This window comes from Streptomyces sp. IBSNAI002 (assembly GCF_052244475.1).
GTDB lineage: Bacteria > Actinomycetota > Actinomycetes > Streptomycetales > Streptomycetaceae > Streptomyces.
Genome location: NZ_JBQPXG010000002.1, coordinates 3,149,561 through 3,264,262, shown reverse-complemented (window position 1 = coordinate 3,264,262; position 114,702 = coordinate 3,149,561). Strand labels below are relative to the sequence as shown.

Genomic DNA, 114,702 nt, shown 5'->3' with positions numbered 1-114,702 from the left:
CACACCCAGCGCTGGCCGCCGAGGTCGGCCCGCAGGATGGTCTCGCGCGTGGTGAAGGGATGTCCGGCCGGCACCACCAGATCGCAGAGGTCGTCCCCGATCACCGCCTGTTCGATCCCCTCGGGGGCCGGCAGCGGGGCGATGTCCCAGTCGTGGGCCACCGCCAGATCGGTGACGCCGCGGGCCACCAGCTCCACCGACAGGTGCGGGTCCACCTCCGTGAGGCGTACGTCGAGCGCCGGATGGCGGCGGGCCAGATCGGCCAGCACCCCGGGCAGCAGCCCGCGCGCCGCCGAGGCGAACGCGGCCACCGTCAGCAGCCCGCCGGGCTGCCCCCGGCGCTCCTCCAGGGTGGTCTCGGCGCGTTCCACGATGGCCAGCAACTCCTGGGCGGTGTCGGCCAGGTGCCGGGCCTCCTCGGTGAGGGCCACCCCGCGTCCGCGCCGTTCGAGCAGGGTGGTGCGGGTCTCCCGCTCCAGCTTGGAGATCTGCTGCGAGACCGCGGAGGGGGTGTATCCGAGGGCGGCGGCGGCTCCCGCGACCGAGCCGTGGACGGAGACGGCGTGCAGGGCGCGCAACCGGGCGAGATCGAGCATGCCTCCATCGTGGCACCCCGGTCATCCGTAAGCAATGCTTCATCCATCCCGGAAGCGATCCGCGCTGGTGCTACATGGTCAGGCAGTCGATGCTCGGAGCATGCGTCCCGTACACACCGCACTCGCCGTGCTCGTCGCCGCCGTCTGGGGCTTCAACTTCGTCGTCATCGAGATCGGGCTCGGCCACTTCCCGCCGCTGCTGCTGTCCGCCCTGCGCTTCCTCGTCGCCGCCCTGCCCGCCGTGTTCTTCGTCGGGCCTCCCAAGGTCGCCTGGAAGTGGATCATCGGGGTGGGCCTGGCCCTGGGCATCGCCAAGTTCGGCCTGCTCTTCACCGGCATGGCCGCGGGGATGCCGGCCGGGCTGTCGTCCCTCGTGCTCCAGGTCCAGGCCGTCTTCACCGCCGTCCTCGCCGCGCTCCTGCTGCGCGAACGGCCGGGCCGGACACGGCTGCTGGGGATGTGCGTGACGCTCGCCGGGATCGCGGTGGCCGCCGTGGACGGCGGGACGTCCGGACCGGTGCTCGGCTTCACCCTGGTCGTCGCGGCCGCCGCCTGCTGGGGCGTCTCCAACGTGCTGACCCGCAAGGCGTCCCCGCCCGACGCGCTGAACTTCATGGTCTGGGTGTGCACGGTGCCCGTGCTGCCGCTCTTCGGGCTCTCGCTGCTGCTGGAGGGCCCCGAGCGGGACCTGGCCGCGCTGCGCGCCCTGGACTGGTCGGGGGCGGCCGTCATCGGCTACGTGGCCTGGGTGTCCACCGTCTTCGGCTTCGGCGCCTGGGGCTACCTGCTGCGCCGCTACCCGGCCTCCTCGGTGGCGCCCTTCTCGCTGCTGGTCCCGGTGTTCGGGATGTCCTCTGCGGCGCTGGTGCTCGGGGAGTCCGTCTCGGGGCTGCGCTGGCTGGCCGCCGTACTGCTGGTCGGCGGGGTGGCCCTGACCTCGCGGGCGCCGGCGCGTCCGTCCGCGCGTACGCCCCGGCGGGGTGGGGTCACCGCGGCTGGTTCTCCTGGAGCGGCAGCCGCCAGTCCTGTCCCGTCAGGTCCACCCCGTACGCCCGGTGCGGCCGCTCCGCGATCAGGGTGAACCCGGCCCTCAGGTACAGCTCGCGGGCGTCGGTCAGCACGTCGTTGGTCCACAGCATCAGCTCGCGGTAGCCGACCGAGCGGGCGAAGTCGACGACCGCGGCGACGAGTCGGGTGCCGATGCCGAGCCCGCGCCCCTCCGGGTCGACCAGGAGCAGCCGCAGCCGGGCGGTGCCGGCCGCGGCGTCCTCGCGCACGCACATCACCGAGCCGACGGGACGCCCGTCGGCTCGGCGATCCAGGCCCGTTCCAGATAAGGGTCGTGGTCCTCGGCGAAGTCTGCGACGATCCGGGCGACCATGCCCTCGAAGTCGGCGTTCCAGCCGTACTCGGCGGCGTACAGCGCGCCGTGGCGCTGCACGATCCACCCCAGGTCTCCCGGTGCCGGGTCCCGCAGCCGCACGCTTTCAGCCATGCGCCAACTTTAGGCGGCCCGGGTCGGCGCGTACCGCCGAACGGGTTACTTCTTGCCGCCGAGGATCTGGCCCAGGAGGTCGCCGAGGCCGCCGCCCTGCCCGGGGGCCGCGCCGGGGGCCGGGGCGGCCGTACCGGCACCGGCACCGGCACCGGCGCCCGCGCCCTTGCCGGCGGCCGCGCGCTTGGCGAAGACGGCCAGCAGCACCGGGATCAGCAGCTCGATGACCCGGCTGATGGTGGGGGCGGGGATACCGGTCTTCTTCGAGACGGCGTCGGCCACGGGCTTGCTCACCTTGGCGAGCACCCCGGCCATCAGCCCGCCGCCCAGCAGGCCGCCGCCGAGCGTGGCGATGCCCTGCAGCGGCGGCTCGGCCGCCTCCGCGACGGCCTGCCGGACCTCGTCGTCGTCATCGGCGGCGGCCTTCTCCTGGAGGCTGCCGGTCATCGCGCCCACCGTCTGCGCGACGGTGTCGCGGGCGCCGGCGGTGTCGGTGCCGAGCAGTCCGGCGATCTCGGTCAGCTTGTCGTCGCCGAGCTCGCCCAGCACGTCGTCTTGGAATGAGGATTCGCTCATGCCTGAAACGCTACTTCTGTGCAGATTTGACGGCACCTCGGGTGGGAGTTGGGTAACGGAAACATAAAGCTCCGCTTCCCGGTGCAACCCTCCGCCGGTATCGCGGGTCGTATGGTGCGTCGGCACTTCCGGGAGGGGATCTGGGGGGATCGGGAAGTCCGACGAGGGAGGGGTAACCGTGAGGGGGTCCGGCCGCGAGGCCGGACCCCCTTCTGGTCTCCCGGGGGGCTCCGTCCACAGGCCTGCCGCGCTGTCGGCGCGGGACGGTAGTTTCGGGGCATGGCAACGAACGGGGCGCAGGCGCAGCCCGTGCAACTGGCGGTGGTCGAGGGGGTGCTCGAGCGCATCACCTATGCCAACGAGGACAGCGGCTACACGGTCGCCCGCGTCGACACCGGCCGCGGCGCCGGTGACCTCCTCACCGTGGTCGGCGCCCTGCTGGGCGCCCAGCCCGGCGAATCGCTGCGCATGGAGGGGCGCTGGGGCTCCCACCCCCAGTACGGCAGGCAGTTCACCGTCGAGAACTACTCCACCCTGCTGCCCGCCACCATCCAGGGCATCCGCCGCTACCTCGGCTCCGGCCTGATCAAGGGCATCGGCCCGAAGATCGCCGACCGGATCGTGGAGCACTTCGGCCTCGACACCCTCGACGTCATCGAGGACGAGCCGAAGCGGCTGATCGAGGTGCCCGGGCTCGGCCCCAAGCGGACCGGGATGATCGGGGCCGCCTGGGAGGAGCAGAAGGCCATCAAGGAGGTCATGGTGTTCCTCCAGGGCGTCGGCGTCTCCACCTCCATCGCCGTGCGCATCTACAAGAAGTACGCCGATGCCTCCATCTCGGTGGTGAAGAACCAGCCCTACCGGCTCGCCGCCGACGTGTGGGGCATCGGCTTCCTCACCGCCGACCGCATCGCCCAGGCCGTCGGCATCCCGCACGACAGCCCCGAGCGGGTCAAGGCCGGGCTCCAGTACGCCCTGTCCCAGTCCACCGACCAGGGGCACTGCTTCCTGCCCGAGGACCGGCTCATCGCCGACGGGGTCAAGCTGCTCCAGGTCGACACCGGGCTGGTCATCGACTGCCTGGCCGAACTCGCCGCCGATCCGGAGGGCGTCGTACGGGAGTCCGTGCCCGATCCGCAGGGCGGGCCGGACCCGCTGACCGCCGTGTACCTGGTGCCCTTCCACCGCGCCGAGCTGTCGCTGGTCGGACAGGTGCGCCGGCTGCTGCGCGCCGAAGAAGACCGGATGCCCGGATTCCGGGACGTGGACTGGGACAAGGCGCTGGGCTGGCTCGCCGGGCGGACCGGAGCCACCCTGGCGCCCGAACAGCGGGACGCGGTCCGGCTCGCGCTGACCCGCAAGGTGGCCGTCATGACCGGCGGCCCCGGCTGCGGCAAGTCCTTCACCGTGCGCTCCATCGTCGAGCTGGCCCGGGCCAAGAAGGCCAAGGTGGTGCTCGCGGCCCCCACCGGCCGGGCGGCGAAGCGGCTGGCCGAGCTCACCGGGGCCGAGGCCTCCACGGTGCACCGGCTGCTGGAGCTCAAACCCGGCGGGGACGCGGCGTACGACCGCGAACGGCCGCTGGACGCGGACCTGGTCGTCGTCGACGAGGCCTCGATGCTGGACCTGCTGCTCGCCAACAAGCTGGTCAAGGCGGTGGCTCCGGGCGCCCACCTGCTGCTGGTCGGGGACGTCGACCAGTTGCCCTCGGTCGGCGCCGGCGAGGTGCTGCGCGATCTGCTGGCCGAGGGCGGCCCGGTGCCCGCGGTCCGGCTGACCCGGATCTTCCGGCAGGCCCAGCAGTCGGGCGTGGTCACCAACGCCCACCGGATCAACACCGGCGTGCAGCCGATCACCGACGGGCTGCCGGACTTCTTCCTGTTCCCCGAGGAGGACACCGAGGCTGCGGGCGTGCTCGCGGTGGATGTGGCGGCCCGGCGGATCCCGGCCAGGTTCGGGCTCGACCCGCGGCGGGACGTCCAGGTGCTCGCGCCCATGCACCGCGGCCCGGCCGGCGCCGGAAACCTCAACGGCCTGCTCCAGCAGGCCATGACGCCCGCCCGGCCGGACCTGCCCGAGAAGAGGTTCGGCGGCCGGGTCTTCCGGGTGGGTGACAAGGTCACCCAGATCCGGAACAACTACGAGAAGGGCGCCAACGGCGTCTTCAACGGCACGGTCGGGGTCGTCACCGGGCTCGATCCGGTCGAACAGCGCCTGACCGTACGCACGGAGGAGGACGAGGAGATCGCGTACGAGTTCTCCGAGCTCGACGAGCTGGCGCACGCGTACGCCGTCACCATCCACCGCTCCCAGGGGAGTGAATATCCGGCGGTGGTGATCCCGGTCACCACGGGGGCTTGGATGATGCTCCAGCGAAATCTCCTCTACACGGCGGTGACCAGGGCGAAGAAACTCGTCGTGCTCGTCGGGTCCCGCAAAGCCCTCGGTCAGGCGGTGCGTACCGTTTCCGCAGGCAGGAGGTACACGGCGGTCGCACCCAGGCTGTCCGGCCGGATACCGGTGGGAAACATCACCTAGATGATCGATCATTTGGGGTTCCACGACCGGTGCGGAGGGGGCAGGATGAGCAGCTTGACGGCACTGAGTGCCGTTGAAAGCACCAAAGGCCGACCCCGAGTGCACTCTCCTGCGCCAAATGGGGGAAGGTAGAGGCAGTCAGGGCACCTCGAAGAAGAGGCACTACGTCGGTGAGGGATGACGTGAGCGACAACTCTGTAGTACTCCGGTACGCGGACGGTGAATACACCTACCCGGTGGTCGAGAGCACCGTCGGTGACCAGGGCTTCGACATCTCGAAGCTGAGGGCCCAGACCGGGCTCGTCACTCTGGACAGCGGCTACGGCAACACCGCGGCCTACAAGTCCGCGATTACCTACCTCGACGGTGAGCAGGGCATCCTGCGCTACCGCGGTTACCCGATCGAGCAGCTGGCGGAGCGCTCGACCTTCATCGAGGTCGCCTACCTGCTGATCAACGGTGAGCTGCCGACCGTCGACCAGCTCGCGTCGTTCCGCAACGAGATCACCCAGCACACGCTGCTGCACGAGGACGTGAAGCGCTTCTACGACGGCTTCCCGCGCGACGCGCACCCGATGGCGATGCTGTCCTCCGTGGTCAGCGCGCTGTCGACGTTCTACCAGGACAGCCACAACCCGTTCGACGAGAAGCAGCGCCACCTCTCGACGATCCGCCTGCTGGCCAAGCTCCCGACGATCGCGGCCTACGCGTACAAGAAGTCGGTCGGCCACCCGGTGGTCTACCCGCGCAACGACCTCGGCTACGTCGAGAACTTCCTGCGCATGACCTTCTCCGTGCCGGCCCAGGAGTACGACCTGGACCCGGTCGTGGTCTCGGCGCTCGACAAGCTGTTGATCCTGCACGCGGACCACGAGCAGAACTGCTCGACCTCCACCGTGCGCCTGGTCGGCTCCTCGCAGGCGAACATGTTCGCCTCGATCTCCGCCGGCATCTCGGCCCTGTGGGGTCCGCTGCACGGTGGCGCCAACCAGTCGGTCCTGGAGATGCTCGAGGGCATCAAGAACGACGGCGGCGACGTCGACGCCTTCATCCGCAAGGTGAAGAACAAGGAAGACGGCGTCCGCCTCATGGGCTTCGGACACCGCGTCTACAAGAGCTTCGACCCCCGGGCGAAGATCATCAAGGCGGCGGCGCACGACGTCCTGTCGGCGCTCGGCAAGAGCGACGAGCTGCTCGACATCGCGCTGAAGCTGGAAGAGCACGCGCTGGCCGACGAGTACTTCGTCTCGCGCAACCTCTACCCGAACGTGGACTTCTACACGGGTCTGATCTACCGCGCGATGGGCTTCCCGACCGAGATGTTCACCGTGCTCTTCGCGCTCGGCCGGCTCCCCGGCTGGATCGCCCAGTGGCACGAGATGATCAAGGAGCCGGGTTCCCGCATCGGCCGCCCGCGCCAGATCTACACGGGCGAGGTCCTGCGCGACTTCGTGCCCGTCGAGGCCCGCTGACCCGAGGCCCTCGCACCCGACGTCCGGGCCGGAATTCCCGGCTCGGACGGACACCGGCCCAGGCTTGCGAAAAGCGCCCCGCCGTCGATCCCCCCACGGGTCGACGGTCGGGGCGCTTTCCTTTCCCCGGTACGGATTCCCCCCACGGGACCCGAGCCGGGGCGTCGGTGTGTGCCGGGACCCGTTCGGGTCGGGAGGGCCGCTCAAAGCCTCCCGCGGGAACGTGTCCCGGCCGGCCGGTGCCGCACGGACGTCCCCCAAGACCTCCGTGGAACGTCCCCCAAGACATTCCTGGCACCGCCCCATTAGACCCGTGCCGACCCCGGATGGTTACGTTGGCATCACTGTGATCTGCGTCTCCCGTGAAGGAGGTGTGTGGGCGATGCGAAGGCGATCCACTAGCGGAAGGACCGCAACCGGAGGCTGTTGGTCACGACGAAGACCGAAGAGAAGGCCATCGCGGCCCCCGCGATCATCGGGTTGAGCAGCCCGGCGGCCGCCAGCGGCAGGGCCGCCACGTTGTACCCGAAGGCCCAGAACAGGTTGCCCTTGATGGTGGCCAGGGTCCGCCGGGACAGCCGGATCGCGTCCGCCGCCACCCGCAGGTCGCCCCGTACGAGGGTCAGGTCGCCCGCCTCGATCGCGGCGTCCGTCCCGGTGCCCATGGCCAGGCCCAGGTCGGCCTGGGCGAGTGCGGCCGCGTCGTTGACCCCGTCGCCGACCATCGCGACCGTACGGCCCTGCGCCTGGAGGCGGCGTACGACGTCCACCTTGTCCTGCGGGAGCACCTCGGCGATCACCTCGTCGATGCCGACCTCGCGCGCCACCGTCTCGGCGACGGCCTTGTTGTCGCCGGTCAGCAGGACCGGGGTCAGGCCGAGCGCCCGCAGCCGGGCGACCGCCTCGGCGCTGCTCTCCTTGACCGCGTCGGCCACGGTCAGCACTCCGCGTGCGGCGCCGTCCCAGGCCACCAGGACGGCGCTGGCGCCCGCGGCCTCGGCGGCCGACTTGGCCCGCGCGAGCGGGGCCGGCAGGGCGATCGACCAGTCCGCCAGCAGCTGTTCGCGGCCCACCAGGACGGCGTGCCCGTCTACCACGCCCTGGACGCCGAGCCCCGCGAGGTTCTCGAACCCCTCGGGCACCGGCAGTTCGCCCACCCGCTCGGCGGCCCCCGTGGCGATGGCGCGGGCGATCGGGTGCTCCGAGGCGTGCTCCAGGGAGCCCGCGAGACGCAGGAGTTCCCGCTCGTCGACCCCTTCGCCGGGGTGCACGCCGACCAGGGTCATCCGTCCGGTGGTGACGGTCCCGGTCTTGTCCAGGACGACGGTGTCCACGCGGCGGGTGGACTCCAGCACCTCCGGCCCCTTGATCAGGATGCCCAGCTGCGCGCCGCGGCCCGTGCCGACCATCAGCGCGGTCGGGGTGGCCAGGCCCAGGGCGCACGGGCAGGCGATGATCAGGACGGCCACGGCGGCGGTGAAGGCGGCGGTGGGGTCGTCGGTGATCAGCAGCCAGGTGAGCCAGGTGCCGAGGGCGAGCAGCAGCACCACGGGCACGAAGACCGCGGAGATCCGGTCGGCGAGGCGCTGGACCTCGGCCTTGCCGTTCTGCGCGTCCTCGACCAGCCGGGCCATCCGGGCGAGCTGGGTGTCGGCGCCGATCCGGGTGGCCTCGACCACCAGCCGGCCGGACGCGTTGACGGTGGCGCCGGTGACGGAGTCGCCGACGGAGACCTCGACGGGGACGGACTCGCCGGTGAGCATGGAGGCGTCCACGGCGGAGCCGCCCTCGACGACGGTGCCGTCGGTGGCGATCTTCTCGCCGGGGCGGACCACGAACCGGTCGCCGACCGCGAGCGAGCCCACCGGCACGCGGACCTCCCGGCCCCCGCGCAGCACGGCGACGTCCTTGGCGCCCAGTTCCAGCAGGGCCCTGAGGGCCGCGCCCGCCTTCCGCTTCGAGCGGGCCTCCAGGTAGCGGCCGAGCAGGATGAAGCCGACGACGCCGGCGGCGACCTCCAGGTAGATGGCGGAGGAGCCGTCGGTCCGCGAGATGGTCAGGTCGAAGCCGTGCCGCATGCCGGGCATGCCCGCGTGACCGAAGAACAGGGCCCACAGGGACCAGGCGAAGGCGGCGAGGGTGCCGACCGACACCAGGGTGTCCATGGTGGCGGCGCCGTGCCGGGCGTTGGTCCAGGCGGCCTTGTGGAAGGGGAGGCCGCCCCAGACGACGACGGGCGCGGCGAGGGTCAGCGAGAGCCACTGCCAGTTGTCGAACTGGAGGGCCGGGACCATGGCGAGCAGGACGACGGGGAGGGCGAGCCCGGCAGAGACGAGCAGCCGCTGGCGCAGGGCGGCCAGCGCGGGGTCCCGTACCTCCGCGGCGCCTTCCGCGGTCCTCTCGCCCTCCGCGGTGCCGGGGGGCCCTTCCGGTTCGGGCTCCGGCGGCGGGGGCTCCTCGGCGGTGTACCCGGTCTTCACGACGGTCGCGATGAGATCGGCGACCCGGACGTCGGCCGCGTACGAGATCTTCGCCTTCTCGGTGGCGTAGTTCACCGTGGCGGTGACGCCGTCCATCCGGTTCAGCTTCTTCTCGATGCGGGCCGCGCAGGAGGCGCAGGTCATTCCGCCGATCGAGAGTTCGACCGCCGTTATGGGCCCGTCGTGGACTGTGCTGGTCATGTTCCGGCTCCAGGGGGAGGGCCGGGGCGTACGGAACCAGTATGAGCTGGCCGGCACGCCCCGGCGGGGTGCTGCCGAAGGGGAGGGGCCGGCTCAGACCCGGCCGGTGAACTCGTAGCCCGCCTCGTCCACGGCGGCGCGTACGTCCTCGTCGGCCAGCGGGGCGGCGGAGGTCACGGTGACCTCGCCGGTCGCGGCGACGGCCTTGACCGAGCTGACGCCCGGCAGCGCGGAGAGCTCGGTGGTCACCGCGCCCTCGCAGTGCCCACAGGTCATGCCGGTCACCCGGTAGACGGTGGTGGTCTGGGTGTCCGTCTCGGCGGTCATGTCGTTCTCCTCTTCGAGGGCGTGTGCGGTCGCCGGGGGCGGCGAGTCGCTCCACCGTCCTCCCGACACTTCGAGACTATACCCCTAGGGGGTATGGATGCGAGCATCCGCGCCCGTTCATTTGGGGTGGCCGGACAGGGCGAATCATACGTAAATGACCTATATGGATCATCCGGGAACCTTCGTTCTGATCACGGCCATGGCCGTCCTGGCGCCCCTGCTCGCCTACGGGATCTCGCGCTGGCTGCCCGTACCGCTGGTGATCTTCGAGATCCTGCTCGGCATCCTGATCGGGCCGGACGTGCTCGGGTGGGCCCACACCGGGCAGGTCATCGACGTGCTGAGCCAGCTCGGGCTCGCGATGCTGATCTTCCTGGCCGGTTACGAGATCGAGTTCGACCAGGTCAGGGGGAACACCCTCAAGCGGTCGGTGTGGGCGTGGCTGATCGCCCTCGCGCTGGGGCTGGGCATCGGCACCCTGCTCGCCCACGGCGGCGGCTTCGACAAGGGGGTCTACGTCGGCACCGCGCTCACCAGCACCGCGCTCGGCGCGATCCTGCCGGTGCTGCGCGACGCCGGGGACCTGCGGAACCGGTTCGGCTCCGTGATGATGGCGATGGGGGCGATCGGCGAGTTCGGGCCGATCATCGCCATGGCGCTGCTGCTGAGCGGCCGCGCCCCGGGGCGCTCGGCGGCGCTGCTGGCGGCCTTCGCGGTGCTGACGGCGGCGGCCGTGTTCTGGGCGCTGCGGCCCAAGCCGCCCTGGTTCTCGAACGTCATCGCCAAGACCCTGCACAGCAGTGCCCAGTTCGCGGTGCGGCTGGTGGTGCTGCTGCTGGTGGGGATGCTGGGGCTGGCCCAGGTGCTGGGGCTCGACATCCTGCTCGGGGCCTTCGCGGCCGGCCTGGTGACCCGGCTGGTGCTGCAGGGGGCCGCGCCGGAGAGCAGCGGGACCGTGCTGTCGAAGGTCGAGGCCATGGGCTTCGGCTTCCTGGTGCCGCTGTTCTTCGTGGTCACCGGGATCGAGTTCGACCTGGAGGCGCTGCTCGGGGGTGGCCGGGAGCTCCTGCTGCTGCCGGTGTTCCTGCTGCTCTTCCTGCTGGTGCGGGGTCTGCCGATGTGGCTGCTGGCCCCGCGGGACCTGGGGCGGCGGGACAGGTCGGCGCTGGTGCTGTTCGGGTCCACCGCGCTGCCGCTGGTGGTCGCGATCACCACGCTGGGGGTGGAGGCCGGGCAGGTGGAGCCGGGCGAGGCGGCGGCGCTGGTGGGCGCCGGGATGCTGTCCGTGCTGGTGTTCCCGCTGGCGGGGCTGCGGCTGCGGGCCGGGAACCGGATCCGGGAGCGGGTCAGGGCGAGCGAGTCGTGGTGACCATCGGCTCCAGGTAGCGCAGCAGTACGGTCTTCAGCTCGGCGGTGTACGCGGCGCGTTCGGCGCCCTCGTGGGCCAGGATCAGGTCCAGCGAGGACTTGAAGATGCCCAGGACCATGTTCGAGGTGTGGGTGAGCTCGGCGGGCGTGGCCCGCGGGCAGAAGGAGTGCAGTACGCCCTCGACCCGGACGAGCAGGCCGGAGTGCAGCTCCTCGTGCTCCTGGTTCACGGCGCCCGGGATGCCGGAGCCGTGCATGAGCGCCCAGAAGGCCGGGTTCTCGCAGTTGAAGGCGATGACCGGGTCCAGTACGGCGTCCAGCAGCTCGGGCAGCGGCCGCTGGAGGTTCTCGGGCAGGAAGGCCTGGCCGTGCGTCTCGTGGGCGCGCTGGAGCAGCTGGCCGCCGAGCTCGACCGCGATGGCCTCTTTGTTCGGGAAGAACTGGTAGAGCGTGCCCGGCGAGACGCCCGCCTCGCGGGCGATGGCATTGGTGCTGGCCGCGGCGTAGCCGGTACGGCAGAACACCCCGGCGGCGGCGGCGAGGAGCTGGGAAACCCGGCGCTCGCCCCGTGCCTGGCGGCGGCGCGGTGCGGCGGTTTCTCCCTTTTCCGTACTTTCATCTGATGTGCCCCTGGGAGTTCCCGGCATGTCCAATCCCTTGCTTCCCGTGGGTGATTGACAAACGCGAGTGATCGCTCGCATTCTGAGAGAACGCGAGCGATTGCTCGTGTTTGCCAGTCTATTCGGCCTGGCAATCACGGTGAAGGGGACACCGAGTCATGTCCGAAGTCAAGAATCCGCCGTCGTCCGGGGAGGGCGGCAGGTGGACCCGGTTCGTCACGGCCCGGCCGCGGCTCTCGCTGCTGCTCGCCCTGCTGGTCACGGCACTGGCCGTGTTCGCGGGCGGCGGCGCCGCCGAACGGATGGGAAGCGGCGGCTGGGAGGACCCGGGCGCCCGGTCCACCTACGCCGCCAGGGCGCTGGAGCGCGAGTTCCCGGCCTCCCAGCCCAATCTGCTCCTGCTCGTCGACGCCGGCCCCGGGACCACCGGGGTGGACGATCCCGCCGTCGTGGCCGAGGCCGAGCGGCTCACGGCGCGGCTCGCCGCCGAACGGGGGGTCGTCGGCGTCGGCTCGTACTGGCGCACGCAGCTGCCCGCCCTGCGCTCCGAGGACGGCCGGCAGGCCCTCGTCTCCGCCCGGGTCCAGGGAGACGAGAAGGCCGCCACCCGGGTGCTGGACCGGATCGCTCCGCGCTTCCGGGGCGAGCACGGGCCCGTGCGCGTCTCCCTCGGCGGCCCGGCCGCGGTCCAGCGCGAGGTGACCGCCACCATCCAGGAGGACCTGCTGCGCGCCGAGATGATCGCCCTGCCGGTCACCCTCGTCCTGCTCATCCTCGTCTTCGGCAGCGCCGTCGCCGCCCTGCTCCCCCTCGGCGTGGGCATCGTGGCCATCCTCGGCACCAACGCGGTGCTGCGCGGCCTCACCGAGTTCACCGAGGTCTCCGTATTCGCCCAGAACCTGACCACCGCGCTCGGACTCGGGCTCGCCATCGACTACGCCCTGTTCATCGTCCGCAGGTTCCGCGAGGAACTCGCCGCAGGGCGGGACCCGGTGGCCGCCGTCGGGGCCACGCTGCGCACCGCCGGGCGCACCGTGCTCTTCTCGGCGCTGACCGTCGCCGTCTCGCTCTCGGCCATGCTGTTCTTCCCGATGTACTTCCTGCGCTCCTTCGCCTACGCCGGGGTGGCGGTGGTCCTGCTCGCCGCGGCGGCCGCGCTGATCCTGCTGCCGGCGGCCCTCGTGCTGCTCGGCGAGCGGGTCAACTCCCTGGACCTGCGGCGGCTGTGGCGGCGCGGGCGCCCTGCCGCGGCCCCGGCGGAACCGGGGCGGGGCTGGGCGCGGACGGCCGGGCTGGTGATGCGCCGGGCCCCGGTGTTCGCGGTGGCCACCACGGCAGGGCTGCTGCTCCTCGGACTGCCCTTCCTCGGCGTGAAGTTCGGCACCGTGGATGACCGGCAGCTGCCGAAGTCCGCGCAGTCGCATGTGGTCCAGCAGCAGATCCGCGACTCCTTCCCCGGCAGCCCCGGCGGATCGATCACCGTCCTCACCGAGGACGCGGCCGGGGACGCCGAGCTCGCCGCCTACCGGGACCGGCTGGCCGCCCTGCCCGGGGTGGTCCGGGTCGACGGGCCGGTGAGCTCCGCGGAGCCCTCGCGGTACGCCTACTTCTCGGTCACCGCCGAGGGAGAGGCAGTGGGGCAGCAGGCCCAGGACCTGGTCGGCGAGGTACGGAAGGCGGAAGCGGACTTCCCGACCTCCGTGACCGGACAGGCCGCGGTGCTCGTCGACGCCCAGCAGGCGATAGCCGGGAAACTGCCCGCGGCGCTGGCCCTGGTGGTGCTCGCCACGCTGCTCCTGGTGTTCCTGCTCACCGGCAGCCTGCTCATACCGGTCCAGGCGGTCCTGCTCAACGCCCTGAGCCTGACCGCGATGTTCGGGGCGGTGGTGTGGGTCTTCCAGGAGGGCAACCTCTCCGGACTGCTCGCCTTCACCTCCACCGGCGACATCGAGACCACCCTGCCGGTGCTGATGTTCTGCATCGCCTTCGGACTGTCCATGGACTACGGGGTGTTCCTCATATCCCGGATCAAGGAGGAGTACGACCGGACCGGGGACCACGAGGGGGCCGTGCGCAGCGGACTGGCCCGCACCGGCGGGCTGATCACCGCGGCCGCCGTGATCCTGGCGGTGGTGATGGTGGCCATCGGCACCTCGCGGGTCACCAACACCAAGATGCTGGGGCTCGGGATCGCGCTGGCGGTGCTGATGGACGCGATGGTCGTGCGCAGCCTCCTGGTCCCGGCGGTCATGAAGCTGACCGGGAAGGCCACCTGGTGGGCGCCGGGCCCGCTGCGCAGGCTGCACGGGAGGATCGGACTGAGCGAAGGGGAGTCCCTGCCGCCGGCGGTCGAGCCGGAGCCGGATCCGGAGCCGGAGAAGGTGCCTGCTGGGAAGGCCTAGACGGGGGCGGGGGCCGACGCCGCAGGTCCCGTAAAGGCAGGCCCCGTAAACGAATGGCGTTCGGGTGCCGCACTGACGATCATGGGCCGCATGAGTGACGAAACCACGCGGTGGAGCCGGGCGACCGTCTATCCGGACATGTGGGCAGACCCGGCCGACGACCCCCGCAACCGGGAAGGAGCCGGGCCGGACGGGGAGCGCGCGACGCTGACGGAGTTCCTGGCGGACTACCGGCTGACCCTGCGGATGAAGTGCGAGGGTCTGGACCCGGAGCAGTTGGCCCGGCGGTCGGTCCCGCCGTCGACGATGTCGCTGCTGGGCCTCCTGCGGCACCTCGCCGAGGTGGAGCGGGACTGGCACAACTGGATCTCCGGGGCCGAGCCGCTGCCGAAGCTGTACGGGGAAGGCGGCGACTTCGACGGGGCCGTGGCCGACCAGGCGGCGGTCGACGCCGCGTACGCCGACCTGGCGCGCGAACAGGCCGCGACGGACGCGACGCTGGCCGGTTACCAGGACCTCGGCGAGCGCCTGGACCGGGACAACCTCTCCCTGCGCGAGCTGATGGTGCACCGGGTCGAGGAGTACGCCCGCCACTGCGGCCACGCGGACCTGCTGCGCGAGTGCGTCGACGGCCGGATCGGGCAGTAGCGCCGGAAGCAGCGCCGGCAGCGGTGGCCCTGGCGGTGGCCGTCGCGGGGGCGGGGGGACGGCGGGACGGGGCCGGCGTCGGCGGCCCCGTCCGGCAGCCGCTGCCGGTCAGTCCTCGCGGCGCCCCCGGTTGCCGGGGCGTCGGGCCACCCAGGTGCGGATCGTATCGGCGTACCAGTAGGGCTTGCCGCCCTCCACGTGGTCGGGCGCGGGAAGCAGGCCGTGCTTCCGGTAGGAGCGCACCGTGTCGGGCTGGACCCGGATGTGGGCGGCGATCTCCTTATAAGACCACAGCTGTCGGTCGCTCATGACGCACCTCCTTGTCCACGCCGCGGGGCCGGCCGGGAGGCCGTCGGGGGAGCCGGCGCGTGGACACTGACGATCACTCGGCTTGTGCCCGGGGAACGACGCGAGGTGAGGCCGGGGGAGGGGCTGTCGACCGCCTGTGACGGAAAACCCGCGTAATGCGGATATGCGTGACACAAGGGCGACCCCTGTGACAGATGCGGCACAGGGGTGCACAAGTGGCCCGGCGAGGGCGGGGGTCGGCCTGAGCGGCGCGGAAGCCGGCGCTCAGCGGTAGAGCGCGGGGCGGTCCACCAGGGCCACCGGGGTCCGTACGCCGCTGCGCGCGGCCGTGATGCCCGCCTCCGAGACGGCGGCGGCCGCGTAGCCGTCCCACGCGTCCGGCCCGGCCACCCCGCCCCGCGCGGCCGCGGCCACCCAGCGCCGCAGCTGCCGGTCGTAGGCGTCGGCGAAGCGCACCGTGAAGTCCTGGTCGATCTCGCCGCCCCAGCGGCCGGCCGACTGCACCACCATCGCGTGCCCGTCACCGATCCGGGCACTGCCGGACTCCCCGACCGCCTCGCACTGCACCTGGTAGCCGAAGCCGCAGTTGACGAAGATCTCCACGTCCACCACCACCCCGCCCGAGGTCTCCAACAGCACCAGCCGGGGATCGCGCAGCCCTTCGGGGGCCGCCGAGGAAGGGGCGGGGGAGAGCACGGAGACCGCCGTGATCTCCTGCCCCAGCAGCCAGCGGGCCGCGTCCACCTCGTGCACCACGGAATCGCTGATCAGCATGTCGCTGGTGAAGAACGACGGGGAGGAGGCGTTGCGGTGCCGGCAGTGCAGGAAGAGCGGGCGTCCGATCCCGCCCGCGTCCAGCAGCTCCTTCAGGCGTTCGTACTCGGCGTCGTACCGCCGCATGAAACCCACCTGGACCAGGCGCCGGCCCAGCCGCTGCTCGGCCTCCATGATGCGCAGCGCACCCGCCGGATCGGGGGTCAGCGGCTTCTCGCACAGCACGGGCAGCCCCCGCTCCAGGGCCAGCCCGATCGCCTCCTCGTGCGCGGGCCCGGGGGAGGCGATCAGTACGGCGTCCACCCCGGGCGCGGCTATCGCCGCCGCCGGGTCGGTGTGCGCGCCGGCGCCCTCCAGGGCGCCCGCGACCTCCTTGACCCGGTCCCCGTCCGGGTCGGCCACCGCCACCACCCGGGCCCCGCCGACGGTCCGCCCGATCCGGCGGACGTGGTCGCTGCCCATCTTCCCCGTGCCGATGACGGCGATGCCGAGGGTGCTGCTCATGTCGTGTTCCTCCCGGGAGTTCAGCGGGCGCCGCAGGAGCGCAGGTAGGAGCGGGTGCGCCGGGCGATCGGCAGCGGACGGTCGGGCTCGCACGGGTACATGTCCTGCTCCACGATGGCGAACAGGTCCACACCGAGCCGCTGGGCGGCCGCCAGCACCGGCTCCAGCGCCGGCACCCCCGCCGGCGGTTCGCACATCACCCCGCGCCCCACGGCCGGACCGAACGGCAGCTGCTCCGCGACCACTTCGGCCAGGATCCGCGGATCCACCTGCTTCAGGTGCAGGTAGCCGATCCGCTCGGAGAAGGTCTCGATGGCCTGGACGCTGTCGCCGCCGCAGTACGCGTAATGACCCGTGTCCAGGCAGAGCGAGACGAGGCCGGGGTCGGTGGCGTCCAGGAACCGGGCCACGTTCCCGGGGGTGTCGATGTGCGTGTCGGCATGGGGATGGACCACGATCCGCAGCCCGTACCGGTCGCGCACCTCCCGGCCCAGCCGCTCGGTCTGCGAGGCCAGTTCGCGCCACTGCGCGGCGGTCAGGACCCGGTCCTCCAGCACCTCGCCGGTCTTGTCGTCGCGCCAGAAGGAGGGGATGACCACGAGATGCGCGGCCCCCATGGCCTGGGTGAGCGCCGCGATCCGCGACACGTGCTCCCAGGTGTCCTCCCACACGGCGGGCCCGTGATGGAGTCCGGTGAAGACGGTGCCGGCCGAGACCCGCAGACCGCGCTTGGCCGTTTCCTCGGCGAGTCGCGCGGGATCGGTGGGCAGGTAGCCGTAGGGGCCGAGCTCGATCCATGCGTACCCGGCGTCGGCGACCTCGTCGAGGAAACGCTCCCAGGGGGTCTGCGCGGGGTCGTCGGGAAACCAGACACCCCAGGAGTCCGGAGCCGAACCGACGCGGATACGGGTCAACGCGGGCGGGGAGGACGTCATAGCGGCCACCTTAGGGTGCGAGGCTCGAAGGGACGGGGAAGACGGTGGGACCAGCGGGAGGACTGACTGTGAGCGGCGAAGGGTTCGTGTTCGACCTGATCACGATGGGGCGCATCGGGGTGGATCTCTACCCGTTGACGACGGGCGTACCACTGGCGGAGGCGGACACCTTCGGCAAGTTCCTGGGCGGCTCCCCCGCGAACGTGGCGGTCGCGGCCGCCCGGCTGGGCCGGCGCACGGCCCTCATCAGCCGTACCGGTGCGGATCCGTTCGGCACGTACCTGCGGTCCGAACTGCGGGGGTTCGGGGTGGACGGACGGTGGGTGACCGAGGTCGCCGGCCGCCCCACCCCGGTCACCTTCTGCGAGATCTTCCCTCCCGACCACTTCCCGCTGTACTTCTACCGGCTGCCCAAGGCCCCCGATCTGGAGATCGCGGCGGAAGAACTGGACCTGGAGGCCGTCCGCGAGGCCCGGGTGTTCTGGATGACGGGCACCGGCCTGAGCGAGGAGCCGAGCCGTACGGCCACGCTGGCCGCGCTGGAGGCCCGCGCGAAGTCCGGGACCACCGTCTTCGACCTGGACTGGCGGCCGACGCTGTGGCGCGAGAAGCCCGGCACGCACTACGAGCGGGCGCTGGCCCTGGCGACGGTGGCCGTCGGCAACGCCGAGGAGTGCGAGATCGCCACCGGCGAGTCGGAGCCGTACGCGGCGGCGCGGGCGCTGCTCGCCGCCGGAGTGGAACTGGCGGTGGTCAAACGGGGCCCGGAGGGTGTGCTGGCCGTCCACCGCGACGGGACGGTGGCGGAGGTTCCGCCGGTTCCCGTCCGGGTGGTGAACGGCCTGGGGGCCGGGGACGCGTTCGGGGGCGCTCTCTGCCACGGGCTGCTCGCCGGGTGGGACCTGGCGGCGGTCATGCGGTACGCGAACGCGGCCGGGGCGATCGTGGCTTCGCGGCTGGCGTGCGCCGCCGCGATGCCGGTCTCCGACGAGGTCGAGGAGGTGCTGGGCCGTGCCGGTGGTCGCTGAGTGGGGGATGGAATGGACGAGGCTGGTCGTCCTCGAGCTGGAACCGGGCGAGGCGTACGCGCACGCGTGCGGTGAGGCGGAGTGGATCGTCCTGCCCCTCGCGGGCGCGGCCACGGTGACCTGCCGGGGCTCCGGCGGCGGAGCCCCCGACCCCGCGGCGCAGGTGTTCGAACTGCACGGGCGGGCCGGGGTGTTCCAGGGGACCACCGACTTCGCGTACGTGCCGCGCGACAGCCACGTCGAGGTCACCTCGACGGCCGGCGGGCGCTTCGCCCTCGCAGGGGCACGGTGCGGGCAACGGCTGCCGGCCCGCTACGGCCCCGCCGCCGCGGTGCCCGTCGAGCTCCGCGGCGCGGGCCGGTGCTCCCGCCAGGTCAACAACTTCGCCGCCGCCGGCCCGGCAGGGTTCCCGTGCGACCGGCTCATCGCGGTCGAGGTGCTCACCCCCGGCGGCAACTGGTCCTCGTACCCGCCGCACAAGCACGACGAGCACCACCCCGGCGAGGAGTCCCGGCTCGAGGAGATCTACTACTTCGAGATCGCCCCGCACGGGGACACCCCCGGCTTCGGCTACCAGCGCGTCTCGCCCTCCCCGGCCGGGAAGACCGACGTCCTCGCCGAGGTGCGGACCGGGGACGCCGTGCTGATCCCGGACGGCTGGCACGGGCCCTCGATCGCCGCCCCGGGGCACGACATGTACTACCTCAACGTGATGGCCGGTCCGGGCGCGACCCGTGAGTGGCTGATCCGCGACCACCCCGACCACGGCTGGATCCGCGCCACCTGGCCGGGTCAGGGCATCGACCCCCGGCTGCCCTACCCCCAGGCCCCGCAGACGGTCCCGCAGACGGCCCCGCAGACGGAGGCACCCCGATGAGACTCACCGTCGCCCAGGCGCTCGTCGCCTTCCTCGCCCGCCAGTACACCGAACGCGACGGCCGCCGCCACCGGCTCATCGCGGCCACCTGGGGGATCTTCGGGCACGGGAACGTGGCGGGCATCGGCCAGGCCCTCCTGGAGACCGGCCCCCGCTCCATGCCCTTCCTCCAGGGCCGCAACGAGCAGGCCATGGTGCACGCCGCCGTCGGCTACGCCCGGCAGAGCGGGCGGCTCTCCGCACACGCCGTGACCACCTCCATCGGGCCCGGCGCCACCAACCTCGTCACCGGCGCCGCCCTCGCCACGATCAACCGGATCCCGGTGCTCCTGCTGCCCGGCGACACCTTCGCCACCCGGCCCGCCGACCCCGTGCTCCAGCAGCTGGAGGTCCCGTACGCGGGGGACCTCTCCGTCAACGACGCCCTGCGGCCCGTCTCCCGCTTCTTCGACCGGATCACCCGCCCCGAGGCCCTGATCCCGGCCGCCCTCCAGGCGATGCGCGTGCTCACCGACCCCGTACAGACCGGGGCCGTCACCCTCGCGCTGCCGCAGGACGTGCAGGCGGAGGCGTACGAGTGGCCCGAGGAGTTCTTTGCGGAGCGGGTGTGGGGCGTGCGCCGGCCCCGGCCCGACCGCGCCGAGCTGGCCGCGGCGGCCCTGGCCGTGCGCCGGGCCGAACGCCCCCTGATCGTCGCCGGGGGCGGGATCCGGCACAGCGAGGCCCAGGCGGCCCTGGCGGAGTTCGCGGCGGCCACCGGTATTCCGGTGGCCACCACCCAGGCGGGCAAGGGCGTGCTCCCGTACGACCACCCGGCCGAGGTCGGCGGGATCGGGCACACCGGGACGGCGACCGCCGACGGACTGGCCCGGGAGGCCGACCTCGTCATCGCCGCCGGGACCCGGCTGACCGACTTCACCACCGCCTCCGCGACCCTCTTCCGGAACCCAACCATCCGGTTTATTGGCCTGAACCTCGACCCGTACGACGCTCACAAACTGGCCGCCCTGCCCCTGGTCGCCGACGCCCGCGAGGGGCTCGACGAGCTCCGGGCAGCGCTCGACGGCCACCGGGTGGACCCCGCCTACGAGACGGCGTACGGACGGCGCAAGGCCGGCTGGGAGGCCCGCGTCGACCTGGCCTTCGCCACCCCCGACGAGGACCTCCCGCCCACCCAGGCCCAGGTCCTCGGGCTGCTCGACGCCCTCGTCGACGACACCGACATCCTGATCAACGCCGCCGGCTCGCTCCCCGGCGACCTGCACAAGCTGTGGCGGGCCCGCTCGGCCGACCAGTACCACGTGGAGTACGGCTACTCCTGCATGGGCTACGAGATCCCGGCCGCGATCGGCGTCGCGCTCGCCGCGCCCGGCCGTCCGGTCTGGGCGCTGGTCGGCGACGGCACGTACCTGATGAACCCGACCGAGATCGTCACGGCGGTGCAGGAGGGCGTCCCGGTCAGGATGGTCGTCCTCGACAACCACGGCTACGCCTCCATCGGCGGCCTGTCGGGGGCGGTGGGCGGCGAGGGCTTCGGCACGGCCTACCGCTTCCGGGGGCCCGACAGCACGTACACGGGCGAGCCCCTTCCGGTGGACCTCGCGGCCAACGCGGCCTCCCTAGGGATGGCCGTGATCCGCGCCCGGACCGTACGTGACCTGCGCGAAGCCCTCGCCGAGGCCCGCTCGGCGACCCGTCCCACATGTGTCTACACACAGACCCGAACGCCCGACACTGTGTCGGGCCCACCCCCCGCACAGGCGTGGTGGGATGTTCCTGTGGCCGAGACCGCGACCCGCAAGGCGGCGGCCGGAGCCCGTGAAGAGTACGACCGGCAAGCCGCGCAGCGACGTCGCCATCTGTGAAGGAGCAAGGCAAATGAAGACCGTCAACCACTGGATCGGTGGCAAGACCGTCGAGGGCGCGTCGGGCAACTACGGCCCGGTCACCGACCCGGCCACCGGCGAGGTCACCACGCAGGTCGCGCTCGCCTCGGCCGAGGAGGTCGACGCCGCGGTACGGGTCGCCAAGGAGGCCTTCCTGACCTGGGGCCAGTCCTCGCTGGCCGCCCGTACCAAGGTGCTGTTCGCCTACCGCGCCCTGCTGGACGCCAACCGCGACGCCATCGCCGAGCTGATCACCGCCGAGCACGGCAAGGTGCACTCGGACGCGCTGGGCGAGGTCGCCCGCGGCCTGGAGATCGTCGAGCTGGCCTGCGGGATCACCACGCAGCTCAAGGGCGAGCTGTCGACCTCGGTCTCCAACCGCGTCGACGTCTCCTCCATCCGCCAGCCGCTGGGCGTGGTCGCGGGCATCACCCCGTTCAACTTCCCGGCGATGGTCCCGATGTGGATGTTCCCGCTGGCCGTGGCCTGCGGAAACACCTTCATCCTCAAGCCCAGCGAGAAGGACCCCTCCGCGTCCGTCAAGCTCGCCGAGCTGATGACCGAGGCCGGTCTGCCCGCGGGCGTGCTCAACGTGGTCCACGGTGACAAGGCCGCGGTCGACGCCCTGCTGGCCCACCCCGACATCGCGGCCGTCTCCTTCGTGGGCTCGACCCCGATCGCCCGCCACATCCACACCACCGCCTCCGCCAACGGCAAGCGCGTCCAGGCGCTGGGCGGCGCCAAGAACCACATGCTGGTGCTCCCCGACGCCGACCTGGACGCGGCCGCCGACGCGGCGGTCTCCGCGGCCTACGGCTCGGCCGGCGAGCGCTGCATGGCGATCTCCGCCGTCGTGGCCGTCGGATCCATCGCCGACACCCTCGTCGACAAGATCCGCGAGCGCGCCGAGAAGATCAAGATCGGCCCCGGCAACGACCCGGCCTCCGAGATGGGCCCGCTGATCACGGCCGCCCACCGCGACAAGGTCGCCTCGTACGTCAAGGGCGCCGCCGCCCAGGGCGCCGACGTGGTCCTGGACGGCACCGGCTACACCGTCGAGGGCAACGAGAACGGCCACTGGATCGGCCTGTCCCTGCTCGACAACGTGAAGACCGACTCCGACGCCTACCGCGACGAGATCTTCGGCCCGGTGCTGTGCGTGCTGCGCGCGGAGACCTACGAGGAGGGCGTGGCCCTCATCAACGCCTCGCCGTTCGGCAACGGCACCGCGATCTTCACCCGCGACGGCGGCGCGGCCCGCCGCTTCCAGCTGGAGATCCAGGCGGGCATGGTCGGCGTCAACGTCCCGATCCCGGTGCCGGTCGGATACCACTCCTTCGGTGGCTGGAAGGACTCGCTCTTCGGCGACCACCACATCTACGGCAACGACGGCATCCACTTCTACACCCGGGGCAAGGTCGTCACGACCCGCTGGCCGGACCCCTCGGACGCCCCGGCAGGCGTGGACCTGGGCTTCCCCCGCAACCACTGACACCACGGAGCCACCGCCACCCGAAGACGCGAACCCCCGGCCCACCCTCACCGGCCGGGGGTTTCCGCCGTCCCGCGGCGGTCAGTGGGTGTGGGTCAGGTCCGGGGTGGGTTCCGGGTGGGGCTCGGGGGCGGTTCGGCGGCGGCGCAGGACCCAGAAGGCGATGGCCGTGCCCGTCAGGACCAGGGCCGCGCCCGCCGCGGGCCACGGGACGGCGATGAAGTCCGCCGTGGAGCGCGAGGTGAGGTCCGGGTGGGCCGTGGCGCCGGCCGTCACGGTGAGGGTCACCCAGTCCAGCTGGGGGGCGTCCGGCCACGGTTCGGTCAGTTCGACGCGCTGGCCGGGCAGCAGGGTCAGCTTCAGTTCGCGGGACGGGCGGTTGAACACCCCGCGCCCGAACAGGCCCTCCGCCGACAGTTCCACCTTCGGCTCGACGACCACGTTGCCCCGGTTCACCAGGGCGTACGAGACCGTGGCGCGGGCGTCCTTGACCCAGGGCAGCAGGGGAGCCGAGCGGCTGACCCGTACGTCCTCCACGCTCAGGCCGGGCGTCACCGGCCCCGGAACCCGGAAGTACAGCCGGGCGCCCACCGAGCGCTTCACCCCGACCTTCACCTTGCCCTCCTGCTGCACGCCCTCCACGGCCGTGTTCAGGGCCACGATGCCGCCCACGTGGTCGCCGGGCGTCGCGTCCGCCGGGACCTTCACCGTGAACGGGATGTCCTTGCGGCCCTTGGCCGGGACGGTCACCGTGCCCGCCGCCTCCGGCGCGAGCGCGATCCACGCGCCGACGTCCGCGGGCTTGGTCTCCACCGGCAGCAGGGCGAAGGCGCCGCCCACCGGAGTGTTCACGGCGTCGGTGGCGAACACCTGGAACGTCAGGTCCTTGTCCGAGGAGTTCAGGATCGTCGCGCTGTCCTGGACGGTGGTGCCGGCCGCGCCCTGGTGGAAGAAGTAGGCGCGGTCGGTCATCGCCGCACCGGCGGCGGGCGTCGGGAAGACCCCCCAGGTGCCGTTGTCCGCCGCCGTCGCGGTGGTGGCCGGGAGCAGGCCCGTGCCCAGCAGCAGCAGGCCGGCGAGCAGACCGTACAGAGAGGTGCGGGTGCGCATGGGCGGGGTCTCCAGTCGGCGCGGAAAGGGGGAAGGTGGTGCGGCGCCGGAGCGCCGCACCACCCTGGGACCGGTCGGACCGGGTCAGGCGATGGAGAAGGTGACCACCGACTGGTAGGTGTCGGCGAACATGAACGGCGGGAGCTGGATCATCCCCGCGCCGCCGACGGCGAACTCGCCACCCGTCAGCTCCTCCCCGCCGGCGGCCTGCGAGGCCACCTTCATCGGGGTCGCGGAGATCGCCCCGGGCGCACCGGCGGTGCAGGTGCTCGGGCTGTCCGCGTTGGTGACGGTGCAGGTGGGCTGGATGCCGATCTGCGCCTTCGCCATGGAGTGGCCGGTGGTCTCGTTCAGGAACGGCGTACGGGTGGCCGTGACGTCCCAGCCGAGGCTGCCGCCGCGGAAGTCCTGGACGGACATCGCGGTGAACTGGCCGACGACCGACTGGGGCTTGCCGTTGATGGTCACCTTGCCGAAGCTGACGGCCGGGTTGCCGCTCTGCGGGCCGATGGCCAGCGGACCGGGCAGCACCTCGACGTCGACCGGGTTCTTCACACCGGGCTGGTCCTCGAGGAAGACGAAGTCCTTGTACGGGGTGACCGAGCCGTCGATCCTGATCTGGTCGGCCTTCTTGGTGACCGTGACCTCACAGGTGGCGGCGCCGCCCGCGGCCGCCGTGCCCTGGCCGGTGTCACCGGTCGGGGCGCCCGCGAGGAGCGCGGAGCAGGTGACCGCACCGGGGGCGAAGTTGGCGCCGGTGACGGCGACCTTCTGGCCCGCCTTGCCGCTGTTGGGCGTCAGCTTGGTGGTGACCGGGTCCTTGGGCAGGGCCTCGACGGCGACCGATCCGACGGAGCCGCTGGGGCGCGGGTCCGGCGTACAGGTCGTGGTGTAGACGGTGCCGCCGATGTCGGCGTCCGTGATCACCTGGTCGATGGTGATCTGGATGGTGCGGCCCTCGGTGCCGTCGGGGATCTTGACGGTTCCGTCGAACTTCGGCGGGTCGGCCTTCTGGCCCGCCGTCTGCTGGCTCGGTGTGGGCGGGCTGGTGACGGTCTGGGGCACGCCGTCGACGAGCAGCTTGGCCTTGGTGGTGTTGACCGTCTCGATGGTGAACATCGGAATGACGGGCGTCAGACCGGGGTCGATCGAGATCGGTACGGTGTCGCCCGCCTTGGCGCCGTCGGGGAGCGTGATGGTGAAGTCCTGGAGGCCCTCGGCGTCCGGCTGCGGAGCCGGGGCGTCGCACTTCACGTAGACCGGAGTGGTCTTCGTCGCGGCCTGCGCGGAGCCGGCCAGGCCGACCACACCGCCCGTCAGGGCCAGGGACAGTGCCCCGGCCCCGGCCAGCACTCTTCGTCTGAGCGTATGCGTACTCACTGGGTCGCGACTCCTTCGTCATGACGAACCCCTCCCCCCACCCGCTGTGCGGGGAGGCCGAGCCGGTGCGGTGGCCGACATTGACGCGTCGCCGTGATGAGAAGTCAATGACTTGTTTTCGCCCGAAGCACACAGAAATTGATGTGCCATCAGAGCAGGTCTGATGGCACATCGGATACCGACTGGTCGGTGGGCGCCTCAGCGCGCGGTCGGCGTGTGCAGCAGGAGGTTGGGGGTGCCCGCGGGGAGTCCGGTGATGCGGTCGGGGACCGCGCTGTGCGTCAGCGCCGCGGCCACCTCCTGCGGGGTCTTGTCCGTGCCGTCGGCGCGGATCAGCGCCGCGACCCCGGCCACGTGCGGGGCGGCCATCGACGTGCCGGAGGAGCGGGCGGTGGCGGTGGCGGAGCCCTTCCAAGCCGAGACGACGGACACGCCGGGAGCCGAGAGGTCCACGCAGCGGCCGTGGTTGGAGAACGGCGCGCGCCGGTCCTCGGCGTCGGTCGCGCCGACCGTGACGGCCTGCGGTACGGAGGCCGGGGATCCCGCGCAGGCGTCCTTGCCGTCGTTGCCGGCGGCCACGACGAAGGTGACCCCGGAGTCGACGGCCCGGGCGACCGCCCCGTCGAGGGCGTAGCTGCGGGTGCCGCCCATGCTCAGGTTGGCGACCGCCGGGGTGGCGGGGGACCTGGCGGCGTGCTTCACCATCCACTCGATGCCGCCGACCATCGCCGAAAGCCGCCCGGAGCCGCGGCAGTCGGCCACCTTCACCGAGACGAGGGAGACGCCCTTCGCGACCCCGTACGTCTCCCCGCCCACGGTCGCCGCGACGTGCGTGCCGTGGCCGTTGCAGTCGCCGGAGCCCTGGAGGAACAGCCCGTTGTAGCCGGCCCGGGCGCGGCCGCCGAACTCCTGGTGGCGGGTGTTGATCCCGGTGTCGATGACGTAGACGGTGACGCCTTCGGCCCTGGTGGGGTACGTGTACGAGCCGTCGAGCGGCAGCTCGCGCTGGTCGATCCGGTCCAGCGGCCAGGGCGCCGCGGGCTGGGTGTCGGCGGTGCGGAACTCGGCGTCCGGTTCCACCGAGGCGACCCGGGGGTCGGCGGCCAGGGCGGCGGCGCGGGCGGCGGTGGTGCGGACGGCGAAACCGTCCAGCACGGTGTCGTAGACGTCCGAGACCTCGTCGCCGGCGTCGGCCGCCTCGACGGCCAGGGCCAGGGCGCGGGCGGGAACCCGGGCGCCGGTGTCCGTCGCAGTGCCCTTCAGGACGACGACGTACGGGGCGGTTTCGGCAGCGGTGGCGTCGGAGTGCGGCGGCGGCAGGGCGGTGGCCGTGCCGGCCGTCGCGAGGAGGGCGGCGGCCGGGAGGAGGGCGGCGAATGCGGTCATGTGGCCGATGCTCGGCGACGGGCGGCAGGGGCGCGCGGAGGGTGCGCCGACTGGACGCACGACACGCCGCCGCGGGGGCGACGGGCGGGGCGACGGGCGGGGCGACGGGCGGCGCGAGGAGCGGGGCGGCGGGCGGGGGCGGCCCGCGGGGCGGGGCTACGGCGTGAAGGGCCAGCCGCGCATCGTGAAGACGCCCTCGTCGCGGGCCCCGGCGGACGTGTAGGTGGCGAGGGCCGGCTCGTTGTCCGTGTCGACGCCCACCCACATGCCGTAGCAGCCGCGGGCCTTGGCCTCGTCGGCGAGCGCGAGGGTCAGGGCGCGGCCGATTCCGCGGCGGCGGTACCCCTCGTCCACGGAGAGCTCGTACAGGCACATCTCGGTGCCCTTGTCGGGATGGGTCATCTCGACGCCGGAGACCATCCCGGCGGGTACGCCGTCCACGTAGGCGATGAGCAGCAGATGGCCCGGCGCGGCCAGGAAGCGCTCGGACCACTCCTCACGGGCGGGCCCGTCGAAGAGGGATTCGGCGGCGGTGAGCTCGGCGGGGGTACGGGCCCGGCGGATGTCCATGGCGGTCACGCTACTGGGGGCACGGCCGGTGGAGAGCAGGATTTCGCTGCGGCGTGCGGCGCGGCACGGCCGCCGGTCAGGCCCGGACGGCCAGGGCCGCCGCGTAGGCCGCGGGAGCCGGGAGGTCGCGCAGGGTCCAGCCCGGTACGGGGGCCGGGGTGGCGGCGGAGCCGACGTACGGGTCGACCAGGCCGAGGGCGAGTCCGGTGCCCTGGGCCTTGAGGCAGGCCTCCTTGCGGCACCAGACGCGGGCCAGCCCGTCCGGCCGGTCCGCCTCCGGCAGGGCGTTCAGCTCGGCGATCTCGGCCGGGTGCAGCAGCGGCAGCACGTCGGCCAGCGCCTCCGCACTCGGCGTCTCCTCCACGTCGATGCCGACCGGCACTCCGGAGAAGGCCAGGTAGGCCACGTCGCCGCTGTGCGAGAGGGAGAAGTGCACCGGGCCGCCGGCCACGGCGGGCCGGCCGTGCGGGCCGCCGCAGCACGGGCAGGTCTCGCGGACCAGCGTGACTTCGTGCGGCGCCAGCCCCAGGTAGCCGCCGAGCAGGACGCGCAGGCCCAGGTGCGAGGCGAGGTAGCGCTGCCGGTCGGCGGGTCGCTTGAGCCGTGCGGCGCGCTCCTGTTCGGCCGCGTCCAGGACCTCCCCGGCCGCGGCGACCGGGTGCCCGGCGACCGAGTCCCGCAGGGTGTCCAGGGACCACACGGCCACGGCCACGCCCTCGGGGGGAGTGCCGGTCCGCGGTGCGTCGTCGGTGAGCTCGTTCACGTGGTCGATCACCCGACCGAGGGTAGACGAACCGGATGCGGCGGCCCGGCGCTGGCTATCCTCGTCCCCGACCATGGCCGGGAAGTGACCTGGGAGTACAGGGGGGATGGATCGTGCGGAGCGCTGCCGTCACGGCGGAGGGTGACCGGATCCGGTGGGTGGAGCTGCCGGGGGAGGAGCCGGCCCGGGTGTACGTGCACGGGCTCGGGGCCAGTTCGCCCGGCTACTTCACGGCGAGCGCCGCCCATCCGCTGCTGGCGGGCCGCCGTTCGCTGCTGGTCGACCTGCTGGGCCACGGGTACAGCGACCGGCCCGAGGGGTTCCCCTACACCCGCGAGGCGCATGCCGACGCGCTGGCGGCGGCCCTCGCCGCCGCCGGGGTGCGGGGCGCCGAGCTGATCGCGCACAGCATGGGCGGATCCGTCGCCATCGTGCTCGCCGGCCGGCACCCGGACCTGGTCTCGCGGCTGGTGCTGGTCGACGCCAATCTGGATCCGCTGCCGCCCGCGCCCGGTTCGGCCGGGAGCAGCGGGATCGCCGCCTACGGCGAGGAGGAGTTCCTGGCGGGCGGCTGGGCGCAGGTGCGCGACCGGGCCGGCGCGCACTGGTGGGCGACCATGCGGCTGGCCGGCCGGACCGCCCTGTACCGCAGCGCCGTGCACCTGGCCGCGGGGACGAGGCCCACGATGCGCGAGCTGCTGCTGGAAGTGAAGGTTCCGCGCACCTTCCTGTTGCCGGAGGCGGATGGTCCGCTCCCGGGCGCCGAGGCCCTGGAGGCGGCCGGGGTCCGCGTGGTGCCGGTACCCGACTGCGGGCACAACATCATGCTGGACAACCCGGAGGGCTTCGCCCGGGCCGTCGCGACGGCCCTGGACGCGGATGAACCCGGGTGACGGCAGACCGGCCGTCCGGTGACGCGGTGACGCGGTGACGCAGTAACCATGCGGCACCCGGGGGAGTTGGCCGGGGGCGACCAGCCCGTCCGCCCCCGGCCCCGAGGAACGCCATGCGCCGCCGTACCGCCCGCCGTACCGTCCGCCGTACCGTCGCCGCTCTCGCCGCGGCCGCGGCCGCCGTGCTCGCCGTCGCGACCGCCGCCTCGGCGGCCCCCGCGGCCCCCGGGGTCCCCGCCGACAAGCCGCAGGTGCTGAGCCGTTGGACGCAGGCCGACGCGGCCGCCTACCGGGCATGGGCCGCCGCGCGCGAGAACCAGGCGGCCTGGACCGCGTACGGATTCGACTGGTCGACGGACTACTGCACCGGCTCCCCGGACAACCCCTTCGGCTTCCCGTTCCGCCTGGCCTGCGCACGCCACGACTTCGGCTACCGCAACCACCGGGCGGCAGGGCTGTTTCCAGCCGCCAAATCCCGCCTCGACGAGGCCTTCCACGCGGACCTGAAGAGGGTCTGCACCGCGTACTCGGGCGCCCGCCGGGGCTCCTGCGACAGCACCGCGTGGCTGTACTACCAGGCCGTCAGGGTCGTGGAGATCGGCTAGCCGAGTGCGCCGCATGCCAAGGGGGCGCACGGGTCCGGCCGGGAGGAGCGCCCCCCGCGCGCCTCCTCCTCGCGTTCACACGTTCTCCGTTTCTGCTTCACCGATCCGTGTGCTGCACAGCCCTACGCCCCGTGGATTGTCATGCCCGCAGCCATGGGTGGGTGGCTGATTCCAGCCACGCACGGTTGTGGGGAAGGGGGGCGGCCCGGTGTCTCGGCCACGTTTTCTGTTCGTTTCGTGGGTGGATGTCGCACGCGGCCGGGCGTCGGGGGGCGCCTTGGAGGAAGACCGTGCGGGAAGCGGTTCCGAGGCCGTGACCTGGCGTCTCGTCGGCGCCAACAACCATGAGCTCGGCCGCAGTCCGCACGTGCACCACAGCCTCGGCGCCTGCTGCGCCGCCGTCGAACGGCTGCGCTCGCAGGCCGGACGGGTCACCGCACTCGTGGTGATGTCCCCCGGCGGCGGAGCCGGCAGCGGTGTCGGAGCCTGGACCTGGCAGCTGACCCTGGACGAGGACTGCGTGGCCGTGGCCGTACGCACCTTCCGGCGTCAGCGCGAGTGCCGCCACAGCCTCCAGCTCTTCCTCTCCGCCGCCGCCGAGGCACAGGTCGCCGCGGGGGTCACCTACACCCGGCGGCTGCGCGGCCTGCGCCTGCCCGGCGCCGGCGGCTCCGGCGGTTCAGGCGGCGCACCGGGGCTCGCGGTACGCGGGGGAGGTCCGCTGTGACCACCAGCAGCGCGACCACCACCGTCATCGGCGCACCCGACCCCGACGGCCCGGCCGGGCCCGACGACGCGCCCCGGGCCCTCGCCAAGGCGGGAGACCCGGCCGACCGCGTCTTCCGCCTCTCGGCCCGGGGCGCGGGCGCCGTCGTACTCCTGATCATGACCCTGGTCGGGGTCTTCCTCGGCGGCCGCGCCCTGGAGGCGCTGCGCGACGCGGGCCCGGCCTTCCTCACCCGCTCCGCCTGGGAGCCGGACTCCCACAACTTCGGCATCGCGGCCGTCCTCACGGGCACCGTGCTCATCGGCGCCGTCGCGATCCTGTTCGCCGTTCCGCTCGCCGCCGGCACCGCCCTCTTCATCACCGAGTACGCGCCGCGCCGCATCAGGCAGACCCTGATCAGCCTCGTCGACCTGATGGCGGCGGTGCCCAGCGTGGTCTACGGCCTGTGGGGACTGTTCCTGTTCCAGCCGAACGTGGTGGGACTGTCCCGATGGCTCACCACCTACTTCGGGTGGTTCCCGCCCTTCGCGGTCGACGGTGACGACCCGGGCGACCCGCTCAGCTCGAACACCTTCTACACCTCGTCCACCTTCATCGCCGGACTGGTCGTCTCGCTGATGGTCACACCGATCGCCTGCTCGGTGATGCGCGAGTCGTTCGCCCAGGCTCCGCCGGGTGAACGCGAGGGCGCCTTCGCCCTCGGCGGCACGCAGTGGGGGGTCATCCGCTCCGTCGTCCTGCCCTTCGGCAAGGGCGGGATGATCGGCGGCACGATGCTCGGGCTCGGCCGCGCGCTCGGCGAGACCATCGCCGTCTACCTGATCATCTCCCCGGTCTTCGTCGTACAGCCGCACGTCCTCCAGAACGGTACCAACTCCGTGTCCGCCCTGATCGCCCTGCGCTACGGATCGGCCAGCGCGTTCGGCATGTCCGCGCTGATGGCCGCCGGTCTCGCGCTCTTCCTCATGACCCTCGTCGTCAACTTCATCGCGTCCTCCGTGGTCGCGCGCAGCCGCTCCGGAGCGGGGGCCGACGCATGACCGTCACCACGCACCCGGCCGGCCCCGCCACCGCGGGCGACGAACCGCGCACCGTCTGCCCGGCCCCCGCGGCGGAGGGGCCCGGCTCGCCCGCCGAGATCCGCCGCAAGACGTCCACCCTGCACACCCGCGACGTGCTGGCCCTGGTGGGCGCGGCGGCCGCCTCGCTCGCCCTGACCACGCTGCTCTTCGGCCGGGTGCTGCCCTTCAACGGACCGCTGGGCTTCACCGTCGTCCTCTACTTCGCGTTCATGGCCCTGTACGCGGTCCTCGTCTCCCTCGACGAGAACCGGTCCACCGTACGCGCCCGCCTCGCCCAGGGCTTCGCCCACGGCATCGCCGGGCTGCTGCTGGCCGGGCTCCTCCTCGTCGTCGGCTACGCCATCGTTCGCGGCTGGAGGCGCTGGCCCACCTCAACTTCTTCACCGAGGACATGTCGGGCGCCGGCCCGCTCGACCCGCTCACCGAGGGCGGGGCGCTGCACGCCATCGTCGGCACCCTGGAGCAGATCACCATCGCGCTGGTGATCACCGTGCCGCTGGGACTGGCCTGTGCGGTGTTCCTGAACGAAGTCCCCGGCCGCTACGCGCGGTTCGTCCGCACGATCGTCGAGGCCATGACCGCGCTGCCGTCGATCGTGGCCGGCCTGTTCGTGTACGCCACCTGGATCCTGCTCCTCGGCTACGACAAGTCCGGCTTCGCCGCCGCCCTCGCGCTGTCCGTGATGATGCTGCCCATCGTCATCCGGGCCTCCGACGTGGTGATCCGGCTGGTGCCGGGCTCGCTCAAGGAGGCCTCCTACGCGCTGGGCGCCGGGCAGTGGCGCACGGTGTGGACGGTGGTGCTGCCCACCGCCCGCTCCGGGCTGACCACCGCGGTGATCCTCGGCACCGCCCGCGGCATCGGGGAGACCTCGCCGGTGCTGCTGACCTCGGGCATCGCGGCCGGGCTGAACGCCAACCCGTTCGAGGGCCCGCAGATGTCGCTGCCGCTCGCCACCTTCAACCTCGTCGGCTACCCCGACAAGACCATGATCGCCCGCGGCTTCGGCTGCGCGGCCCTGCTGATGGCGCTGGTGCTGCTGCTCTTCGTGGTGGCCCGCGTCCTCGGGGGCAAGGCCCCCGGACAGCTCAGCCGCGGCGCCCAGCACCGCCGGGTGCTCGCCTCGGCGCGGGACGCGGAGCGGATGGCGGCCCGGGCCGAAGAGCGGGAACGGGACCTGGCCGGGCGGCACTTGGCCGAACGGCACTTGGCCGAGCGTGACCCGGCCGGGCTGGACCGGCCCGGGCGGGACCCAGCCGGGCGGGGTTCGGCCGGGCGGGATCCGGCCGGCGGGCCGGATGCGGTCCGGGGGGCGGGCTCCGCTCAGGGGCCGGGGCTCGGTGGGCGGGGCGGGCCGGATGCCGGGGGTGCGGCTTCGGCCGCGCAGCCGGGGGACGGGCGCCCCGAACCTCCGCCCTGGGCGTAGCCGCCGGGTCCTCCGCGCGTCCCGCCCGCACCTCCCTTCGTACGACACGTCACCGATCAGGAGAGTCCCGATGCCCGGACGACCCCCGGCCAGCCCCGGACGTGCTCCTTCGGGCTACCTCGTCCGCGCCCTCGCCCTGCTCCTGGCCGCCGTGGCCCTCGCGCTGCCCGGCGCCGTGCCCGCCGCGGCCGAGAGCTACGTACCGGTCTCCGGGGCCGGCTCCACCTGGAGCCAGAACGCCCTCGACCAGTGGCGCGCCAACGTCAAGCAGTACGGCATGACCGTCAACTACAGCGGCACGGGATCGTCCGACGGCCGCAACCAGTTCCGCAACGGCACCGTCGACTTCGCCGTCTCCGAGATCCCGTACGGGATCAAGGACTCCGGGGTCGTGGACCCGGCGCCTTCGCGGAAGTTCAGCTACATGCCCATCGTCGCGGGCGGCACGGCCTTCATGTACAACCTCAAGATCGGCAACCGCCGGGTCACCAACCTGCGGCTCTCCGGCGAGGTCGTCGCCAAGATCTTCACCGGCGTGGTCACCACCTGGAACGACCCGGCCATCAAGGCCGACAACCCGGCCCTCGCCGCCTCCCTCCCCGCCCGCCGGATCGTCCCGGTCGTCCGCTCCGACGGCTCGGGCACCACGGCCCAGCTGACCAGCTGGATGAGCAACCAGCACGCGGGGCTGTGGGACGCCTACTGCGCCAAGGCGGGCCGTTCCACCCCCTGCGGGCAGACCTCCAACTACCCGGTCGTGGCGGGCCGCGGCTTCGTCGGCCAGTCCGGCTCCAACGGCGTCTCCGGCTACGTGGCCCAGGACGGCAACCAGGGCACGATCACCTACGTCGAGTACTCCTACGCGGTGGCCACGACCGGCTTCCCCGTCGCGAAGATCCTCAACAAGGCGGGCTACTACACCGAGCCCACCGCGCCGAACGTCGCCGTCTCGCTCACCAAGGCCGCCATCCGGTCCAACCTCACCCAGGACCTGTCGCAGGTCTACAACGAGGCCGCGGACCGCCGCAACTACCCGCTCTCCAGCTACAGCTACATGATCGTCCCGACCGCGCAGGAAGCGAACTTCAACCCGCAGAAGGGCAAGGCGCTCGGTGCCTTCGCCTACTACTTCCTCTGTGAGGGCCAGCGCTCCGTCGACCGGCTCGGCTACTCGCCGCTGCCCGTCAACCTGGTGCGGGCCGGTCTGGAACAGGTCCGCCGGATCCCCGGCGTCGTCGCCGAGGACATCGACCTGAAGAACTGCAAGAACCCCACCTTCTCCGCCGACGGCACCAACCTCCTCGCCACCACCGCCCCGCAGCCCGCCGACTGCGACAAGCAGGGCGCGACCCAGTGCGAGGTCGGCACCGGCGGCAACAAGACCCCGACCCAGACCGGCGGTTCGGGCGGCGCCTCGGGCGCCTCGGGCGGTGGCGGCTCCGGCGGAGGCAGCGGTACGGGCGGTGGCGCGGCCACCGGCGGCGCGGGCTCCGGCTCGGGCGGAGCGGCCGCCTCCGGTGGGGCCGCGGCCACCGGCGGAACCGGAGGCGCGGCGTCCGGGGGCGCGGAGGGCGCGGCCGCGGGCGGCGCGGACGGGGCCGTCGACCCGGAGACGGGCCTGCCCGTGGCGGCCGGGCCGGGGGACCTGTTCGGCATCCCCGTCACCACCGCGTCCGGGATCGGCGGCAGCCTCCAGACGGTCCTGATGGTGCTCGGCGCGCTCATCCTGCTCACCCTGACCGTCGGCCCGCCGCTGCTGACCCGGCGGCTGGCCCACCGCGCGGGAGGCGGCTCCTGATGCGCGGCAACGGCATACGTGGCGGTACCTCCCCGTCCCGACGGACCGCGGTGAGCAGGGTCCGCCTGCTGTTCGGCACCCTGTGCCTGGTCCTGCTCCCCGTGGTCGCCGCCGGAGGCCTCGGCGCCGGTGCGCAGCGGGCGTACGCGGCAGGCTCGGGCGCGACGGGCGCGGCGGGCGCGACGGGCGCGGCGGGCGCGACGGGCGCGGCGGCCGACGGCTCGCCGGCCACGGTCGCCGGCACCGGCCCGTACGCCGGGCTCGAGGTGACCGTCAGCCAGACCCGCAACCTCGTGGGCCAGGTCGTCAAGGTCTCCTGGACCGGCGCCGCCCCGACCGTCTCGGACACCTCCTACGACGCGAACTACCTCCAGATCATGCAGTGCTGGGGCGACGCCCCGACCGGGCCGACCACCGACCAGTGCCAGTTCGGCGGCGCCTCGGCGCTCGGCGCGGGCGCCGGCAACCAGTCCGCCGGCGCCTACACCAACAGCCGCCAGCTCAGCTACGGCGACCGCCTCAAGGACGCCGAGAACCAGCCGCTGCCGCCGCCCACCCCCAGCGGGATCTCGTACGCCCCCTTCCGCACGGCCGGCGGGGACCCGGTCAGCCCGGGCAACTGGAACGAGTTCTTCGACGTCAACAGCACCAACGAGGTCCCGTACGCCCGTACCAACGCCCGCGGCTCCGGTGAGGTCTGGTTCGAGGCCCAGACCGCCGTCGAGGCCCCCGGCCTCGGCTGCGGCTCCGCCGTCCGCGACGCGCAGGGCGCCACCGTCGGCCGCGGCTGCTGGCTGGTGGTCGTCCCGCGCGGCACCGCCGAGGTCGACGGCACCCCGTACACCGGCCAGTCCGGCGGACAGCTCCAGTCCTCCCCGCTCAGCCCGGCCAACTGGAAGCACCGGCTCGTCCTGCCGCTCGGCTTCGAACCGATCGGCAGCCACTGCCCGATCGGAGCCGAGGAACGCGGCACGCTCGGCAGCGAGATGGCCGCCGAAGCCGTCACCCGCTGGCAGCCCGCCCTGTGCCAGACCGGCGGCAAGGCCATCTACGGCTATGCCCAGGTCCCCGACGAGACCGCCCGCGTCAAGCTGCTCTCCGGCGCGCCCGGGCTGGTCTTCGTCGGCCGGCCCGCCGCCGAGGGGACGCAGGGGGCGCAGGGGACGCAGGGGGCTCAGGGGGCGCGCAAGCCCCTCTACGCGCCCGTCGCCCTCTCCGGCATCACCATCGGCTTCTTCATCGAGAGCCAGGCCGGTTTCGGCGCCCCCGACGAGGTCAAGGCCCGCAACGGCATCCGGCTCGGCTCCCTGCGCCTGACCCCGCGCCTGGTCGCGAAGCTGCTGACCGAGTCGTACCAGGACGGCAACTCGCGCTTCGCCGAGAGCACCGCGAGGAACCCGGTGAACCTGGGCCGCGACCCGGAGTTCGTCCGCCACAACCCGGACTACACCGGCCTGGACTTCGGCGGCCGGCTCGGCGACGCCCTCGTGCCGCAGCCGCTCGCCGACACCACCCGCCAGCTGTGGGAGTGGGTGGCGCAGGACCCGGCCGCCCGCGAGTTCCTGCGCGGGGTGCCCGACAACGCGGGCGGGTACGGGGACCGCGCCTACGCGGGCATGCAGGTCAACCCGCACTACAAGGACCTCGCGCTGCCCCTCGACAGCTTCCCCAAGAGCGACCCGTACTGCCAGCCGTTCGAGGACCGGCCCTCCTTCCCGCTCTGCATCCAGGACAAGCACCCGTACGCGAGCGACATGCACGCGGCCGCCCGCGCCGCGAGCCGGGGCGACACCCTGGCCCGTACCTCCTGGGACGCGACCGCCACGCCGCCCGCGTACAAGAAGGACCCGCCGCAGCCGTCCGGGGCGCGCGCCGTGCTCGCCGTCACCGACACGGCCACCGCCGACCGGTACGGCCTGGTCCGCGCCGAACTCCTCAACGCCGCCGGGAAGTTCGTCGCTCCCGAGCCGGCCGCCCTGATCGCCGCGGCGGGCGCCCGCACGCCCGGCCCGGACGGGGTGACCCTGCCCGACCCGGCGGCGGCGGACCCGGCGGCCTACCCGCTGACCGTGCTCACCTACGCCGCGACCGTGCCCGCCGACCTCACGGAGGCGGAGGGCAAGGACTACGGCAGCCTGCTGGCCTACGCGGCCGGCCCCGGCCAGACCCCGGGCGTGGCCGCCGGAACCCTGCCGCACGGCTACGCCCCGCTGCCCGAGGCCCTGCGCGCCCAGACCCGCGAGGCCGCGCGCCGGGTCACCGCCGAGGCCGGGAAGCCGGCTCCGGGCGGGCCGGCGGGCGGCGTCACGAGCGGATCCTCCGTCTCCGGCGGTACGCCGGGCACCGCGGGCGGGGCGGCCGGCGGCGCGGGATCCGGCCCGGGCCAGGGTGCGGCCGCCGTCGGCTCCTCCTCCGGTGCCGCGGCGGGAGCGGGGGCCGGTGGTGCTCCGGCCGGTGCGGCCCCGGCGGCCCCCGCCGCACCGGGGGCCCGGCCGCCCGCCCCGGCGTCCGCCGCGCAGAGCACGGGCGAGACCCCGCGCTGGGTGGTCGGCGCGATCCGCCACGTCCTGCTGGTCTGCCTGGTCGTGGGCGCGCTCGCGGCCTTCGCCGGCCCGCTGCTGCCGCGGTTGCTGCCGCGCTTCCTGCGGCGCCTGGCCGCCCTGCGCGGCGGCGCCGCTGCCGTCGCGCAACGCGACGAAGGGAGGTGATGCCCGGCCACGACCGTCCGATTCGTCCGCGCCAACGGAACTTCACCCAACGCGTGCCGGGCACCACCCGGGCGCAGCCTAGCTGAGGGGTAAACCCGCGTGAACAAGAAGAAGACCGCCTTCGCCGCCGCGACGGCCGCTCTGGCGCTCGCCGCCGCCGGCGGCAGCATCGCCTTCGCCGACCCGGCCGGCCCGCCGCAGTACCGCCAGCTCGCCGGTGTCGGCTCCGACACCACCCAGGACGTCATGAACGGCCTGGCCGCGGCCATCACCGTCAACGGCCAGAAGGTGCTCGGCTCCTACGACGCCACCGGCTCCGCGAGCGTCACCACCAAGGACCCGGCGGTCAACCCGAACTGCACCATCGCCCGCCCCAACGGCAGCGGCGCCGGCCGCTCCGCTCTGCTGACCTCGCTCCAGGCGAACAACGGCTGCCTGGACTTCGCCCGCTCCTCCGCCCTCAACCTGGCGGCCGCGGCCCCCGGCCTGACGTACGTCCCGTTCGCGGTCGACGGCGTCAGCTACGCCGTCACCCCCGGTTCGGCGATCCCGCGCAAGCTGTCGCTGACCGACCTGAAGGCGATCTACCACTGCGACCCGAACTACGTGGGCGCGGGCCCGAACTACGACATGACCGTCTACCTGCCGCAGGCCGGTTCGGGCACCCGCAGCTTCTGGGAGTCCCAGATGGGCATCACCGACGCCGACGTCGTCGCGGGTGTCTACCCCTGCATCAAGGACAAGAAGGGCACCGCCCCGGTCCAGGAGCACGACGGCCGCGTCCTCGACGACAAGTCGATCGTGCCGTTCTCCATCGCGCAGTACCAGTCGCAGTCCTCGCAGACCATCGCCGACCTGCGCGGCCGCGCCATCCTCGGCACGATCGACGGCCTGGCCCCGACCGTCCTCAACAGCGGCTTCGGCGTGAAGCGCGACGTCTACAACGTCATCCCGACGAGCAAGGTCGGCACGGCGCCCTGGAGCACGGTCTTCGTCGGCGGCACCTCCGAGATCTGCAAGCAGACCTCGGTGATCAACACGTACGGCTTCGCCACGAACCCGAACTGCGGCGACACCACCAAGCAGACGCCCTGATCAGCTCCTGCTCCTGCTCCTGCTTCTGATCCTGATCCTGATCCTGATTCTGGAGAGCGAACCGTGCTGAAGAACAGAGTTCCGCGGGCCCTGGCCCTCGGTGTCGCCGCCCTGACCACCGCCTTCGCGGCCGGTCTCGCGGGCGCGGGCGCCGCGTACGCCGCCCCGATCGGCACCATCGAGATCAACCCGGCCACCGGCGCCGACACCACCGGCATCGCCTTCACCACCTCAGGCGCCTGCCCGGCGAACGCCACCAACGTGCTGGTGAAGGTGGAGGGTTCCGGCTTCCCGGCCGGCGGTCTGAACGTGGTCGGCAACTCCCCGATCACCACCTACCCGACCGCCCCCAACGGGGGCATGGTCATCCCGCTCACCTCGACCATGCGGGACTACGCCAGCCAGGCGGGCTTCACCACCCTCCAGGGCAAGTACGACTTCACCGTCATCTGCCGTACGGCCTTCAACGGCACCAGCCTCGGCGACTACACCGGCGCCGTCTGGTTCACGTCGAACACCACCTACCAGGCCAACGACCCGGCGGTGAAGACCGACACCACCACCGCCCTCGCCGTGACCCCGGCCGGCCCGGCCCAGGCGGGCACCCCGGTCACCCTCACGGCGACCGTGACCCCCGGCGCCGGCTCCGCGGGTACCGTCCAGTTCAAGGACGGCGCGGCCGACCTCGGCACCCCCGTCACCGTCGCGGGCGGCACCGCGGCCCTGACCACGAGCAACCTCACCGCGGGCACGCACGACCTGACGGCCGTGTTCACGCCCTCCAACGCCTCGTACAACGGCTCGGCCTCCGCGGTCGTCTCCTACGCGGTCCAGGCCGTCCCGGCCACGGCGACCACGACCGCACTCGCCGTCTCCCCGGCCGCCACCGCGCCGCAGTTCAGCCTGGTGACCCTGACCGGCACGGTCACGCCCGCGGGCGCGGCCGGCGCGGTGAAGTTCACCGACACGGTGGGCGGCACCACGACCACCCTGGGCACGGTTCCGGTCGCGGGCGGTTCCGCGGTGCTGACCACCAGCAGCCTGCCGGTGGGCGACCACTCCTTCACCGCCGTGTTCGTACCGGCCGACGCGGGCGCCCACCTGGGCTCCGACTCGGGCGCGATCCCGTACGTGGTCGGCGCGTTCGCCGGAGTCTCCGCCTCCGAGACCATCACCACCACCGTCAACGCGGGCGCGCTGGTGATCAGCGTCGCCAATCCGCAGGTGACCCTGCCCTCGCCGGTCCTCAACGCCGACGGCGACCTCCTGACCACGGCCGGGTCCATCAACCCGGTCACCCTCACCGACACCCGTGCCGGCAACCCGGGCTGGACCGTCAGCGGCCAGGTCACCGACTTCTCCGACGGCGCCACGCACGGCATCAACGGCCAGAACCTCGGCTGGGCCCCCAAGGTCGTCGACAAGGCGCCCGCGCAGACCGTCACGGCCGGCCCGGCCGTCCCGGCGGCGCACGGGGCGGCCACCGGTGACGCGGGCACGGCGGGCCTGAAGTCCGCCCGCACCCTCGCCAACGGCACCGGCCTCGGCACCGCGCACGTCACCGCAGACCTCGCGCTGAACGTCCCGACCTCCACGGTGGCCGGCACGTACTCCGCGACCCTCACGCTCACCGCCATCTGATCCAGGTGTGAGCACCGGGGCGGAACGGGCCCTTCCCGCTCCACAGACCCGTTCCGCCCCGCCCCTGACACCTCGGACCCCGCCCCCGCCCCCGCCTCGATCGGACGCCCGCGCCATGACTCCCACCGCTGCCCCCGCCCGGCGCAGCCGCCCGGCCGCCGCCGCGCTGACGGCCGTGCTGACGGCCGCCCTGGTGCTGCTCGCGCCGTTCCCCGCACCCGCCGCCCACGCGACGCCCGTGGTCTCCGAGGACCGGAAGGCCACCTTCGGGGTGCAGCCGGCGGGCCCCGGGGAGCCCGACGCCCGGCCCCACTTCTCGTACGGGGTCACCGGCGGGGCCGGCCTGCGCGACCGGATCGCCGTATGGAACTACGGGGACGAGCCGCTGACCCTCGCCGTCTACGCGAGCGACGCCGTCAACACGGCCGACGGAGGCTTCGACCTGCTGCCCGCGGGCCAGGCCCCCAAGGACGCCGGCAGCTGGATCAGGCTGGAGAAGGACCAGGTCACGGTCCCGCCGAAGAGCAACGTCATCGTGCCCTTCACCATGACCGTCCCCCGCGAGGTCGCCCCCGGCGACCACACCGGCGGCATCGTCGCCGCCCTCGCCGGAGGCGGCCGGGACGCGCAGGGCAACAAGGTCCGGCTCGACCAGCGGGTCGGCACCCGCGTCTACGTCCGCGCCGCCGGGACCCTGACCCCGCAGCTGGCCGTGGAGGACGTCACCGCCTCCTACGAGGGCACCGCCGACCCCTTCGGCAGCGGCTCGGCCACCGTCACGTACACCGTGCGCAACACCGGCAACGTCCGGCTCGGCGCGCGCCAGGCCGTCCGGATCAACGGCCTGCTCGGCACCTCCGTCACCGCGCGCGGCGCCAAGGACCTCGGCGACCTGCTGCCGGGCAGCTCGCTGAAGGTCACGGCCACGGCCGACGGGGTGGCCCCGGTCCTGCGCTCGTCCGCCGTCGTCTCCGTGCAGCCGGTCGCCGCGCGCGAGGGCGTGGACCCCAGACTCCCGTCCCTGACCCGCTCGGTGTCGTTGTGGACGGTCCCGTGGACGCTGCTCGCGCTGGTCCTCGTGATCACCGCGGGCGGGCTGTGGGCCTGGCGCCGCAGGCGCCTCGCCCGGGCAGCGGCGGCCATCGCGTCGGCCCGCCGGCGCACCACTCCCGAGAACGCCAACAAGGAGCCCATCGTGCAGTTCACCCGCCCCATCCCCCCGACCCGCCCCGCCGGGGCCACCGGCCCCGCCGGGGCCACCGGCCCCGCCGGGGCCACCGGCCCCGCCGGGGCCACCGGCGCCGCCCGGCGGACCCGGCGCACGGCGGCCGGAGCGGCCGCCGCCACCGCGGCCGCGCTCGCCGCCCTCGCCCTGGCCACCACGGCCGCCCAGGCCGCCCCCGCCGGCACGGCGCTGGTCAACCCGGCCACGGGCACGGACACCGGCAGCATCGACCTCGCCACCTCGGCGGCCTGCCCGGCGCCCGCCACCAACGTCCTGGTGAAGGTGACCGGCAAGGGCTTCCCCGCCGAGGGCAAGAACGTGGTGGGCAACTCGCCGATCTCCACGTACGGGCAGGCACCGTCGGGCGGGATCGTCGTACCCCTGACGAGCACCATGCGGGACTACGCCAACGAAGCCGGTTTCAGCGTCCTGGAAGGCCGCTACGACCTCACGGTGGTCTGCCGCAAGGCGTTCGGCACCGAGACGTTCGGGGACTTCACCGGATCGCTCTGGTTCACCTCCAACACCGCGTACCAGACCACGGACCCGGCGCAGCCGACCCCGACCCCGACCCCGACGCCCACTCCCACTCCCACGCCGACCGCCCCCCCGACCCCGACGCCCACCCCGACCCCCACCCCGACGCCGGCCCCCACGGACTCGGCGTCCCCCACGCCCACCGCCACTCCCACGCCCACCGCCACCGCCTCGTCGACCACGACGGCGACCCCGTCCCCCACCGCCGGCGGCGGTGACGGCGTCGGCGTCTCCACCAACGTCTCGGGCGGCGGTACGGGCACCGGCACGGGAGCCAAGGGCGGTCTCGCCGACACCGGCGCGGACGTCACCGCCGTCGGCCTGCTCGCCGCCGCCCTCGTCGTGGCCGGCGGCGTGACCGTGTGGTGGGCCCGCCGCCGCGGCCTGCTGACCTTCGCGGGCAACTGACCACCGGAGACGTGCCGATGACAGCCACCTCCACCGCGCCGGTGGACGTGCGCCCCGGCCCCGCCGGAGCCGGTTCGCCGGCTCCGGCGGGCGGGGTGCCCGCGAAGCCCGGCGCGCGACCGTCAGCTGGGCCGTCCGCGGGACCGTCCGCGGGGCCGGGCCTGTGGGCCGCCGGAGCCGCCCTCGCCATCCTGGGCGCGCTCCTCCTCGGCTTCGTCGCCGAGGTCGGACCGCTCGGCCACCTCCGCCACGAACGGGACCGCCGGATCGGGTACGCGGAACTGCGCGACGAGCTCGCCAACGCCACCGCCCCGGTGGGCCCGGCCGGAGCCGGGGCGCCCGTCGCACTGCTGGCCATCCCGCAGATCGGCGTACGGGAGGTCGTGCGCGAGGCGACCACCGCCGAGGTGCTGGCCTCGGGCCCCGGGCACCGCCGCGACACCGTGCTCCCGGGCCAGCCCGGGACCAGCATCCTGATGGGCCGCCAGGCGGGCTACGGCGGCCCGTTCGGGCACATCGGCGACCTGGAGCGGGGCGAGACCTTCACCGTCACGACCGGGCAGGGGGAGCACGAGTACCGGGTGCTCGGCGTCCGGCGCGCCGGCGACCCGCAGCCCGCCGAGCCCACCGGGAACGCGGGCCTGCTGACCCTGATGACCGCCGACGGGCCCGCGTACCGGCCCCGCGGCGTGCTCCAGGTCGACGCGGAACTGGTCTCGCCCGCCCAGCAGTCCGGCGGGCGCGCCCCAGGCCGGCTGCCGGCCGAGGAGGCTCCCATGGCCGGCCAGGCCTCGGCCTGGGTCCCGCTGGTCCTCTGGGGCCAGGCCCTGCTGCTCGCCGCGGCCGCGCTGGCCTGGGCCCGGGTCCGCTGGGGCCGCCCGCACACCTGGCTGGTCGGGTTCCCCGTACTGGCCGCGCTCGCCCTGGCGGTGGCCGACCGGGCCGCCCTGCTCCTGCCCAACCTCCTGTGATCGAGGCCCCCATGACCGAGACGCTCACCCTTCCCCAGGCCGCCGCGACGGGGGCCTCCTCCCTGGACGCCCGCGCGCTGTCCGCCTGGTTCGGCGGCCGCAAGGTCCTGAACCGGGTCTCGCTGACCATGCCGGGCGGCCAGGTGACCGCCCTGATCGGCCCCTCGGGCTGCGGCAAGTCGACCTTCCTGCGCATCCTCAACCGGATGCACGAGCTGATCCCGGGCGCCGAGCTGGCGGGCGAGGTCCTGCTGGACGGCGAGGACATCTATGCGCGGGGCCGCCGCCTGACGGACGCCCGGCGGCGCATCGGCATGGTCTTCCAGAAACCGAACCCCTTCCCGGCGATGTCGGTCTACGACAACGTCACGGCGGGCCTGAAGCTCACGGGCACGCGCGTCCCGGGCCCGGAGAAGGACGACCTGGTGGAGGAGTGCCTCACGAAGGCGGGCCTGTGGAAGGAGGTGCGCGACCGGCTCCGCCAGCCCGGCGGCGCCCTCTCGGGCGGCCAGCAGCAGCGGCTGTGCATCGCCCGCTCGCTGGCGGTCCGCCCCAGGATCCTGCTCATGGACGAACCCTGCTCGGCCCTGGACCCCACTTCGACACGGCGCATCGAGGAGACGATCCGCGAGCTGGCGGACGAGGTCACCATCGTGATCGTGACCCACAACATGCAGCAGGCGGCGCGCGTCTCCGACCAGTGCGCCTTCTTCCTGGCGGAGCAGGGAACCCCGGGCCGGATCGTGGAGTACGGCCCCACCCCCGCCATGTTCTCCGCTCCGTCCGACCCGCGCACGGCGGACTACGTGGAAGGCCGCTTCGGCTGACGCCCGACATGCGGACCCCCGGGACCCGGCGTAGTAATGAAGATCTACGCCGAAGATCGGAGTCCGGCATGGACGACTATCCGCTGCTGAATCTGTTCTGGACGATGCTGTGGCTGTTCGTGTGGGTGATGTGGTTCTTCCTGCTCTTCAAGGTCGTGACGGACATCTTCCGCGACCACAGCCTGAACGGCTGGGAGAGGGCCGCCTGGCTGGTACTGGTCCTCCTGCTGCCCTACATCGGCGTGTTCATCTACCTCATCTTCCGCGGCCGCAGCATGGGCGAGCGCGAGGTGAAGCAGGTCAAGGAGCAGGAAGAGGCCTTCCAGCAGTACGTCCGCAAGGCGGCGGGCCCGTCGGGCAGTCCGGTCGACGAACTGCACAAGCTCTCGGCCCTGAAGGACAAGGGCGACATCAGCCAGGAGGAATTCGACCGCGCGAAGCAGAAGCTCCTGACCTGAGGCCGGCCGGCTCCGCAACCCATGGAGGTCGAAATGGCCAGTGACCACAGCGGACCCCTCGCAAGCGACGCACGCCCGAGCCCGAGCCCCTGGCACGCGCCGACATCCGGCACCACCATCCTGGCGGCGGCCCTGATGATCTTCGGCGGAGCGATGGCGCTCTTCGAGGGCATCGCGGCCATCGCCAAGGACGACGTGTTCCTCGCGACGCGCCACTACGTCTTCGAGTTCAGCCTGACGGGCTGGGGCTGGATCCACCTCATCCTGGGCATCATCCTGATCTTCGCCGGCTGCGCCGTGATCAGCGGAGCCCTGTGGGCCCGCTTCTTCGGCGTCGCCATCGCCGGACTGGGCGCGATCGCCAACTTCCTGTGGCTGCCGTACTACCCCTTGTGGGCCCTGGTCCTGATCGCGGTCAACATCTTCATCGTCTGGGCCCTGTGCACGGGCCTGCACCACGAAGCCGAAGCGGACCCCAGCCACCGCGTGTGACCGCCCTTTCCGGAGTCCGGGAGGACTGGGACCACGACCCCGTTTCCCATGTGCGGCTCATCGTCCCGGGTTCGTCCTGACCTTCTGCGGCGACAACGGCTCATGGTGGGTGAAGGATCTGAGCGGAATTCGGGGGCTGACCTCGGTCCCGGCTCCGGACGCCCTCCCGTCTTGACTCGCCCCGGCGGGCCCAGGCGCTTACCGCGCCGCTACGCCCGCCCCGCTAATCTCTGTTGACCTGCGCAAAGGCCCTCCCTGGGGGAGGGCTTGCGGTGGTGGAGAAAGAGTGCCCCCGGCAGGACTCGAACCTGCGGCCAAGTGCTTAGAAGGCACCTGCTCTATCCACTGAGCTACGGGGGCCGGAAGGTGGCCCTGGTGGGCCTGGAGCCCCCCGGTGGGGGTGGGACTGCGGTCCGTGCCGGGTCAAGGATAGGGCTCCGGTCGCCTTGTCCCGGTTGCTTCACCCGCGTGCCACGATGTGGAGGTTCGGTGAAGCGGTCCCGATAATCGCAGGCAGGTGCGATTCTCGCACCGCTTTTGCGCCGCGTCGCCGTGGGTGTTGTGCACTCGTTATGCCTGCGCCCCACTCGTCCGCGGTGTCCAGGATGTCCCACTGGAGTCGCGCTCGGCGCGCAGAGGACGTATAAGCTTCAAAAATGGTCCCAAATTGGGCATTCTTCGCATGTGGTGACCTTGGATGTTCGGCCTCAGCTGCTCGATGCCCTGTCCGCCCTGCGCGACCGGGTCGCGTCCGTGCGTCTGCCGCTGCCCCTGCCCGGCGCTCCGCGCGCCCGCCAGACCAGAGCCGAGCTGCTCGCGCAGCTCGACGACTACCTCGTACCCCGGCTGAAGGCGCCCGAGGCGCCGATGCTCGCCGTCGTCGGCGGGTCCACCGGGGCCGGTAAGTCCACCCTCGTCAACTCCCTCGTCGGACGGCAGGTCAGCGAGGCCGGGGTGCTGCGCCCCACGACACGCACCCCGGTGCTTGTCTGCCATCCGGATGATCATCACTGGTTCGCCGGGATGCGGGTGCTGCCCGACCTGATGCGCGTCTGGGTGCCGCACGACGAGGACGACCCCGCCCCCACCTCCCGCGGCCACGGCCACGACCGCGACCGCGGCCCCGGCCAGGACCGCGGCCCCGGGCACGCCACCCGCGAGATGCGGATCGAGACCGTCTCCACCCTGCCCCGCGGGCTCGCCATCCTCGACGCCCCCGACATCGACTCCCTCGTGGTCGAGAACCGGACACTGGCCGCCGAACTCATCTGCGCCGCCGACGTCTGGGTGATGGTCACCACCGCCTCGCGGTACGCCGACGCCGTCCCCTGGCACCTGCTGCGCACCGCCAAGCAGTACAAGGCCACCCTCATCACCGTCCTCGACCGGGTCCCGCACCAGGTGCTCGCCGAGGTCTCCCGCCAGTACGGGGCCCTGCTCACCCGGGCCGGGCTGGGCGAGGTCCCGCGCTTCACCGTGCCCGAACTCCCCGAGTCCGCCGGCGGCGGCGGGCTGCTGCCGGCCAGCGCCGTCGCACCCCTCTACGCCTGGCTCGCCCACCACGCCCAGGACCCCGCCGCCCGACAGCACGCCGTCGGGCGCACCGCGCTCGGCGCGCTGGACTCCCTGCGGCGCCGGATGCCCGAACTCGCCTCCGCCGTCGCCGCCCAGCACGCCGCCGCCGTACGGCTGACCTCGGCCGTGGAGGACGCGTACAAGCGGGAGGGCCGGCGCGTGCGCACCCGCCTCGACCAGGGCGCCGTACTCGCCGGGGACGCGCTGACCCGCTGGCGGGGCTACCCCCTCGACACGAGCGCCGACGAACTCCTCGACTCGCTCGCCGAATCCCTCGCCGCGCTGCTCCAGTGCGCCGTCGCCGCCGCCGACGAGCGGATCGCCGAAGCCTGGCGGCGCGAGCCGGCCGCCGGCGCCGTGCCCCTGCCCACGCCCGACAGGGAGGCGGGGGAGCGCATCGGCATGGCCGTACGGCGCTGGCGGCGGGTGCTGGAGGAACTCGCCGAGGAGGAGGTCGCCGCGCTCGACCGGCAGCCGGCGCCCGACCCCGACTCGGTCGCGGCCCTGCTCGTGGCCGCCCTCCTCGGCGGCAAGCGGGCCCGCCCCGCCGGGGAGAAGCTCGCCGAACGGATCGGCGCCCAGACCGCGCTGCGGCTGCGCGACCGGGGCGCGGAGCTGGTCGGAGACCACCTCGACCAGGTGCTGCGCGCCGAACGCGACCGCCGGCTCGCCCCGCTGGAGGCCCTCGAGGTGACCCCCGAACCGCAGGCCGAACTGATCGCCGCGCTGTCCCTACTGCAGAAGGAGAGGTGACGCGGTGACTTCCCTGGCCGACCGCACCGAGGACCGCTGGGACGACGGACTCATCGCGCGCTCGCGCCCCAAGGCCGCCGAGGCCCTCGCGGGCGACGGCGGCGACGGCGGCGACGGCAACGAGGGCAGCGAGGGCAGCGAGGGCGACGAGGGCGACGAGGCGCTCGTACGGGCCGTCTCCGGCGCCGGGAGCGACGGCGGCAAGTCCACCGCGCCCCCGCTCAGCCCCGAGGGCCAGGCCCTGCGCGTGCGCCTCGACGCCCTGCGCCAGCTGGTCGGACTGTCCCGGACCCGGCTCGACGGCAAGACCCTCGCCGAGGCGGGCCGGGTGCTCGACGAGGCGGCCGCACGGCGCGGACTGTCACCGCAGCACACGGTCGTCGCGATCGCCGGAGCCACCGGAAGCGGCAAGTCCACGCTTTTCAATTCACTCGCGGGGGTGCAGATCTCGGAGACCGGCCTGCGCCGCCCCACCACCGCCGCCCCCATCGCGTGCAGCTGGTCCGACGGCGCGGCCGGACTGCTGGACCGGCTGGAGATCCCCGGACGGCTGCGCCGCCGCCCCCGCGAGACCTCGGAGGCCGAGGCGCTGCGCGGGATGGTCCTCGTCGACCTGCCCGACCTCGACTCGGCCGTCGGCGCGCACCGCGACCACGTGGACCGCGTACTGGCGCTCGTCGACGCGGTGGTGTGGGTGGTGGACCCGGAGAAGTACGCGGACGCGGTGCTGCACGAGCGCTACCTGCGCCCGCTCGCCGGGCACGCGGAGGTGACCTTCGTCGTGCTCAACCAGGTGGACCGGCTGCCCGGGGACGCCGCCGACCTCGTCCTGGACGACCTGCGCCGGCTCCTCGACGAGGACGGCATCGCGCTCGGCGAGCACGACGAGCCCGGTGCCACCGTGCTGGGCCTGTCCGCGCTGACCGGCGAGGGAGTCGGGGAACTGCGCGAGCTGCTCGGACAGTTCACCCAGGAGAAGGGCGCCGCGACCCGGCGGATCTCCGCCGACGTCGACCGCGCCGCCGTGCGCCTGCGGCCGCTGTACGTGGCCGGCGGGCACCCCGGGCCGGAGATCGGGGAGACGGCGCGCGCCGAGTTCGAGGACCGGCTGGCCGAGGCGGTCGGGGCGTATGCGGCCGGTCTCGCGGCCGAGCGGGCCTGGCGGCGCAATGCCGGAAAGGCCTGCGGGACGCCGTGGCTGCGGCTGTGGCGCTGGTACGAGGACCGCCGGGCCCCGCGCACCCTGGCGGGGCTGGCCGCGCTCGCGGCGATCGGCGGCCGGGGCACGGCGGTCGCGGCGCCGCCGGTCGAGGAGGAGGTGACCGCGCGCCAGCGCGTGGAGCAGGCGGTGCGCGTGGTCGCCGACGAGGCCGTCACCGGCCTGCCCGAACCCTGGGCCCAGGCGGTACGGGAGACGGCGGTGCGCGGCGCCGAACGCCTCCCGGAGGCGCTGGACGAGCTGGCGGTGACCCTCGGGGCGGCGGTCGCTGTGCCCAGCGTCAAGCCCCCGCGGCCCACGTGGTGGCCGGCGGCGGTACTGGGGCAGGCGGCGATGACCCTGCTCCAGATCTACGGCGGGCTGTGGCTGCTCGGGCAGATCATCGGGGTCCTGGAGCCGCAGCTGCTGCCGCCGGTGCTGCTGATGGTGGCGGGCATCGTCGGCGGGCCGCTGGTGGAGTGGGCCTGCTCGATCGCGGCACGCGGCCCGGCGCGCAGGTACGGGCAGGACGCGGAGCGCAGGCTGCGGCAAGCGGCCGCCGGGTGCGGGCGGGCCCGGGTGCTGGAGCCGGTCGCGGCGGAGCTGCTGCGCTACCGGGAGGTGCGCGAGCAGTACGCGGCCGTCGCCGCAGGGGGGACGAAGTTGTCCACAACCCGCCAGTAATCCACAGGCTCGAGCGGGCGTCGGCGGACGGCCCCAGCATGGTGCGTACCTCGTGCGGATGGTCCGTACGGGTACGCATCGCAGGGGGAGGGCGGCCGGGATGAACGACACCCTGGTGACGCTGGTGGGTTACGTGGCCACCCAGGTCGACTACAAGGAGACGCCGAACGGGCCGTCGGCGAGGTTCCGCTTCGCCGTGACGCCGAGGTACTTCGACCGGCGCAAGGAGGCCTGGACCGACGGGACCACCAGCTTCTACACCGTGTGGGCGCGGCGCACCCTGGCGGTGAACCTGGCGGGTTCCGTGTCGGTGGGCGAACCACTGGTGGTGCACGGGAGGCTGAGGGTGCGGGAGGACCCGCCCGACGGGGAGGGGCACCGGTGGGTGTCGGCGGAGATCGACGCGACGGCCATCGGGCACGATCTGAACCGGGGGACGGCCGCGTTCCGCCGGGTGGTCAAGACCGACGTGCCGCTGATGGCCACTCAGAAGGCGGCGGTGGTCTGAGTGTTCGAGGCGGTTAGGATTCCCCGGTACTCACGGGCACCTGGGTCTTTGGCCCGAAGGGGAAGACTGTGTCGATTGTCGTTCCCGCATCCTCCGCTCCTGATTCCACTCCTGCTGCCGTTCCTGCTGCCGCTCCCGCTTCCGTTCCTCGTCCTGTTCCTGGAACCGCGCCTCGCTCCGTTCCCCCTGCCGCCGCTCAGGCCACGGCTCCGGCTGCGGCTCAGACCGCGGCTCCGGCGCTTCCCCGGGCCGTTTCCCTCTCCGCGGCCGTACGGGGCTCCGCGCGGCGCCCGCTCGCCGTCGCCCTGCTGGCCGCGGCCCTCACCGCCGCGCCCGGAGCCCAGGCGGCCGCCGACTCCGGCCCGGCGGTGGCCCAGGCTCCGGAAGGCGCGAGCGCCGTGCTGGACGGGCTGAAGACGTACGGGCAGGCGGTGCTCCACTCCGGGGACGGGTCGATCCGGCACATCCCGGCCGGGCTCTACGAGATGCGGGTCGACGGCGGCGGGATGCTCCAGACGTACGGGGTCGGCGTCGAAGGCCACGCGCAGCCCCAGTCCCGCTACACCGAGAGCGGCTGGAGCGGCAGCCCGCTCGCCGGGAAGCGGGAGGCGGGCCGGATCCGCTGGGTCCTGGAGCACTCCTACCCGCAGCTGAACGATCTGGCGGGCCTCGCCGAGGCCGCCGGGGCCGGTTCGCTGACCGCCGAGAGCGCGGCGGCGGGCACCCAGGTGGCGATCTGGCGGCTGGCGGAAGGGGTACGGGTCGAGGCCGCGGACCCGGCGGCGGAGAAGCTGGCCGACTACCTCCAGCGGGAGGCCGGGCAGCTGCCCGAGCCGCCGGCCTCGCTGGGGCTGGACCCGGGTGGTGTGTACGGGGCGGTCGGCACCCGGCTCGGCCCGGTGACCGTGCGGACCGGGGCGCGGAGCGTGTCCGTCGTCCCGGACGCGGCGGCCGTGGCGATGGGGGTGCGGGTGGTGGACGCGGAGGGGCGGCCGCTGGCCGCGGCCGGCAACGGCACCCGGCTCTACTTCGAGGTGCCCCCGGGCACCCCCGACGGCACGGCCTCGGTCACCGTCCAGGGCGCGACGAAGGTTCCCGTCGGGCGGGTCTTCACCAGCGGGGTGCCGGCCCAGGCGCAGATCGTGGCGGGCTCCAGCGAGTCCGCGGCAGCGGCCACGGCCACGGCGGTCTGGCCGGAGCCCCCGACGGTCCAGCCCGTCACCGCGGAGGCCGGCGGACAGCCGGGCATCCAGCCCGCCGGCCAGGGCGGCCAGAGCGTCCAGACCGGCCAGAGCACACCGGACTCCCCGGACGAGGAGCGGCTGGCCTCCAGCGGCAGCTCGGCGGCCACCCCGGTCATCGCCTCCCTGGCGGTGGGCCTGGTGGTCCTCGGCGGCCTGGTGGTCCTCCTGCTCCGCAAGCGCCCCCTGGACGGGGAGGACCACTAGGCCGGGTCGGCCCCGGTCCCGTCGGCCCCGGGCGGGTCCGCCCCGGTCGGGTCGATTCCGGGGCCGTGCCCGGGGTAGGCGCTGGCCATGGCCGATCAAGAGTTGACCTGGCAGGGTGCAGTCGCGCGGTGGGACCGGCGGCTGTTCGACGTAGTGGCCCGACGGCACTGGCCCGGGGCCGACCGGGTGCTGCCCAGGCTCGGGCGGGCCGCGAACCACGGGGTGCTGTGGGGCGGGGCCGCGCTCGGGCTCGCCGCCTTCGGGTCGGCCCGGGCCCGCAAGGCCGCCGTCCGCGGGGCCGCCTCGCTGGCGCTGGCCTCCGCGACCATCAACACCGTCGGCAAATGGTCCGTACGCCGCCCGCGGCCGCTGCTGGACGGGGTGCCCGCCGTGCGGCAGCTCGCGACGCAGCCGCAGACCACCTCCTTCCCGTCCGGGCACGCGGCCTCGGCCTTCGCCTTCACCGCCGGGCTGGCCCTGGAGTCCCCGGGCTGGGGCGCCGCGCTGGCCCCGGTGGCCGCGTCCGTGGCCTTCTCCCGGATCTACACCGGGGTCCACTACCCCTCCGACGTGCTCGCGGGCGCGGCGCTGGGCGTGGCCGCGGGCCTGGTCGTGGACCGGCTCGCCCGCGACGCCAAGGACGCCAGGGTCGTGCCGGGCGTCGAGCGGCCCGCCGCCGGCGTGCCCGCGCTGCCCGACGGGGCCGGGCTGACCGTGGTGGTCAACACCGCGTCGGGCACCGCCACCACCGCCGGCCTCGACCTGCTGCGCGCCCGGCTCCCCGAGGCCGAGGTGATCGAGTGCACGGGCCCGGAACTCCCCGCCGCCCTGGAGTCCGCGGCCTCCCGCGCCACCGTCCTCGGCGTCTGCGGGGGCGACGGCACCGTCAACGCGGCCGCCACCGCAGCCCTGCGCGCCGGGCTGCCGCTCGCCGTGTTCCCCGGCGGCAGCCTCAACCACTTCGCGATGGACCTCGGCATCAGCGGCACCGAGGACACCTGCCGGGCCGTGGCCGACGGGCACGCCGTCCACATCGGGGTGGGCCGGTTCACCCCGGGCCCGGACGAGGGCCGGCCCGGCTACTTCCTGAACAACTTCAGCATCGGCGCCTACCCCGAGCTGCTGCGCCACCGCCTGCACTGGGCCCCGCGCATCGGCGGCGGCCCCGCCGCCCTGCTGGCGGCCTGGCGGGTGCTGAACGCCCAGCGCCCGGTGCGGCTGCGCCCGGCCGGGCGGCCCCGCAGCGTCTGGCTGCTCTTCGCGGGCAACGGCACCTACCACGGCACCGGCCCGACCCCCCGCCGCCGCGACAACCTGGGCGAGGGACTGCTCGACGTGCGGCTCGTCCACGGCGGCGGGCGCCCGGGCCCCCGGCTGCTGGCCGCCGCCCTCGCGGGCCCGCTGACCCGCTCCCCGGTCCATGCGGCCACCCGGCTGCGCAGCCTGCGGATCGACGAGATCCCGCCGGGCACCCCGTTCGCGTACGACGGCGAGTACGCCCAGGCCTCCTCCGGCCTGGTCCTCGACTCGCTCCCCGACGCCCTGACCGTCTACCGCCCCCACCTGTGACGAGGCCCGCCCGAACCGGCCCCGGGCCGTCCGTGGGCCGGTAAGGGCGGCCTCGGGGGCGCTCCCCCCCGGCTGCGCGGCGGGCGAACAGGGGGCCTGGCGAAAGCGTTCCCAACCTGTCGGTCACTTCCTTCGGGAGCCAGCTCCCACCTGCACAAAGGCGCCCTGACCCTGGAGCACAGGTCAGGGCCCCCGGGCCATACGCGTTTCCCCCGAGGTATGGACGCCTGGCAAGATGGGGTGTATCTGCCCACCCATCGATCTGCCGGACGGTTTCTCTTGGCTGAGTTCATCTACACCATGCGCAAGACGCGCAAGGCGCACGGCGACAAGGTGATTCTTGATGACGTCACCCTGAACTTCCTGCCCGGCGCGAAGATCGGTGTGGTCGGCCCGAACGGTGCCGGCAAGTCCACCGTTCTGAAGATCATGGCGGGCCTGGAGCAGCCGTCCAACGGCGACGCCTTTCTGTCGCCCGGCTTCACCGTCGGCATCCTCATGCAGGAGCCCAAGCTCGACGAGTCGAAGACGGTCCTGGAGAACGTCCAGGACGGCGCCGCCGAGACCATGAAGAAGCTCAAGCGCTTCAACGAGGTCGCCGAGCTGATGGGCGTCGAGTACACCGACGCCCTCATGGACGAGATGGGCAAGCTCCAGGACGACCTGGACCACTCCAACGCCTGGGACCTCGACGCCCAGCTGGAGCAGGCCATGGACGCCCTGGGCTGCCCCCCCGGCGACTGGCCCGTCACCAACCTCTCCGGTGGCGAGAAGCGCCGTGTGGCGCTCTGCAAGCTGCTGATCGAGGCTCCGGACCTGCTCCTCCTCGACGAGCCCACCAACCACCTCGACGCCGAGTCGGTGAACTGGCTGGAGCAGCACCTCTCGCAGTACAAGGGCGCCGTCGTGGCCGTGACCCACGACCGGTACTTCCTGAACAACGTCGCCGAGTGGATCCTCGAGCTCGACCGCGGCCGCGCGCACCCCTATGAGGGCAACTACTCCACGTACCTGGAGAAGAAGGCCACCCGCCTCAAGGTCGAGGGCCGCAAGGACGAGAAGCGCCAGAAGCGCCTCAAGGAAGAGCTGGAGTGGGTGCGGTCCAACGCCAAGGGGCGTCAGACCAAGTCCAAGGCCCGTCTGGCCCGCTACGAGGAGATGGCGGCCGAGGCGGACAAGATGCGCAAGCTCGACTTCGAGGAGATCCAGATCCCGCCGGGCCCGCGTCTGGGCTCGATCGTGGTCGAGGTCAACAACCTCTCCAAGGCGTTCGGCGACAAGGTCCTGATCGACGACCTGTCCTTCACGCTGCCGCGCAACGGCATCGTGGGCATCATCGGCCCGAACGGCGCCGGCAAGACCACGCTCTTCAAGATGATCCAGGGCCTGGAGACGCCGGACTCCGGCGCCATCAAGGTCGGCGAGACCGTCAAGATCTCCTACGTCGACCAGTCCCGCGCCAACATCGACCCGAAGAAGACCCTCTGGGCGGTCGTGTCGGACGAGCTGGACTACATCAACGTGGGCCAGGTCGAGATGCCGTCCCGCGCGTACGTCAGCGCCTTCGGCTTCAAGGGCCCTGACCAGCAGAAGCCGGCCGGTGTCCTGTCCGGTGGTGAGCGCAACCGCCTGAACCTGGCGCTGACGCTCAAGGAGGGCGGCAACCTGCTGCTCCTCGACGAGCCCACCAACGACCTCGACGTCGAGACCCTGTCCTCGCTCGAGAACGCGCTCCTCGAGTTCCCCGGTGCGGCCGTGGTCATCTCCCACGACCGCTGGTTCCTCGACCGGGTCGCCACGCACATCCTGGCGTACGAGGGCGAGTCGAAGTGGTACTGGTTCGAGGGCAACTTCGAGTCGTACGAGAAGAACAAGATCGAGCGTCTCGGCCCGGACGCGGCCCGTCCGCACCGTGCCACCTACAAGAAGCTCACCCGAGGCTGAGGCCCGCACCATGGCAAGACACCACTACCGGTGCCCCCTGCGCTGGTCGGACATGGACTCCTTCGGCCACGTGAACAACGTGGTCTTCCTCCGCTACCTGGAGGAGGCGAGGATCGACTTCATGTTCCGGCTGGCGCCGGGGGAGGGCAGCGAGTCCTTCACGGGAGGGTCCGTCGTGGCCCGCCACGAGATCGACTACAAGCTGCCCCTCGTGCACCGTCACGAGCCCGTGCTCATCGAATCCTGGGTGACCCGGATAGGCGCCGCGTCCCTGACCATCGGTTACGAGGTCAAGGACGAGGCGACCGAGGACGCGCCGGAGAAGGTCTACGTGCGCGCCTCGACGGTGGTCGTGCCCTACAACCTCGCCGAGGGGCGGCCCCGCCGCATCACGGCCGAGGAGAGGCACTTCCTCCAGAAGTACCTCGACGAGCCGGGCACGCCGGCGGCCGGTTCGGAAGGACGCCTCGCGGCATGAACGAACGGCTGCACTTCGCCGACTCCGGGGAGGCGGCGGACCTCGCCGCCTTCCTGGGCAGGCTGGTGCACTACGACCGCGCCGCCGCCGTCCGGCTCCAGGCCGGCGGCGGCGCGCTCGCCGTCTTCGGAAGGCCGCCCTCCTTCGAGGTCCTGGCCGTCCGCACGGTGCGGCTCGCCGCGCCCCTCGCGACACCGCTGGACCTGACCGTCTCGGCCGGGGAGCTCCTGGAATCGGTGGACGAGGCCGCGGCCGACGCCACCGTGCCCGGTCCCGTCACCGGCCCGCCCTGGGCCGGGGTGCTCCCGCCCCGCGGCGGCTGGCGCCAGCTGCCCGGGCTGCCCGGGCCCGCGGAGATGCGGGCGGCCGTGGCGGGCGCCGTCGCCGAGTTCCGCGCCCGTGACGAGGCCCTGCCCGCGCAGCACCGGACCCGCTCCGAGCGCGACCGCATCGGCCGCGAGATCTGGTCCCGCACCCTCGGCGACACCGAACTCCCGCTGCGCGCCGTGCACGCCGCCCAGTCCCTGGGCTTCCTGCGGCCCGTACGGTCCACCGTGCCCGCCGCCACCCCCGCGCCCCAGGGCGCCGGCCCGGTGGCCCTGCTCGCCGCCGGGAGCTGGCTGCGCCTGCGCACCCCGTACGGCTCGGTCGCCATGCGCCGCCCCGGCAACCCCGCCGGCCTGGGCGCCCTCCAGGTCCGGCCGGTCTGACCCCCGGGATCCGCTTCCGCTAGCCCGCCGTGTTGATCATCGACGCGGCGGCATAGGTCAGGTACTTCCACAGCTGGGCCTCGTGCTCCGGGGCCAGCCCCAGCTCGTCCACCGCGACCCGCATGTGGCGCAGCCAGGCGTCGTGCGCCGCCGCGTCCACCTGGAACGGTGCGTGCCGCATCCGCAGGCGCGGGTGCCCGCGGTGCTGGCTGTAGGTGGTCGGGCCGCCCCAGTACTGCATCAGGAACAGCGCGAACCGCTCCTCGGCGGGGCCCAGGTCCTCCTCCGGGTACATCGGGCGCAGCAGCGGGTCCTCCGCGACCCCCTGGTAGAAGCGCCGGACGAGACGGCGGAAGGTCTCCTCGCCGCCCACCTGCTCGTAAAAGGTCTGCTCCTGAAGCGTGCCCCGCGGAATCTCATTCACCCGACCATCGTCTCAGACACCCGGACGGAGGACCCGGGTCCTAGGACCCCCCGCGTTCGCCCGCGACGGCCGCGCGCAGGACAGTGGATGCATGGGTGCACACACCGCACGCAGCACCGGGGTACGGGACCTGCGCGGGACCGCGCACGCCGCCCAGGTGCGGGAGCTCACGGCGGCCGGGGTGCTGGACGACCCGGCCTGGCGGGCGGCCTTCGCCGCCGTGCCCCGGCACGTCTTCGTCCCCTACTTCTGGACCGGCCGCGGAGCCGGCCACGAGCGGCTCTGGGCGCAGGACCCCGATCCCGAGCAGCGGGCCCGCTGGCTGCGCGGGGTATACGTGGACACCCCGCTCGCGACCCGGCTGCGCGACGGCGAACTGCTCTCCTCCAGCAGCCAGCCCTCCCTGATGGCGAAGATGCTCCGGGCGCTGGAGGTGCGCGACGGCGACAACGTGCTGGAGATCGGCGCGGGCACCGGCTACAACGCCGCGCTGCTCTGCCACCGGCTCGGCGAGGACCTCGTCACCACCGTGGACCTGGACGAGGAGATCACCGAGTCCGCCCGGGCGCACCTGGCCGAGCTCGGCTACCACCCGCTGGTGGTCACCGGCGACGGCGCGCGCGGCTGCCCGGCCAGGGCCCCGTTCGACCGGATCCTGGTGACCTGCGCGCTGCCGATGGTCCCGCACGCCTGGACGGCCCAGTGCCGGCCCGGGGCGCGGATCCTGGCGCCGCTGTCGACCGGGCTGATCGCCCTCACGGTCCGCGATCCCGATTTCGCCGAGGGCCGCTTCCTGCACACCCCGGCGTACTTCGTGCCGCTGCGCGGGGCCACGGCGGCGCCGCCGCGCGATCCGGCCGCCGGGACGCCGCACGGGCTCCCGTACGAGCTGGTGGAGAACGAGCGCTTCCAGTTCATGCTCGTGCTGACCGACGGCGTCCTGCACCCCCGCGAGGCCCTGGACCTGTGGCGCCGGGAGGACCGGCCGGCCCGCGAGCGCTTCGGGGTCACCGTCAGCGGCGAGGGCCAGTGGGCCTGGCTCGACGATCCCCAGGGCCCGTACGTATGGCCCCTGGGGGTCGCCGAGCCGCGGGGCTAGCCGCGGCGGATGGTGATCGTGGTCCAGGCGCCGACGTGGACGCGGTCGCCGTCGCCGAGCGGGACCGGGACGTAGGGCTGGATCGGGTCCTCGCCGCCGTTGATGGTGGTGCCGTTGGTGGAGTTCTGGTCCACCACCGCCCAGCTCAGGTCGGGCTGCTGGACGAGGACCGCGTGCTGGTGCGAGACGCCCGGGTCCTCCGGCGGCACCGACAGGTCGATGTCGGGGGACTCGCCCGTGGAGGCGCGGCGGCGGCCGATGGTGATCTGGCCGCCGGCGAGCGGCAGGTGCTGCTCCGGGGAGTACGCGGGCAGGTTGAGCCCGGCCGCCTCGGGACCGCTGCGCTGCATCATCGCCATGAAGTACGAGCGGTCGGGGCCGATCGTCGCGCTCCACGAGACGCCCTGCGGTGCGAACGACTGCTGCTGGGGCGGCTGGTACTGCTGAGGCGGCTGCTGCTGGTGCTGCTGCGGGGCCTGGTGCTGGTACTCCTGCTGGTACTCGCGCTGGGGCGGCGGCGGAGGCTGCTGCTGGTACTGCGGCTGCGGCTCCTGGGCCGGAGGCGGCAGCAGCCAGTCGTCCTCGCGCTGCAACGGCTCGGCCGGCCGGTTGACCCGCGAGGGCCGCGAGCCCTGGTACTCGAAGTGGTCCTGCGCGTACGCCACGGGCGGCGGAGGCGTGGACGGGGCCCCGGCGACGCTCCCCCGGGCCCCGGAGTCCGGAGCGGCCGGGGCGACCGGGGTGTACGAAGTCGCCGTACGCGTCAGGAAGTTGTACCGGCACTCCTCGCAGAACGGGGCCATGGCCTCGCGCGGGGTCCGGCACTGCGGGCAGAGCTCGGCCTGGGCGGTCGGCTCGCCGGCGGTCGGGGGGTAGCCGTAGCCGTAGGAGGGCGCCGCAGGGGCGCCTTCGGAGGCAGCCATGCGATGGCCGCAGACCTCGCACCAGTCGTCGGAGGCGGACTGGTGCCCGTTCGGGCAGGTCGGCATGGCGGCGCTTCCCCCTTCTGCCTGCGTCATCGCGTCAGGTCTCTCAGGTCTTTCAGATCTTCTTCACTCGGACGGTCTGCGTCGAACGCGTTTCAAGGGTCATCTCGTCGGCGTCGGCGACCTTCGCCTTCAGCCGCACAGTACCCGCCGCGGCGTCGACGACATCCACCACCTTCGCCAGGAGCTTGGCGGTGTCGGCGTTTCCCGAGACGCTCGCCAGCTGCACGGCGCGGCCGAGTTTGGCCGTCGCTCCCCCCACATCGCCCAGTTTGCGGGCTTCGAGGCCCTGTTGGATAGCCTGCGCCAGTTCCGCCTGCCCGGTGTAGTGGGCGACCTGCGGGTTGATGGCGGTGGAGGCGGCCAGATCGTCCGTCCACACGGCCCGCACCAGCCCCTGGGCGAGGACGGCGGCCGGCTCGCCCGCCGCTCCCGGCAGGACGAGCGAGGCGCGGGCGGCGAGCATCTCCTGGCCCACGCCCGCACTCGGGACGCGCACGCACACGTGGTACTCGCGGGACTCGTCGCCCCAGGAGCCGGTCGGGTAGTCGCCGGCCCGCGGACCGGCCTCGGTACGGCGGTCGGTCAGGTCCTGGACGGCGGGCGCGACCTGCCTCACGTACTGGATCTCCGCGCCGACCGGGGTCCACAGGCGCAGCGCGACGTCCGCGACCTCCTTGCCCATGACGTTCTCCATCATGTGCGTGAAGTCCTCGGCGAGGTGCGCCGGGTCCGCCACGATGTCGGCCGAGCCGAGCAGGGCGCTCGCGACGCCGGTGACCTCCTTGACCTCCCAGTCGGTGCCCACCCCGCGGGCGTCGCAGGTGAACCGGCCCGCGCACGCGTCGAGGGTGGCGCGCAGCTGGGCCGGGTCCTCGTGCTCGTTGCGGCCGTCGGTGAGCAGGATCCCGTGCCGTATGGCCGCGGGGGACTGCCGCAGCAGGCCGTCGGCCAGCCGCAGCCAGGTGCCGATGGCGGTGCCGCCGCCGGCGCTGAGCCCGCGCAGCGCCTCCTTGGCCTGGGCGCGGGTCACCGGGTCGGCGACGGCCAGCCGGCCCTGGCCCGGGTACACCTCCCTGGCCACGTGCGTGCCGGCGATCACGGCGAAGGAGGTGCCGTCGCGCAGGGTGTCGACGGCCGCGGCCGTGGCCTCGCGGGCACCGCGCATCTTCTCCGGCGGGTACTCCATGGAGCCCGAGCAGTCGACCATGATCACGACGGCTGCCGCGCCCCGGCCGGCCGCCGCCGCGCGGGTGGCGGCGGCACCGCCGGTGGAGGTGGCCGTGACGATGGCGTGGACGTCCTGCCCGCCCTGCGGGAGGAACTCGTTCTGGTACACCTCCACGCTGAACCGCGGGGCGCTGGGCTTGGCGAAGTTCGCCATCGGTGGGGCTCCTAGGGGCTCGGACAGGCGAGTCGGGCTGGTCAGGCCCGGGGAGACGCTTCCGCTTGCGGTTCCTCCGCGGGGCCGGAGCCCGGTTCCGGTTCGGCCTGCGCGGCGAACGGCACGAGGGCGACGGTGACGTTGTCGTGGCCCCCGCCGTCCAGGGCGTGGCCCACCAGCACCTGCGCACTGTGCAGGGGCCGGGCGGCGGCGTCCGGGGGCAGCACCTGGGCCATGTCCCTGGCGGCCTCCGCGTAGTTCCACAGGCCGTCGGTGCAGACGACGACGACACCGGGGTGGTCCGGCTTGAAGACGGCGGTGTGCGGTTCGAGGTCGTACGCGTCGGCCCCGAGCCAGCCGGTGATGGCGTGGGCCCGGGCGTCGGCGTACGCCTCGGCCTCGCCCATCAGACCGGCCGCGACCATCTGGGCGGCCCAGGAGTCGTCCTCGGTGAGCCGGCGCGACAGGGCGGAGCGGTCGTCCGGGACCCAGTACGCACGGCTGTCGCCCACCCAGCCGATGGTGAGCAGGCCGCCGCTGACGACGGCCCCGACCAGGGTGCAGGCCGGGGCGTTCTGCGCGCCGGGCACCTCCGGGGCCAGGGCGTTGACCGCCGCGGCGGCGGCCAGGATCGCCTCGTGCATGGCCTCCTGGGGATGGGCGCCGCGCGGGAGCGCGTCGAGCAGGGACTCGTTGGCGGCGGCGGCCGCGGCGGCCGACGCCTCGTCGGGGCGGCTCGCGGAGGAGACGCCGTCGCAGACGATGGCCACGGTGGCGGCGGAGCCGTCGGGCAGTGCGGTGGCCGCGACCGCGAAGGCGTCCTCGTTGCGGTGGTGGCGCAGCCCGCGGTCGCTGACCGCCGCCACGCTGCCGAGCTCCTCCTCCAGGTGGTCGCGCTCCCGGGGCTGGGCGTGCCCGCAGTGCTCGCAGTAGCCGTCGGTGTCGACGTACCCGGTCCGGCAGGCGACGCAGGTCTTCCCGCCGGCGGCCTGCGGGGCCCCGGCCGGGGCGCCGTGCGCGGGGGCGGCGGTCTCGTACGGGGCGTCGCCCGCGCCCCAGGTGGTCCCTTCCGGCGGGGTCGGGGTGCCGCCGGGCAGGTCGTACCGGGCCGGCTGGTCGTCGCCGCCGGCGCCGTACGCGTGCTCCGCCGGGCCCCAGGGGGTCCCCTCGGGAGGAGTGGCGGCGCCGTGCGGGCCGTCGTGGCCCGCGGCCGCGGCCGGGGCCGGGCGCGGCACCGGGCCGTTGCCCGGCTCCCGCTCCGGCTCGGCCTCCGGCGGGGTGAGCGCCCAGCCGCCCGGCTCGCCGACCAGAGTCGGCGCGGCCGAGGCGACGCTGCCCCAGCCCGGGGCGGGCTCGGAGGCGGCGTGGGAACCGCCGGGCGCCGGGGCGCCGTGGCCGCCCGCGGCGGCCGGTGGGGCGGGCGGGGCCGGTGGTGCAGGCGGTGCCGACGGGAGGGGGATGGTCGGGTGGTCCGCGGCCGGATCCGCCGGGGGAGGGGCGGTCACGGCGTAACCGCAGACGCCGCAGAAACGGTCACCCTCCTCGAGGGGTTCCGAGCAGCTGGGGCAGCCCGACAGCCGATGCATCGACATCACTCACACCCACGTCCGGGGACGGAAACGGTTTGCCCGCTCCACCAGTTCGATCCTCTCCTCGCCCCGCTGCGCCAGCCGTGCGAGTACGCGGTACGAGCGCTCCAGTCCGAAGCGCAGGCCCCGTTCGTCCAGTTGACTGCCGAGCAGCGAGGTGCTGCCGGGATCGGAACCCCGGCTACCCGACAGTACCCAGTCCAGGGCCGAGCCCAGAACTTCCGTCGTGAGCCGCTCGTGGCGCTCCGGATCCAGCCCGAACCTCCGCAGCGCCTCCACCTGCCCGGCGGCGGCCGCCAGGTCGGCCAGCAGGGCCTCCTGCGGGGACCGGTCGCGCAGACGTGCCCGTACGGCGGCCACCCGCGCGGCGGTGTAGTGGATGGAGGCCTCGGGTACGGACTCCAGCGTGAGCACGGCTCCGGCCCGGTCGCCCGCGGCGAGCTGCACCCGGGCCAGCCCGAAGGCGGCGCTCACGAACCCGGGGTCGGTGGTCCAGACGAGGCGGTAGTACTCGGCGGCGTTGTCCAGCTGGCCGAGGACCTCCGCGCACAGCCCCAGCGCCAGCTTCGGCGCGGGCTCCCCCGGGAAGGCGTCGTAGATCGCGTCGAAGGACAGGGCCGCGATCTCGTCCTCCCCGGAGGCCAGGGAGGCGACGCCGCGGGCCCACACCACCCGCCAGTCGTCCGGGTACCGGGCCTCGAGCTCCCGCAAGGCGGCGGAGGCCGCGGTCGGTTCGCCCAGCTCCAGCCGGGCCCGCAGCTCCCGCAGCCGCAGCTCCGCCGAATCGGCGGGCGCCGAGCCGAGGGCTCCCAGGAGGTCGCCGGGTGCGGAGGCCAGCAGGCCGGTCAGGAAACCGGCGTTGGGGTCGGCCGGGTCCACCAGCGGTACGGGCAGCGCCAGCGCGGTGTCGCGCCGGGCCGCTCCCGCGGGGGAGACGGGTGCGGGTGCGGGCCCCGCGCCGGCTCTCTCGGGAGCCGCCTCCGCCGCCGCCGTCCCGGCCGCCGCCTCCGCCGCCGGGACGGGCGCCGCAGTCGCGTGCCGGGGCCCGGGCACCGCCGCCACGTGCGTGGCACTGGTCCCGATCCCGCCCTGGGCCGCACCGCGGCCCCACGGGCCGGAGCCCGCGGGAACGGCGACCCCGCCGGCCGGGGTCCCGCTCCCGGGCGCCTGCGCCCACGGTCCGGGAGCCCCGGCCGGGAGTACGGGCACGCCTGCCGGGGACACCGGGGCGGCGGCGCCCCGGGGCAGGGCGGGGGATCCGCGCAGGCCGCGTCCGGGGAGCAGGCCGCGGCGGGGGGCGGGCGGGCGGAGGCCCAGGCGGGATACGGCCGGGTCGGCGGTGTCCGCGAAGAGGCGGGTGTCCGGGACCCGGGTCTCCGGGCCGAACAGGGTGGACAGCTGCGGCCGCGGCCGGCCCGTCTGGAGGGCGACGACCTCGCGCAGCACGCCCGTCAGCTGGTCCGCCATCTCCTGCGCGGAGGCGAACCGCCGCCCGGGGTCCGGATCGGTGGCCCGGACGAGCAGCCGGTAGAAGGATTCGTACCGCCCGAACACCTCGATGTGCGCCGGGTCCGGCAGCGAGTCCACGAACACGTTCGTGTAGCCCTGGAAGTCGAAGGTGAGCACGGCCAGGGTGCGTGCCACCGTGTACAGGTCGGAGGCGACCGAGGGGCCCAGCTCGGCGACCTCCGGGGCCTGGTAGCCCACCGTGCCGTAGATGGCCGACTCCTCGTCGTCCATCCGCCGGACCGCGCCCATGTCGATCAGCTTCAGCTGGTCCTGCTGCTGGATCGCGTTGTCGACCTTGAAGTCGCAGTACAGGAGGTTCCTGCTGTGCAGGTGACCGAGCGCCTCCAGCGCCTCGATCCCGTACGCGCAGGCCTGTTCCACCGGCAGCGGATCGCGCCGCCCGTCCGGCCGGCGCCGCTCGTTCGCGATCTCCTTCAGCGACTTGCCGCCCACGTACTCCATGACGATGTACCCGTCCAGCGAACCGGTCCGCTGGTCCAGGTGCTCCACGAAGTTGTAGATCCGCACGATGTTGGAGTGCTCGATCTCCGCGAGGAAGCGCCGCTCCGATATCGCGGCGGCCATCGCGTCCTCGTCACCGGTGTCCAGCAGGCCCTTGAGGACCACCCACCGGTCCGACACCGCCCGGTCCACCGCCAGGTACACCCAGCCGAGCCCGCCGTGCGCGAGGCAGCCGGCCACCTCGTACTGGCCGTGGACCACCTCGCCCGCGCGCAGCTTGGGCACGAAGGAGTACGGGTGCCCGCACTTGGTGCAGAACCCTTCCGTCCGTCCGGGCCGGTCGCCCCGGGCGCGCCCCACCGGGGCCCCGCAGTCGGCGCGCGAGCAGAACCGCTTGCGCTCGGGCACCTCCGGGTTCTCCAGGACCGCAGCCGCAGGGTCCGGACGCGGCACTTCCGGTACGTTGACCAGCCCGGCGCCGAGCCGCCCGCGCCCCGAGGCCGACGGCGCCGAGCCCGAACTGCGCACCGACACCGACCGGGCGGACGCCGATCCCGACAGGGCGCGCGAGAGCCGCCCCGACACGGAGCGGCGAGACGCCGACGAGCGCGAGGAGCGCGCCGAGGCCGAGGAGCGCGCCGAGCCGTGCGACCCCTGCGAGCCCGTGGACCCCCGGGACCCGGCCGAGCCGGTGGACCCGCCCGATCCGGCGGAGCCCAGGGCGGCCGCGCCGCGAGCGGCGCTCGTCATCCCCGTCGGCGGCGACACCAGTTCCTCCGCGCCGGCCGCGACCGAGCCGATCGGCGCGAGCCCGCAGGTGTCGCAGTAGACCTCGCCGCCGCCCATGTCCTCGTACGCCCCCGGGCAGCCGGGCCGCACGCACCCCGTTCCGATCAGGCTCATGCGCCCTCCTTTCCGGGGGCCCCCGCGCCCCGCACCGCCTCGCCCGCGGCCTGCTGGTAGCGCAGGACGGCCTGCTCGGCGGCCCGCAGGTCGCAGGGCGCGCTCCACAGCATCCGCCGGGCCGTGTCGTACCGCTCGATCAGCAGCGGATCCTCCGCCAGCCCGTGCCGGGCCACCTTCGCCTTGTAGGCGTCGAGCCGCCCGCGCAGCTCGGCCCGCACCGCGAGAGGTGCCGTCACCGCGGTCAACGATTCACGGGCCCGGCGCAGTTCCTCCTCGGCCCGTTCCTCCAGGGATTCCAGCAGCGGGGAGAGCCGGTGCCAGCGGGACTGGCGCCGGTGCTCGGCCGCCGCCGCGAGCTGCTCCTGGAGCACCGTCGGCGGGCCGCTCACCGCGGGCACCTCCGACGCGGCGATCTTCGCCAGCACCTCGCCGCGGGCCGTCCGCGCCTCCGCCAGGGTCCGGTCGGCCCGCGAGAGCACGTCCCGCAGGCTGATCAGCCGCTGCTCGGCGTCCTGCCGGACGTCCAGCACGGCCTCGACCTCCCGGCGTACGTCCTCCAGCGCGAGCGCGGCCCTGTCGTAGCGCCGGGTGTCCGGGCGGCCGCCGCCCGGCGCGGAGCTCCCCGCCGCGGCCGGCACCCAGAACGCCAGCGGGTCCGCGATCACCTCGGCGCGCAGCTCCGCCAGCTCGGCGGTGATGGTCTCCAGGTCGTCGCCCGAGGGGTGCTCGCCCGGCCGCACCCCCACCGAGTGGGCCAGCGAGCGGGTGCGGTGCAGTTCGGCGGCGAGCAGGTCGATCCGGGCGGGCAGCGCCGACCACACCGCGTCGGCGGCGACCACCACGTCCAGCGAGCCCGCGTACAGCTCGTTCATCCGGGCCACCAGCTCGGCGAGCGAGAAGCGCTCGGCGAGCTCGGCGCCGTCCACGGCGGCGCCCGCGATCAGCACCCCGGGCCCGCGCAGCCGCTCGGTCAGCTCGACCAGGTCGTCGCGGCCCGGCCAGCGACGGCGCTCCCGTATCTCCCGGGCGGCGGCCAGGGCCCCGCTGTAGGCGTCGAAGTACGTCCACAGCCGGGTGATGTCCGCGTCGGCGGCCGCCCAGCGCTCCTTGGTCACCCCGGTCAGCCCGGCGCCCTCCAGCAGCCGGCGCCCGGCGTGGTCCTGGAGGGCCAGCAGCGAGGTCTCGACGGCCTCGTGCTCGGCGCCCAGCCGGGTCAGGGCACGGTCGACGCCGTCCCGGTCCATCACTGCCGACGACCACGACTCCAACGACTGTGCCTCCGCTTCCGTGTCCGACTCCGTGCCCGCCACCGGCCTCAGCCGTCCCGGTACTTGGGTGCGGGAGGCGCGGTCACGCCGGGCAGCACCGGTTGCAGGTGCTTGAGGTACGACTTCATCCAGCGGCTCTCATTGCCGCCCGAACGGTACTCCTCCAGCACCTTGTTGACCCGGCGTACCAGGTCGGAGGCGTCCTTGTTCATCGCCACGCCGTAGAACTCGCGGGTGAACGGAGAGCCGACCAGCCGCACCGACGGGTCCTGCGCGGCCTGGCCGGCCGCGAGGGCGTTGTCCGTGACGATGCCGTCCACCTCGCCGAGCTGGAGGCGGACCAGGCAGTCGAGCTGGTTGGGCACGGTGACCGGCACCGAGCCGTACGACTGGGCCTTCAGGGTGGCCTCGGCCGTGGAACCGGCCGCGAAGCAGATCCGCTTGTCCTTCAGGGAGGTGTCGTACCCGGTGATCTGCGAGCCCCTGGGGGCCAGCACCTGCTGCCCGGCCTCGAAGTAGGCCGTCGAGAAGGCGACCTCCTCCAGCCGCTTGCAGTTGATGGTCATGGTCCGCACGACGATGTCGACGCGGCCCTCCTGGAGCGCGGGGATGCGCTGACTGGTCGGGATGGCCCGGTAGATGACGGCGTTCGGATCGCCCAGGATGTCCTGGGCGATGGCCTTCACCAGGTCGATGTCGAAGCCGTCGAGCCCGCCGCCGTCCTCGGCCTGGTTGCGGTAGCCCCAGCGGAAGCTGTTCTGGTCCACGCCCGCGACGAGCTTGCCCGCCGCCTTGATCCGTGCGATCGCCGCACCGTCCAGACCCGACGGGCGCAGACTGGCATCCGGGTCCTGGCAGGTGTCGAGGGGCGCGGCCGGGGCCGCCGCCATCGACGCGGGCCCGCGGACCGCCGCGCCCCCCGCAGCGGCGTCCGGCGCCGCACTGGCCAGCGGCAGCAGCACGGTCGCGGCGGTCACCGCGCAGGCCACGGCCATCGCGCTCACCCCGCCCCAGCCGCGCAGCCGGCCCGTCAGCCGCCGCAGGACGGACGGGGCGCCCGGATGGTTCGCACTGCCCCCGGAGCCCTCGGAGGCCCGCACCGTTCGTGTCCGCATCGCTCTCACCTGTACTCCGAAAGCCTGCGCCCGATGCCCAGCAGCGCCGCCGCCGCGCCGACGGCGGCGAGGACCGCCGTCCCGGTCAGCAGGCCGCCCAGCGCGCCGAGCCCGTCCCGGGCCGCCCGGGTGAACTCCCGCTGCTCGTGGGCCACCGCCTGCTCCAGGGACGCGTCCACCGTGTCGAACGCGGCCCCGCTGCTGTCCTTGTGGTCCTTGTCCCCGACGACCTGGAGCAGTGCGGACTCGTAGTCCCCCTTCAAGTCCGCCTCCCGGGCCGCCGTGTGCCGCTGCTTCCACAGTTTCACGCCGTCCGCGGCGCGGGTCACGGGAGCCCGGCCCGCCTCGTCGTCGGCCAGCCGCAGGGCGATCGCCAGCCCGGCGTCCAGTTCCTTCATGTTGGTCGTGAAGTCCACGTCGTACTTGTCGGACTTCGTGTCCGCGGCCAGCACCGCGCCGCGCGCGATCAGGGTGAGGTTCTCGCCGGCCCGCGCCTGGAGGGAGGCGATCCGCGCGTCGTTGAGCACCTTCAGCGACTCCTGCCCCTGTGCGCGGGCCTCGTTCAGCGAGGCCCGCGCCACGGTGTGCCCCACGGCCAGCCACAGCAGCACCACCACGGACGCGGCCGTGGCCGCCAGCAGCCCGTGGTTGAAGACCCGGTTCGTACGCCGGTAGTTGCGCCGCTGGGCCCATGCCAGGGCGGCGAGCGCGACCAGGCCCGCGGCGATCGAGGCCAGCGGCCAGGACCGGGAGTCGTCGTAGTCCGTGTAGAGCCGGCCGGTCTCCGCCTCGTACAGCCGCTGCGCGGCCGGCAGCAGCTGGGTGGTCATCTGCTCGTTCGCGTACCGGAGGTAGGCCCCGCCCAGCGGCAGACCCTGCCGGTTGGCGGCCCGGGCCTGCTCGATCAGGCCCGTGTAGCGCGGCAGCTGCTCGCTGAGCAGGGTGATCTGGGCGCGGGAGTCCTGGCTGCCGCCGGTGTTCGCGGCGGCGCTGACCAGCAGGCGGGAGGCGTTGGCGATGTCCTTCTCGTACCGCAGGCGGACCTCGCGCTCCTCCGTGGAGCCCAGCAGGAAGCCGCTGGAGGAGGCCGTGTCGGCGTCCGCGAGGGAGCGGTACAGGCTCGCCGCGTCCGCGCTCAGCGGCTGGCTGCGGCCCACGACGTCCTCGGCGGCGGCGCTCCGGCCGGAGACCTCCCACAGGCCCACGCTGCCGAACAGCACGATCAGGGCGGCCAGCGCGGCGCCGATGATCCGGAGCCGGCCCGGCTCGGTGGTGGCCGCGCGGCGCAGCTGCTCCACGCCCTCGGCCCAGGCGGTTCTGCGCCCCGGCGGCGCCCCGGGCGGCGTCGCCGGCGGCCCGGCGGGCGGCACGGCGCCGCCGCCCCCGGACGCGGGCGCGCGTGATGTGACGGCCACCGTGACCTCCCCCTTGGTCCTTGCTCCGCAGCAGTATGGCCGCATCGACGGCCGGCCACACCACCCGGTGCCGGATCTTGGGAGATCCGCCCCTGGGGGGCGCAGGTCCACCCCTTCACCGTGAATACGTCCGTACGACCGCCACGGTTCCAGACCGGCGGGCTTCCGGGGCCGGTTCACCCGAAATGGGCACGCAGTTTTCCGTGGGCCCCGTCCGGGGATCCGAGCGCGTCCAGCCCCAGCAGTCCGGCGCCCAGGACCGGCGGGGCCGTCACCACCGACACCCGGGCGTGCGGCGCCCGTTCGGCGAGGCCCACCGCGATCCGGTCGTTGAGCTGCGGATGCCGGGCGGCCAGCACGCTGCCGCCGAGCACCACGGGAGCGTCCTCGTCCAGCAGCCCCAGGCGGGCCAGCGCCACCGCGGCCATCGCCACGACCTCGTCCGCCTGCCGGTGCACCAGGGACACGGCCACCGGGTCCCCGGCGGCCGCCACCGAGAACAGCAGCGGCGCCAGCTCGTGCCGCCGCTCGCCCGGGATCCGTCCCAGGTGCAGCGACTCGACCAGCGCGTACATGGAGTCCAGTCCGAAGTGCGCCGGCAGCGCCCGGGCCAGCTCGGTCGGCTCGCCCCGGCCGTCCTCGGCCCGGGCCGCCCACCACAGCGCCTCCTCGGCCAGCCCGCCCCCGCCGCCCCAGTCGCCCGAGATCCGGCCGACCGCGGGGAAGCGGGCCGTCCGCCCGTCCGGGGTCATCCCGACGCAGTTGATGCCCGCACCGCACACCACCGCGACCCCGCGCGGCCCGGCGCCCGCGGGCAGTCCGGCCCGCAGCAGCGCGAAGGTGTCGTTGTACACCGCCGTGGATCCGGCCCAGTTGCGGCGCCGGATCTCGGCCGCCAGCTTCCGCTCCTCCACCGGGAAGTCGGCGTTGGCCAGACAGGCCGACACGTGCTCGGCGTACGGCCCGGCCGCCGCCCGGGGGTCCAGCCCGGCGGCGGCCATCGCCTCCGCCAGTACGTCGACGGCCCCGGCCACCCCCGTACGGAACGGCTGGAAGCCGCCGGCCTGACCGGAGCACAGCACCGAGCCGTCCGGGCCGAGGAGCGCCACGTCCGTCTTGCTGTTCCCGGCGTCGACGGCCAGCACCGCCGCCGTCCCGGGCGGCCGGCTCACGCCCATGGCAGGTGCTCCTTGTTGTGCGCGAGGAGCCGGTCGGTCAGCCCCTCGGCACGGTCGGCCTGGCCCACCAGCGGGTGGGCCAGCAGCGCGCGGAAGACGCGCTCGCGGCCGCCGCGCAGCGCCGCGTCCAGGGCGAGGTCCTCGTACGCCGTCACGTGCGACACCAGCCCGCTGTACAGCGGGTCCAGTGCCGGCACCGCCAGCGGCCGCGGGCCCGAGCCGTCCACCCGGGCCTGCACCTCGACGACCGCGTCGTCCGGCAGGAAGGGCAGGGTGCCGTTGTTGAACGTGTTGACCACCTGCACGGCCGGCCCGCCGCCGTTCCCGCCGCCCAGCAGCGAGGCCGCCAGGTCCACGGCCGCCTCCGAGTAGAAGGCGCCGCCGCGCCGGGCCAGCAGCTCGGGCTTCTCGTCCAGCGCCGGGTCCCCGTACAGGGCGAGCAGCTCCCGTTCCATCGCGGCGACCTCGGCCGCCCGCGAGGGCTTGGTCGCCAGCTCGCGCACCACCTCGTCGTGCGCGTAGAAGTACCGCAGGTAGTAGGACGGTACGACGCCCAGCCGGTCCAGCAGCGCGGGCGGCAGGCGGAGGTCCCCGGCGATGGCCTCCCCGTGATCGGCGAGCAGCCGGGGCAGCAGGTCCTCGCCGTCCGGGCCGCCCCGGCGCACCCCCAGCTCCCAGGTGAGGTGGTTGAGCCCCACGTGGTCCAGGTGGATGTCGGCCGGCGCCAGGTCCAGCAGGGCCGCGAACCGGCGCTGGAAGCCGATCGCGACGTTGCACAGGCCGACGGCCTTGTGGCCGGCCTTGAGCAGGGCCCGGGTGACGATGCCGACCGGGTTGGTGAAGTCGATGATCCAGGCGTCCGGGCTGGCCCGGCGGACCCGTTCGGCGATGTCGAGGACCACCGGGACGGTGCGCAGCGCCTTGGCGAGCCCGCCGGCGCCCGTGGTCTCCTGCCCGACGCAGCCGCACTCCAGCGGCCAGGTCTCGTCCTGCAGCCGGGCGGCCTGACCGCCGACGCGCAGCTGGATCAGGACGGCGTCGGCGCCCTCCACTCCGGCGTCGAGGTCGGAGGTGGTGGTGATCAGCCCGGGGTGTCCCTGCCGGGCGAAGATGCGCCGGGCCAGGCCTCCGATCAGCTCCAGCCGTTCGGCGGCGGGGTCGATCAGCACCAGCTCGCCGACGGGCAGGGTGTCGCGCAGCCGCGCGAAGCCGTCGATCAGCTCGGGGGTGTAAGTGGAACCGCCGCCCACCACTGCGAGTTTCATGCCTAGCCTTTCACTCCGGTCAGGGTGACTCCCTCGACGAACGCCTTCTGGGCGAAGAAGAAGAGGACGATCACCGGGGCCATGACCATCACGGTCGCGGCCATGGTCAGGTTCCAGTTGGTGTGGTGCGCCCCTTTGAAGGACTCCAGCCCGTAGCTGAGGGTCCAGGCGGCCGGGTTGTCGGAGGCGTAGATCTGCGGGCCGAAGTAGTCGTTCCACAGGGAGAAGAACGAGAACAGGGCGACCGCGGCGATGCCCGGCTTGGCCATCGGCAGCACGACCCGCAGCAGTGCGCGCAGTTCGCCGCAGCCGTCGACGCGGGCCGCGTCCAGGTACTCGTCGGGGATGGTCAGCAGGAACTGCCGGAGCAGGAAGATGGAGAAGGCGTCGCCGAAGGCCAGCGGGATGATCAGCGGCCACAGGGTGCCAGAGAGGTCCAGCTGCTTGGCCCAGAAGAGGTACATCGGGATGATCACGACCTGGGGCGGCAGCATCATCATGGCGATGACCAGCAGCATCGAGACCCGCTGCCCGCGGAAGCGGAACTTGGCGAGGGCGTAGGCCACCGGGATCGAGGAGGCCACGGTCAGCAGCGTGCCCAGCCCGGCGTACAGCAGGGTGTTGCGCCACCAGGTCAGGAAGCCCGGGGTGTCCCACACCTTGGCGTAGTTCTCCCAGACCCAGGTGCCGGGCACCAGGTCGCGGGTGAGCGCCTGCTGATCGGTCATCAGCGAGGTCAGGAAGACGAAGACGAACGGCAGGACGAAGAACAGCGCGGCGGCGATCGCGAGCGAGTGCACGGCGACCCACTGGAGTACGGCTTGGCGCCGGTGCGCGGGCGTCATCGGTGGCCGCCTCCGATCAGGCCGCCGCGGCGGCGCATCAGCAGGGCCGTGAAGGCCATGCAGAGGGTGAACAGGACGAGGGCGAGCACACAGGCGGTGCCGTAGTCGAAGCGCTGGAAGCCGGTGTTGTAGACGATCTGGGGCAGGGTGAGCGTGGACTTGTCGGGGTAGCCGGGCTCGAACTGCTGCCCGGAGCCGCCGATCACGCCGGCCGCCACCTTCCCCGCGACCAGCGGCTGGGTGTAGTACTGCATCGCCTGGATCACTCCGGTCACCACGGCGAACAGGATGATCGGCGAGATGTTCGGCAGGGTGATGTGGCGGAACCGCTGCCAGGCACCGGCGCCGTCCAGCTCGGCCGCCTCGTACTGCTCCTTCGGTACGTCGAGGAGCGCCGCCATGAAGATCACCATCAGGTCGCCGACGCCCCACACCGCGAGCATGGTCAGGGCCGGCTTGGACCAGTCGGCGTCGGTGAACCAGCCCGGCTGCGGCAGGCCCACCCCGTCCAGCAGGGTGTTGACCGGGCCGGTGCCGGGGTTCAGCAGGAAGACGAACGACAGTGTGGCGGCCACCGGCGGGGCCAGGTACGGCAGGTAGAACAGGGTGCGGAAGACCCCGGCCCCGGTCTTGACCTTCGTGATGAGCAGTCCGACGCCGAGCCCGAAGACGACCCGGCAGGCGACCATGACCACGACCAGCCACAGCGTGTTCCGCATCGCCGGCCAGAACTGCGGGTACTGCGTGAAGACGTACGTCCAGTTGTCCAGGCCGTTGAAGACGGGCGGCCGGAAGCCGTCGTACTTGGTGAAGGAGAAGTAGACGGTGGACAGGAGCGGGTAGGCGAAGAAGACGGCGAAGCCGATCAGCCAGGGCGCCATGAAGGCCGTGGTGCGCAGGGCCGACCGGCGGCGCTTCGCCCGCAGGGTGTGCGTGGTCATCTGAGGGCTACTTCGCCTTCGCGATGTCCGTGTCGATCTGCGCGTCCGTCTTGGCCAGGGCGGCGGGCAGGTCGGTGACCGCGCCCTTCTCGTGCTGGTAGGCCAGGTCGGTGAAGGTCAGCTGGTAGGTGCCGCCGTCCGCCTGCGGAGGGGTGGTGCTCGACTTCGGGTGCCGGGCGATGTCGAGGAAGGTCTTGAAGTTCTCGTCCACCTGGAGGTCCGGCGAGGCCAGCGCCTCGATGGTGGAGGGCACGTTGTGGATGCCGTTCGCGAAGGCCACCACCGCCTCGGTGTCGGTGGTCATGTACTTCACCAGTTCCCAGGAAGCGTTCTGCTTCTTGCTCCCCGCGGCGATGCCCATGATCGTGCCGGAGACGTAGCCCTTGCCGTAGTCGTCGGTCAGCTCGTCGGGGACGGGCAGCGGCGCGGTGCCGATCCTGAAGTTCACGCCCGCTTCCCGGGCCATGTTCGGCCGCCACTCGCCGTCCACCTGCATGGCGACCTGGCCCTTGTGGAACGGGTGCTCGGCGCCCCACTCGTCACCGAAGGAGGCCCGGAACTTCTCCAGCTTCTCGTACCCGCCGAGCTTCTCGACCAGGTCCTTCTGTGCGGTCAGCATCTTCGTGAAGGCCGGGTCCTCGGCCAGGTTGGAGCTGCCGTCGGCGCCGAAGTACGTCGCGCCCCACTGCGCCGCGAGCCGCATCGGGGTGGTCTCGTAGCCGTGGAAGGTGGGCATGATGCCGAGCTGCTCGTACGAGTCGCCCTTGGCCTTGGTGAGCTTCTGCGCGACCTCGGTGAACTCGCTCCAGGTCCTGGGCGGGGCGGTGATGCCGGCCGCCTCGAAGGCGTCCCTGTTGTAGACCAGGCCGTAGGCGTCGTTCAGCAGCGGCAGCGTGCACTGGTTGCCCTTGTACGAGGTGTAGTTCAGCAGCGACTGCGGGAACACCTTCGCCTTGTCGACCTTCGACTTCTCCAGGAACGGGTTCAGGTCGGCGAACGCCCCCGAGTTGCAGAACTTGCCCACGCTGTCGGTGGTGAAGGAGGACACCACGTCCGGGGCCTTGTCACCGCCCGCCCGCAGCGACTGGTTGATCTTGTCGTCGGTCATGTTGCCGGTGACCTTGACCTTGATGTTCGGGTGCGCCGCCTCGAACCGCTTGATGTTGTCCTCGATGGCCTTGACCTCGCCGGGCGCGGACCAGCCGTGCCAGAAGTTGATCGTGACCTCCTCGGAGGGATCGTCGGCGGCCGCGTTCCCGGCGGATCCGGTACACGCGGTGGCGAGCAGGGATATCGCGGTGAGGACGGCGGCCGTGGCGGACGCCGAGGTCAGACGGGAGGTTCTGGGCATGTCGGTGTCACTCTCTGCGCGGGGGACTTCCTGGGAGGGGTGCAGCAGGGCGAACGTGGAACGGCGGAACGGCGGAACGGCGGAACGGGTGCGGTGCGCGTGCGGTGGTTCGTTCGGTGCGGTGCCGGTTCAGCGGGAGGTGTCGAACACCTCGTCGCGGGTGGCGGCCAGCGCGCTCTCCAGCGCGCCGCGCAGCACCGGCCGCTCCCGCACCTCCCCGGAGACCAGCCGGGGCCGGGACGGGGCCAGTTCGGCGAGCTCGGCCTCCAGCGCGCCGCGCAGCGGGTCGCCGCCGGCGGCGATCAAGGCCCCGGAGAGGACCACGATCTCGGGGTCGAGCACGGCGACGAGCGAGGCGAGACCGGTGGCCAGCAGGGTGGCGTACGACTGGAGGAAGCGGAGGTTCGCCCCCTCGGGCGAGGCCGCGGCCTGTTCGAGCAGTGCCACGGCGGCGGCCACCTCCGCGCTGTGCGCGTGCTCCGCGGGCGGCAGCGGCTCCGCCTCGACGCCCAGGCCGGCGGCGAGCCCGGGGACCACCTGCACACCGGCCAGCTCCTGGTAGCCGCCCGTGTTGGCGCGGGTGACCTGCCGGACCAGGGGGTGGCCCGGCACGGGCAGGAAGCCCACCTCGCCCGCGCCGCCGGTCCAGCCGCGGTGCAGCCGGCCGCCGAGCACCAGGGCGGCGCCGAGGCCCTCCTCGTTCCACAGCAGGACGAAGTCCTCGTGGCCGCGCGCGGCGCCCAGGCGCTGCTCCGCGACGGCGGCGAGGTTGACGTCGTTCTCGTACTCGACCGGCATCGGCAGGGCCGCCGCCAGTTCCTCGAGGAGCGTGGGGGAGTGCCAGCCCGGCAGATGGCTGGCGTAGCGCAGCCGGCCGGTCTGCGGGTCGAAGGCGCCCGGCGTGGCGATGACCACCCGGTGCAGGTCGGAGCGGTGCAGACCGGCCTCCTTGAGAGCTCCGCCGAGGGCTTCGGTGACCTGCTCGATGACGTCCTTGTCCGCGGCGTACGGGACCTCGTGCACCCCGGCGACGGCGCCGGTGAGGTCGGCGACGGCGGCCAGCACCCGGTCCGGGGTGACGTCGAGGCCGCCGACGTACGCGGCCCGCGGGTTGACCTCGTAGAGCTGGGCGTTGGGACCGGGGCGGCCGCCGTCGGTGCCGGTGGCCACGACGAGCCCGGCGGCCTCCAGGCGGGCCAGGAGCTGGGAGGCGGTGGGCTTGGACAGACCCGTCAGATGGCCGATCCGGGTCCGCGACAGCGGTCCGTGGGTCAGGAGCAGCTCCAGCGCGGCCCGGTCGTTCATGGCGCGCAGCAGGCTGGGTGTTCCGGGCGTGGCGGCGGGCATGATGCTGGCTCTCTCTCCCTCACCGAGGTGAACTGTTAGGTAAGTTTCCTATCGCCGTTTGAGCCGTGTCAATGCCGCTGCCCCGCAGGCTGCGTCGATTTCGACGGACGGCCTGCGGGGCAGCGGCGCGGGGCGAAGGCCCCTACTTGGTGATGCGGGGGCCTCCCGGGGCGGCCGGCGGCGGGATCGGCGCGGTGGCCAGGGACTGCGGTGAGGCCGGGTTGGACAGCGCGGACGGCGCGGCGACCGCGGCGGACGGGTCCGCCGCCGCCTCGTCCTCCCCCTCCGCCGGCAGACCGCCGACGATGCGGATGCCCGCGGCGTCGAAGGCCTCCTTGATCCGCCAGCGCAGCTCCCGCTCCACCGAGAACTGCTTGCCGGGCATCGTCTTGGCCGACACCTTCACCGTCATCGAGGCGAGCAGCACCTCGTCCAGGCCCAGCACCTCCACCGGACCCCACAGGCGCTCGTCCCACGGGGACTCCTTCGCCAGGGTGTCGGCGACCTGCTGGACCACCTCGCGGATCCGGGACAGGCTCTCCGTCGGCTTGACGTGCACGTCCACCATCGCGGTCGCCCAGCCCTGGCTGAGGTTGCCGATCCGCTTGATCTCGCCGTTGCGCACGTACCAGATCTCGCCGTTGTCCCCGCGCAGCTTGGTCACCCGCAGGCCGACCTCGATGACCTCGCCCGAGGCCACCCCGGCGTCGATCTTGTCCCCGACCCCGTACTGGTCCTCCATGATCATGAACACGCCGGACAGGAAGTCCGTCACCAGGTTCCGGGCGCCGAAACCGATCGCCACACCGGCCACACCCGCACTCGCCAGCAGCGGGGCCAGATCGATCTTCAGAGTGCCCAGGACCATCAGCGCGGCCGTGCCGAGGATCATGAACGAGGCGACCGACCGGAGCACCGAGCCGATCGCCTCCGAACGCTGGCGGCGCCGCTCCGCGTTGACCAGCAGCCCGCCGAGCGCGGTGCCCTCGACCGCCTCGGCGCTGGTGTTCATCCGGTTTATCAGCTTGGTCAGGGCCTTGCGGACCACCGAGCGCAGCGCCGCCGCGATCACGACGATCAGGAGGATCTGCAGGCCGATGCTCAGCCAGGTGGCCCAGTTCTCCTCGATGAAGCTCGCGGCCTCGGTGACGCTCTCGTGCGTCTCCTTGAGCGTCGTGGGCGCGGTCGGGTCGGATGCCAGGGGCAGCAGGGCGGCAGGCCAGGGCACGGCGGAGTACCTCCAGGTGTGGCGGTCTGCCCGCCGGGGGTGTCCCCGGACGGAGCCCGGGGCGGATATGCGGACAGACCAACCACACTAACGGGGCATTCCCTTCACCCCGACGCAGTGTTCGAGGGAGAGACCAGGCTCACCTGGGGATGACGTGGGTGTGGTTGAAAACACCTCGGACCCGTTACGGGCGCGTGGTGGCGTTTCGACCAGCCGTAAGGAGAGACTGGAGAGCAGATCGTCCCGGCGCGAGCCACGCGCCGCCGACGTACAAGGAGGCAGTCCGTGCCGCACGTCCTGGTCCTCAACGCGTCGTACGAGCCCCTCGGCGTCGTACCGCTCCGCCGCGCGCTCGTCCTCGTCCTGGAGAACAAAGCGGTCTCCCTGGAGGAATCCGGCGCCTATCTGCACAGCGCGACCAGAGTCGTCTCCGCGCCCAGCGTGGTCCGGCTCAAGCGCTTCGTGCGGGTCCCCTACCGGGGGCCCGTTCCGCTCACCCGGCGCGCCCTGTTCGCGCGGGACGGCGGCCGCTGCATGTACTGCGGTGCCGTCGCCACCAGCGTCGACCACGTCATCCCGCGCAGCCGGGGCGGCCAGCACGTGTGGGACAACGTCGTCGCGGCCTGCCGCCGCTGCAACCACGTCAAGGCCGACCGGCACCTGGTCGACCTCGGCTGGCGCCTGCGCCACCAGCCGGCCCCGCCCTCCGGGCTGGCCTGGCGCATCATCGGGACCGGGCACCGGGATCCGCGGTGGATGCCGTACCTCCAGCCGTACGGGGCCGAGGACGCCCTGGAGCGGATCGGGGTCGCGGCGTCATAGCCCCAGGCTCGGCCCGCGGGATCACGGGGTCACGGCATAGGCCTCCGCCGACCAGAGGGAGCAGCCGTAGCGCGTGGCGCGGCGCTCGCAGGTGACGCGCAGGAACCGGGTGCCGGGGGCGTCGAGGCGGACGGTCTCGGCGCCGCCGCCCGAGGCGGGGACGGTGGCGGCCGGGCGCCAGGCGGTCCCGTCCGCCGAGGTCTCCACCCGGTACGCCGAGGGGTACGCGTCCTGCCAGTGCAGCTCCAGGCGGCCGACGCGGGCCGGAGCGGGGAGCTCGGCCTGCCACCAGGCGCCGTCCACCGGCGGTGAGGACCAGCGGGTGGACGGGGAGCCGTCCACGGCCGCCGAGGCCGGGAAGCCCCGCGTCTCGTCCGCCGACGAGCTCGCCCGCGCGGCCCGCAGCAGGTCCGCCCCGCCGGTACGCGGCACCGCCCGCACCGTCAGCGTGCGGGTCTCCCCGTCGAAGGCCACCGGGACCTGGTAGGTCCCCGGTGCGACGGAGGGGCCGACCACGACCTCGAACGGGATCGACGACCGGCCGCCGCGCGGGGCCACGGCGGTCGCCGGCAGCCGGACCTCGATGCCCTCCGGCGGCTGCGCCGACAGCGGCCCGCGGACCTCGCCCGAGCCCACCGCGGCCAGTTCGGCCGAGAGCCGCCGCGGGGCGCCGCCGATCTCGGCGTCGGCCCGCCCGCCGTCCGCCAGTTCGAAACGGGCCCGGGGGCCGTCCCCGAACCACGGGACCAGCCGGTGCACGGCCGGCGCCGCCCCGGCCCCCGTCCAGGACAGCCGCACCGCGTCGGCGCGCAGCCCCGCCGTGTCCACCTGGGTCCAGCCCGACGGCGCGGCCTCGCCGACCTTGCGCCAGCCCTCGCCCGGCACATGGGCCTCCACCGACGCCGCCCCCGCCGGCAGCGGTTCGGTCATCAGCGTCACCGTGGCCACCGGGCGCTCCGCGTCCAGCCGTACCGTCCAGGACCGGGCGTCCTGCGTGACCTCGCCCGTCGGACGGGCGGCTCCGGTCCAGGCGTCCGCCTCCTCCACCGCCTTGGCCAGGAAGGGGTCCATGACGGCCTGGTCCACCCGGGCCGGCCCCTCCTCGGCCAGCGCCTGCCGGGCGCGGGCCAGCGCCTGGGCGGCCTGCCAGGCCGCCGTCCCGTCCCCGCGGGCCTGGGCCCGCAGTACGTCGACCGCCAGTTCGCCCGCCGCCCCGTAGCGCGACAGCCGCTCCAGCCACGGCCCCGCCTCGCCCGCCAGGGCCGGAAGCCGGCCGGGGGCCTCGCGCAGGATCGTGAACGCCTTGCGCAGCTCGGCGCCGGCCGCCGGGTCGCCCGCCGCGCGGGCCTTCCAGAACTGCTCGACCAGCGGCGCCAGGTAGGCGGACTCCTCCTGCTTCAGCCCCGAGGCCGCGCTGTTGCCGGCCAGCGCCGCCACCGCCTCGCGCGTGCGTGCGTCCGGGCCCGCGAGCTCCCGCACCGCCGCCGCCCAGGACTCGCCGGGCCGGTAGCCGCGCGGGTTCCAGGCGTAGTCCGCCGCCGTGAAGAGCGGGATGCGCGACAACGTGCCCTGCGGCATGGCATTGGCCAGCAGGGCCGCCGAGCCGCCCGCGACCGCCGGTTCGCGGCCCGTGTACGGACCGAGGAAGATCCGGCCCGGATCCCAGTCGTTCACCGGGTAGTTGTCCATGAGCACCAGCGGATGCCCCAGCGCCGAGCGCGCCCCGGCCAGCTCCCTGCCGGTGATCGTGCGCGGCACCACCCCCACGCCCGTCCAGGCCACCTCCACCCGGTCGTCCAACGCGCCCGCCAGGGCCGTCCGGTACTCGGTGGCGCCCTCCTGGTAGAACTCCGTCGGCAGCAGCGACAGCGGGGCCGCCCCCGGGTGCCGCGCGGCCAGGTGCGCCGCCAGTTCGCCCGCGACCGCGGCGTGCGCCCGGGCGGCCGCCTTCGGGCCCTTCCCGAAGCGTTCGCGGTCCTCCTCGCAGCCCCACTCGGTGTAGCTGACGTCCTGGAACTGCACCTGGAACGCGCGGAAGCCCAGCTCCGCCATCGCGTCCAGCTTGCGCGCGAGCGCCGCCCGGTCGGCCGCCGAGGACAGGCACATCGACTGGCCGGGCGTCACCGCCCAGCCCAGGACGACCCGGTTGGCCCGGGCGCGCTCCGCCAGCGCCCGGAACTCCGCCTGCTGCTCGCGCGGGTACTCCCGGCGCCATTCGGTCGTCCGGTACGGATCGTCACCGGGGGCGAGCAGCAGCCGGTTCTGCTTGGTGCGGCCCATGAACTCGAGCTGCGCCAGCCGCTGTTCCCGCGTCCAGGGCTGCCCGTAGAAAGCCTCCGCGATCCCCCGTACGGGCGCGGCGGGCCAGTCCCGCACCAGCACGCCCGGCACCTTGGCCCCGCCCCCGGCGAGGACCGCGCGCAGCGTCTGCGCCGCGTGGAACAGTCCGTCCTCCCCGACACCGGACAGCGCGACGGTGTCCCGCCCGCCGGGCCGCCCCACGGCCAGCCGGTAGCCCCCGTCCGGCAGGTCGCCCGCCTCGGCCGCGCCCAGCGCCCGCAGGGCCTCGTCCGCGCCCGGGCCCTGGAGGCGTACGACGGTGCCCCGCGCGGGCAGCGGCGCCCCCGGGGCGCGCTCGTGCAGGGTCCGCACCCCGGCCGCGTGCAGGGCCTCGCGGACCACCTGGAGCGCGTACGGATCGGCGTCGGACGGGGCCACCAGTACGGCCTCGGGCCCCAACGGCACCTCGCGCGCCGGGTCGGCGGCCATCGACTGGGGCCGGGGCCACACCGCCGGGCCCTCGGCGGGGCCGCGCGGGGCGTCGGCCCGGGGGTCGAGTACCGGCCCGCCGGGTGCGCCGGAGGCGGGATCCGTGGCCGAGGTGCCCGATGCGGCAGGTGCGGAGGGGACCGCGAAGGCCCCGCGCGGCGTGGCCGCCACGGCTCCGCCCAGCAGCGATCCGATCACCGCGACGGCCGCGGCCGTCGCCCGCTTCCTGCCCCTGAGCTGCACAGAGCCTCCTCGTCCCGAGACGTCCCCCGCTCGTACGAATGAGCCCGAGCCCACCACTCGTGCGGCTGGAGTGTCAACGCGGACGGGCGATCTGACCGGTATGCGCCAGGAATGCGATGCCTCCGAGTGGGTAAGGCTGCGGTGTTCCCCCGTGGTCGTTCCCCCGCGGTCGTTCCCCTTCGGTCGTCCCCGCCGTTGTCCCCTGCGGTGTCCCTCTGTGGTTGTCCGCGCGGCGTACCGCCCTTCCACGCCGTGCTCCTGATCGCCCCTCATGTCCTTGCCCGCCCTAAGGAGTGCCCGTCGATGGACGACCTGGCCCGGCTCGCGGCCCTGCACGGCATCGCCACCGCCTATCAGCCCGCCGCGGACGTCACCGTCCCGGTCCCGCCGCACACGGTCACCACCGTGCTCGGGGTCCTCGGCGTGCCCGCCGCCACCCCCGAGGACGTCCACGGGTGCCTGGCGGCCGCCGAACGGGAGGCGGCGGACCGGGTGCTGCCGCCCGTCCTGGTGTGCTGGCAGGGCGAACCGCCGCCCGCCGCGCTGGCCGCGCTGCCGGCCGGGACCCGGCTGCGGCTGGAGCCCGAGGACACCCCGGACGCGGCCACCGCCTGGGAGGCGGGCCCCGCCGGGGACCTGCCCGGCGGACTGCCCCTGGGCGTCCACCGGATCACCGCCGCCCTGCCCGACGGCCGCACCGCCGAGGCCACGCTGATCGTCGCCCCGGACCGCGCCCCCGCCGCGCCCGAACGGGCCCACGGCCTGCTCGTCCAGCTGTACTCCCTGCTGTCGGAGCGCTCCTGGGGGATGGGCGACCTCGGCGACCTCGCGGAGCTGGCCCGCTGGGCCGGGCGGACCCACGGCGCCGGGTTCATCCAGGTCAACCCGCTGCACGCGGCCGTGCCGGGCACCCCGACCGACCCGTCCCCCTACCGCCCCTCCTCGCGCCGCTTCCCGGACCCGGTCCACCTGCGCGTCGAGGACGTGCCCGAGTACGCCGGGTGCCCCGAGCGCGAGGCCCTCGCCGAACTCGCCGCCCGCGGCGGGGAACTGCGCCGCGAGGTCCTGGAGAAGGGCGCGCTGATCGACCGGGACGCCGTCTGGGACCTCAAGCGCCGGGCCCTGGAGCTGCTGTACGCCGTCCCGCGCACGCCCGCCCGGGAGGCCGCCTACGGGGAGTTCCGCGCCGGACAGGGCCCGGCCCTGGACCGGCACGCCGCCTGGTGCGCGGCCGCCGCCGGGGAGGACCCCGCCGGGCGCCTCGACTTCCACCGGTGGCTGGTCTGGCTGACCGACACCCAGCTCGCCGCCGCCCAGCGGGCCGCCCGCGAGGCGGGGATGGCCGTGGGCATCGTGCACGACCTGGCCGTCGGGGTGCATCCCGAGGGCTCGGACGCCCGTACCGGCCCCTTCCACGCCCGCGGGATCTGCGTCGGGGCCCCGCCGGACGCCTTCAACGCGCGCGGCCAGGACTGGGGGCTGCCCCCGTGGCGCCCGGACCGGCTGGCCGCCGCCGGCTACGCCCCCTTCCGGGCCCTGCTGCGCGGGGTGTTCAGCTACGCGGGGGCGCTGCGGATCGACCACGTCATGGGCCTGTTCCGGCTCTGGTGGATCCCGGAGGGAAGTCCTCCCGCCGAGGGCACGTACGTCGGCTACGACGGCGAAGCCATGCTGGCGATCCTCGTGCTGGAGGCCCACCGGGCCGGCTCCCTGGTCATCGGGGAGGACCTGGGGACGGTGGAGCCGCGGGTCCGGACGGCCCTCGCCCGGCGCGGGGTGCTCGGGACCTCGGTGCTGTGGTTCGAGCGGGACTGGGCGGGCGACGCCAGCCCGCTGCCGCCGGGGGACTGGCGGGCCGACTGCCTGGCCACCGCCACCACCCACGACCTGCCGCCGACGGCCGCCAAGCTGGCGGGCAAGCACGTGGAACTGCGCGACCGGCTCGGCCTGCTGACGCGCCCGGTGGAGCGGGAGCGGGAGCAGGACGCGGCCGACACGGCCGAGTGGCTGGCCGTACTGGACCGCCTGGGCCTGGACACCAAGGGCGAGGAGGCCGCCGTACGGGCCCTGTACGCCTTCCTGCTGCGCACGCCCGCGCGGCTGGTCGGCGTCTGGCTGCCGGACGCGGTGGGGGACCGGCGGCCGCAGAACCTGCCGGGCACCTGGGACCAGTACCCCAACTGGCGGCTGCCGGTCGCCGATGCCTCGGGGCGGCCGCTGACCCTGGAGGAGCTGACCGCCTCGCCGCGGGCGAACGCCCTGCTGGGCGCGGTGCGGGAGGGTCTGGCCGGGGGCGGGTGACCCGTACGGCACCCCCGGGCGCGCGGGCCGTTCAGACGTTCGCTACGTTTGCACCGTGGACAAGAAGAACGCTCTGCGCGCCGGCGCCGTCACGGCCGGAACGACGCTGATGATGCTGCTGATGACGTCTCCCGCCCTGGCGCTGACCCGCGACGACGGCGACGACCCGGGCCCGGGCCTGAGCATCGGCGAGACGCTCGGCCTGTTCGTGGCAGCGCCGATCGTTCTGTTCCTGGTCATCACGGGTCTCGTGATGGTCGGCGACAAGTCGCGCAAGCAGCAGGAGAGCTGATCCGGTCCGGTCCCCAGGGACCGGCACCGCACGACTTCCCGGGCGCCGGGGGTCCGCACGGCCGTTGACCCGGCCGGAGCGGCGACCCTCGGCGCCCTGCCGCGTCCTCAGACCCCGGCCAGCAGCTTGCGGAGCAGGCCCGTCAGGACCGCGGTCTCCTCTTCGCTCAGCCCCCGCAGCGCGGCGCGCTGCACCTCCAGGCCGGCGGTGACGGCTTCGTCGATCAGCGCGAGGCCCCGGTCGGTGATCGTGACCTGGAGGCCGCGCCGGTCGTGCGGGTCGGGCTTGCGGCACAGCAGCCCCGCCTTCTCCAGCTTGTCCAGCCGTCCCGTCATGCCGCCCGTGGTGAGCATGAGCGTGGCCGACAGCTGGCGCGGCGAGAGGGTGTACGGGGCGCCCGAGCGGCGCAGCGTGGCGACGACGTCGAACTCCCCGCGCGAGATCCCGAAGCGGGAGTAGGTCTGCTCCATCGCGTCGCCCATGGACTTGGCGATCCGGTAGATGCGTCCGAAGACGGCCATGGGGGCCGTGTCGAGCTCGGGGCGCACCGCGTACCACTGGTCGGCGATCGCGTCGACTGCGTCCTTCTCGGCCTGTTCTTCCTTCATGGCTGGAGTATCCGGTTCCACTCGGTCGTTCGCAAGAAAGTTGCTTGACGAAAAGTAGCTTAGCGGTAAGCTACTTTCGAGCAAGCAAACATCTCGGGGGAACCATGAAGGAAGCACGGGTGGAGGGGGAGCGGTCCCTGCTCCTCGGCATCGGGATCAGCGCGGTCGGGATCGGCATGTACGTGCCGTTCTCGCTCGTCTTCTTCCACCACGTCACCGGCCTCTCCTTCACCCTGGTCGGGCTGGTCCTGACCGTCACCGGGGTGGCCGGGCTGGTCTTCATGCCGCTGGCGGGCACCGCCGTGGACCGGTTCGGCGCCAAGAAGGTCAACCTGGTGCTCTACGGGATACGGGCGGCCGGCTTCGCCCTCTACCCCTTCGCCGGCTCCCTGCCCGCCTTCGCCGCGGTCGCCCTCGTCACCGCCCTCGCCGACCGGTCCTTCGGCGTCGTCCAGCAGTCCCTGATCGGGGAGGTCGCGCACGGTTCCGCCCGCGACCGGCTCCAGGCCTCCACCCGGGCCCTGCAGAACGCCGGGATGGGCGCGGGCGCCCTGCTCGTCTCCGGGGTGCTGGGGCTGTGGGGGACCGGCGGATTCACCTACACCGCCTGGGGCAACGCGCTGGCCTTCGCCCTCGCCGGACTGCTCGTCAGCCGGGTGCGCCCGCTGCGCGCCGCCGCACCGGCCGCCGCCGCAGCGCCCGCCGTTGCAGCGCCCGCCGCCGGACCGCCCGCCGCCGGACCGCCCGCCGCCGGACCGGCCGCCGCCGGACCGGCCCCGCAGCCGCCCGCCGGCTACCGGACCGTCCTGCGGGACCGGCCCTTCCTCGGGCTCACCGCCGCCAACTTCCTCACCGCACTGGGCTACTCCGCCCTCTCGGTCCTCTTCCCCCTCTACCTCTCCACCTGGCTGGCCGCCCCCGACTCCCTCACCGGAGCCGCCTTCACCGTCAACACCGCCCTCTGCGCGGGCGCCGGCGTCCTGATCGCGGCCCGGGTCCGCCGCTCCGGTGCCCGCCGCACCCGCTCCGCGGCCCTCGGCGCCCTGCTCTTCGCCGCCGCCTTCGCCGGGCAGATCGTGCTCGGGACCCTGCGCCCCGGGCAGAGCGCCACCCTCGTCGCCTTGCTGGCCATCGTCGTCGTCTACACCCTCGGCGAACTCGTGCACAGCCCCTCCGGTGGCGCCCTGTCGGTCTCCGCCGCCCCCGAAGCCGTCCGCGGCCGCTACCTGGCCACCTACCAGCTCTCGTACGCGCTGGCCACGGCGCTGGCCCCGGCCCTGTTCACCGCCCTGCTCTCGGTCGACGGGCGGCTGCCCTGGGCCGTCCTGACCGCCGCCGCGCTCGGCGCCGCCCTCGCGCTGCTCCGGCTCGAGCGGCACCTGCCCGCGCACGCCGTGCACGCCGTGCACGCCGTGCACGCCGAGCCGCCCGCCGCACCACCGGCGCCGAGCCGCCCGTTCGCACCCAACGCCGCCTGAACCCCCCCTCTCCCGAGGAGCCACCTGCCATGAAGCGCCTCGCCACCGTCGCCCTGACCGCCCTCGCCCCCGTCTCCTGGGGCTCGACCTACGCCGTCGCCACCGAACTGCTGCCGCCCGACCGGCCCCTGTTCACCGGGGTGATGCGGGCCCTGCCCGCGGGGCTGCTGCTGACCGCCCTGGCCCGTACCCTCCCCAAGGGCGCGTGGTGGTGGAAGTCCGCCGTCCTCGGCACCCTCAACATCGGCGCCTTCTTCCCGCTGCTGTTCCTGTCCGCCTACCGGCTGCCCGGCGGCGTCGCGGCCGTACTGGGCGCCGCCGGACCCCTGTTCGTCGTGGGATTCGCCGCCCTGCTCCTCGGGGAGCGGGCGAGCCTGCGCACCGTGCTCGCCGCCGTCGCGGGCGCGTTCGGCGTGAGCATGGTCGTCCTCACCGCCGAGGCCGGGCTCGACCCGGTCGGGATCGTCGCCGGGGTGGTCTCCTCCGTGTCCATGGCCGCGGGCACCGTCATGACCAAGCGGTGGGGGCGCCCCGAGGGCGTCGGACCGCTGGCCATGACGGGCTGGCAGCTCACCGCCGGCGGGCTGGTCATCATCCCCGTCGCCGCGCTCGTCGAAGGAGCGCCGCCCGCGCTCGACGGCAACGCCCTGCTGGGCTACGGCTACATGATGCTGATCAACACCGGCATCGCGTACTGGCTCTGGTTCCGCGGGATCGGCAAGCTCAGCGCCACCTCCGTCACCCTGCTCGGCCCGCTCTCGCCGCTCACCGCCGCCGTCATCGGCTGGGCCGCGCTCGGGCAGGCGCTGACCCCCGTACAGCTGGTGGGCATGGCGATCGCCTTCGGGGCCACCGTCGCGGGCCAGCTCGCGGTAGCCCGTACCGCCAAACCGTTCAGTTCAACTGAACAGATCGATCGAAACATTTCGATGGACCTGAGCGATGAGCGAGTGCGACGGTAGGTCCCACCGCACAGGATCCGACCCCGAGGGGGAGACACACAGTGGCCGTCATGGACCGCGTCCGCACCGTCGCACAGGCCAAGCCCACCACCGCCGGAACGAAGGGTGCCGCCGGACTCGGCGTCCTCCTCGCCCTGCTCGCGACGGTCGTCTGGTCCGGCAGCTTCGTCGCCACCCGGGGCATGGCCGACAGCGTCCCGCCCGTCCAGGCCGTCTTCTGGCGGTGGATCATCGCCACCCTCGCCGTCGCCCCCTTCGCCGCCCGGCAGGCCTGGCAGCAGAGGGCCCTGATCCGCAGGCACCTCGGATTCGTCTCCCTCGCAACGCTGTTCGGCGTCGCCCTCTACAACACCCTCGTGCACCAGGCCGGACTGACCACCTCCGCCTCCAACATGGGCATGATCATGGCCGCTTCGCCGGTCGTCATGGCGCTCTACGCACGACTGGGCGGCGAACGGCTCGGCGCCCGGAGGACCTTCGGACTGCTGCTGGCCGCCTTCGGCGTGCTGCTGCTCGTCGGCGACGGATCCCTCGGCTTCGACTTCGGCGCCGGCGACCTGTGGATGTTCGGCGCGGCCCTCTCCTTCGCCAGCTACAGCGCCCTGCTCAAGCGCAAGCCCGCCGAACTGGGCGGCCTGGCCTTCCTGATCACCACCTTCGTGCTCGGCGCGCTGATGCTGGCCCCCGCCTACGCCGTCTCGGTCGCCGTCCAGGGCGGCTTCGAGGTCACCGCCGGCACCGCCGGACCGCTGCTCTACGTCGGGGTGTTCTCCTCGGCCGTCGCCTTCTTCGCCTGGAACAAGGCGATCTCGGTCATCGGCGCCGCCCGCGCCGGAGTCGTCTACTACCTCCAGCCGGTGTGCGTCGCCGGCCTCGGCCTGCTGCTGCTGGGCGAGCGGACCGGACCGGCGCAGCTGCTCTGCATGGCGCTGATCCTGGGCGGCGTCGCGCTGGGGGCCCGGCGGTAGGTTCGGTGCCATGACCGAGTGGGACATCAAGAAGCTGCGGATCCTGCGGACCCTCTCCGAACGGGGCACCGTGACCGCGACGGCCGAGGCGCTGCACATGACGCCCTCGGCCGTTTCGCAGCAGCTGACGAACCTCTCCCGGCAGCTGGGGGTGGCCCTGCTGGAGGCACAGGGCCGCCGGGTCCGGCTCACGGACGCGGCGCACCTCGTACTGCGGCACACGGAGGCGGTGTTCGCGCAGCTGGAGCAGGCGGACGCGGAACTGGCCGGGTACCTGGCCGGGGACGCCGGTGAGGTCCGGGTCGGCGCCTTCTCCACCGCCGTGCCCGCACTGGTCGTGCCGGCCGTGGCCGCCCTGCGGCTCACCCACCCGGGGGTGGACGTCCGGATCCGGGAGACGGAGGCGGCGGAGTCGTACGAGCTGCTGTCGGCCGGGGGCGTGGACCTGGCGCTGTCGCTGGCGGCGCACGCGCCGACCGCGCGCGACGCCCGCTTCACCCGGCTGACGCTCCTGGAGGACCCGCTGGACGTGGCGCTCCCGCCGGGCCACCCGCTGGCGGCCGCGCCGCGGCTGCGGCTGGCGGACCTGTCCCAAGACCCGTGGATCTACGGGGGCAGCGGCCCGTGGTCGGAGATCGCGCGGGGCGCGTGCGAGGCGGCGGGCTTCGTGCCGGAACAGGCCCACTCCGCCTCCGGCTGGACGGCGATCCTCGCGATGGTGGAGGCGGGGATGGGCGTCGCGCTGGTCCCGCGCATGGTGTCGAGCCGGGCCTCGGGGGTGGTGGTCCGGGTGCTGGAGCTGGACCGCCCGACCCGGCACGTGATCGCGGCGGTGCGCCGCGGAGCCGAATCCGCCCCCGCGGTGGCGCACGTACTCACTGCCTTGCGCGAGGCGGCCTCGACCCGGCGGTGACCCCCGCCCCCGACGTGGCGCCGCACCCGCGGGGAGGCCATCGCCCCGCGGGTGCGGGCAGAGCCCGCGGGCCCTTACACCTGAGCGGCAGCGGAAGCCGCGTCGGCCGCCTGGGCCTTCAGGGCGCGCTCGACGCCCGCGCGGGACTCCGAGACCAGGCGGCGCAGGGCCGCGTTCGGTTCGGCCGAGGCGAGCCAGGCGTCCGTCGCGGCCAGGGTGGCCGGGGACACGGCCAGCGCCGGGTACAGACCCACCGCGATCTGCTGGGCGATCTCGTGGCTGCGCGTCTCCCAGACCTGCTTGACCACCGCGAAGTACTTCTCGGCGTACGGAGCCAGCAGCTCGCGCTGGTCGGCCTGTACGAAGCCCCCGATCACGGCCTCCTGCACCGCGTTCGGCAGGTCGTCGGCCTCGACCACCGAGGCCCACGCCGCGGCCTTGGCCTCCGCCGTCGGGCGCGCCGCCCGGCAGGTCGCCGCGTGCCGCTCGCCGGCCGCCGTGGAGTCCTGCTTCAGCTCGGCCGCGACGGCCGGCTCACCGGCGACGCCCGTCGCGACCAGCCGCTCCAGGAACGTCCAGCGCAGCTCCGTGTCGACGGCCAGCCCCTCGAGCGCGGCCGAGCCGTCCAGCAGCGCCGACAGGTACGCCAGCTGCTCCTCGGTACGGGCCGTGGCCGCGAAGGAGCGGGCCCACGCCAGCTGGTGGTCACTGCCCGGAGCGGCCACGCGCAGGTGCTCCAGCGCGGCCTCCGTCCAGACCGCCAGGCCCTGCTCGCGCCACGCCGGGTCGGCGTACAGGTCGACGGCCAGCTTCACCTGACGCTGGAGCGTCTGGACCACGCCGATGTCGGACTCCTTGCCGATGCCGGACAGCACCAGCGCGAGGTAGTCGCGGGTGGCCAGCTCGCCGTCCCGCGTCATGTCCCACGCCGAGGCCCAGCACAGCGCCCGCGGCAGGGACTCCGCGAAGTCGCCCAGGTGCGCGGTGACGTTGGCGAGGGAGACCTCGTCCAGGCGGACCTTCGCGTACGACAGGTCGTCGTCGTTCAGCAGCACGACGGCCGGGCGGGTGCGGCCCACCAGCTCCGGCACCGCCGTCAGCGCGCCGTCGATGTCCAGCTCGATCCGGTCGGTGCGCACGAGGCTGCCGTCCTGGAGCTCGTACAGGCCGACCGCGATGCGGTGCGGGCGCAGTACCGGCTCGCCCTTGGCGCCCGCCGGGAGCGCCGGGGCCTCCTGGCGGATCGCGAACGCGGTGACCGTGCCGTTCGCGTCGGTCTCGATCTCGGGGCGCAGGATGTTGATGCCCGCGGTCTCCAGCCACGCCTTCGACCAGGCGGTCAGGTCGCGGCCCGAGGTCTCCTCCAGGGCGCCCAGCAGGTCGGACAGGCGCGTGTTGCCGAAGGCGTGCGCCTTGAAGTACGCCTGCACGCCCTTGAAGAAGGAGTCCATGCCGACGTAGGCGACGAGCTGCTTGAGCACCGAGGCGCCCTTGGCGTACGTGATCCCGTCGAAGTTGACGAGGACGTCGTCCAGGTCGCGGATGTCCGCCATGATCGGGTGCGTGGACGGCAGCTGGTCCTGCCGGTACGCCCAGGTCTTCATGGAGTTGGCGAACGTGGTCCACGCGTGCGGCCACTTCGAGCCCTCGGCGTACGCCTGGCAGGCGATCGAGGTGTAGGTGGCGAACGACTCGTTCAGCCACAGGTCGTTCCACCACTCCATGGTGACGAGGTCGCCGAACCACATGTGGGCGAGCTCGTGGAGGATGGTCTCCGCGCGCACCTCGTACGCCGCGTCCGTCACCTTCGAGCGGAAGACGTACTGGTCGCGGATGGTGACCGCGCCCGCGTTCTCCATGGCGCCCGCGTTGAACTCCGGCACGAAGAGCTGGTCGTACTTGGCGAAGGGGTAGGCGTAGGCGAACTTCTCCTGGAACCAGTCGAAGCCCTGCCGGGTGACCTCGAAGATCGCGTCCGCGTCGAGGAACTCGGCGAGCGAGGGCCGGCAGTAGATGCCGAGCGGCACGGACTGCCCGTCCGCGCCCTCGTAGGAGCTGTGCACCGCGTGGTACGGGCCGACGATCAGCGCGGTGATGTACGAGGAGATGCGCGGGGTGGGCTCGAAGGCCCACACCCGGTCCTTCGGCTCGGGCGTCGGGGAGTTCGAGATGACCGTCCAGCCCTCGGGGGCCGTCACGGTGAACCGGAACGTGGCCTTCAGGTCGGGCTGCTCGAAACTGGCGAAGACCCGCCGGGCGTCCGGCACCTCGAACTGGGTGTACAGATAAGCCTGCTGGTCCACCGGGTCGACGAACCGGTGCAGGCCCTCGCCGGTGTTGGTGTACGCGCAGTCCGCGACGACCCGGAGCTCGTTGGCCCCGGCCGCCAGGTGGTTCAGGGCGATGCGCGAGTCCCGGAACACGGCGGCGACGTCCAGCGCCTTGCCGTTCAGGACGACCTCGTGCACGGCCGGGGCGACCAGGTCGATGAAGGTCTCGGCCCCGGCCTCTGCCGACTGGAAGCGCACGGTGGTCACGGAGGGGTAGGTGCCGCCCTCCTGCGCGCCGCTGAGATCCAACTCGATCTCGTACGAGTCGACGGTGAGCAGCTTTGCCCGCTGCTGGGCCTCTTCACGGGTGAGATTCGTGCCTGGCACGCGGTCATCTCCTTCGATGGTGACGTTCCGGCCCATCCTTCCACGCCCGGCCCCGGCCCCGCCCGGGGATACCGGGTGCGCCCGGGCTCGAGGTCGCGAAGCTGCCGGACAGGGCCGGCGACGCCGGGCAGGCTGGGGTCCATGACCACGACGTACTGGGCACGGCCCATCGAGGAAACGGCCCTCGGGGAACTGCGGGAGAGCGACGACGCGGGCAGGCCCTGCCGCCCGTACACCGACGACGAGGGCGGCGCTCCGCTGCGCTGCTGCCTGCGGCCGAGCACGGCCGGGGAGCGGATCGCGCTCGTCTCGTACGCGCCGCTGCGGCGCTGGGCGGCCGCGACGGGCGCCGAACCGGGCGCGTACGACGAGCAGGGCCCCGTCTTCGTCCACGCCGAGGACTGCGGCGGGACCGGGCGGCGCGCCGGGTACCCCTTCGCGCGGCCCGGCGTACAGCGCACCGTCCGGCGCTACAGCGCCGCGGGCCGGATCCTCGGCGGACGCGTCCTGGACCTGGGGGAGGACCCGCACGCCGTGATCGAGGCGGACCTCGCCGAGGCCTTCGCCGACCCCGAGGTCGCGCTCGTGCACGTCAGGGCGGCCGAGTTCGGCTGCTTCCAGTTCGAGGTGCGCAGGCCCTGACGCGGAAGGGCGGCACCGTCACGGTGCCGCCCCTCCGCCGTACGAGCGGGATCAGCCGCGCAGCTCCTCGGCCACGAGCTCGGCGATCTGGACCGCGTTCAGCGCCGCGCCCTTGCGCAGGTTGTCGTTCGACAGGAACAGCGCGAGGCCGTTCTCAGCGGTCTCGTCGACGCGGATGCGGCCCACGTACGAGGCGTCGCGGCCCGCGGCCTGGAGGGGGGTCGGGATCTCCGACAGCTCGACGCCCGGGGCGTCCTTCAGCAGCTCGTAGGCGCGCTCGACGCTGATCGGGCGGTCGAAGCGGGCGTTGATCTGGAGGGAGTGGCCGGAGAAGACCGGCACGCGCACGCAGGTGCCCGAGACCTTGAGCTCCGGGATCTCCAGGATCTTGCGGGACTCGTTGCGGAGCTTCTGCTCCTCGTCGGTCTCGAAGGAGCCGTCGTCGACGATCGAGCCCGCGAGCGGTACGACGTTGTAGGCGATGGGCCGCTTGTAGACGGCCGGCTCCGGGAAGTCCACCGCGCCGCCGTCGAAGGTCAGCTGGTCGGCGGACTCGGAGACCGCGCAGGCCTGGGTGCGCAGTTCGGCGACACCGGCCAGGCCCGACCCGGACACGGCCTGGTAGGTGGTGGCGATCAGCGCGGACAGGCCGGCCTCGTCGTGCAGCGGGCGCAGCACCGGCATCGCGGCCATGGTGGTGCAGTTCGGGTTCGCGATGATGCCCTTGGGGCGGTTCTTGATCGCGTGCGGGTTGACCTCGGAGACGACGAGGGGGACCTCGGGGTCCTTGCGCCAGGCGGAGGAGTTGTCGATCACGACGGCGCCCTGTGCGGCGACCTTCTCTGCGAGGGCCTTGGAGGTGGCGCCGCCCGCGGAGAAGAGCACGATGTCCAGACCGGAGTAGTCGGCCGTGGAGGCGTCCTCGATGGTGATCTCCCGGCCCTCCCACTCGAGGGCCGAGCCCGCCGAACGGGCCGAGGCGAACAGCCGCAGCTCGTCCACCGGGAACTTCCGCTCGGCGAGGATGCCGCGCATGACTCCGCCGACCTGTCCGGTGGCTCCGACGATTCCGACCCTCACGGTGACTCCTTCAGTACGTACGACGCGGGCGCGCGTGAAGCCATCATGCGTTCGACCCCACGAGCCTTGTCCAATCCATTGTCCGAGGAACGGACGGTGTCCTGGATGTGAACCCGTGTGACGAGTCCGTGGCGCGCGTGTTGCAAGGCGCCTGAACATCCCTTTTGCCTGGTCGGAGCCGGTTAGCGTCCGATCTGCCATGACCGATATCCGGACGTGGCCGACCGTATTGCGACCCATCCGACCCATCCGACTCGGGGAGATCCACCGTGCGCGCCATCCGCCACCGCCGCCGGTCCATACCGGCGCTCGCCGCCCTCGCGGCCGCCGCCGTCGCCGCACCCGTCCTGCTCACCGCCACTCCGGCCGCGGCCCACCCGCGCGAGGGCAGGCTCGCCAAGGAGCTCGTGGAGGAGGTCACCGTCCGCGGCGCCTACCGCCACCTGGCGAGGTTCCAGCAGATCGCGGACGCCAACGGAGGCAACCGGGCCGCCGGCACGCCCGGCCACGCGGCTTCCGCCGCCTACGTCCACGACACCCTGAGGAAGGCCGGCTACGACGTCTCGTACCAGGACTTCGACATCCACGAGGCGCACACGAAGACGGAGAAGACCCTCGTCCTCGGCGACGGGGGTGCGCAGGGCCGCGAGCTGGCCACCGCCGCGTTCACCTTCACCAGGTCCACCCCGGCGGGCGGGCTGACCGCCCCGCTCGCGCTCGCGCGCGTCGACGAGACCCCGGGCTGCGCGGCCGACGACTACCCGGCCGGCGCGTTCACCGGGAAGATCGCCCTGGTCAAGCGCGGGTCCTGCACCTTCGTGGAGAAGCAGAACGCGGCCGCCGCGGCCGGCGCCCTCGGCGTCATCGTCTACAACCACAGCGGCACCACCCCGGTCCGCGGGGGCTTCTCCTCGCCCGCCGAGGGGCTCATCCCGAGCGCGGGCATCACCCTGGCCGACGGCGAGGCGCTGGCCGCGGCCGCCGCCGGGGGCGAGGTGACCGTACGCCTGGACCTGGACCAGGAGCACGTGAGGAAGACCACCCGCAACGTGATCGCCGAGACCCGGGGCGGTCGCGCCGACCGCGTGGTGGCGGTCGGCGCCCACCTGGACTCGGTCGCCGAGGGCCCCGGCATCAACGACAACGGCTCCGGCTCGGCCGGACTGCTGGAGGTGGCGCTGAAGCTCGCGGAGGAGGGCGCCAACAAGAAGGGCAAGGGTCCCGCCAACAAGGTCCGGTTCGCCTGGTGGTCGGCGGAGGAGCTGGGCCTGCTGGGCTCCGAGCACTACGTGGCGCAGCTGTCCGCGCGGCAGAAGCGGAACATCGCGCTGTACCTCAACTTCGACATGATCGCCTCGCCGAACCCCGTGCAGTTCGTCTACGACGGCGACGACTCCGACCGGACCGGCGCGGGCGCCGGCCCGGCCGGCTCGGCGCAGATCGAGGCGCTGATCAACGGCTTCCTCGACAAGAAGCGGAAGCCGCACGAGGGCAGCGATTTCGACGGCCGCTCCGACTACGGCCCGTTCATCGCGAACGGCATCCCGGCCGGCGGCACCTTCACCGGAGCCGAGGGCATCAAGACCGCCGAGCAGGCCGAGCGCCACGGCGGCACCGCGGGCGCCCCGTACGACCCGAACTACCACGGGGCGGGCGACGACCTGAAGAACCTGGACCTCAAGGTCTTCGACACCAACCTGGACGTCATCGCCCACGCGGTGGGCACCTACGCCCAGGACCTGAGCTCCCTGAAGGGCTGACCACCCAGGGGGACGCGGGGGAAAAGCCCGGAGGGGCAGTGCTCGTCACGACGAGCACTGCCCCTCCGGTGTCGTACTTCCTACCGGGCTACGGGAGGACCTTCTCGATCTGCACGCTGCCGGTGCCGGCGGCGGTGCCGCGGGCGTTCAGCAGCTGGACCTGGCCGAAGAACTGCCGGCCCTCGGGGGCGGCGGCGCTGACCAGGACGTTCGCCGAGACCGCCGCGGAGGCGCCGTTGGCGAGGTTGACCGCGCTGGTCTCGTCGACCTGGACGGAGCCCAGACCGGCCGAGAAGTACACGTCGCGGTAGTCGTACGCGGTGGAGCCGGACGGGACCGCGTAGCCGAACACCTCGATGGTGTAGGTGCCCGCGCCCGGGTTCACCAGGCTGACGCTCTCCTCGGAGTCGCCGTCGGCGGAGGAGCCGACCTTGACGCCGTCCTTGTACACGTCGAGGTCGAGGTCGGCGGCGGTGTCGGACACCTTGCCGATCGCGATGTCGAGGCGGGAGACGCCCTCGCCGATCGTGACCTCGGTGGTGTGGGTCTCACCGCTGGCGATGGTCGGCTTGGCGACCTTCGCCGAGCCGAGCGGGCCGCCCTTGAGCTTGCCGCCCGCGATGGCCGCGGCGTCGTTCTTCACGGTCCACTGGACCGGGGCCGGGGTGCCCTGCTTGACCTCGGGCAGGACCTTGACCGCGGGGTCGAAGGCCGCGCCGAGCACGGAGACGTCCAGCTTGAACGGGTTGTCGAGCAGCGGCGACGTACGGCGCGACTCGACCTCGATCTCCCAGACGCCCGGCTGCGGGTCGGCGTACGAGCGCAGGTCGGGGCGGCAGGTGTTCGCCGGGTTGTCGTAGTTCGGGTAGCACTGGGTGGTCGCGCTGTCCTCGACGCCCACGCCGTACGGGTGGATCGAGATGAAGCGCGTCTGGCTGCCCGCCGCGAGACCGCCGAGGGCGACCTCGAGGGTCTTCGCGCCCGCCGGGACGGTCACGAAGTACGACTTGTGGCTGTTGCGCTGCACGGAGGAGGTGTCCGAGAGCGTGAACGAAGGCTTCGCCAGCGGGGTGGCGGCGACGACCGTGGCCAGGATCTGCTTGTCGATGCCCTCGGTGGTCGCGTCGTCCAGCTGAAGGATGCCGCTGTGGACGCCGGCCGACTTGGCGTTGGCCTCGACCTTGATGGTGACGGGCTTGTTCAGCGGCAGGGTGACGTAGTCGTAGCCGCCGATGACCTTGAACGTACCGTCGTTGTTGCGCCAGCTCAGGTCGTGCCGGGTGCCGTACTTGACGCCCGTGGTGCGGGTGACGACGACGTTGTAGACCTTCTTCTGGCCGACCTTGAGGCCGCCCTCGCGGTCGTACAGGCCGGTGCCGAAGCCCGGGGTCTTCAGGAACTGGTCGATCGCGGTGTCGACCGGGGCCTTGACGGTGAACTCGTTGGCCTTCGCGTCGCCCTGGATGGAGTCCCACGCGTCGACGATGTTGATCAGACCCGAGCCCTGGGCGTGCGCCGGGACGTCGTCGATCTTCTTCGCGGTGCTGGTGAGCGCCACGCGCAGGCTCGCCGGGGTCAGCTTGATGTTGTGCTGCTTGGCGGCCGAGATCAGCAGGGCGCTGGCGCCCGCCGCCTGCGGCGAGGACATCGAGGTGCCCTGGAGCATGCCGTAACCGGCCGGGAGCGTGTAGCCGGCCTCCTTGACCGGGGCGCCGGGCAGCCAGGTCTGGATGGTGTTGATGGCCGCGCCGGGGGCGGTGATGGTCGGCGTGAACCCGCCGTCCTCACGCGGACCGCGCGAGGAGAAGGGGAACATGTTGTACTTCTTCGCCACGCCGGAGCCGTAGTTGGCGGCCCAGGTCTCCTTGGAGACCGCCGCGCCCACGGAGATGACCTTGTCCGCGAGGCTGGGGTCGCCGATGGTGTTGACGCCGGGGCCCTCGTTGCCGGCCGAGATGACCAGCTGGACACCGTAGGTGTCGATGAGGTTCTTGTAGAGCTCGGAACGCGCGTTGTTGCCGTCGTTCAGCGCCGGGAGGCCGCCGATCGACATGTTGACGATGTCGACGCCGCGGTTCACGACGAGGTCGATCATGCCCTCGGTCAGCGCGATGTTGGTGCAGCCGCCGGACCAGGAGCAGGCGCGCGAGGAGACGAGCTTGGCGCCGGGCGCCTCGCCGTTCATCTTGCCGCCGAAGAGGCTGTTGGCGGCGGTGATGCCGGCGACGTGCGTGCCGTGCTCGGACTCGATGATGCCGATGTTGACGAAGTCGGCCTTCTTGCCGACCCAGTCACCACCCAGCGGGTCCATCGGGACGTCCTTGCGGATCTCGATCACGAAGGGGATGCGGTCGGCGACCTCGGTCGCCGCGTTCTCCGTGCCGAAGTAGCCGATCTGGTAGCCGTCCTTGTACGGCTTCATCGGCTCGTTGTTCGTGAAGTCGCCGTCCTGGTCGGTGTCGACGCGGACCGTGCCGGCGGCGGCGTCGTAGAGCATGCCGAACCGGTCGGTGGTGTCCCCGTCCCGGTTGACGTCGCCCTTCATGTCGCCGGTGGCGGTGATCGACTCGCTGAAGCGGCTCCACTGGAAGCTGCCCTCGGGGGCCTTCCAGCTCTGGCCGCCCGCGGAGAAGGTGCCGGCCGCGGTGGTGACCGGGGTGATCTGGGCGCGCCAGGTGCCGTCGCCGTCCGTGATCGGGTCGGTCGCCGTGACCCAGTCGACGATCTTGCGCTCGCCGGTGGTGGTCTTCTGCAGGGCCGGGTGACCGAGGTCGACGCCCGAGTCCATGATGCCGATGGTCACGCCACGGCCGTCGGCCTGCGGGTTCTGCTCGACGAAGTCCACCGCGCCGGTCTCGAAGGACGGGTTGTACGGGTTCTTCGCCGGGGTGTTCTCGTCCGGCGCCGCGTACGCCTCGGCCGCGTTCTTCTTGCCCGCGCCCGAGGCGCTGTGGGCGTCGGGCCGCGGGTCCGGCAGCTGGATCTCGTGCCGCAGGTCGATGCCGTGCACCGAGGACAGCTTGGCGGCCGCCTTCAGCGCGGCCTCCGCCTTGCCGGTGGGCAGGGTGGCGCGGACGTAGCCGAGCTTGTCGTACGTCTGGCCCACCGAGGCGCCCTGGACGGCGTCGAGCTGGTCGGCCACCTGCTTGGTCTGGCCGGGGGCGGTCGCGACCATGACGGTGACGGTCGCGTCGCCCTTGGTCTTGGCCGCCTGGAGCAGCTCGGCGTCGGCCGAACCGAGCTTCTGGTCAGCGGACTTGACGGCCGCCTTGGCGCCCGGGGTGTCGGTGCCGGTGGCGGCGAAGACGGGCGCGGAGCCGGTGGCCACGAGGGCGGCCACCAGGCCGGCCGCGGCCGCGACGCGCACGGCGCGTCTGGCCCCGGGTATGGAGCTGGGGGATTCGAGGGTCATCTGCATCCCTGGTCAGTGGAAGAAATGGTCCGGAATTCGGTGCCGGATGACCGGTCAGCTTTGCGCAAGAGCAAGGTCTTTGGGGAGAGTTGTCATTGACCGAGACCTGCCATGGCGGACTCTCGCCAGCGCGGAGCATGCGCCAGCGCGGCCGTACCGGGACAGACCGGGACGACCCAAAGGGCTGGGGAGTAGATTTGTAGACTTCCCGACGGCGCGTCAGGGGTGGGGCGAGGTCCGGCGCGGGATCGGGTGTGACAACTTTCGGGGTTTCAGCGCTCGCGCGTGCGCGCGTAATGACGGGAGGCTTTCGCCCGGTTTCCGCACGCGGCCATCGAGCACCAGCGGCGGGTGCCGTTGCGCGAGACGTCGTGGAAGTGCAGGACGCAGCTGTCGGAGGCGCACTTGCGGATCCGGTCGGGCGCGGAGTCCAGCAGTTCCAGGTAGTTCCGGGCGGCCGTCCACGCCGGACCCCATGTCCGGTCGTCGAACTCGGCCCGCTCGCCCGGGCCTTCGGCGGTCAGGGTGGGGCGGATCCGGCCGTGCTCCAGCACCGCGTCGACCAGGGCCCGTGCGCTCTCGTCGGCGGGGTCGGCCACCGCGCGGGCCAGGGCTTCGCGGGCGGTCAGCAGGTGGACGAGGGTCGGGGCGTCCGCGCGGAAGCGGCCGGCCAGGCCGGTGCTCTCCAGCCAGACCGTCAGCCCTTCGACCCGGGACAGCCCGGCGGCTCCCGCGAAGAGGTCGTGCGGTCCGCCGTCGCCGGCCCAGCGGGTGTTCAGCAGGTCGAGGGCGACCGGCTCCCCGGTCAGGGGTCGTGGGTCCGCCGCCGCCGTCATGTCTCCGAACCTTCCCGCCACCCCGTCGCTAACCCCTCAAGGGTACGTGACCGGTTGACCGCTCCCCGGCTAACCCTTAAAGTAGATGTAGACGGTTAGAGAAGAACACCTCTGGGGAAGGCATTTCCATGACGGGCGTCATCAGCAAGCTCCGCACCGGGCACGTGGGTCTGAACGTCACCGACCTCGACCGGTCGCTCGCCTTCTACCGGGACGCCCTCGGCTTCCAGGTGCTGGGTGAGGGCAAGGAGGAGGGGCGCCGCTCCGCCTTCCTCGGCCAGGACGGCGAGCTCGTCCTCACCCTCTGGCAGCAGGCCGACGGGCGCTTCGCCCCGGCCGCGGCCGGACTGCACCACCTGGCGCTGTCGGCCGGCGCCGTCGAGGAGGTACGGGAGTACGAGGAGCGGCTGCGGTCGCTGGGCGTGGAGTTCGCGTACCAAGGCCTCGTCGCCCACGGCGAGGGGCAGGCCTCCGGCGGCATCTTCTTCCACGACCCGGACGGCACCCGCCTGGAGATCTCCGCACCGACCGGCGCCGAAGGCGCACCCGCCCCCGTCACGGGGGCTCCGACCTGCGGATTCTTCTAATGGCCACGGACGCCTACCACTGGGGCCCGCTGGCCGTGCAGGAACGGGTCGGCGTACGGGAGCTGGCCGAGCACGTCGGCCGCTCGATCGGCACCGGCATCCGGGACGTCGCGGCCGCTTTCCTCGGCCTCCAGCCCCACCTGGTCGTCGGTGCCGCCGACGGCGCGGGGCGGATGTGGGCCTCGCTGCTCACGGGGGCACCCGGTTTCGTACGGGCCACCGGGCCGGACCGGATCACGGTCGCCGGCGGACTACCGGAGGGCGATCCGCTCGAGGAGGCGCTGGCCACCGCCGGGACCCGCGTCGGCACCATCGCGCTCGATCCGCGCACCCGGCGCCGGATGCGGCTCAACGGGACGCTCGAAGTGACCGGCGGAGGGTTCGCCGTCCACGCCGAACAGGTCTTCGCCAACTGTCCGAAGTACTTGCAGAAGCGGCAGCCGCTGGACCTCGCCGCCGAAGGAGCCGGTGTCGTGCGGCGCGGGGACGCGCTCACCCCCGACCAGGAGCGGGCCGTCCGCGCCGCCGACACCTTCTTCGTCGCCACCACGGCGGAGGCGGACGGGGTGGACGCCAGCCACCGGGGCGGGCTGCCGGGCTTCGTGGAGGTGACCTCGCCGACGGAGCTGAGCTGGCCGGACTACGCGGGCAACGCCATGTTCCTCACCCTGGGGAACCTGACGGCCGACCCGCGGGCCGGGCTGCTCTTCCCGGACTGGGAGAGCGGGGCGCTGCTCCAGCTCAGCGGCCGGGCGCGGACCGAGTTCGGGGCCGGCGGGGAGCGGCGCGTGCGCTTCCTCGTGGAGTCGGTGGTGGAGAGTCTGCATCCGGGGCGGCTGCGGTGGAGCGCCCCGGAGTACTCGCCTCACCTGGGGAGCACCACCAGGTAGGAGGCGGGTTCGCGGTCGTCGGACGCGGTCAGCGCGGTCCGGACGACCGCGGCCTGCTGCTCGGGCCAGTCGCGGAGCTTGCGCGGGGTGATGTGGATGACGGTCACCCCGAGCCGCTCCAGGGTCTCCCGCTTGCGGACGCACTCGGACCACTGCTCGTCCTCGCCCTGGCGCGGGGCGCGGGTGTCGATCTCCACGGCGACGGAGTGCTCGGGCCAGAACGCGTCGACGCCGCCGAGGTGCGGGCCCCCGGGCAGCCGAAGGTCCACGTTCCAGACGGGCTCGGGGAGGTCGTATCCCCGTACGAGGTGGTAGAGCCGGTCCTCGGCGATGGCGCGGCCCTCCGCCAGCAGCGACTCGACGGCGTCGACCACGTGCGGCCGGCTCAGCAGCCGGGCCACCGTCAGCTCCCGCACCACGGCGGCCGGTTCGCAGTGCCCGCCGCGGACGGCTTCGCTGAGCAGGCGGCGTACGGTGCCCGCGTCGTCGAGCTGGGCCACGGCGTCGGCCACGGCCCGCGCGACCGGGGCCACCGGCAGACCGGTCACCTCCTGGGACCGGGGCGGGGTGTGCGAGCGCACGATCCGCACGTCGCCGGTGGAGCGCAGCCGCCGGGTGCCGGGCACGAGCACGTCGATGTGGGAGAGGCCGAGCAGCGCGGGCACGGAGCCGAACCGGTACAGGGCGAGCGCCGCCAGCCCCGTGATCATGGCCTCGCCGCCGCGCCGGCCCGCGTACAGCAGCGCGGCGTGCAGCCGCTCCTCGCTGGTCGCGGGGCCCGAGTGGAGCAGGAACACCCCGGGCAGGATCTGCTGCCAGGGCCGCTCGGCGGCGTCGGAGGCGGTGACGCCGTGCTCGCGGAGCTGGGCCAGCGTCAGCACGCGGGGGCGGCTGCCGGTGAGGTGGGCGAGGGGGAGGGGTGCGTTGTGGTTCATGACGCGGTGATTCCCTCAGGCCATGGCCTTGCTAACCCCTGTTACACGCTCGTCGGCAAATCGGGACAAGCCGGGGCTAAAGTACGGACGTTCGACTGCCGATGGGCTCCGCCGGTTCGGCCGCCTGGAGGTCCGCCGGACCTCGTCCGGGGAGACCCCCGCGCCTCGAACGCCGGGCGGATGCAGCCTCGCCGGCGTTTGAGGCGCGGGGGCGCGGGGGCGGAGCCCCCGACGACGGCGCCGAGGGCTAGTCGGCCGACGCCTCGTCGCAACGCTGGGCGCGAAGGGCGCGGGCCAGGTCGTCCCGGGACTCCAGGACCAGGCGGCGCAGGGCCGGCGGAGCCGAAGGGTGCGACGACAGCCAGGCGTCCGTGGCGGCCAGCGTCGGCTCCGGCTCGGCCAGCGAGGGGTACAGGCCCTTCACCACGTCCATGCCGATCTGGATCGACCGGTCCGCCCACACCCGCTCGATCACTTCGAAGTACGGCTCCGCGTAAGCCGCCAGCAGGCCCCGCTGCGAAGGCTGCTGCATACCGGCGATCGTCGCCTCCACCAGCGCGTTCGACAGTGCGTCCGACTCGACCACCGCCACCCACGCCTGGTCCTTCACCGCCGCCGACGGCCGCGCCGCCAGGCACCGTACCTGGTGCCGCTTGCCCGACGCCGTGTCGTCCCGGGCCAGTTCGGCATTGAGCGCGCCCTCGTCCACCGCCCCGTGCGCCGCCAGCGGAAGCAGGAAGTCCCAGCGCAGCTCCTGGTCCACCTCCAGCCCGTCGATCCGGGCGGAGCCCTCCAGCAGACCCAGCAGCAGCTGGAAGTCGCCCTCGGTCGCCGCGCTCGCCGCGAAGAAGCGGGCCCAGGTCAGCTGGTGCTCCGACCCCGGCTCCGCCAGCCGCAGTTCGTGCAGCGCGCCCGCCGCCAGCTCCCGGCCGCCCTGCTCGCGCCGGCCCGGCGCCGTGTAGTGGGTGATCGCGGTCAGCGCCTGCGCGTGCAGCATCTGCAGCACGCCGACGTCCGTCTCCCGGCCCGCGTGCGCCAGCACCAGCGAGATGAAGTCTCGTGCGGGCATCAGCCCGTCCCGCGTCAGGTTCCACAGCGCCGACCAGCTCAGCGCCCGCGCGAGCGGATCCGTCAGGTCGCCCAGGTGCGCCCGCAGCGTGGTCAGCGAGCCCTCGTCGAAGCGGACCTTGCAGTAGGTGAGGTCCTCGTCGTTGACCAGCACGAGGTCCGGCCGCTCCCGGCCCGCCAGCTCCGCGACCGCGGTCCGCGCGCCCGACACGTCCGTCCCGGCCCGCGCGTAGCGCACCAGCGTGCCGTCGGACTCCAGCCGGTACAGGCCGACCGCGACCCGGTGCGGCCGCAGCTCGTCGCCCTCCTGCAGCACCGCGAGCTCGGTCACCCGCCCGCTCGCGTCGCAGGTCACCACCGGGGTGAGCGCGTTCACGCCCGCCGTCTGGAGCCAGGCCCGGGACCATTCGGCCATGTCCCGCCCGGAGACCTCCGCGAGCACCGACAGCAGGTCGTCCAGCGTCGTGTTCCCGTACGCGTGCGCCTTGAAGTAACGGCGCGCGCCCTCCAGGAACGCCTCCCGCCCCACGTAGGCCACCAGCTGCTTGAGGACCGCGGCGCCCTTGGCGTAGGTGATCCCGTCGAAGTTCAGCTTCGCGTCCTCCAGGTCACGGATGTCGGCCGTGATCGGGTGCGTGGACGGCAGCTGGTCGGCGCGGTAGGCCCACGCCTTGCGGTTGTTGGCGAAGGTGACCCACGCCTGGTCGAAGCGGGTGGCCTCGACCAGCGCGAAGGAGCCCATGAAGTCCGCGAAGGACTCCTTCAGCCACAGGTCGTCCCACCACTTCATGGTGACCAGGTCGCCGAACCACATGTGCGCCATCTCGTGCAGGATCGTGTTCGAGCGCCGCTCGTACGAGGCCTGCGTGACCTTGCCCCGGTAGATGTACTCCTCGCGGAACGTCACCATCCCCGGGTTCTCCATCGCGCCCAGGTTGTACTCCGGCACGAAGGCCTGGTCGTACTTCCCGAAGGGGTACGGGTAGTCGAAGATCTCGTGGAAGAGGTCGAAGCCCTGCTTGGTGACCAGGAAGACGTCGTCCGCGTCGAAGTGCTTGGCGAGCCCCTTGCGGCACATGGCGCCGAGCGGGATCGTCAGGTCCCCGCGGGTGTAGGAGTCCGTCACGTAGTGGTACGGGCCCGCGACCACGCAGGTGATGTACGTGGAGATCGGCGCGGTCTCGGCGAACCGCCAGACCCCCGCCTCCCGGGACTCCTCCGCGCCGTTGCTCCACACCTGCCAGCCCTCGGGGGCCGTCACCTCGAAGCGGTACGGGGCCTTGAGGTCCGGCTGCTCGAAGTTCGCGTACACCCGCCGGGCGTCCGCCGGCTCGTACTGGGTGTAGAGGTAGACCTCGCCGTCCTCCGGGTCCACGAAGCGGTGCAGGCCCTCGCCCGTGCGGCTGTACGCGCAGTTCGCGTCCACCACCAGCACGTTCTCGGAGGCCAGTCCGTCCAGGGCGATCCGCGCCCCGTCGAAGACGGCGGCGGCGTCCAGCGCGCGCCCGTTGAGGGTCACGGAGTTCACGGAGGGGGCGATCAGGTCCGCGAAGGTGGCGGAGCCGGGGACGGCGGCCCGGAAGCGGATCGTGGTCACCGAGCGGAAGGTCCGGGGGCCCTCGGCCGGTTCGGCCTCGTCCACCGCGGACCTCACGTCGAGGACCACCTCGTACCCGTCGACGGACAGCAGTTCGGCCCTCTCGCGGGCCTCGTCGCGGGACAGATTCTCTCCGGGCACGTGCACTCCTTCGTGCGTGGTCGGGTTCCTTCGATCGAATCCTCCCATGGGGGGAATGCGTGCGAACGCCCGCCGGTTGGTCAGGGGGACACCACGAACGACGCCGTGAGCGATGCGAGGAGAAACATGTCCGACACCCAGGTGCGCGAGAAGACCCCGGTCGACTTCTGGTTCGACCCGCTCTGCCCCTGGGCCTGGATGACGTCCCGGTGGATGCTCGAGGTCGAGAAGGTCCGCGACGTCGAGGTCCGCTGGCACGTGATGAGCCTGGCCGTCCTGAACGAGAACAAGCTCGACGAACTGCCCGAGCACTACCGTGAGCTGCTCGGCCCCAAGGGCTGGGCGCCGGTGCGCGTGGTCGTCGCGGCCCAGCAGAAGTTCGGTGACGAGATCACCGGCAAGCTCTACACCGAGCTCGGCACCCGCATCCACAACGAGGGCAAGGGCGCGACCCGCGAGGTGATCGCCGAGGCGCTGGCGGCGCTCGCGCTGCCGGCCGAGCTGCTGGCGTACGCCGACTCCGACGAGTACGACGAGGTGCTGCGCGCCTCCCACGAGGACGGCATCAACCGGGTCGGCCAGGAGGTCGGCACCCCGGTGATCTCGGTGCCCGGCGCCGACGGCGAGGACGTGGCCTTCTTCGGCCCCGTCGTCACCCCGGCCCCGCGCGGCGAGGCCGCGGCCCGCCTGTGGGACGGCACGCTGCTGGTCGCCTCGACCCCCGGCTTCTACGAGATCAAGCGCACCCGTACGAAGGGCCCGTCCTTCGAGTAGTCCCCACCGGCCGGGCAGTCCGCACCGGCGCACACAGAAGACCCCCGCGAGTCACGTCCTCACGGGGGTCTTCTGCTGGACACGCCCGCCGGTGAAGGTTGAGAAGACGATCACGAGGCGGACGGGCTCGGTGGTGCGATCAGCCCTTGGCGGGGATCAGCAGCGGGGTGTTCGCCTTGGCGTCGGCGTAGCGCTTGGACACGTCCTGCCAGTTGACGACGTTCCACATCGCCTCGATGAAGTCCACCTTCTGGTTCTTGTACTGAAGGTAGAAGGCGTGCTCCCAGGCGTCGAACACCAGGACCGGGGTGCTGGCCACGCCGACGTTGCCCTGGTGGTCGTAGACCTGCTCGACGACCAGGCGGCCGCTGACGGGCTCGTACGCGAGCACGCCCCAGCCGGAGCCCTGGGTGGCGGAGGAGGCGAAGGTCAGCTGCTTCTTGAACTTCGCGAAGGAGCCGAAGGATTCGGCGATCGCGTCGGCCAGGTCGCCCAGGCCGTCGGCCGCGGTGGGCTCGCCGCCGCCCTCGCCGGTCTTCGGGCTGGCCATGTTGTGCCAGTAGATGCTGTGCAGGATGTGGCCGGAGAGGTGGAACGCGAGGTTCTTCTCGAGGCCGTTGAGCGCGCCCCAGTTCTCCTTGTCGCGCGCCTCCGCCAGCTGCTCCAGCGTGTTGTTGGCGCCCGTCACGTACGCCGCGTGGTGCTTGTCGTGGTGCAGCTCGATGATCTGCGGGTTGATCACCGGCTCCAGCGCCGCGTAGTCGTACGGAAGCTCAGGAAGCGTGTAGATGGCCATCGTGTTTATCCGGTCCCCTCAGCGTGCCAACTGCTTACTGCAACTAATGCGCAACTGCACGCTAGCAGTATCTATTCCAGGTCACACGTAAGGGTTACCTGAGTTCAGGGGCGTGCGAACGAGGCGGGCCCCGTGCTCGCGCACGGGGCCCGCCTCGTCTCGTCCTCACCCCGTCAGGCGCGGGCGGCGGCCCGCTTCTGCAGTGCCCAGCCGGTCGCCGCGAGGGCGACGGTCAGGCCGCCGGTGAAGATCACCTGGACCCGGGTGTCCTCGCCCAGGGCCATCAGCACCAGCACCCCGGCCACGCCCGCCAGTGCCACCCAGGTCAGGTACGGGAAGCCCCACATCCGCACGACCAGCTTCTGCGGGTCCTCCCGCTCCATCCGGCGGCGCAGCACGAACTGCGAGACGGCGATGAAGCCCCAGACGACGAGGATGACCCCGCCGACCATGTTCAGCAGCCAGGCGAACAGGGTGTCCGGGTACCAGTACGACAGCAGCACGGTGACGAAGCCGAAGCCGCAGGAGGCGAGCACCGCGCGGCGCGGCACGCGGCCGGTGACCTTGCCCAGCGCCTTCGGGCCCTGGCCGCGGGCGACGAGGGAGTAGGCCATGCGCGAGGAGCCGTAGATGTTGGCGTTCATCGCGGACAGCAGGGCGATCAGGATGACCACGTTCATGATCTGGCCGGCGGCCGGGATGCCCAGGTGGTCCAGGGTGGCGGCGTACGGGCCGTCCGCCGTGACCGCCGGGTCGTTCCACGGCAGCAGGGTGACGATCACCAGCATGGAGCCGACGTAGACGACGGCGATCCGCCACATGGTGGTCTTCACGGCCTTGGCCACGCCCTTGACCGGGTTCTCGGACTCGGCGGCCGCGATGGTCACCGTCTCCAGCCCGCCGTACGCGACGACCGAGGCCAGCAGTCCGACCAGCAGGCCCTCCACCCCGTTGGGCAGGAAGCCGCCGTCGTGCAGCAGGTTGGCGGCGCCGGGGGAGCCGGTGCCGGGCAGCACGCCCAGGACGGCCAGCACGCCCAGGCCCAGGAAGAGCCCGATGGCGCCGATCTTGAGGGCGGCGAACCAGAACTCGAACTCGCCGAAGTTCGAGACGGCGGCCAGGTTGGACCCGCAGAAGACCGCCATGAAGACGAGCACCCACATCCAGGAGGGGGTGCCCGGGAACCAGCCGGTCATGATGTGCGCCGCGCCGATGGCCTCGATGGCCACGCCCACGCACAGCAGCGTCCAGAACATCCAGCCGGCCGTGAATCCGGCCCAGGGGCCGATGGCCCGCTCGGCGTGGACGGAGAAGGAGCCGGAGGCGGGGTTCGCGGCGGACATCTCGCCGAGCATCCGCATCACGAACATCACCAGGATCCCGGACGCGGCGTACGCGAGCACGATCGAGGGTCCCGCGGCGGCGATGCCCGCGCCGGACCCGACGAAGAGTCCGGCGCCGATGACGCCGCCGAGGGCGATCATCGAGAGGTGGCGCTGCTTGAGTCCGTTGCCGAGGGGGGATCCGGCGTCCGTCTGCGGCGGCGCCTGCTGCCCGGAGGGTGTGATGGTGCTCTGGCTCATGGGGGCAGTCTGCCGAACCGTCCGATAGTCGGACGTTCTATGTCCATCATCCGGACACTTGCTTCACGGGACGTGACCGCCCGCCCGCAGAACGCGGCGGGGCCCGGGACTCAGGTCCCGGGCCCCGCCGCGAAAGTCACGAACCGTCAGGGCCGACGGGCCCGGATCTCCCGCACCCACGCCACCACCAGCACCGCGCCGGCCGCCCCGGTGGACCACAGCAGCTGCGGCCGGGCCGAGTCGTCGAACAGCATCAGGACCAGCACCGCCGCCATCCCGATCAGGGCCGCCCACGTCGCGTACGGGAACAGCCACATCGGCAGCGTCAGCCGCTCCGGCATGTCCCGCTCGATGATCCGGCGCAGCCTCAGCTGCGAGACCGCGATCAGCGCCCACACGAACAGGAGCACCGCGCCGACCGCGTTGAGCATGTAGAGGAAGATCGTCTCCGGCCACAGCAGGTTCAGCACGACCGACACGAAGCCGAACGCCACCGAGGCGAACACCGCGCGCCGCGGCACCCCGCCGCCCGACACCTTCAGCAGCGCCTTCGGCGCCTCGCCGCGCTCGGCCAGCGAGAACACCATGCGCGAGGACCCGTACAGGTTCGCGTTGAGCGCCGAGAGCAGCGCCACGAACACCACGATGTTCATGATCTGGCCGGCCGCCGGAATGCCGATCGAGTCGAGGACCGCGACGTACGGACTCTCGCCCGGCTGCAGCGAGTCCCACGGCAGCAGGCTCACGATGACCACCATCGAGCCCACGTAGAAGAAGAGGATGCGCCACACCGCGCTGCGCACCGCGCGGGACACCGACCGGGCCGGGTCGTCCGACTCGGCGGCCGCGATGGTGACGACCTCCAGGCCCCCGAAGGCGAAGACGACCGCGAGCATGCCCGCGACGACGCCGCCGATGCCGGCCGGGAAGAAGCCGCCCTGTCCGGTCAGGTTGGCCATGCCGACGGGGTCCGTGTCGGGGAGCAGGCCGAAGATCGCGAGGGTGCCGAGGATCAGGAACAGCACGATCGCGCCGACCTTCAGGGCGGCGAACCAGAACTCGAACTCTCCGAAGTTCCGTACGGCGGCCAGGTTGCTCACGGTGAAGACCACCATGAAGAGCAGCACCCAGACCCACTGGTCGATCGAGGGCACCCAGCCGTTGGCGATCTTCGCGGCGCCGGTGGCCTCGACGGCGAGCACCACGACCAGCAGGAACCAGTACAGCCAGCCGGCCGAGAAGCCCGCCCAGCGGCCCAGGGCCTTCTCCGCGTACACGGAGAAGGAGCCGGAGGCGGGCATCGCCGCCGACATCTCGCCGAGCGCCCGCATCACCAGCATCGCGAGCACGCCCGCGAGCAGGTAGGAGCAGATGATCGCCGGGCCGGCGATGCCGATGCCGGCGCCGGAGCCGACGAAGAGCCCGGCGCCGATCACGCCGCCGAGACCCAGCATGGTCAGGTGGCGCTGCTTGAGGCTGTGGCTGAGGGGTTCCGCGGGCAGGTCGCCCGTGATCTGAGGAGCTTCGGGCAAGCGGTCGCGCATGAGGGGTGCTCGTACTCTCGTTCGGGCCCAGCGGCGGTAGGGGCTCCGCATCCGTATTGGCGGGACCCTACAGTCTCACTGAGCGGCGGCCTTGTGTGCAAAACGGATGTGTTGTCGGATCTTCCCCGTGACGCGGATCACGCGAACACGGGTGTGAGTCAGGGTCTTTGTGCGGTCTCCACCAAACCGGGGAGTAGGCCTTTGTTCCGGGCAGCGGTGGGGGCGCCGCGGGCCGCGGACTAACGTCGGTGATCGTCCCGTCACCACGATCTTCCGGAGCCCCTCGATGAGCACCGCTTCCGTCTCCTTCCGGCCCGGCGCCGTCCTCGCCGACCTGCTGCCCGCGAGCCGCGTCCGCGACATCGCGCTCGTCGTCGGCGGAGCCGCGCTCACCGGGCTGGCCGCGCAGATCGCCGTGCCCGTCCCCGGCTCCCCGGTCCCGGTCACCGGCCAGACCTTCGCGGCGCTGCTCGTCGGCACCGCCTTCGGCGCCCGCCGGGGCTTCCTCGCGCTGGGGCTGTACGCGCTGATCGGCGCGGCCGGGGTGCCCTGGTTCGCGGGCGGCACCTCCGGCGCGTCCGGCGCCTCCTTCGGCTACGTGCTCGGCATGCTCCTCGCCGCCACCGTCGTGGGCGCCCTCGCCCGCCGCGGCGCCGACCGCTCGGTCCTGCGTACGGCGGGCACGATGGTCCTCGGCTCCGCGGTCATCTACGCGGTGGGCGTGCCGTACCTGATGGGCGCGACCGGGATGTCCCTGAGCGCCGCCGTCGCGGCGGGCCTGACCCCGTTCCTGATCGGTGACGCGCTCAAGGCCGCCCTGGCGATGGGTGCCCTGCCCGCCGCCTGGAAGCTGGCAGGCAGCCGCGGCTGAGCGGTCCCCGAAGACGCCGGAGCCCGGCCCGCCTGTGACGGCGGGCCGGGCTCCGGCGTAGGGGGAGGTCAGGACTCAGCCCTGAAGGGCCCGCTTGCGGCGGAAGTCCAGCACCAGGCCGACGGCCACGACGAGACCGGCGACCAGGGTGGACAGGGTGACCACCTGGCGGTTCGCGTCGTCCACGAACATGTAGCCGATCACGAACATGATCAGTGCGGCGGTGGCCCAGGTCAGCCACGGGAACAGCCACATCTTCACGGTCAGCTTCTCCGGGGCCTCGCGGACCAGGATCCCGCGCATCCTCAGCTGGGTGAAGCAGATCACCAGCCAGACGAAGAGCGCGATGGCGCCCGAGGAGTTCAGCAGGAAGTTGAAGACCGTGTCCTTGAAGGCGTAGTTGAAGTAGACGGCGACGAAGCCGAAGACCGTCGAGCCCAGGATCGCCACGACCGGCACGCCCTTGGCGTTGACCTTGGCGAACGCCTTCGGGGCGTCACCGCGCTCGCCGAGCGAGAAGGCCATGCGGGAGGCGGTGTAGAGGCCGGAGTTCAGGCAGGACAGCACGGCGGTCAGGACGATGACCTCCATGATCGTGCCGGCGTTCGCGATGCCGATCGAGTCCAGGGCGGCGACGTACGAGCCCTTCTCGGTGATCGACTTGTCGTTCCACGGGAGCAGCGTCAGGACGACGAAGATCGAGCCCAGGTAGAAGACGCCGATCCGCCAGATGACGGAGTTGGTGGCCTGGGTGACCGCCTTGCGGGGGTTCTCCGACTCACCGGCGGCGAGGGTGACGATCTCGCTGCCCATGAAGGAGAAGACGACCATCAGCACACCGGTGAGGACCGCGCCGTAGCCGTTGGGGAAGAATCCGCCCGCGTCGGTCAGGTGGGCGAAGCCCGCACCCGGGTTGTCGGAGCCCGGCAGCACGCCGAAGACGGCCAGCATGCCGATGATCACGAACGCGCCGATGGCGACGACCTTGATGCCCGCGAACCAGAACTCGAACTCGCCGTACGAGGCGACGGACCCGAGGTTGGTGAGGGTCAGGACCGCCATCACGATCAGTGCCCACGCCCACTGCGGGACGGCCGGGATCCAGTTCTCCAGGATGGCGGCACCGGCGGTGGCCTCCACGGCGAGCACGACGACCCAGAAGAACCAGTACAGCCAGCCGATGGAGAAGCCGGCCCAGCGGCCCAGCGCACGGTCGGCGTAGGCGGAGAAGGAACCCGAGTTCGGGCTCGCGGCGGCCATCTCGCCCAGCATCCGCATCACGAAGACGACCATCGCGCCGACCAGCGCGTAGGAGATCAGGATGGCGGGACCGGCCTTGGCGATACCGCCACCGGAGCCGACGAACAGGCCGGCGCCGATGACGCCGCCGATGGCGATCATGGAAAGGTGGCGGTTCTTGAGACCGGCCTTCAGACCGTCGGAGGGCTGACCCTGACCGGGGTTGCCGGTGGGGTCTCCTGCCTTCTGAAGGGTCGTCGTGGAGCTCATGGACGGATCCTTAGGTTCTCGGGTTGCGAGGCCCCGGCATTCAAACCTGAGATGAACGTGAGGCGGAAGACCTCAATCCGGATCGTTGCGAAGGGGCGAACGTCCCGGGACCTTCGTCCCCCCTGTCCCATCTGCGTTCTTTGGGTTTACTTGAGGTTGAGAAGTGACTTACGCGACACCCCGTTGCGGGTCGCGGGGCCCCCTCGTGCCACACTCGGACCATGCGCGTGTACCTCGGATCCGACCATGCCGGCTTTGAGCTCAAGAACCACTTGGTGGACTGGCTCAAGAACAACGGCCACGAGCCCGTCGACTGTGGGCCCCACATCTACGACGCGGTGGACGACTACCCGCCGTTCTGCCTCCGCGCAGCGGAGAAGACCGCCGCGGACGCCGACAGCCTCGGCATCGTGATCGGCGGCTCCGGCAACGGGGAGCAGATCGCCGCGAACAAGGTCAAGGGCGTCCGCGCCATCCTCGCCTGGAGCGTGCAGACCGCCCAGCTCGGGCGCGAGCACAACAACGCCAACGTGATCTCGGTCGGCGGCCGCATGCACACCCAGGACGAGGCCGTCAGCTTCATCGAGGCCTTCCTGGCGACCCCGTACTCCGGCGAGGAGCGCCACACGCGGCGCATCGACATGCTCACCGCGTACGAGCAGACCGGCGACCTGCCCCCGATCCCGGCCCACCACCCCCAGGGCTGATTCCGCTTCCGGCCGCGCCGCCCCCGCCGGGGCGGCGCGGCCGTTTCCCTTCCCAGGAGATCCGCCGTGCCCGAGGGGCATACGATCCACCGCCTCGCCCAGGACCACGCCGAGCGGTTCGCCGCACGCCCGGTCTCGGTCAGCAGCCCCCAGGGCCGCTTCGCGGAGAGCGCGGCCCTGCTCGACGGGCGCGAGCTGGAGAGCGCCGAGGCGCACGGCAAGCACCTCTTCCTCGAGCTGGGCGACGCCTGGATCCACATCCACCTCGGCCTCTTCGGCAAACTCGGCTTCGGCCCCGCCCCGGCGCCGCCCGCGGCCGACACGGTCCGGCTGCGGCTGCTGAACGAGGAGCACTACGCCGACCTGCGCGGACCCACCGCCTGCGCGCTGATAGGCGAGGGCGAGAAGAAGGCGGTGCACGACCGGCTCGGCCCCGACCCGCTGCGACCGGGCGACGACCCCGACCTGGCCTGGAAGCGGATCTCGCGCTCCCGCACCACCGTCGCCGCCCTGCTCATGGACCAGAAGGTCGTCGCGGGCATCGGCAACGTCTACCGGGCCGAGGTCCTCTTCCGGCACGGCATCGACCCCTACCGGCTCGGCAGGGACCTCACCCGCGCCGAATGGGACGCCATGTGGGCGGACCTGGCCGCGCTGATGCGCGAGGGCGTGCGCAACAACCGCATCGACACCGTCCGCGACGAGCACCTGCCCGAGGCCATGGGCCGGCCGCCGAGGGTCGACGACCACGGCGGCGAGGTGTACGTCTACCGCAGGGCGAACCTGCCCTGCCACATCTGCGGCGCCGAGATCCGCACCGCCGGCCTCGCCGCCCGCAACCTCTTCTGGTGCCCCGGCTGCCAGACGCGCTAGGGGTGTCCGGACCGGCCGGTGACGGTCAGAAACCGTGCGGCAGCCACGGCGCGACGTCCCCGGCGAAGGCGCGCGACGCCCGGACCACCGCGCCCGGGCGCAGCTCGCGGACGAGGCCCGCCGCCGCCAGCGAGGTCAGCGTGATCCCGCCCAGGTAGGCCGAGCCCAGCTCCCGGACCGACAGCTCCAGGTCCGCCGGCTCCGCGGTCCGCGTGCAGACGGCGGACCCCGCCCCGTCGGCCACCAGCCGCCACCGCCCCTCGTTCCACGGGCAGAACGCGTCCCCGACCTCCAGCACCACGTCCAGCGGAGCCGCGTACGTCCGCGCGGTGAGCGCCGCCGCCACGTCCACCAGCCGTACGTGGAGCGAGTCGCGCACGCTCGGCTTCGACCGCCTCACATCGCTGACCAGGTGCAGCACCGGATCGTCCACCGGGCGCCTCCCGGCCCGCACCGTCCAGGTCAGGTCGATCCCGAACAGGTAGCGCCACAGCGCCGCCGTCGCCGCCGGGTCGAGCGCGTCCAGGTCCACGACCTCGACCCTGCCCTCAGAGCCGGTGTAGTCCCACTCGGGCCTGACCCGGTAGCGCGCATAGCCGACGGCCCGGTCGTCCGGGCCCTCGGCCACCACGCACTGGAGCGGGGAGGCGCCGTCCCGGTTCTCCGGGGGATCCGCGACCACGAACCGGTCCCAGCCGGGCTGCCGGGCCGGCATGCCGGGCCGCCGGGCGACCAGTTCCGCGTACACCCGCTCGCAGTCGGCCAGCGCCTTCTCCGGGTCGACGTGCCGCAGGCGCACCTCGTCCGCGCCCGGCGGCACGGAGAGCCGGACGTGGGTCGTGTCGATCTCCACCGCCATGGCGTACGTCGCCGTGCCGTAGCCGAAACGCCCGTAGATCGCCGGATCCGAGGCCGTCAGCACGGCGAGCGGCTCACCGGCCGTCCGTACGTCGTCCAGCAGGCGCCGCATCATCGAGCTGAGCACCCCGCGCCGCCGGTGCGTGGGCGAGACGCCCACCATCGTGACCCCGGCCGCGGGCACCAGGGCCCCGCCCGGAACCGAGAGGCGGAAACTGAACGCCGAGGCCGAGCCGACGCAGTCCTCGCCGTCCCAGACGCCGAGGGACCGTTCGGGTTCGGTCAAGGACCGGTAGAGCTCCCGGCCCTGCGGGTGTTCGGGCACTCCACCGAACGCCAGTTCCAGCTGGCCGAACCAGACATCCCACTCATCCCACTGCAACACGCGCATCTCAAGTGCCATAAGGCCATCCCTATCAGGGCATTCGGTCCCGGTCGAAGAGATTTCCCGTGCCGTCGGACCACAGGACGAGGGGTACCCCTGCGCATCCACAGCCGGGATGGATAGGGTCCCGAAGCAATGGCCGGAGCACGCGTGGACACCCTCATGGCCCGGATGCGCATGCTGTCGCACCGGGCACGCACCTCCCTGCGCAAATCCGCCGTCGACTACTTCCGCGGCGACGCCTCCGACTGGCTCGCCTTCGCCGGACTGCTCCTCACCATCCCCGCCATCGCCTGCGGCACGATCATGCTGCCGGTCTGGTTCTCGCCCTCCGCGCTCGTCCTGCCGATCGTGGCGGGCGGCCTGCTGCTGCGCCCGGCCAGCCTCCTCGCCCTGTACGCCGCCTCCGCGGCCGCCCTGATCGTCGAGGCCCTCGTCCTCGGCCCCTACACCCAGGGACCGGCACGGGTCACCCCCGGTACCGTCCTGGTCGTCGCCGCCTGCGGATTCTTCGGTCTGGTCATCGCCCAGTTCCGCAGCCGCGTCGGCGTGCCCTGGCGGCGCGGCGGCACCATGCTCTTCGACCTGCGCGAACGCATCCGCGTCCAGAGCAAGCTGCCCGCCCTGCCGCGCGGCTGGCACCGCGAGATGGCCCTGCGCCCCGCCGGCGGCCAGTCCTTCTCCGGCGACTTCGTCGTCGCGGCCCGCACCAACGGCGGCCGGACCCTGGAGATCGTCCTGACCGACGTCTCCGGCAAGGGCATGGAGGCGGGCTCCCGCGCCCTGCTCCTGTCCGGCGCCTTCGGCGGCCTGCTCGGCGCCCTGCCGCCGCACGGCTTCCTGCCCGCCGCCAACGGCTACCTGCTCCGCCAGGACTGGGACGAGGGCTTCGCCACCTCCATTCACCTGGTGCTGGACCTGCAGACCGGCGACTACGAACTCCTCTCCGCCGGCCACCTCCCCGCCCTCCAGCTCTCGGCCGGCACCGGCCGCTGGCAGGAGAAGACCGGCGAGGGCCCGCTGCTGGGCGTCTACGACGGCGCCGAGTTCACCCCCGCCCGGGGGAACCTGCGCCGCGGCGACGTCCTGATGCTCTTCACCGACGGCCTGGTCGAAACGGCCGACCGCGAGATCAGCGAGGGCATCGACCGCCTCACGGGCGAGGCCGACCGCTACGTGGCGGCGGGCTGGGAGGGCGCGGCCTGGCACCTGATCGAAAAGGTGGCCAAGGACGTCAACGACGACCGAGCCCTCCTCCTCATCCGCCGCTCCCCCTGACACCCCGAGCCGTCGAGGAGCCCGGCCGTCGGGCGGCCCGCCCTGTGCCGGGCTTGCCCCGTACGGGCCCGCCCCGTGCCGTGCCTGGTCGCTGGGCGCCCTGCCCCGTGCCGTGCCTGGTCGCTGGGCGCCCTGCCCCGTGCCGTGCCTGGTCGTCGAGCGGCCTGCCCCGTGTCGGGCCTGGTCGTCGAGCGGCCTGCCCCGTGTCGGGCCCGGCCCTTGGCGGGCCTGGCCAGGCCTCCGGCGGCGGCACACGGCGACGAGGACCCGTGTGTGCGTCCGCGCTGACGCCCACCGGCCGTCCGTGACCACACCGACCACACACCGTCGCCCGCGACCCCGCCCGACACCCGCGTCACCCCGGTGGCCCTGTCCGGCGCCCGCCCGCCCCATCCGCGCCCGGCGGCCAGCCTTCCCTGCCGTGCCCCGGCGGCCCTCTCCTGGCTGGCGTCCGGCCGCTCTCTGCCGCGCCCAGCGGCCCGCGCCCGGCCGGTCTCCATCCGTTCTCTGGCGCCCGGCCGCTCGCCCCCGGCCGGTGTCCGGCTACTGCCTCCCGTGCCCGGCGGACCGTCCCTGGCCGGTGTCCGGCTACTGCCTCCCGTGCCCGGCGGACCGTCCCTGGCCGGTGTCCGGCTGCTTTCTGCCGCGCCAGACGGCCCGTCCCTGGCTGGCGCCCGGCCTCCCTCTGCCGCGCCCAGCGGCCCGCGCCTGGCCGGGGTCCGGCCACTGCGGCCCGCGCCTGGCCGGGGTCCGG

General features: G+C 73.2%; 91 protein-coding genes, 1 tRNA gene and 1 pseudogene (1 of these 93 running past the window's edge). 50 read left to right on the top strand and 43 right to left on the bottom strand.

Annotated features, from left to right (window positions below; genetic code table 11):
• Positions 1 to 596, bottom strand: the 5' portion of a protein-coding gene (locus ACTVZO_RS15745) for a LysR substrate-binding domain-containing protein (RefSeq protein ID WP_443298982.1). 361 nt of this gene lie to the left of the window's left edge; 596 of the gene's 957 nt are visible here — the first part of the coding sequence; its start codon is at positions 594 to 596; the stop codon falls past the left edge of the window.
• Positions 597 to 696: 100 nt separating this feature from the next.
• On the opposite strand from ACTVZO_RS15745, the gene ACTVZO_RS15740 reads away from it, so the two are divergent.
• Positions 697 to 1,677: an EamA family transporter gene (locus tag ACTVZO_RS15740; protein ID WP_443298981.1), complete on the top strand. Its 981-nt coding sequence runs from the start codon at positions 697 to 699 to the stop codon at positions 1,675 to 1,677.
• Here the strand turns inward: ACTVZO_RS15740 and ACTVZO_RS15735 are convergent.
• Together ACTVZO_RS15735 and ACTVZO_RS15730 are read right to left on the bottom strand one after the other, a co-directional pair.
• A pseudogene (locus ACTVZO_RS15735) lies at positions 1,583 to 2,085 on the bottom strand (GNAT family N-acetyltransferase); the annotation flags it as partial. The gene ACTVZO_RS15740 and the pseudogene ACTVZO_RS15735 overlap by 95 nt on opposite strands.
• 51 nt (positions 2,086 to 2,136) lie before the next feature.
• Positions 2,137 to 2,667 (bottom strand): DUF937 domain-containing protein, encoded by a 531-nt coding sequence (locus ACTVZO_RS15730; protein ID WP_443298980.1) that lies wholly within the window; start codon positions 2,665 to 2,667, stop codon positions 2,137 to 2,139.
• Positions 2,668 to 2,946: 279 nt separating this feature from the next.
• On the opposite strand from ACTVZO_RS15730, the gene recD2 reads away from it, so the two are divergent.
• Both recD2 and ACTVZO_RS15720 read left to right on the top strand, forming a co-directional pair.
• Complete coding sequence (recD2, locus tag ACTVZO_RS15725) at positions 2,947 to 5,205, top strand: SF1B family DNA helicase RecD2 (protein WP_443298979.1); 2,259 nt, start codon at positions 2,947 to 2,949, stop codon at positions 5,203 to 5,205.
• Between the two features lie 182 nt (positions 5,206 to 5,387).
• Positions 5,388 to 6,677, top strand: coding sequence for a citrate synthase (locus tag ACTVZO_RS15720; RefSeq protein ID WP_030229520.1), 1,290 nt, complete (start codon positions 5,388 to 5,390; stop codon positions 6,675 to 6,677).
• Between the two features lie 398 nt (positions 6,678 to 7,075).
• Here ACTVZO_RS15720 and ACTVZO_RS15715 read toward each other — a convergent pair whose 3' ends face one another.
• Both ACTVZO_RS15715 and ACTVZO_RS15710 read right to left on the bottom strand, forming a co-directional pair.
• A complete protein-coding gene (locus tag ACTVZO_RS15715) occupies positions 7,076 to 9,358 on the bottom strand; it encodes a heavy metal translocating P-type ATPase (protein ID WP_443298978.1) in 2,283 nt (760 codons plus the stop codon).
• Between the two features lie 93 nt (positions 9,359 to 9,451).
• Positions 9,452 to 9,685: a heavy-metal-associated domain-containing protein gene (locus ACTVZO_RS15710; RefSeq protein WP_443303186.1), complete on the bottom strand. Its 234-nt coding sequence runs from the start codon at positions 9,683 to 9,685 to the stop codon at positions 9,452 to 9,454.
• A 163-nt stretch (positions 9,686 to 9,848) separates the two neighbouring features.
• On the opposite strand from ACTVZO_RS15710, the gene ACTVZO_RS15705 reads away from it, so the two are divergent.
• Positions 9,849 to 11,054 (top strand): cation:proton antiporter, encoded by a 1,206-nt coding sequence (locus ACTVZO_RS15705; protein WP_443303185.1) that lies wholly within the window; start codon positions 9,849 to 9,851, stop codon positions 11,052 to 11,054.
• Here ACTVZO_RS15705 and ACTVZO_RS15700 read toward each other — a convergent pair.
• Positions 11,032 to 11,700, bottom strand: coding sequence for a TetR family transcriptional regulator (locus ACTVZO_RS15700; protein WP_443298977.1), 669 nt, complete (start codon positions 11,698 to 11,700; stop codon positions 11,032 to 11,034). The two genes, ACTVZO_RS15705 and ACTVZO_RS15700, sit on opposite strands and share 23 nt — an antisense overlap.
• A gap of 131 nt (positions 11,701 to 11,831) precedes the next feature.
• Here ACTVZO_RS15700 and ACTVZO_RS15695 point away from each other — a divergent pair, with 131 nt between their 5' ends.
• Together ACTVZO_RS15695 and ACTVZO_RS15690 are read left to right on the top strand one after the other, a co-directional pair.
• The gene (locus ACTVZO_RS15695) at positions 11,832 to 14,075 is read left to right on the top strand and encodes an MMPL family transporter (protein WP_443298976.1); all 2,244 of its coding nucleotides are present in this window, start codon (positions 11,832 to 11,834) and stop codon (positions 14,073 to 14,075) included.
• An 81-nt stretch (positions 14,076 to 14,156) separates the two neighbouring features.
• Positions 14,157 to 14,723 carry a DinB family protein gene (locus ACTVZO_RS15690; protein ID WP_443298975.1) on the top strand — a complete coding sequence of 189 codons (567 nt, stop codon included), beginning with the start codon at positions 14,157 to 14,159 and terminating at the stop codon, positions 14,721 to 14,723.
• A gap of 108 nt (positions 14,724 to 14,831) precedes the next feature.
• On the opposite strand, the gene ACTVZO_RS15685 is transcribed toward ACTVZO_RS15690, so the two are convergent.
• The 3 genes from ACTVZO_RS15685 to ACTVZO_RS15675 all read right to left on the bottom strand — a co-directional run bounded on the left by ACTVZO_RS15685 (position 14,832) and on the right by ACTVZO_RS15675 (position 17,245).
• Positions 14,832 to 15,032 (bottom strand): helix-turn-helix transcriptional regulator, encoded by a 201-nt coding sequence (locus ACTVZO_RS15685; RefSeq protein WP_030297784.1) that lies wholly within the window; start codon positions 15,030 to 15,032, stop codon positions 14,832 to 14,834.
• Positions 15,033 to 15,296: 264 nt separating this feature from the next.
• Positions 15,297 to 16,310, bottom strand: coding sequence for a Gfo/Idh/MocA family protein (locus ACTVZO_RS15680; protein WP_443298974.1), 1,014 nt, complete (start codon positions 16,308 to 16,310; stop codon positions 15,297 to 15,299).
• A gap of 20 nt (positions 16,311 to 16,330) precedes the next feature.
• The gene (locus ACTVZO_RS15675) at positions 16,331 to 17,245 is read right to left on the bottom strand and encodes a sugar phosphate isomerase/epimerase family protein (RefSeq protein WP_443298973.1); all 915 of its coding nucleotides are present in this window, start codon (positions 17,243 to 17,245) and stop codon (positions 16,331 to 16,333) included.
• A 68-nt stretch (positions 17,246 to 17,313) separates the two neighbouring features.
• On the opposite strand from ACTVZO_RS15675, the gene iolC reads away from it, so the two are divergent.
• The 4 genes from iolC to ACTVZO_RS15655 are packed head-to-tail and all read left to right on the top strand — an operon-like array spanning position 17,314 to position 22,528.
• Positions 17,314 to 18,273 carry a 5-dehydro-2-deoxygluconokinase gene (gene iolC / locus ACTVZO_RS15670; RefSeq protein WP_443298972.1) on the top strand — a complete coding sequence of 320 codons (960 nt, stop codon included), beginning with the start codon at positions 17,314 to 17,316 and terminating at the stop codon, positions 18,271 to 18,273.
• Between the two features lie 7 nt (positions 18,274 to 18,280).
• Entirely contained in the window at positions 18,281 to 19,150 is an 870-nt protein-coding gene (iolB, locus tag ACTVZO_RS15665) for a 5-deoxy-glucuronate isomerase (protein WP_443298971.1), read from the top strand.
• Complete coding sequence (gene iolD, locus ACTVZO_RS15660; RefSeq protein WP_443298970.1) at positions 19,147 to 21,015, top strand: 3D-(3,5/4)-trihydroxycyclohexane-1,2-dione acylhydrolase (decyclizing); 1,869 nt, start codon at positions 19,147 to 19,149, stop codon at positions 21,013 to 21,015. The genes iolB and iolD overlap by 4 nt, the downstream gene beginning before the upstream one ends.
• Before the next feature lie 13 nt (positions 21,016 to 21,028).
• Positions 21,029 to 22,528, top strand: coding sequence for a CoA-acylating methylmalonate-semialdehyde dehydrogenase (locus ACTVZO_RS15655; protein ID WP_443298969.1), 1,500 nt, complete (start codon positions 21,029 to 21,031; stop codon positions 22,526 to 22,528).
• 81 nt (positions 22,529 to 22,609) lie between these two features.
• On the opposite strand, the gene ACTVZO_RS15650 is transcribed toward ACTVZO_RS15655, so the two are convergent.
• The 5 genes from ACTVZO_RS15650 to ACTVZO_RS15630 form a co-directional block, all read right to left on the bottom strand.
• Complete coding sequence (locus ACTVZO_RS15650) at positions 22,610 to 23,638, bottom strand: WxL protein peptidoglycan domain-containing protein (protein ID WP_443298968.1); 1,029 nt, start codon at positions 23,636 to 23,638, stop codon at positions 22,610 to 22,612.
• Between the two features lie 84 nt (positions 23,639 to 23,722).
• Positions 23,723 to 25,018, bottom strand: coding sequence for a hypothetical protein (locus ACTVZO_RS15645; protein WP_443298967.1), 1,296 nt, complete (start codon positions 25,016 to 25,018; stop codon positions 23,723 to 23,725).
• Between the two features lie 198 nt (positions 25,019 to 25,216).
• Positions 25,217 to 26,404, bottom strand: a complete 1,188-nt coding sequence (locus tag ACTVZO_RS15640) for a S8 family peptidase (protein WP_443298966.1) — start codon at positions 26,402 to 26,404, stop codon at positions 25,217 to 25,219.
• Between the two features lie 156 nt (positions 26,405 to 26,560).
• Positions 26,561 to 26,974 carry a GNAT family N-acetyltransferase gene (locus ACTVZO_RS15635; RefSeq protein WP_443298965.1) on the bottom strand — a complete coding sequence of 138 codons (414 nt, stop codon included), beginning with the start codon at positions 26,972 to 26,974 and terminating at the stop codon, positions 26,561 to 26,563.
• A 76-nt stretch (positions 26,975 to 27,050) separates the two neighbouring features.
• Entirely contained in the window at positions 27,051 to 27,749 is a 699-nt protein-coding gene (locus ACTVZO_RS15630; protein ID WP_443298964.1) for a 4'-phosphopantetheinyl transferase family protein, read from the bottom strand.
• Between the two features lie 101 nt (positions 27,750 to 27,850).
• Here ACTVZO_RS15630 and ACTVZO_RS15625 point away from each other — a divergent pair, with 101 nt between their 5' ends.
• The 15 genes from ACTVZO_RS15625 (at position 27,851) to ACTVZO_RS15555 (ending at position 44,630) form a co-directional block, all read left to right on the top strand.
• Entirely contained in the window at positions 27,851 to 28,630 is a 780-nt protein-coding gene (locus ACTVZO_RS15625; RefSeq protein ID WP_443298963.1) for an alpha/beta fold hydrolase, read from the top strand.
• Between the two features lie 113 nt (positions 28,631 to 28,743).
• The gene (locus tag ACTVZO_RS15620) at positions 28,744 to 29,235 is read left to right on the top strand and encodes a phospholipase (RefSeq protein WP_443298962.1); all 492 of its coding nucleotides are present in this window, start codon (positions 28,744 to 28,746) and stop codon (positions 29,233 to 29,235) included.
• A gap of 313 nt (positions 29,236 to 29,548) precedes the next feature.
• Complete coding sequence (locus ACTVZO_RS15615) at positions 29,549 to 29,962, top strand: hypothetical protein (protein WP_443298961.1); 414 nt, start codon at positions 29,549 to 29,551, stop codon at positions 29,960 to 29,962.
• Positions 29,959 to 31,002: a phosphate ABC transporter permease subunit PstC gene (gene pstC, locus ACTVZO_RS15610; protein WP_443298960.1), complete on the top strand. Its 1,044-nt coding sequence runs from the start codon at positions 29,959 to 29,961 to the stop codon at positions 31,000 to 31,002. Before ACTVZO_RS15615 ends, pstC begins: the two co-directional genes overlap by 4 nt.
• Entirely contained in the window at positions 30,999 to 31,529 is a 531-nt protein-coding gene (locus ACTVZO_RS15605; protein WP_443298959.1) for a hypothetical protein, read from the top strand. The genes pstC and ACTVZO_RS15605 overlap by 4 nt, the downstream gene beginning before the upstream one ends.
• Positions 31,436 to 32,470 (top strand): phosphate ABC transporter permease PstA, encoded by a 1,035-nt coding sequence (gene pstA, locus ACTVZO_RS15600; RefSeq protein ID WP_443298958.1) that lies wholly within the window; start codon positions 31,436 to 31,438, stop codon positions 32,468 to 32,470. Before ACTVZO_RS15605 ends, pstA begins: the two co-directional genes overlap by 94 nt.
• A gap of 70 nt (positions 32,471 to 32,540) precedes the next feature.
• The gene (gene pstS, locus ACTVZO_RS15595) at positions 32,541 to 34,268 is read left to right on the top strand and encodes a phosphate ABC transporter substrate-binding protein PstS (protein ID WP_443298957.1); all 1,728 of its coding nucleotides are present in this window, start codon (positions 32,541 to 32,543) and stop codon (positions 34,266 to 34,268) included.
• A gap of 50 nt (positions 34,269 to 34,318) precedes the next feature.
• Entirely contained in the window at positions 34,319 to 36,976 is a 2,658-nt protein-coding gene (locus ACTVZO_RS15590) for a hypothetical protein (RefSeq protein WP_443298956.1), read from the top strand.
• A gap of 99 nt (positions 36,977 to 37,075) precedes the next feature.
• A complete protein-coding gene (locus tag ACTVZO_RS15585; protein WP_443298955.1) occupies positions 37,076 to 38,071 on the top strand; it encodes a substrate-binding domain-containing protein in 996 nt (331 codons plus the stop codon).
• A 63-nt stretch (positions 38,072 to 38,134) separates the two neighbouring features.
• Positions 38,135 to 39,712: an Ig-like domain repeat protein gene (locus tag ACTVZO_RS15580; RefSeq protein ID WP_443298954.1), complete on the top strand. Its 1,578-nt coding sequence runs from the start codon at positions 38,135 to 38,137 to the stop codon at positions 39,710 to 39,712.
• A 115-nt stretch (positions 39,713 to 39,827) separates the two neighbouring features.
• Positions 39,828 to 41,882 carry a WxL protein peptidoglycan domain-containing protein gene (locus tag ACTVZO_RS15575; protein ID WP_443298953.1) on the top strand — a complete coding sequence of 685 codons (2,055 nt, stop codon included), beginning with the start codon at positions 39,828 to 39,830 and terminating at the stop codon, positions 41,880 to 41,882.
• Between the two features lie 17 nt (positions 41,883 to 41,899).
• Positions 41,900 to 42,853: a sortase gene (locus ACTVZO_RS15570; protein ID WP_443298952.1), complete on the top strand. Its 954-nt coding sequence runs from the start codon at positions 41,900 to 41,902 to the stop codon at positions 42,851 to 42,853.
• Positions 42,854 to 42,864: 11 nt separating this feature from the next.
• On the top strand, positions 42,865 to 43,680 hold the full coding sequence (locus ACTVZO_RS15565) for a phosphate ABC transporter ATP-binding protein (protein WP_443298951.1): 816 nt from the start codon (positions 42,865 to 42,867) through the stop codon (positions 43,678 to 43,680).
• Between the two features lie 68 nt (positions 43,681 to 43,748).
• Positions 43,749 to 44,138, top strand: a complete 390-nt coding sequence (locus tag ACTVZO_RS15560; RefSeq protein ID WP_443298950.1) for an SHOCT domain-containing protein — start codon at positions 43,749 to 43,751, stop codon at positions 44,136 to 44,138.
• A gap of 33 nt (positions 44,139 to 44,171) precedes the next feature.
• A complete protein-coding gene (locus ACTVZO_RS15555; protein ID WP_443298949.1) occupies positions 44,172 to 44,630 on the top strand; it encodes a DUF7144 family membrane protein in 459 nt (152 codons plus the stop codon).
• Between the two features lie 287 nt (positions 44,631 to 44,917).
• On the opposite strand, the gene ACTVZO_RS15550 is transcribed toward ACTVZO_RS15555, so the two are convergent.
• Positions 44,918 to 44,990 (bottom strand) — tRNA-Arg (locus ACTVZO_RS15550).
• Positions 44,991 to 45,323: 333 nt separating this feature from the next.
• On the opposite strand from ACTVZO_RS15550, the gene ACTVZO_RS15545 reads away from it, so the two are divergent.
• From ACTVZO_RS15545 to ACTVZO_RS15510, 8 genes are all read left to right on the top strand, one after another.
• Positions 45,324 to 46,958, top strand: a complete 1,635-nt coding sequence (locus tag ACTVZO_RS15545) for a dynamin family protein (protein ID WP_443298948.1) — start codon at positions 45,324 to 45,326, stop codon at positions 46,956 to 46,958.
• Positions 46,959 to 46,962: 4 nt separating this feature from the next.
• Positions 46,963 to 48,840, top strand: a complete 1,878-nt coding sequence (locus tag ACTVZO_RS15540; RefSeq protein ID WP_443298947.1) for a GTPase — start codon at positions 46,963 to 46,965, stop codon at positions 48,838 to 48,840.
• Between the two features lie 100 nt (positions 48,841 to 48,940).
• Complete coding sequence (locus ACTVZO_RS15535; RefSeq protein ID WP_384226698.1) at positions 48,941 to 49,348, top strand: single-stranded DNA-binding protein; 408 nt, start codon at positions 48,941 to 48,943, stop codon at positions 49,346 to 49,348.
• Between the two features lie 305 nt (positions 49,349 to 49,653).
• Complete coding sequence (locus ACTVZO_RS15530; RefSeq protein WP_443303184.1) at positions 49,654 to 50,796, top strand: thioester domain-containing protein; 1,143 nt, start codon at positions 49,654 to 49,656, stop codon at positions 50,794 to 50,796.
• Between the two features lie 87 nt (positions 50,797 to 50,883).
• The gene (locus ACTVZO_RS15525) at positions 50,884 to 52,365 is read left to right on the top strand and encodes a bifunctional phosphatase PAP2/diacylglycerol kinase family protein (RefSeq protein ID WP_443298946.1); all 1,482 of its coding nucleotides are present in this window, start codon (positions 50,884 to 50,886) and stop codon (positions 52,363 to 52,365) included.
• A 279-nt stretch (positions 52,366 to 52,644) separates the two neighbouring features.
• Positions 52,645 to 54,309: an energy-dependent translational throttle protein EttA gene (ettA, locus tag ACTVZO_RS15520; RefSeq protein ID WP_362297032.1), complete on the top strand. Its 1,665-nt coding sequence runs from the start codon at positions 52,645 to 52,647 to the stop codon at positions 54,307 to 54,309.
• Between the two features lie 10 nt (positions 54,310 to 54,319).
• Complete coding sequence (locus ACTVZO_RS15515) at positions 54,320 to 54,787, top strand: acyl-CoA thioesterase (RefSeq protein WP_443298945.1); 468 nt, start codon at positions 54,320 to 54,322, stop codon at positions 54,785 to 54,787.
• On the top strand, positions 54,784 to 55,497 hold the full coding sequence (locus ACTVZO_RS15510) for a hypothetical protein (RefSeq protein ID WP_443298944.1): 714 nt from the start codon (positions 54,784 to 54,786) through the stop codon (positions 55,495 to 55,497). Before ACTVZO_RS15515 ends, ACTVZO_RS15510 begins: the two co-directional genes overlap by 4 nt.
• Before the next feature lie 19 nt (positions 55,498 to 55,516).
• On the opposite strand, the gene ACTVZO_RS15505 is transcribed toward ACTVZO_RS15510, so the two are convergent.
• Positions 55,517 to 55,921, bottom strand: coding sequence for a globin (locus tag ACTVZO_RS15505; RefSeq protein ID WP_443298943.1), 405 nt, complete (start codon positions 55,919 to 55,921; stop codon positions 55,517 to 55,519).
• Positions 55,922 to 56,012: 91 nt separating this feature from the next.
• On the opposite strand from ACTVZO_RS15505, the gene ACTVZO_RS15500 reads away from it, so the two are divergent.
• Positions 56,013 to 57,020 carry a methyltransferase domain-containing protein gene (locus ACTVZO_RS15500; RefSeq protein WP_443298942.1) on the top strand — a complete coding sequence of 336 codons (1,008 nt, stop codon included), beginning with the start codon at positions 56,013 to 56,015 and terminating at the stop codon, positions 57,018 to 57,020.
• On the opposite strand, the gene ACTVZO_RS15495 is transcribed toward ACTVZO_RS15500, so the two are convergent.
• The 14 genes from ACTVZO_RS15495 to ACTVZO_RS15430 form a co-directional block, all read right to left on the bottom strand.
• Positions 57,017 to 58,009 (bottom strand): FHA domain-containing protein, encoded by a 993-nt coding sequence (locus ACTVZO_RS15495; RefSeq protein WP_443303183.1) that lies wholly within the window; start codon positions 58,007 to 58,009, stop codon positions 57,017 to 57,019. The two genes, ACTVZO_RS15500 and ACTVZO_RS15495, sit on opposite strands and share 4 nt — an antisense overlap.
• 52 nt (positions 58,010 to 58,061) lie before the next feature.
• A complete protein-coding gene (locus ACTVZO_RS15490; RefSeq protein ID WP_443298941.1) occupies positions 58,062 to 59,390 on the bottom strand; it encodes a vWA domain-containing protein in 1,329 nt (442 codons plus the stop codon).
• A 41-nt stretch (positions 59,391 to 59,431) separates the two neighbouring features.
• Positions 59,432 to 60,982 carry a protein phosphatase 2C domain-containing protein gene (locus ACTVZO_RS15485; RefSeq protein ID WP_443298940.1) on the bottom strand — a complete coding sequence of 517 codons (1,551 nt, stop codon included), beginning with the start codon at positions 60,980 to 60,982 and terminating at the stop codon, positions 59,432 to 59,434.
• Positions 60,983 to 60,985: 3 nt separating this feature from the next.
• Entirely contained in the window at positions 60,986 to 63,853 is a 2,868-nt protein-coding gene (locus ACTVZO_RS15480; protein WP_443298939.1) for a tetratricopeptide repeat protein, read from the bottom strand.
• A complete protein-coding gene (locus ACTVZO_RS15475; protein WP_443303182.1) occupies positions 63,850 to 65,100 on the bottom strand; it encodes a hypothetical protein in 1,251 nt (416 codons plus the stop codon). The genes ACTVZO_RS15480 and ACTVZO_RS15475 overlap by 4 nt, the downstream gene beginning before the upstream one ends.
• 71 nt (positions 65,101 to 65,171) lie before the next feature.
• On the bottom strand, positions 65,172 to 66,119 hold the full coding sequence (locus ACTVZO_RS15470) for a glutamate ABC transporter substrate-binding protein (protein WP_443303181.1): 948 nt from the start codon (positions 66,117 to 66,119) through the stop codon (positions 65,172 to 65,174).
• 125 nt (positions 66,120 to 66,244) lie between these two features.
• Positions 66,245 to 67,654: a hypothetical protein gene (locus ACTVZO_RS15465; protein ID WP_443298938.1), complete on the bottom strand. Its 1,410-nt coding sequence runs from the start codon at positions 67,652 to 67,654 to the stop codon at positions 66,245 to 66,247.
• 176 nt (positions 67,655 to 67,830) lie between these two features.
• Positions 67,831 to 68,832: an N-acetylglucosamine kinase gene (locus tag ACTVZO_RS15460; RefSeq protein ID WP_443298937.1), complete on the bottom strand. Its 1,002-nt coding sequence runs from the start codon at positions 68,830 to 68,832 to the stop codon at positions 67,831 to 67,833.
• Positions 68,823 to 70,097, bottom strand: a complete 1,275-nt coding sequence (locus tag ACTVZO_RS15455) for a 6-phospho-beta-glucosidase (protein ID WP_443298936.1) — start codon at positions 70,095 to 70,097, stop codon at positions 68,823 to 68,825. Before ACTVZO_RS15455 ends, ACTVZO_RS15460 begins: the two co-directional genes overlap by 10 nt.
• 2 nt (positions 70,098 to 70,099) lie before the next feature.
• A complete protein-coding gene (locus ACTVZO_RS15450) occupies positions 70,100 to 70,942 on the bottom strand; it encodes a carbohydrate ABC transporter permease (protein WP_443298935.1) in 843 nt (280 codons plus the stop codon).
• On the bottom strand, positions 70,939 to 71,883 hold the full coding sequence (locus ACTVZO_RS15445) for a carbohydrate ABC transporter permease (protein WP_384226661.1): 945 nt from the start codon (positions 71,881 to 71,883) through the stop codon (positions 70,939 to 70,941). Before ACTVZO_RS15445 ends, ACTVZO_RS15450 begins: the two co-directional genes overlap by 4 nt.
• Positions 71,884 to 71,890: 7 nt before the next feature.
• Positions 71,891 to 73,234: an ABC transporter substrate-binding protein gene (locus tag ACTVZO_RS15440; protein ID WP_443298934.1), complete on the bottom strand. Its 1,344-nt coding sequence runs from the start codon at positions 73,232 to 73,234 to the stop codon at positions 71,891 to 71,893.
• Between the two features lie 129 nt (positions 73,235 to 73,363).
• A complete protein-coding gene (locus ACTVZO_RS15435; protein WP_443298933.1) occupies positions 73,364 to 74,581 on the bottom strand; it encodes an ROK family protein in 1,218 nt (405 codons plus the stop codon).
• Between the two features lie 142 nt (positions 74,582 to 74,723).
• Positions 74,724 to 75,809 carry a mechanosensitive ion channel family protein gene (locus ACTVZO_RS15430; RefSeq protein ID WP_443298932.1) on the bottom strand — a complete coding sequence of 362 codons (1,086 nt, stop codon included), beginning with the start codon at positions 75,807 to 75,809 and terminating at the stop codon, positions 74,724 to 74,726.
• 285 nt (positions 75,810 to 76,094) lie between these two features.
• Between ACTVZO_RS15430 and ACTVZO_RS15425 the strand changes: the two genes are divergently transcribed.
• The gene (locus ACTVZO_RS15425) at positions 76,095 to 76,631 is read left to right on the top strand and encodes an HNH endonuclease (RefSeq protein WP_215139986.1); all 537 of its coding nucleotides are present in this window, start codon (positions 76,095 to 76,097) and stop codon (positions 76,629 to 76,631) included.
• Positions 76,632 to 76,652: 21 nt separating this feature from the next.
• On the opposite strand, the gene ACTVZO_RS15420 is transcribed toward ACTVZO_RS15425, so the two are convergent.
• The gene (locus ACTVZO_RS15420) at positions 76,653 to 79,643 is read right to left on the bottom strand and encodes a beta-N-acetylglucosaminidase domain-containing protein (RefSeq protein WP_443298931.1); all 2,991 of its coding nucleotides are present in this window, start codon (positions 79,641 to 79,643) and stop codon (positions 76,653 to 76,655) included.
• A 303-nt stretch (positions 79,644 to 79,946) separates the two neighbouring features.
• On the opposite strand from ACTVZO_RS15420, the gene ACTVZO_RS15415 reads away from it, so the two are divergent.
• Positions 79,947 to 81,944 (top strand): 4-alpha-glucanotransferase, encoded by a 1,998-nt coding sequence (locus tag ACTVZO_RS15415; protein ID WP_443298930.1) that lies wholly within the window; start codon positions 79,947 to 79,949, stop codon positions 81,942 to 81,944.
• 55 nt (positions 81,945 to 81,999) lie between these two features.
• Positions 82,000 to 82,236 carry a hypothetical protein gene (locus ACTVZO_RS15410; protein WP_362296977.1) on the top strand — a complete coding sequence of 79 codons (237 nt, stop codon included), beginning with the start codon at positions 82,000 to 82,002 and terminating at the stop codon, positions 82,234 to 82,236.
• Positions 82,237 to 82,343: 107 nt separating this feature from the next.
• Here the strand turns inward: ACTVZO_RS15410 and ACTVZO_RS15405 are convergent, their stop codons facing one another.
• Positions 82,344 to 82,844, bottom strand: a complete 501-nt coding sequence (locus ACTVZO_RS15405; protein ID WP_443298929.1) for a MarR family winged helix-turn-helix transcriptional regulator — start codon at positions 82,842 to 82,844, stop codon at positions 82,344 to 82,346.
• 104 nt (positions 82,845 to 82,948) lie between these two features.
• Between ACTVZO_RS15405 and ACTVZO_RS15400 the strand changes: the two genes are divergently transcribed.
• Genes ACTVZO_RS15400 through ACTVZO_RS15385 form a run of 4 tightly spaced genes read left to right on the top strand, consistent with a single transcriptional unit; the run spans position 82,949 to position 87,165 of the window.
• Positions 82,949 to 84,322 carry an MFS transporter gene (locus tag ACTVZO_RS15400; RefSeq protein ID WP_443298928.1) on the top strand — a complete coding sequence of 458 codons (1,374 nt, stop codon included), beginning with the start codon at positions 82,949 to 82,951 and terminating at the stop codon, positions 84,320 to 84,322.
• Between the two features lie 29 nt (positions 84,323 to 84,351).
• Complete coding sequence (locus ACTVZO_RS15395; RefSeq protein ID WP_443298927.1) at positions 84,352 to 85,284, top strand: EamA family transporter; 933 nt, start codon at positions 84,352 to 84,354, stop codon at positions 85,282 to 85,284.
• A gap of 50 nt (positions 85,285 to 85,334) precedes the next feature.
• Entirely contained in the window at positions 85,335 to 86,252 is a 918-nt protein-coding gene (locus tag ACTVZO_RS15390) for a DMT family transporter (RefSeq protein WP_443298926.1), read from the top strand.
• Positions 86,253 to 86,262: 10 nt separating this feature from the next.
• Positions 86,263 to 87,165: a LysR family transcriptional regulator gene (locus ACTVZO_RS15385; protein ID WP_443298925.1), complete on the top strand. Its 903-nt coding sequence runs from the start codon at positions 86,263 to 86,265 to the stop codon at positions 87,163 to 87,165.
• Between the two features lie 74 nt (positions 87,166 to 87,239).
• Here the strand turns inward: ACTVZO_RS15385 and pepN (ACTVZO_RS15380) are convergent, their stop codons facing one another.
• A complete protein-coding gene (gene pepN / locus ACTVZO_RS15380) occupies positions 87,240 to 89,822 on the bottom strand; it encodes an aminopeptidase N (protein WP_443298924.1) in 2,583 nt (860 codons plus the stop codon).
• A gap of 141 nt (positions 89,823 to 89,963) precedes the next feature.
• Between pepN (ACTVZO_RS15380) and ACTVZO_RS15375 the strand changes: the two genes are divergently transcribed.
• Positions 89,964 to 90,464, top strand: a complete 501-nt coding sequence (locus ACTVZO_RS15375; RefSeq protein ID WP_443298923.1) for a DUF1203 domain-containing protein — start codon at positions 89,964 to 89,966, stop codon at positions 90,462 to 90,464.
• Positions 90,465 to 90,515: 51 nt separating this feature from the next.
• Here the strand turns inward: ACTVZO_RS15375 and ACTVZO_RS15370 are convergent, their stop codons facing one another.
• Positions 90,516 to 91,544, bottom strand: coding sequence for an aspartate-semialdehyde dehydrogenase (locus tag ACTVZO_RS15370; RefSeq protein WP_443298922.1), 1,029 nt, complete (start codon positions 91,542 to 91,544; stop codon positions 90,516 to 90,518).
• Between the two features lie 269 nt (positions 91,545 to 91,813).
• Here ACTVZO_RS15370 and ACTVZO_RS15365 point away from each other — a divergent pair, with 269 nt between their 5' ends.
• A complete protein-coding gene (locus tag ACTVZO_RS15365; protein ID WP_443298921.1) occupies positions 91,814 to 93,304 on the top strand; it encodes a M28 family metallopeptidase in 1,491 nt (496 codons plus the stop codon).
• A gap of 88 nt (positions 93,305 to 93,392) precedes the next feature.
• Here the strand turns inward: ACTVZO_RS15365 and ACTVZO_RS15360 are convergent, their stop codons facing one another.
• Positions 93,393 to 96,716 (bottom strand): S8 family serine peptidase, encoded by a 3,324-nt coding sequence (locus tag ACTVZO_RS15360; RefSeq protein WP_443298920.1) that lies wholly within the window; start codon positions 96,714 to 96,716, stop codon positions 93,393 to 93,395.
• Positions 96,717 to 96,988: 272 nt separating this feature from the next.
• A complete protein-coding gene (locus ACTVZO_RS15355) occupies positions 96,989 to 97,552 on the bottom strand; it encodes a CGNR zinc finger domain-containing protein (RefSeq protein ID WP_443298919.1) in 564 nt (187 codons plus the stop codon).
• Between the two features lie 128 nt (positions 97,553 to 97,680).
• On the opposite strand from ACTVZO_RS15355, the gene ACTVZO_RS15350 reads away from it, so the two are divergent.
• Together ACTVZO_RS15350 and ACTVZO_RS15345 are read left to right on the top strand one after the other, a co-directional pair.
• A complete protein-coding gene (locus tag ACTVZO_RS15350) occupies positions 97,681 to 98,139 on the top strand; it encodes a VOC family protein (RefSeq protein WP_443298918.1) in 459 nt (152 codons plus the stop codon).
• Positions 98,139 to 99,029, top strand: a complete 891-nt coding sequence (locus ACTVZO_RS15345) for a pyridoxamine 5'-phosphate oxidase family protein (RefSeq protein WP_443298917.1) — start codon at positions 98,139 to 98,141, stop codon at positions 99,027 to 99,029. The genes ACTVZO_RS15350 and ACTVZO_RS15345 overlap by 1 nt, the downstream gene beginning before the upstream one ends.
• Here ACTVZO_RS15345 and ACTVZO_RS15340 read toward each other — a convergent pair.
• Positions 99,005 to 99,964, bottom strand: coding sequence for a hypothetical protein (locus ACTVZO_RS15340; protein WP_443298916.1), 960 nt, complete (start codon positions 99,962 to 99,964; stop codon positions 99,005 to 99,007). The genes ACTVZO_RS15345 and ACTVZO_RS15340 overlap by 25 nt on opposite strands.
• A gap of 247 nt (positions 99,965 to 100,211) precedes the next feature.
• Positions 100,212 to 102,770 (bottom strand): aminopeptidase N, encoded by a 2,559-nt coding sequence (gene pepN / locus ACTVZO_RS15335; RefSeq protein WP_443298915.1) that lies wholly within the window; start codon positions 102,768 to 102,770, stop codon positions 100,212 to 100,214.
• Between the two features lie 126 nt (positions 102,771 to 102,896).
• Between pepN (ACTVZO_RS15335) and ACTVZO_RS15330 the strand changes: the two genes are divergently transcribed.
• On the top strand, positions 102,897 to 103,544 hold the full coding sequence (locus ACTVZO_RS15330; RefSeq protein ID WP_443298914.1) for a DsbA family protein: 648 nt from the start codon (positions 102,897 to 102,899) through the stop codon (positions 103,542 to 103,544).
• Between the two features lie 139 nt (positions 103,545 to 103,683).
• On the opposite strand, the gene ACTVZO_RS15325 is transcribed toward ACTVZO_RS15330, so the two are convergent.
• From ACTVZO_RS15325 to ACTVZO_RS15315, 3 genes are all read right to left on the bottom strand, one after another.
• Positions 103,684 to 104,340 (bottom strand): superoxide dismutase, encoded by a 657-nt coding sequence (locus tag ACTVZO_RS15325; protein WP_443298913.1) that lies wholly within the window; start codon positions 104,338 to 104,340, stop codon positions 103,684 to 103,686.
• A gap of 173 nt (positions 104,341 to 104,513) precedes the next feature.
• The gene (locus tag ACTVZO_RS15320) at positions 104,514 to 105,923 is read right to left on the bottom strand and encodes an amino acid permease (RefSeq protein WP_443298912.1); all 1,410 of its coding nucleotides are present in this window, start codon (positions 105,921 to 105,923) and stop codon (positions 104,514 to 104,516) included.
• Between the two features lie 146 nt (positions 105,924 to 106,069).
• Entirely contained in the window at positions 106,070 to 107,467 is a 1,398-nt protein-coding gene (locus tag ACTVZO_RS15315) for an amino acid permease (protein ID WP_443298911.1), read from the bottom strand.
• Positions 107,468 to 107,753: 286 nt separating this feature from the next.
• Here ACTVZO_RS15315 and ACTVZO_RS15310 point away from each other — a divergent pair, with 286 nt between their 5' ends.
• On the top strand, positions 107,754 to 108,338 hold the full coding sequence (locus tag ACTVZO_RS15310; RefSeq protein ID WP_443298910.1) for a biotin transporter BioY: 585 nt from the start codon (positions 107,754 to 107,756) through the stop codon (positions 108,336 to 108,338).
• Between the two features lie 75 nt (positions 108,339 to 108,413).
• Here the strand turns inward: ACTVZO_RS15310 and ACTVZO_RS15305 are convergent, their stop codons facing one another.
• Positions 108,414 to 109,847 carry an amino acid permease gene (locus ACTVZO_RS15305; protein ID WP_443298909.1) on the bottom strand — a complete coding sequence of 478 codons (1,434 nt, stop codon included), beginning with the start codon at positions 109,845 to 109,847 and terminating at the stop codon, positions 108,414 to 108,416.
• A 221-nt stretch (positions 109,848 to 110,068) separates the two neighbouring features.
• Between ACTVZO_RS15305 and ACTVZO_RS15300 the strand changes: the two genes are divergently transcribed.
• Both ACTVZO_RS15300 and ACTVZO_RS15295 read left to right on the top strand, forming a co-directional pair.
• The gene (locus ACTVZO_RS15300; protein ID WP_443298908.1) at positions 110,069 to 110,554 is read left to right on the top strand and encodes a ribose-5-phosphate isomerase; all 486 of its coding nucleotides are present in this window, start codon (positions 110,069 to 110,071) and stop codon (positions 110,552 to 110,554) included.
• A gap of 66 nt (positions 110,555 to 110,620) precedes the next feature.
• A complete protein-coding gene (locus ACTVZO_RS15295) occupies positions 110,621 to 111,427 on the top strand; it encodes an Fpg/Nei family DNA glycosylase (RefSeq protein WP_443298907.1) in 807 nt (268 codons plus the stop codon).
• Positions 111,428 to 111,452: 25 nt separating this feature from the next.
• Here the strand turns inward: ACTVZO_RS15295 and ACTVZO_RS15290 are convergent, their stop codons facing one another.
• The gene (locus tag ACTVZO_RS15290; RefSeq protein WP_443298906.1) at positions 111,453 to 112,688 is read right to left on the bottom strand and encodes a GNAT family N-acetyltransferase; all 1,236 of its coding nucleotides are present in this window, start codon (positions 112,686 to 112,688) and stop codon (positions 111,453 to 111,455) included.
• A gap of 117 nt (positions 112,689 to 112,805) precedes the next feature.
• Here ACTVZO_RS15290 and ACTVZO_RS15285 point away from each other — a divergent pair, with 117 nt between their 5' ends.
• A complete protein-coding gene (locus ACTVZO_RS15285) occupies positions 112,806 to 113,948 on the top strand; it encodes a PP2C family protein-serine/threonine phosphatase (protein WP_443298905.1) in 1,143 nt (380 codons plus the stop codon).
• Positions 113,949 to 114,702: the final 754 nt, after the last annotated feature.

Coding starts and splice junctions, on each gene's coding strand:
- ACTVZO_RS15485 (WP_443298940.1), bottom strand. CDS start 60,982: ATGTCGATGCATCGGCTGTCGGGCTGCCCCAGCTGCTCGGAACCCCTC.
- ACTVZO_RS15390 (WP_443298926.1), top strand. CDS start 85,335: ATGGACCGCGTCCGCACCGTCGCACAGGCCAAGCCCACCACCGCCGGA.
- ACTVZO_RS15325 (WP_443298913.1), bottom strand. CDS start 104,340: ATGGCCATCTACACGCTTCCTGAGCTTCCGTACGACTACGCGGCGCTG.
- ACTVZO_RS15620 (WP_443298962.1), top strand. CDS start 28,744: ATGCGCCGCCGTACCGCCCGCCGTACCGTCCGCCGTACCGTCGCCGCT.
- ACTVZO_RS15285 (WP_443298905.1), top strand. CDS start 112,806: ATGGCCGGAGCACGCGTGGACACCCTCATGGCCCGGATGCGCATGCTG.
- ACTVZO_RS15340 (WP_443298916.1), bottom strand. CDS start 99,964: ATGAACCACAACGCACCCCTCCCCCTCGCCCACCTCACCGGCAGCCGC.
- ACTVZO_RS15515 (WP_443298945.1), top strand. CDS start 54,320: ATGGCAAGACACCACTACCGGTGCCCCCTGCGCTGGTCGGACATGGAC.
- ACTVZO_RS15555 (WP_443298949.1), top strand. CDS start 44,172: ATGGCCAGTGACCACAGCGGACCCCTCGCAAGCGACGCACGCCCGAGC.
- ACTVZO_RS15570 (WP_443298952.1), top strand. CDS start 41,900: ATGACAGCCACCTCCACCGCGCCGGTGGACGTGCGCCCCGGCCCCGCC.
- iolB (WP_443298971.1), top strand. CDS start 18,281: ATGGAATGGACGAGGCTGGTCGTCCTCGAGCTGGAACCGGGCGAGGCG.
- ACTVZO_RS15565 (WP_443298951.1), top strand. CDS start 42,865: ATGACCGAGACGCTCACCCTTCCCCAGGCCGCCGCGACGGGGGCCTCC.
- recD2 (WP_443298979.1), top strand. CDS start 2,947: ATGGCAACGAACGGGGCGCAGGCGCAGCCCGTGCAACTGGCGGTGGTC.
- ACTVZO_RS15730 (WP_443298980.1), bottom strand. CDS start 2,667: ATGAGCGAATCCTCATTCCAAGACGACGTGCTGGGCGAGCTCGGCGAC.
- ACTVZO_RS15705 (WP_443303185.1), top strand. CDS start 9,849: ATGGATCATCCGGGAACCTTCGTTCTGATCACGGCCATGGCCGTCCTG.
- ACTVZO_RS15605 (WP_443298959.1), top strand. CDS start 30,999: ATGACCGTCACCACGCACCCGGCCGGCCCCGCCACCGCGGGCGACGAA.
- ACTVZO_RS15715 (WP_443298978.1), bottom strand. CDS start 9,358: ATGACCAGCACAGTCCACGACGGGCCCATAACGGCGGTCGAACTCTCG.
- ACTVZO_RS15350 (WP_443298918.1), top strand. CDS start 97,681: ATGACGGGCGTCATCAGCAAGCTCCGCACCGGGCACGTGGGTCTGAAC.
- ACTVZO_RS15355 (WP_443298919.1), bottom strand. CDS start 97,552: ATGACGGCGGCGGCGGACCCACGACCCCTGACCGGGGAGCCGGTCGCC.
- pstA (WP_443298958.1), top strand. CDS start 31,436: ATGTCGGGCGCCGGCCCGCTCGACCCGCTCACCGAGGGCGGGGCGCTG.
- ACTVZO_RS15500 (WP_443298942.1), top strand. CDS start 56,013: ATGGGTGCACACACCGCACGCAGCACCGGGGTACGGGACCTGCGCGGG.
- ACTVZO_RS15495 (WP_443303183.1), bottom strand. CDS start 58,009: ATGCCGACCTGCCCGAACGGGCACCAGTCCGCCTCCGACGACTGGTGC.
- ACTVZO_RS15560 (WP_443298950.1), top strand. CDS start 43,749: ATGGACGACTATCCGCTGCTGAATCTGTTCTGGACGATGCTGTGGCTG.
- ACTVZO_RS15300 (WP_443298908.1), top strand. CDS start 110,069: ATGCGCGTGTACCTCGGATCCGACCATGCCGGCTTTGAGCTCAAGAAC.
- ACTVZO_RS15345 (WP_443298917.1), top strand. CDS start 98,139: ATGGCCACGGACGCCTACCACTGGGGCCCGCTGGCCGTGCAGGAACGG.
- ACTVZO_RS15320 (WP_443298912.1), bottom strand. CDS start 105,923: ATGAGCCAGAGCACCATCACACCCTCCGGGCAGCAGGCGCCGCCGCAG.
- ACTVZO_RS15360 (WP_443298920.1), bottom strand. CDS start 96,716: ATGACCCTCGAATCCCCCAGCTCCATACCCGGGGCCAGACGCGCCGTG.
- ACTVZO_RS15740 (WP_443298981.1), top strand. CDS start 697: ATGCGTCCCGTACACACCGCACTCGCCGTGCTCGTCGCCGCCGTCTGG.
- ACTVZO_RS15490 (WP_443298941.1), bottom strand. CDS start 59,390: ATGGCGAACTTCGCCAAGCCCAGCGCCCCGCGGTTCAGCGTGGAGGTG.
- ACTVZO_RS15440 (WP_443298934.1), bottom strand. CDS start 73,234: ATGCCCAGAACCTCCCGTCTGACCTCGGCGTCCGCCACGGCCGCCGTC.
- ACTVZO_RS15680 (WP_443298974.1), bottom strand. CDS start 16,310: ATGAGCAGCACCCTCGGCATCGCCGTCATCGGCACGGGGAAGATGGGC.
- ACTVZO_RS15535 (WP_384226698.1), top strand. CDS start 48,941: ATGAACGACACCCTGGTGACGCTGGTGGGTTACGTGGCCACCCAGGTC.
- ACTVZO_RS15510 (WP_443298944.1), top strand. CDS start 54,784: ATGAACGAACGGCTGCACTTCGCCGACTCCGGGGAGGCGGCGGACCTC.
- ACTVZO_RS15330 (WP_443298914.1), top strand. CDS start 102,897: ATGTCCGACACCCAGGTGCGCGAGAAGACCCCGGTCGACTTCTGGTTC.
- ACTVZO_RS15415 (WP_443298930.1), top strand. CDS start 79,947: ATGGACGACCTGGCCCGGCTCGCGGCCCTGCACGGCATCGCCACCGCC.
- ACTVZO_RS15525 (WP_443298946.1), top strand. CDS start 50,884: ATGGCCGATCAAGAGTTGACCTGGCAGGGTGCAGTCGCGCGGTGGGAC.
- ACTVZO_RS15640 (WP_443298966.1), bottom strand. CDS start 26,404: ATGACCGCATTCGCCGCCCTCCTCCCGGCCGCCGCCCTCCTCGCGACG.
- ACTVZO_RS15690 (WP_443298975.1), top strand. CDS start 14,157: ATGGGCCGCATGAGTGACGAAACCACGCGGTGGAGCCGGGCGACCGTC.
- ACTVZO_RS15650 (WP_443298968.1), bottom strand. CDS start 23,638: ATGCGCACCCGCACCTCTCTGTACGGTCTGCTCGCCGGCCTGCTGCTG.
- ACTVZO_RS15290 (WP_443298906.1), bottom strand. CDS start 112,688: ATGGCACTTGAGATGCGCGTGTTGCAGTGGGATGAGTGGGATGTCTGG.
- ACTVZO_RS15655 (WP_443298969.1), top strand. CDS start 21,029: ATGAAGACCGTCAACCACTGGATCGGTGGCAAGACCGTCGAGGGCGCG.
- ACTVZO_RS15470 (WP_443303181.1), bottom strand. CDS start 66,119: ATGGCCGTGGCCTGCGCGGTGACCGCCGCGACCGTGCTGCTGCCGCTG.
- ACTVZO_RS15400 (WP_443298928.1), top strand. CDS start 82,949: ATGAAGGAAGCACGGGTGGAGGGGGAGCGGTCCCTGCTCCTCGGCATC.
- ACTVZO_RS15685 (WP_030297784.1), bottom strand. CDS start 15,032: ATGAGCGACCGACAGCTGTGGTCTTATAAGGAGATCGCCGCCCACATC.
- ACTVZO_RS15450 (WP_443298935.1), bottom strand. CDS start 70,942: ATGACGCCCGCGCACCGGCGCCAAGCCGTACTCCAGTGGGTCGCCGTG.
- ACTVZO_RS15315 (WP_443298911.1), bottom strand. CDS start 107,467: ATGCGCGACCGCTTGCCCGAAGCTCCTCAGATCACGGGCGACCTGCCC.
- ACTVZO_RS15475 (WP_443303182.1), bottom strand. CDS start 65,100: ATGGACCGGGACGGCGTCGACCGTGCCCTGACCCGGCTGGGCGCCGAG.
- ACTVZO_RS15375 (WP_443298923.1), top strand. CDS start 89,964: ATGACCACGACGTACTGGGCACGGCCCATCGAGGAAACGGCCCTCGGG.
- ACTVZO_RS15310 (WP_443298910.1), top strand. CDS start 107,754: ATGAGCACCGCTTCCGTCTCCTTCCGGCCCGGCGCCGTCCTCGCCGAC.
- ACTVZO_RS15695 (WP_443298976.1), top strand. CDS start 11,832: ATGTCCGAAGTCAAGAATCCGCCGTCGTCCGGGGAGGGCGGCAGGTGG.
- ACTVZO_RS15445 (WP_384226661.1), bottom strand. CDS start 71,883: ATGACCACGCACACCCTGCGGGCGAAGCGCCGCCGGTCGGCCCTGCGC.
- pstS (WP_443298957.1), top strand. CDS start 32,541: ATGCCCGGACGACCCCCGGCCAGCCCCGGACGTGCTCCTTCGGGCTAC.
- ACTVZO_RS15460 (WP_443298937.1), bottom strand. CDS start 68,832: ATGGGCGTGAGCCGGCCGCCCGGGACGGCGGCGGTGCTGGCCGTCGAC.
- ACTVZO_RS15305 (WP_443298909.1), bottom strand. CDS start 109,847: ATGAGCTCCACGACGACCCTTCAGAAGGCAGGAGACCCCACCGGCAAC.
- ACTVZO_RS15385 (WP_443298925.1), top strand. CDS start 86,263: ATGACCGAGTGGGACATCAAGAAGCTGCGGATCCTGCGGACCCTCTCC.
- ACTVZO_RS15395 (WP_443298927.1), top strand. CDS start 84,352: ATGAAGCGCCTCGCCACCGTCGCCCTGACCGCCCTCGCCCCCGTCTCC.
- ACTVZO_RS15435 (WP_443298933.1), bottom strand. CDS start 74,581: ATGCCCGCCGCCACGCCCGGAACACCCAGCCTGCTGCGCGCCATGAAC.
- ACTVZO_RS15710 (WP_443303186.1), bottom strand. CDS start 9,685: ATGACCGCCGAGACGGACACCCAGACCACCACCGTCTACCGGGTGACC.
- ACTVZO_RS15635 (WP_443298965.1), bottom strand. CDS start 26,974: ATGGACATCCGCCGGGCCCGTACCCCCGCCGAGCTCACCGCCGCCGAA.
- ACTVZO_RS15675 (WP_443298973.1), bottom strand. CDS start 17,245: ATGACGTCCTCCCCGCCCGCGTTGACCCGTATCCGCGTCGGTTCGGCT.
- ACTVZO_RS15405 (WP_443298929.1), bottom strand. CDS start 82,844: ATGAAGGAAGAACAGGCCGAGAAGGACGCAGTCGACGCGATCGCCGAC.
- iolD (WP_443298970.1), top strand. CDS start 19,147: ATGAGACTCACCGTCGCCCAGGCGCTCGTCGCCTTCCTCGCCCGCCAG.
- ACTVZO_RS15700 (WP_443298977.1), bottom strand. CDS start 11,700: ATGCCGGGAACTCCCAGGGGCACATCAGATGAAAGTACGGAAAAGGGA.
- ACTVZO_RS15480 (WP_443298939.1), bottom strand. CDS start 63,853: ATGAGCCTGATCGGAACGGGGTGCGTGCGGCCCGGCTGCCCGGGGGCG.
- ACTVZO_RS15455 (WP_443298936.1), bottom strand. CDS start 70,097: ATGAAACTCGCAGTGGTGGGCGGCGGTTCCACTTACACCCCCGAGCTG.
- ACTVZO_RS15575 (WP_443298953.1), top strand. CDS start 39,828: ATGACTCCCACCGCTGCCCCCGCCCGGCGCAGCCGCCCGGCCGCCGCC.